The organism is Paraburkholderia sp. J12 (genome assembly GCF_905220215.1).
Classification (GTDB): Bacteria; Pseudomonadota; Gammaproteobacteria; order Burkholderiales; family Burkholderiaceae; genus Paraburkholderia.
The window spans coordinates 57,672-172,343 of sequence record NZ_CAJMZC010000008.1 but is presented as its reverse complement, the minus strand read 5'-3'; the positions used below and the strand labels follow the sequence as shown (position 1 = coordinate 172,343).

100 protein-coding genes, 1 tRNA gene and 1 riboswitch (2 of these 102 running past the window's edge) are annotated in these 114,672 nt (G+C 66.4%); of the genes, 60 read left to right on the top strand and 41 right to left on the bottom strand.

Annotated elements, in window-relative coordinates:
* The 3 genes from acnD to prpB form a co-directional block, all read right to left on the bottom strand.
* Positions 1-1,052, bottom strand: the beginning of a protein-coding gene (gene acnD, locus U5760_RS18630) for a Fe/S-dependent 2-methylisocitrate dehydratase AcnD (protein ID WP_322013758.1). The gene continues 1,546 nt to the left of window position 1, outside the view; 1,052 of the gene's 2,598 nt are visible here — the first part of the coding sequence; the start codon lies at positions 1,050-1,052; the stop codon falls past the left edge of the window.
* A gap of 174 nt (positions 1,053-1,226) precedes the next feature.
* On the bottom strand, positions 1,227-2,393 hold the full coding sequence (prpC, locus tag U5760_RS18625) for a 2-methylcitrate synthase (RefSeq protein WP_028224053.1): 1,167 nt from the start codon (positions 2,391-2,393) through the stop codon (positions 1,227-1,229).
* Positions 2,394-2,452: 59 nt separating this feature from the next.
* Positions 2,453-3,343: a methylisocitrate lyase gene (gene prpB / locus U5760_RS18620; protein ID WP_322013757.1), complete on the bottom strand. Its 891-nt coding sequence runs from the start codon at positions 3,341-3,343 to the stop codon at positions 2,453-2,455.
* Between the two features lie 14 nt (positions 3,344-3,357).
* Between prpB and U5760_RS18615 the strand changes: the two genes are divergently transcribed.
* Together U5760_RS18615 and prpR are read left to right on the top strand one after the other, a co-directional pair.
* A complete protein-coding gene (locus U5760_RS18615) occupies positions 3,358-3,492 on the top strand; it encodes a hypothetical protein (protein ID WP_322013756.1) in 135 nt (44 codons plus the stop codon).
* Positions 3,493-3,544: 52 nt separating this feature from the next.
* Positions 3,545-5,599, top strand: a complete 2,055-nt coding sequence (gene prpR / locus U5760_RS18610; RefSeq protein ID WP_322013755.1) for a propionate catabolism operon regulatory protein PrpR — start codon at positions 3,545-3,547, stop codon at positions 5,597-5,599.
* A 13-nt stretch (positions 5,600-5,612) separates the two neighbouring features.
* On the opposite strand, the gene U5760_RS18605 is transcribed toward prpR, so the two are convergent.
* The gene (locus tag U5760_RS18605) at positions 5,613-6,008 is read right to left on the bottom strand and encodes a hypothetical protein (RefSeq protein WP_322013754.1); all 396 of its coding nucleotides are present in this window, start codon (positions 6,006-6,008) and stop codon (positions 5,613-5,615) included.
* Positions 6,009-6,288: 280 nt separating this feature from the next.
* On the opposite strand from U5760_RS18605, the gene U5760_RS18600 reads away from it, so the two are divergent.
* The 5 genes from U5760_RS18600 to U5760_RS18580 all read left to right on the top strand — a co-directional run bounded on the left by U5760_RS18600 (position 6,289) and on the right by U5760_RS18580 (position 11,656).
* Positions 6,289-6,744, top strand: coding sequence for a (2Fe-2S)-binding protein (locus tag U5760_RS18600; RefSeq protein WP_322013753.1), 456 nt, complete (start codon positions 6,289-6,291; stop codon positions 6,742-6,744).
* 1 nt (position 6,745) lies between these two features.
* On the top strand, positions 6,746-9,016 hold the full coding sequence (locus U5760_RS18595; protein WP_322013752.1) for a xanthine dehydrogenase family protein molybdopterin-binding subunit: 2,271 nt from the start codon (positions 6,746-6,748) through the stop codon (positions 9,014-9,016).
* 14 nt (positions 9,017-9,030) lie between these two features.
* Positions 9,031-10,389 carry a cytochrome c gene (locus tag U5760_RS18590; protein WP_322013751.1) on the top strand — a complete coding sequence of 453 codons (1,359 nt, stop codon included), beginning with the start codon at positions 9,031-9,033 and terminating at the stop codon, positions 10,387-10,389.
* Between the two features lie 125 nt (positions 10,390-10,514).
* Positions 10,515-11,120, top strand: coding sequence for a DNA-3-methyladenine glycosylase (locus tag U5760_RS18585; protein WP_322013887.1), 606 nt, complete (start codon positions 10,515-10,517; stop codon positions 11,118-11,120).
* Positions 11,121-11,305: 185 nt separating this feature from the next.
* A complete protein-coding gene (locus U5760_RS18580; RefSeq protein WP_322013750.1) occupies positions 11,306-11,656 on the top strand; it encodes a DUF4148 domain-containing protein in 351 nt (116 codons plus the stop codon).
* A gap of 230 nt (positions 11,657-11,886) precedes the next feature.
* On the opposite strand, the gene U5760_RS18575 is transcribed toward U5760_RS18580, so the two are convergent.
* The gene (locus U5760_RS18575; RefSeq protein ID WP_322013749.1) at positions 11,887-12,330 is read right to left on the bottom strand and encodes a CBS domain-containing protein; all 444 of its coding nucleotides are present in this window, start codon (positions 12,328-12,330) and stop codon (positions 11,887-11,889) included.
* A gap of 277 nt (positions 12,331-12,607) precedes the next feature.
* Here U5760_RS18575 and ribA point away from each other — a divergent pair, with 277 nt between their 5' ends.
* Positions 12,608-13,255: a GTP cyclohydrolase II gene (ribA, locus tag U5760_RS18570; RefSeq protein WP_322013748.1), complete on the top strand. Its 648-nt coding sequence runs from the start codon at positions 12,608-12,610 to the stop codon at positions 13,253-13,255.
* A gap of 174 nt (positions 13,256-13,429) precedes the next feature.
* On the opposite strand, the gene U5760_RS18565 is transcribed toward ribA, so the two are convergent.
* From U5760_RS18565 to U5760_RS18550, 4 genes are all read right to left on the bottom strand, one after another.
* Positions 13,430-14,551: a porin gene (locus U5760_RS18565; protein WP_322013747.1), complete on the bottom strand. Its 1,122-nt coding sequence runs from the start codon at positions 14,549-14,551 to the stop codon at positions 13,430-13,432.
* Between the two features lie 79 nt (positions 14,552-14,630).
* The gene (locus tag U5760_RS18560) at positions 14,631-15,956 is read right to left on the bottom strand and encodes an MFS transporter (RefSeq protein WP_322013746.1); all 1,326 of its coding nucleotides are present in this window, start codon (positions 15,954-15,956) and stop codon (positions 14,631-14,633) included.
* Positions 15,957-16,030: 74 nt separating this feature from the next.
* Positions 16,031-16,507: a cupin domain-containing protein gene (locus tag U5760_RS18555; RefSeq protein ID WP_322013745.1), complete on the bottom strand. Its 477-nt coding sequence runs from the start codon at positions 16,505-16,507 to the stop codon at positions 16,031-16,033.
* A 68-nt stretch (positions 16,508-16,575) separates the two neighbouring features.
* On the bottom strand, positions 16,576-17,481 hold the full coding sequence (locus tag U5760_RS18550) for a fumarylacetoacetate hydrolase family protein (protein WP_322013744.1): 906 nt from the start codon (positions 17,479-17,481) through the stop codon (positions 16,576-16,578).
* Between the two features lie 148 nt (positions 17,482-17,629).
* Here U5760_RS18550 and U5760_RS18545 point away from each other — a divergent pair, with 148 nt between their 5' ends.
* Positions 17,630-18,325 carry a GntR family transcriptional regulator gene (locus U5760_RS18545; RefSeq protein ID WP_322013743.1) on the top strand — a complete coding sequence of 232 codons (696 nt, stop codon included), beginning with the start codon at positions 17,630-17,632 and terminating at the stop codon, positions 18,323-18,325.
* A gap of 201 nt (positions 18,326-18,526) precedes the next feature.
* On the opposite strand, the gene U5760_RS18540 is transcribed toward U5760_RS18545, so the two are convergent.
* Complete coding sequence (locus tag U5760_RS18540) at positions 18,527-20,755, bottom strand: helix-turn-helix domain-containing protein (protein WP_322013742.1); 2,229 nt, start codon at positions 20,753-20,755, stop codon at positions 18,527-18,529.
* Between the two features lie 312 nt (positions 20,756-21,067).
* On the opposite strand from U5760_RS18540, the gene U5760_RS18535 reads away from it, so the two are divergent.
* The 10 genes from U5760_RS18535 to U5760_RS18490 all read left to right on the top strand — a co-directional run bounded on the left by U5760_RS18535 (position 21,068) and on the right by U5760_RS18490 (position 33,684).
* A complete protein-coding gene (locus tag U5760_RS18535; RefSeq protein ID WP_322013741.1) occupies positions 21,068-22,069 on the top strand; it encodes a hypothetical protein in 1,002 nt (333 codons plus the stop codon).
* A 14-nt stretch (positions 22,070-22,083) separates the two neighbouring features.
* Positions 22,084-22,770 (top strand): HAD family hydrolase, encoded by a 687-nt coding sequence (locus U5760_RS18530; protein WP_322013740.1) that lies wholly within the window; start codon positions 22,084-22,086, stop codon positions 22,768-22,770.
* A gap of 180 nt (positions 22,771-22,950) precedes the next feature.
* A complete protein-coding gene (locus tag U5760_RS18525) occupies positions 22,951-23,361 on the top strand; it encodes a PEP-utilizing enzyme (RefSeq protein WP_322013739.1) in 411 nt (136 codons plus the stop codon).
* Positions 23,362-23,390: 29 nt separating this feature from the next.
* Complete coding sequence (locus U5760_RS18520) at positions 23,391-24,809, top strand: hypothetical protein (protein ID WP_322013738.1); 1,419 nt, start codon at positions 23,391-23,393, stop codon at positions 24,807-24,809.
* 86 nt (positions 24,810-24,895) lie between these two features.
* Entirely contained in the window at positions 24,896-25,450 is a 555-nt protein-coding gene (locus U5760_RS18515) for a hypothetical protein (protein ID WP_322013737.1), read from the top strand.
* 2 nt (positions 25,451-25,452) lie between these two features.
* On the top strand, positions 25,453-27,963 hold the full coding sequence (locus tag U5760_RS18510) for a pyruvate, phosphate dikinase (RefSeq protein WP_322013736.1): 2,511 nt from the start codon (positions 25,453-25,455) through the stop codon (positions 27,961-27,963).
* 191 nt (positions 27,964-28,154) lie between these two features.
* Complete coding sequence (locus tag U5760_RS18505; RefSeq protein ID WP_322013735.1) at positions 28,155-29,267, top strand: NAD(P)-dependent alcohol dehydrogenase; 1,113 nt, start codon at positions 28,155-28,157, stop codon at positions 29,265-29,267.
* Positions 29,268-29,307: 40 nt separating this feature from the next.
* Complete coding sequence (locus U5760_RS18500; RefSeq protein WP_322013734.1) at positions 29,308-30,762, top strand: aldehyde dehydrogenase family protein; 1,455 nt, start codon at positions 29,308-29,310, stop codon at positions 30,760-30,762.
* Positions 30,763-30,779: 17 nt separating this feature from the next.
* Positions 30,780-32,345 (top strand): class I adenylate-forming enzyme family protein, encoded by a 1,566-nt coding sequence (locus U5760_RS18495; protein ID WP_322013886.1) that lies wholly within the window; start codon positions 30,780-30,782, stop codon positions 32,343-32,345.
* 292 nt (positions 32,346-32,637) lie between these two features.
* Positions 32,638-33,684: a porin gene (locus U5760_RS18490; RefSeq protein WP_322013733.1), complete on the top strand. Its 1,047-nt coding sequence runs from the start codon at positions 32,638-32,640 to the stop codon at positions 33,682-33,684.
* A gap of 28 nt (positions 33,685-33,712) precedes the next feature.
* Here the strand turns inward: U5760_RS18490 and U5760_RS18485 are convergent, their stop codons facing one another.
* Positions 33,713-35,104: a PLP-dependent aminotransferase family protein gene (locus tag U5760_RS18485; RefSeq protein ID WP_322013732.1), complete on the bottom strand. Its 1,392-nt coding sequence runs from the start codon at positions 35,102-35,104 to the stop codon at positions 33,713-33,715.
* A gap of 373 nt (positions 35,105-35,477) precedes the next feature.
* Between U5760_RS18485 and U5760_RS18480 the strand changes: the two genes are divergently transcribed.
* From U5760_RS18480 to U5760_RS18410, 15 genes are all read left to right on the top strand, one after another.
* A complete protein-coding gene (locus tag U5760_RS18480) occupies positions 35,478-35,960 on the top strand; it encodes an MSMEG_0572/Sll0783 family nitrogen starvation response protein (protein WP_322013731.1) in 483 nt (160 codons plus the stop codon).
* An 18-nt stretch (positions 35,961-35,978) separates the two neighbouring features.
* The gene (locus tag U5760_RS18475; RefSeq protein WP_322013730.1) at positions 35,979-37,004 is read left to right on the top strand and encodes a Nit6803 family nitrilase; all 1,026 of its coding nucleotides are present in this window, start codon (positions 35,979-35,981) and stop codon (positions 37,002-37,004) included.
* Positions 36,955-38,076, top strand: coding sequence for an MSMEG_0568 family radical SAM protein (locus tag U5760_RS18470; RefSeq protein ID WP_322013729.1), 1,122 nt, complete (start codon positions 36,955-36,957; stop codon positions 38,074-38,076). The genes U5760_RS18475 and U5760_RS18470 overlap by 50 nt, the downstream gene beginning before the upstream one ends.
* Positions 38,073-38,624: an MSMEG_0567/Sll0786 family nitrogen starvation N-acetyltransferase gene (locus tag U5760_RS18465; protein WP_322013728.1), complete on the top strand. Its 552-nt coding sequence runs from the start codon at positions 38,073-38,075 to the stop codon at positions 38,622-38,624. Before U5760_RS18470 ends, U5760_RS18465 begins: the two co-directional genes overlap by 4 nt.
* Positions 38,621-39,628, top strand: a complete 1,008-nt coding sequence (locus tag U5760_RS18460; RefSeq protein ID WP_322013727.1) for a sll0787 family AIR synthase-like protein — start codon at positions 38,621-38,623, stop codon at positions 39,626-39,628. Before U5760_RS18465 ends, U5760_RS18460 begins: the two co-directional genes overlap by 4 nt.
* Before the next feature lie 29 nt (positions 39,629-39,657).
* Positions 39,658-39,939 carry an MSMEG_0570 family nitrogen starvation response protein gene (locus U5760_RS18455; protein WP_322013726.1) on the top strand — a complete coding sequence of 94 codons (282 nt, stop codon included), beginning with the start codon at positions 39,658-39,660 and terminating at the stop codon, positions 39,937-39,939.
* Positions 39,940-39,958: 19 nt separating this feature from the next.
* Positions 39,959-41,266, top strand: coding sequence for an MSMEG_0569 family flavin-dependent oxidoreductase (locus U5760_RS18450; protein WP_322013725.1), 1,308 nt, complete (start codon positions 39,959-39,961; stop codon positions 41,264-41,266).
* A complete protein-coding gene (locus U5760_RS18445) occupies positions 41,250-42,119 on the top strand; it encodes a Pnap_2097 family protein (protein WP_322013724.1) in 870 nt (289 codons plus the stop codon). Before U5760_RS18450 ends, U5760_RS18445 begins: the two co-directional genes overlap by 17 nt.
* Positions 42,112-42,402 (top strand): hypothetical protein, encoded by a 291-nt coding sequence (locus tag U5760_RS18440; protein WP_322013723.1) that lies wholly within the window; start codon positions 42,112-42,114, stop codon positions 42,400-42,402. The genes U5760_RS18445 and U5760_RS18440 overlap by 8 nt, the downstream gene beginning before the upstream one ends.
* A 5-nt stretch (positions 42,403-42,407) precedes the next feature.
* A complete protein-coding gene (locus tag U5760_RS18435; protein WP_322013885.1) occupies positions 42,408-43,244 on the top strand; it encodes an SH3 domain-containing protein in 837 nt (278 codons plus the stop codon).
* Between the two features lie 834 nt (positions 43,245-44,078).
* Positions 44,079-44,501 carry a hypothetical protein gene (locus U5760_RS18430; RefSeq protein WP_322013722.1) on the top strand — a complete coding sequence of 141 codons (423 nt, stop codon included), beginning with the start codon at positions 44,079-44,081 and terminating at the stop codon, positions 44,499-44,501.
* 349 nt (positions 44,502-44,850) lie between these two features.
* Positions 44,851-45,549: a response regulator transcription factor gene (locus tag U5760_RS18425; RefSeq protein WP_322013884.1), complete on the top strand. Its 699-nt coding sequence runs from the start codon at positions 44,851-44,853 to the stop codon at positions 45,547-45,549.
* Positions 45,550-45,563: 14 nt separating this feature from the next.
* On the top strand, positions 45,564-47,009 hold the full coding sequence (locus tag U5760_RS18420) for a FecR domain-containing protein (protein WP_415914134.1): 1,446 nt from the start codon (positions 45,564-45,566) through the stop codon (positions 47,007-47,009).
* An 11-nt stretch (positions 47,010-47,020) separates the two neighbouring features.
* Positions 47,021-49,432 carry a CHASE2 domain-containing protein gene (locus U5760_RS18415; RefSeq protein WP_322013720.1) on the top strand — a complete coding sequence of 804 codons (2,412 nt, stop codon included), beginning with the start codon at positions 47,021-47,023 and terminating at the stop codon, positions 49,430-49,432.
* Between the two features lie 135 nt (positions 49,433-49,567).
* Positions 49,568-50,203, top strand: a complete 636-nt coding sequence (locus U5760_RS18410; protein WP_322013719.1) for a DUF4136 domain-containing protein — start codon at positions 49,568-49,570, stop codon at positions 50,201-50,203.
* Between the two features lie 7 nt (positions 50,204-50,210).
* Here the strand turns inward: U5760_RS18410 and bluB are convergent, their stop codons facing one another.
* The 4 genes from bluB to U5760_RS18390 all read right to left on the bottom strand — a co-directional run bounded on the left by bluB (position 50,211) and on the right by U5760_RS18390 (position 53,406).
* Positions 50,211-50,891 (bottom strand): 5,6-dimethylbenzimidazole synthase, encoded by a 681-nt coding sequence (gene bluB / locus U5760_RS18405; RefSeq protein WP_322013718.1) that lies wholly within the window; start codon positions 50,889-50,891, stop codon positions 50,211-50,213.
* On the bottom strand, positions 50,875-52,173 hold the full coding sequence (locus tag U5760_RS18400) for a cobyrinate a,c-diamide synthase (protein WP_322013717.1): 1,299 nt from the start codon (positions 52,171-52,173) through the stop codon (positions 50,875-50,877). Before U5760_RS18400 ends, bluB begins: the two co-directional genes overlap by 17 nt.
* 5 nt (positions 52,174-52,178) lie before the next feature.
* Positions 52,179-52,781 carry a cob(I)yrinic acid a,c-diamide adenosyltransferase gene (gene cobO / locus U5760_RS18395; protein ID WP_322013716.1) on the bottom strand — a complete coding sequence of 201 codons (603 nt, stop codon included), beginning with the start codon at positions 52,779-52,781 and terminating at the stop codon, positions 52,179-52,181.
* A gap of 64 nt (positions 52,782-52,845) precedes the next feature.
* Positions 52,846-53,406: a cobalamin biosynthesis protein gene (locus U5760_RS18390; RefSeq protein ID WP_322013715.1), complete on the bottom strand. Its 561-nt coding sequence runs from the start codon at positions 53,404-53,406 to the stop codon at positions 52,846-52,848.
* Between the two features lie 104 nt (positions 53,407-53,510).
* Positions 53,511-53,776, top strand: a riboswitch (cobalamin riboswitch).
* 123 nt (positions 53,777-53,899) lie between these two features.
* Between U5760_RS18390 and cobW the strand changes: the two genes are divergently transcribed.
* The 4 genes from cobW to U5760_RS18370 all read left to right on the top strand — a co-directional run bounded on the left by cobW (position 53,900) and on the right by U5760_RS18370 (position 60,525).
* On the top strand, positions 53,900-54,982 hold the full coding sequence (gene cobW / locus U5760_RS18385; protein WP_322013714.1) for a cobalamin biosynthesis protein CobW: 1,083 nt from the start codon (positions 53,900-53,902) through the stop codon (positions 54,980-54,982).
* A 40-nt stretch (positions 54,983-55,022) separates the two neighbouring features.
* Positions 55,023-58,814, top strand: coding sequence for a cobaltochelatase subunit CobN (cobN, locus tag U5760_RS18380; RefSeq protein ID WP_322013713.1), 3,792 nt, complete (start codon positions 55,023-55,025; stop codon positions 58,812-58,814).
* Positions 58,811-59,845, top strand: coding sequence for an ATP-binding protein (locus tag U5760_RS18375; protein WP_322013712.1), 1,035 nt, complete (start codon positions 58,811-58,813; stop codon positions 59,843-59,845). Before cobN ends, U5760_RS18375 begins: the two co-directional genes overlap by 4 nt.
* A 116-nt stretch (positions 59,846-59,961) precedes the next feature.
* Positions 59,962-60,525 (top strand): vWA domain-containing protein, encoded by a 564-nt coding sequence (locus U5760_RS18370; protein WP_322013711.1) that lies wholly within the window; start codon positions 59,962-59,964, stop codon positions 60,523-60,525.
* On the opposite strand, the gene U5760_RS18365 is transcribed toward U5760_RS18370, so the two are convergent.
* Together U5760_RS18365 and U5760_RS18360 are read right to left on the bottom strand one after the other, a co-directional pair.
* Positions 60,514-61,434 (bottom strand): flagellar brake protein, encoded by a 921-nt coding sequence (locus U5760_RS18365; RefSeq protein WP_322013710.1) that lies wholly within the window; start codon positions 61,432-61,434, stop codon positions 60,514-60,516. The genes U5760_RS18370 and U5760_RS18365 overlap by 12 nt on opposite strands.
* A gap of 64 nt (positions 61,435-61,498) precedes the next feature.
* Positions 61,499-62,275, bottom strand: a complete 777-nt coding sequence (locus U5760_RS18360; protein WP_322013709.1) for a hypothetical protein — start codon at positions 62,273-62,275, stop codon at positions 61,499-61,501.
* A 396-nt stretch (positions 62,276-62,671) separates the two neighbouring features.
* On the opposite strand from U5760_RS18360, the gene U5760_RS18355 reads away from it, so the two are divergent.
* On the top strand, positions 62,672-64,231 hold the full coding sequence (locus tag U5760_RS18355; protein ID WP_322013708.1) for a methyl-accepting chemotaxis protein: 1,560 nt from the start codon (positions 62,672-62,674) through the stop codon (positions 64,229-64,231).
* Positions 64,232-64,257: 26 nt separating this feature from the next.
* On the opposite strand, the gene U5760_RS18350 is transcribed toward U5760_RS18355, so the two are convergent.
* The 5 genes from U5760_RS18350 to U5760_RS18330 form a co-directional block, all read right to left on the bottom strand.
* Positions 64,258-64,986, bottom strand: coding sequence for a GNAT family N-acetyltransferase (locus U5760_RS18350; protein ID WP_322013707.1), 729 nt, complete (start codon positions 64,984-64,986; stop codon positions 64,258-64,260).
* Positions 64,987-65,097: 111 nt separating this feature from the next.
* The gene (locus U5760_RS18345) at positions 65,098-66,483 is read right to left on the bottom strand and encodes an MFS transporter (RefSeq protein ID WP_322013706.1); all 1,386 of its coding nucleotides are present in this window, start codon (positions 66,481-66,483) and stop codon (positions 65,098-65,100) included.
* A complete protein-coding gene (locus U5760_RS18340; protein ID WP_322013883.1) occupies positions 66,476-67,240 on the bottom strand; it encodes an alpha/beta hydrolase in 765 nt (254 codons plus the stop codon). The genes U5760_RS18345 and U5760_RS18340 overlap by 8 nt, the downstream gene beginning before the upstream one ends.
* 190 nt (positions 67,241-67,430) lie before the next feature.
* Positions 67,431-68,558 (bottom strand): C45 family peptidase, encoded by a 1,128-nt coding sequence (locus U5760_RS18335; protein ID WP_322013705.1) that lies wholly within the window; start codon positions 68,556-68,558, stop codon positions 67,431-67,433.
* Positions 68,559-68,569: 11 nt separating this feature from the next.
* Complete coding sequence (locus U5760_RS18330) at positions 68,570-68,806, bottom strand: hypothetical protein (RefSeq protein WP_322013704.1); 237 nt, start codon at positions 68,804-68,806, stop codon at positions 68,570-68,572.
* Here U5760_RS18330 and U5760_RS18325 point away from each other — a divergent pair.
* On the top strand, positions 68,790-69,668 hold the full coding sequence (locus U5760_RS18325; protein ID WP_322013703.1) for a LysR family transcriptional regulator: 879 nt from the start codon (positions 68,790-68,792) through the stop codon (positions 69,666-69,668). The two genes, U5760_RS18330 and U5760_RS18325, sit on opposite strands and share 17 nt — an antisense overlap.
* Positions 69,669-69,787: 119 nt before the next feature.
* Here U5760_RS18325 and U5760_RS18320 read toward each other — a convergent pair whose 3' ends face one another.
* Positions 69,788-70,948, bottom strand: coding sequence for a GGDEF domain-containing protein (locus U5760_RS18320; protein WP_322013702.1), 1,161 nt, complete (start codon positions 70,946-70,948; stop codon positions 69,788-69,790).
* A 350-nt stretch (positions 70,949-71,298) separates the two neighbouring features.
* Here U5760_RS18320 and U5760_RS18315 point away from each other — a divergent pair, with 350 nt between their 5' ends.
* Both U5760_RS18315 and U5760_RS18310 read left to right on the top strand, forming a co-directional pair.
* Entirely contained in the window at positions 71,299-71,454 is a 156-nt protein-coding gene (locus tag U5760_RS18315) for a hypothetical protein (protein WP_322013701.1), read from the top strand.
* A 106-nt stretch (positions 71,455-71,560) separates the two neighbouring features.
* Positions 71,561-72,526 (top strand): alpha/beta hydrolase family protein, encoded by a 966-nt coding sequence (locus U5760_RS18310; protein WP_322013700.1) that lies wholly within the window; start codon positions 71,561-71,563, stop codon positions 72,524-72,526.
* Between the two features lie 32 nt (positions 72,527-72,558).
* On the opposite strand, the gene U5760_RS18305 is transcribed toward U5760_RS18310, so the two are convergent.
* Positions 72,559-72,900, bottom strand: coding sequence for a hypothetical protein (locus tag U5760_RS18305; protein ID WP_322013699.1), 342 nt, complete (start codon positions 72,898-72,900; stop codon positions 72,559-72,561).
* Between the two features lie 61 nt (positions 72,901-72,961).
* Here U5760_RS18305 and U5760_RS18300 point away from each other — a divergent pair, with 61 nt between their 5' ends.
* A complete protein-coding gene (locus tag U5760_RS18300) occupies positions 72,962-73,177 on the top strand; it encodes a hypothetical protein (RefSeq protein ID WP_322013698.1) in 216 nt (71 codons plus the stop codon).
* Positions 73,178-73,315: 138 nt separating this feature from the next.
* Positions 73,316-75,679 carry a DNA polymerase II gene (locus tag U5760_RS18295; protein ID WP_322013882.1) on the top strand — a complete coding sequence of 788 codons (2,364 nt, stop codon included), beginning with the start codon at positions 73,316-73,318 and terminating at the stop codon, positions 75,677-75,679.
* Between the two features lie 64 nt (positions 75,680-75,743).
* Here the strand turns inward: U5760_RS18295 and cobJ are convergent, their stop codons facing one another.
* From cobJ to cobG, 4 genes are read right to left on the bottom strand one after another with little or no spacing between them, the layout of a single operon-like run.
* On the bottom strand, positions 75,744-77,465 hold the full coding sequence (cobJ, locus tag U5760_RS18290; RefSeq protein ID WP_322013697.1) for a precorrin-3B C(17)-methyltransferase: 1,722 nt from the start codon (positions 77,463-77,465) through the stop codon (positions 75,744-75,746).
* A complete protein-coding gene (locus U5760_RS18285; RefSeq protein ID WP_322013696.1) occupies positions 77,453-78,184 on the bottom strand; it encodes a precorrin-2 C(20)-methyltransferase in 732 nt (243 codons plus the stop codon). Before U5760_RS18285 ends, cobJ begins: the two co-directional genes overlap by 13 nt.
* Positions 78,185-78,811, bottom strand: coding sequence for a precorrin-8X methylmutase (locus U5760_RS18280; protein ID WP_322013695.1), 627 nt, complete (start codon positions 78,809-78,811; stop codon positions 78,185-78,187).
* Positions 78,804-80,195, bottom strand: a complete 1,392-nt coding sequence (gene cobG / locus U5760_RS18275) for a precorrin-3B synthase (protein WP_322013694.1) — start codon at positions 80,193-80,195, stop codon at positions 78,804-78,806. The genes U5760_RS18280 and cobG overlap by 8 nt, the downstream gene beginning before the upstream one ends.
* Before the next feature lie 185 nt (positions 80,196-80,380).
* Between cobG and cbiE the strand changes: the two genes are divergently transcribed.
* From cbiE to cobM, 3 genes are read left to right on the top strand one after another with little or no spacing between them, the layout of a single operon-like run.
* On the top strand, positions 80,381-81,604 hold the full coding sequence (cbiE, locus tag U5760_RS18270; RefSeq protein ID WP_322013693.1) for a precorrin-6y C5,15-methyltransferase (decarboxylating) subunit CbiE: 1,224 nt from the start codon (positions 80,381-80,383) through the stop codon (positions 81,602-81,604).
* Complete coding sequence (locus tag U5760_RS18265; protein ID WP_322013692.1) at positions 81,601-82,347, top strand: cobalt-precorrin-6A reductase; 747 nt, start codon at positions 81,601-81,603, stop codon at positions 82,345-82,347. Before cbiE ends, U5760_RS18265 begins: the two co-directional genes overlap by 4 nt.
* Positions 82,344-83,075, top strand: a complete 732-nt coding sequence (gene cobM / locus U5760_RS18260; protein WP_322013691.1) for a precorrin-4 C(11)-methyltransferase — start codon at positions 82,344-82,346, stop codon at positions 83,073-83,075. The genes U5760_RS18265 and cobM overlap by 4 nt, the downstream gene beginning before the upstream one ends.
* A 64-nt stretch (positions 83,076-83,139) precedes the next feature.
* On the opposite strand, the gene U5760_RS18255 is transcribed toward cobM, so the two are convergent.
* The gene (locus U5760_RS18255; RefSeq protein ID WP_322013690.1) at positions 83,140-84,615 is read right to left on the bottom strand and encodes a sodium:solute symporter; all 1,476 of its coding nucleotides are present in this window, start codon (positions 84,613-84,615) and stop codon (positions 83,140-83,142) included.
* Positions 84,612-84,827 (bottom strand): DUF3311 domain-containing protein, encoded by a 216-nt coding sequence (locus tag U5760_RS18250; protein ID WP_322013689.1) that lies wholly within the window; start codon positions 84,825-84,827, stop codon positions 84,612-84,614. Before U5760_RS18250 ends, U5760_RS18255 begins: the two co-directional genes overlap by 4 nt.
* A 258-nt stretch (positions 84,828-85,085) precedes the next feature.
* Here U5760_RS18250 and U5760_RS18245 point away from each other — a divergent pair, with 258 nt between their 5' ends.
* On the top strand, positions 85,086-85,766 hold the full coding sequence (locus U5760_RS18245; RefSeq protein WP_322013688.1) for a MarC family protein: 681 nt from the start codon (positions 85,086-85,088) through the stop codon (positions 85,764-85,766).
* A gap of 24 nt (positions 85,767-85,790) precedes the next feature.
* On the top strand, positions 85,791-86,624 hold the full coding sequence (locus U5760_RS18240) for a class II glutamine amidotransferase (RefSeq protein ID WP_322013687.1): 834 nt from the start codon (positions 85,791-85,793) through the stop codon (positions 86,622-86,624).
* A gap of 28 nt (positions 86,625-86,652) precedes the next feature.
* Here U5760_RS18240 and U5760_RS18235 read toward each other — a convergent pair whose 3' ends face one another.
* The 4 genes from U5760_RS18235 to treF all read right to left on the bottom strand — a co-directional run bounded on the left by U5760_RS18235 (position 86,653) and on the right by treF (position 92,442).
* The gene (locus tag U5760_RS18235) at positions 86,653-88,650 is read right to left on the bottom strand and encodes a PAS domain S-box protein (protein WP_322013686.1); all 1,998 of its coding nucleotides are present in this window, start codon (positions 88,648-88,650) and stop codon (positions 86,653-86,655) included.
* Between the two features lie 46 nt (positions 88,651-88,696).
* Complete coding sequence (locus U5760_RS18230; protein WP_322013685.1) at positions 88,697-89,656, bottom strand: glycosyltransferase family 2 protein; 960 nt, start codon at positions 89,654-89,656, stop codon at positions 88,697-88,699.
* A 233-nt stretch (positions 89,657-89,889) separates the two neighbouring features.
* The gene (locus tag U5760_RS18225) at positions 89,890-90,564 is read right to left on the bottom strand and encodes an HAD family hydrolase (RefSeq protein ID WP_322013684.1); all 675 of its coding nucleotides are present in this window, start codon (positions 90,562-90,564) and stop codon (positions 89,890-89,892) included.
* A 108-nt stretch (positions 90,565-90,672) separates the two neighbouring features.
* Positions 90,673-92,442, bottom strand: coding sequence for an alpha,alpha-trehalase TreF (treF, locus tag U5760_RS18220; protein WP_322013683.1), 1,770 nt, complete (start codon positions 92,440-92,442; stop codon positions 90,673-90,675).
* Positions 92,443-92,681: 239 nt separating this feature from the next.
* Here treF and pobA point away from each other — a divergent pair, with 239 nt between their 5' ends.
* The gene (gene pobA / locus U5760_RS18215) at positions 92,682-93,854 is read left to right on the top strand and encodes a 4-hydroxybenzoate 3-monooxygenase (RefSeq protein ID WP_322013682.1); all 1,173 of its coding nucleotides are present in this window, start codon (positions 92,682-92,684) and stop codon (positions 93,852-93,854) included.
* A 48-nt stretch (positions 93,855-93,902) separates the two neighbouring features.
* Here pobA and U5760_RS18210 read toward each other — a convergent pair whose 3' ends face one another.
* The 4 genes from U5760_RS18210 to U5760_RS18195 form a co-directional block, all read right to left on the bottom strand.
* Entirely contained in the window at positions 93,903-94,955 is a 1,053-nt protein-coding gene (locus U5760_RS18210; RefSeq protein ID WP_322013681.1) for an Ldh family oxidoreductase, read from the bottom strand.
* A 58-nt stretch (positions 94,956-95,013) separates the two neighbouring features.
* Positions 95,014-96,507, bottom strand: a complete 1,494-nt coding sequence (locus tag U5760_RS18205) for a DASS family sodium-coupled anion symporter (protein ID WP_322013680.1) — start codon at positions 96,505-96,507, stop codon at positions 95,014-95,016.
* 291 nt (positions 96,508-96,798) lie between these two features.
* Positions 96,799-97,131 (bottom strand): DUF4148 domain-containing protein, encoded by a 333-nt coding sequence (locus U5760_RS18200; protein WP_322013679.1) that lies wholly within the window; start codon positions 97,129-97,131, stop codon positions 96,799-96,801.
* 209 nt (positions 97,132-97,340) lie between these two features.
* Positions 97,341-98,018 (bottom strand): DJ-1/PfpI family protein, encoded by a 678-nt coding sequence (locus tag U5760_RS18195; RefSeq protein ID WP_322013678.1) that lies wholly within the window; start codon positions 98,016-98,018, stop codon positions 97,341-97,343.
* A 239-nt stretch (positions 98,019-98,257) separates the two neighbouring features.
* On the opposite strand from U5760_RS18195, the gene U5760_RS18190 reads away from it, so the two are divergent.
* From U5760_RS18190 to U5760_RS18180, 3 genes are all read left to right on the top strand, one after another.
* Entirely contained in the window at positions 98,258-99,769 is a 1,512-nt protein-coding gene (locus U5760_RS18190) for an oligopeptide:H+ symporter (RefSeq protein WP_322013677.1), read from the top strand.
* Positions 99,770-100,197: 428 nt separating this feature from the next.
* Positions 100,198-100,641: an HU family DNA-binding protein gene (locus U5760_RS18185; RefSeq protein WP_322013676.1), complete on the top strand. Its 444-nt coding sequence runs from the start codon at positions 100,198-100,200 to the stop codon at positions 100,639-100,641.
* A gap of 302 nt (positions 100,642-100,943) precedes the next feature.
* Positions 100,944-101,852 carry a LysR substrate-binding domain-containing protein gene (locus U5760_RS18180; RefSeq protein WP_322013675.1) on the top strand — a complete coding sequence of 303 codons (909 nt, stop codon included), beginning with the start codon at positions 100,944-100,946 and terminating at the stop codon, positions 101,850-101,852.
* Positions 101,853-102,073: 221 nt separating this feature from the next.
* Here the strand turns inward: U5760_RS18180 and U5760_RS18175 are convergent, their stop codons facing one another.
* Positions 102,074-103,258, bottom strand: coding sequence for a porin (locus U5760_RS18175; RefSeq protein ID WP_322013674.1), 1,185 nt, complete (start codon positions 103,256-103,258; stop codon positions 102,074-102,076).
* Between the two features lie 203 nt (positions 103,259-103,461).
* Positions 103,462-104,940, bottom strand: a complete 1,479-nt coding sequence (locus U5760_RS18170; protein WP_322013673.1) for a YihY/virulence factor BrkB family protein — start codon at positions 104,938-104,940, stop codon at positions 103,462-103,464.
* 253 nt (positions 104,941-105,193) lie between these two features.
* On the opposite strand from U5760_RS18170, the gene fdnG reads away from it, so the two are divergent.
* The 7 genes from fdnG to U5760_RS18135 all read left to right on the top strand — a co-directional run bounded on the left by fdnG (position 105,194) and on the right by U5760_RS18135 (position 114,405).
* Positions 105,194-108,265, top strand: coding sequence for a formate dehydrogenase-N subunit alpha (fdnG, locus tag U5760_RS18165; protein WP_322013672.1), 3,072 nt, complete (start codon positions 105,194-105,196; stop codon positions 108,263-108,265).
* Between the two features lie 12 nt (positions 108,266-108,277).
* Positions 108,278-109,213, top strand: a complete 936-nt coding sequence (gene fdxH / locus U5760_RS18160) for a formate dehydrogenase subunit beta (protein WP_322013671.1) — start codon at positions 108,278-108,280, stop codon at positions 109,211-109,213.
* Positions 109,200-109,826 (top strand): formate dehydrogenase subunit gamma, encoded by a 627-nt coding sequence (locus U5760_RS18155; RefSeq protein ID WP_322013670.1) that lies wholly within the window; start codon positions 109,200-109,202, stop codon positions 109,824-109,826. The genes fdxH and U5760_RS18155 overlap by 14 nt, the downstream gene beginning before the upstream one ends.
* A 102-nt stretch (positions 109,827-109,928) precedes the next feature.
* Positions 109,929-110,861 carry a formate dehydrogenase accessory protein FdhE gene (fdhE, locus tag U5760_RS18150; RefSeq protein ID WP_322013669.1) on the top strand — a complete coding sequence of 311 codons (933 nt, stop codon included), beginning with the start codon at positions 109,929-109,931 and terminating at the stop codon, positions 110,859-110,861.
* 15 nt (positions 110,862-110,876) lie between these two features.
* Positions 110,877-112,355 carry an L-seryl-tRNA(Sec) selenium transferase gene (selA, locus tag U5760_RS18145; RefSeq protein WP_322013668.1) on the top strand — a complete coding sequence of 493 codons (1,479 nt, stop codon included), beginning with the start codon at positions 110,877-110,879 and terminating at the stop codon, positions 112,353-112,355.
* Positions 112,352-114,271, top strand: a complete 1,920-nt coding sequence (gene selB / locus U5760_RS18140; RefSeq protein ID WP_322013667.1) for a selenocysteine-specific translation elongation factor — start codon at positions 112,352-112,354, stop codon at positions 114,269-114,271. Before selA ends, selB begins: the two co-directional genes overlap by 4 nt.
* A gap of 38 nt (positions 114,272-114,309) precedes the next feature.
* Positions 114,310-114,405: transfer RNA gene (locus U5760_RS18135), tRNA-Sec, on the top strand.
* Positions 114,406-114,483: 78 nt separating this feature from the next.
* Here the strand turns inward: U5760_RS18135 and msrA are convergent.
* Positions 114,484-114,672, bottom strand: partial view of a peptide-methionine (S)-S-oxide reductase MsrA gene (msrA, locus tag U5760_RS18130; RefSeq protein ID WP_322013666.1) — the final stretch only. Its footprint extends 576 nt past the window's final position; only the last 189 of its 765 coding nucleotides appear in the window; its start codon lies off the right edge, out of view; the stop codon is at positions 114,484-114,486.

The following is a 114,672-nucleotide window of genomic DNA, read 5'->3' as shown; positions in this document are numbered from 1 at the left end:
AGCGTGCGCTCGTATTGCGCGTGCGCGAGCGTATCGGCCCAGAGGCCCGCCGTTTTCGCGTAGGTCTGAACCAGTTTCACCTGCTCTTCGTCGCGGCCCGTGAGGCGCAGATAGTCGAGCGTGTGGTTGTCGATGAAGAACATGGCCGCCGTGGCGCCGTACTCGGGCGCCATGTTCGAGATCGTGGCGCGGTCGCCGAGCGTGAGGCTCGATGCGCCGGCGCCGCGGAACTCCAGGTAAGCGCCCACCACCTTCTCCTTGCGCAGGAATTCGGTGAGGGCCAGCACGATGTCGGTGGCGGTGATGCCGGGCTGGCGCTTGCCCGTGAGCTCCACGCCGACGATATCGGGCAGGCGCATCCACGAGGCGCGGCCGAGCATGACGTTTTCCGCTTCGAGGCCGCCCACGCCGATGGCGATCACGCCCAGCGCGTCCACGTGCGGCGTGTGGCTGTCGGTGCCGACGCAGGTGTCGGGGTAGGCCACGCCGTCGGTCACGCCGATCACGGGCGACATTTTCTCCAGATTGATCTGGTGCATGATGCCGTTGCCGGGCGGAATCACGTCGACGTTCTTGAAGGCCTTCTTCGTCCAGTTGATGAAGTCGAAGCGGTCAACGTTCCGACGGTCTTCGATCGCGCGGTTCTTCGCGAACGCGTCCGGGTCGAAGCCGCCGCACTCCACGGCCAGCGAGTGGTCGACGATCAGTTGCACCGGCACGACCGGGTTCACTTTCGCCGGGTCGCCGCCCTGGTCCGCGATGGCGTCGCGCAGGCCCGCCAGATCGACGAGCGCGGTCTGGCCCAGGATGTCGTGGCAGACCACGCGCGCCGGATACCACGGAAAGTCGAGATCGCGCTTGCGCTCGACGAGCTGCGCGAGCGAGGCGGCGAGCGTGGCCGGGTCGCAGCGGCGCACGAGGTTTTCGGCGAGCACGCGCGAGGTGTACGGCAGCGTGTCGTAGGCGCCGGGCTGGATGGCTTCGACGGCTTCGCGCGCGTCGAAGTAGTCGAGCCGGGTGCCCGGGAGAGGTTTGCGGTAGGCGGTATTCACGGCTTGGGGACCAATGGAATAGAAATGGGACGCAACGATGGGGGAGGCCACGGCGCCACTGTACGCCGCTGTACGCCGCTTTATCGCCCCCTCCCACCTGGCCGAACGGCCAGCTTGCCGCCCGGCACGGACAGGTGCAACCTGTCGTCAACCGGGATTCAACGCGCCTGGCAATCAGCGCTTGCCGATCGGCACGAACTTCAGATTCTCCGGGCCCGTGTAGTTGGCGCTCGGGCGAATGATCTTGTTGTCGATGCGCTGCTCGATGATGTGCGCGCTCCAGCCCGCCGTGCGCGCGATCACGAACACCGGCGTGAACATCGCGGTCGGCACGCCCATCATGTGATAGGACACCGCGCTGAACCAGTCGAGGTTCGGGAACATCTTCTTGATGTCCCACATCACCGTTTCGAGGCGCTCGGCGATGTCGAAGAGCTTCAGGTTCGACTGCTCTTTCGAGAGCTTGCGCGCGACTTCCTTGATGACCTTGTTGCGCGGGTCCGAGATCGTGTAGACCGGGTGGCCGAAGCCGATCACGACTTCCTTCGCTTCTACGCGGCGGCGGATGTCGGCTTCCGCGTCGTCCGGGTTCTCGTAGCGCGACTGCACTTCGAACGCCACTTCGTTCGCGCCGCCGTGCTTCGGTCCGCGCAGCGCGCCGATCGCGCCGGTGATGGCCGAGTACATGTCGGAGCCCGTGCCGGCGATCACGCGGCCCGTGAAGGTCGAGGCGTTGAACTCGTGCTCGGCGTACAGGTTGAGCGAGACGTGCATCGCATCGACCCACGACTTCGACGGCTCGCGGCCATGCAGCAGATGCAGGAAGTGGCCGCCGATCGAGTCGTCGTCGGTTTCCACTTCGATGCGGCGGCCGTTGTGCGAATAGTGGTACCAGTACAGCAGCATCGAGCCGAGCGAGGCCATCAGGCGGTCGGCGATGTCGCGCGCGCCGGGCAGGTTGTGGTCGTCCTTTTCCGGCAGCACCGTGCCGAGCACCGAAACGCCGGTGCGCATCACGTCCATCGGGTGCGCCGAGGCGGGCACCCACTCCAGCGCGGCCTTCACGTTCGCGGGCAGGCCGCGCATGGCCTTGAGCTTCGCCTTGTAGGCCGCCAGTTCGGCCGTGTTCGGCAGCTTGCCGTGCACGAGCAGGTGGGCGACTTCTTCGAATTCGCACGCGGTGGCGAGGTCGAGAATGTCGTAGCCGCGGTAGTGCAGGTCGTTGCCCGTGCGGCCCACGGTGCACAGCGCTGTGTTGCCCGCCGCCACGCCCGACAGCGCGACCGACTTCTTCGGCTTGAAACCGCCTGCGCCCTGGGCCTTCGTATCTGCTTCGCTCATGGTGTCTTCCTCTGAATGATGTCTCGAATGGGGGAGGGGCAAAGAAACCCGTTATGCCGTTACTTCTTCGCTGCGAACAGCTCGTCGAGCTTCTGCTCGTAGGCGTGATAGCCGAGGTACCGGTAGAGGTCCTCGCGCGTTTGCATGGTCGCTACGGCGGCTTTTTGCGTGCCGTCGCGCTTCACGGTTTCGTAGAAGTTCAGCGCCGCCGCGTTCATCGCGCGATACGCACCGCAGCAGTAGAGCGCGATGTCCACGTTCGCGCTCCTCAGTTCTTCGGTGGTGAAGAACGGCGTGGAGCCGAACTCGGTCAGGTTCGCGAGAATCGGCACCTTCACCGCGGCCTTGAAGCGGCGGTAGTCGTCGAGCGTATTCATCGCTTCCGGGAAGATCATGTCCGCGCCGGCTTCCACGTAGGCCACCGCGCGCTCGATGGCTGCGTCGATGCCTTCCACCGCGGCCGCGTCGGTGCGCGCCATGATGACGAACTGGTCGTCGGTGCGCGCGTCCACGGCGGCCTTCACGCGGTCCACCATTTCCCCGGTCGGCGCCACTTCCTTGTTCGGGCGATGGCCGCAGCGTTTCTGGCCCACCTGGTCTTCCATGTGCACGGCCGCCACGCCCGCCTTGATGAACGAGCGGATCGTGCGCGCGATGTTGAAGGCGCCGCCCCAGCCGGTATCGATATCGACCATCAGGGGAATGTCGACGGCGTCGGTGATGCGGCGCGCGTCGATGAGCACGTCGTCCATCGTGCTGATGCCGAGGTCGGGCACGCCGAGCGAATTGGCGGCCACGCCGCCGCCGGAGAGATAGACGGCCTTGAAGCCGGTGGCCTCGGCCAGTCTGGCCGCATAGGCGGTGATGGCGCCGACAACCTGAAGCGGCTGTTCTGCGGCAACGGCCGCGCGGAATGTCGCGCCGGCGCTCGTGGGGGTTCTGGGGGGCATGCTGGATGTCTCCGGTGAAAGCGCGCCTCGATAGTGCAGATACCGTGCCAGGACGGGGCGGCGCGACTAACGCCTTGATTTTCCGCCAGATTGGCGAAGCGCGCCGCGCCGCTGACATTGCGATTGTGAAACTGGAATTTCAAATTTGAAATCCGCGGGCGATAATGCGGTTTCAGCTTCGCCGCAGGCATGACCGACGCCATGAACCGCTTTCCCGCTCCCTCCGGATTCCGCCCGCGCGTGTGGGCGATGGGCATCAGCCGCCTGCGCGACCTGTTCCGCGACATTGCCCGCGAATACGACGATCTCGCCGACCTGCGTGTGGTCGCGCGCGGCTTCGAGGAAGCCATCGCCGAGATCGCCGCGGCGGGGCCGAACCAGCGGCCCGACGTGGTAGTGGCGGCGGGCTCGAACGGCGGCTATCTGAAGGCGCGCGTGGACGTGCCCGTCGTGCTGCTGCAGCCCACCGGTTTCGACGTGATGCAGGCGCTCGCCCGCGCGCGGCGCGAGGCCGAACACGTCGCGCTCGTCACCTATGGCGAGACGCCCGCCGAAGTGCGCCGCTTCGCGAGCGCCTGGGGGATCGACGTGGTGTTCGCGTCGTACCGCAGCGTGCAGGACGCGGAAGCCTGCGTGCTCGATCTGCGCGATCGCGGCGTGGGGGCCGTCGTGGGGCCGGGGCTCGTCAACGATCTGGCCGCGCGCCTCGGGCTCGTGCCGTTTTTCGTCTATTCGCATTCCTCGGTGCGTTCGGCGTTCGATAACGCGCTCGAAGTCGCGCAGGCCACCTGGCGCGAAACGCAGCGGCGCCAGCGGCTGGACAGCGTGTTGCAGCACCTGCGCGACGGCGTGGTGGCGCTCGACGGCGAAGGGCGCGTGGAGGCGATCAACCAGCGGCTGGCGGCCGTGCTCGATATCGATCCGGTGCTCGCCGCGGGGCAGCCGCTCGCCGAACTCGCGCCCGATATCGCCTTTACGCTGCCCGAGACCGACGGCGAATCGCTCGAAACCGTGCGCGGCGTGAGCTATGTCGTGCATCGCGGGCCGCTCGTCGATAACGGCGTGACGACGGGGGCCGTCCTCACGTTTCAGGAGTCGCGCGCCGTGGAGCGGCTCGATCGCACCCTGCGCACGCGCCAGCGCACCCGGCAGTTCGTCGCGCGCTACCGGCTGGACGACCTGAGCGGCGCGACGCCCGGCATCGCGCGCGTGCGCCAGCTTGCGAAGCGCTATGCGAAGTCGGATGCCACGGTGCTGATTCGCGGCGAGAGCGGCACCGGCAAGGAGATGGTCGCGCAGGGCATCCATCGCGAGAGCGCGCGGCGCGATTTTCCGTTCGTCGCCATCAATTGCGGCGCGTTTCCCGAGGCGCTGCTGGAGAGCGAACTGTTCGGCTACGAGGAGGGTGCGTTCACGGGGGCGCGGCGCGGCGGCAAGGTCGGCCTGATCGAAGCGGCGCATCGCGGCACGCTTTTTCTCGACGAGATCGGCGAGATGCCGCTGCCGCTGCAAAGCCGCCTGCTGCGCGTGCTGCAGGAGCGCGAGGTGGTGCGTCTCGGCGCCACGGAGCCCACGCGCGTGGACGTGCGCGTGGTGGCGGCCACGCACCGCTCGCTTGCCGGACAGATCGAAGCGGGCGAGTTTCGCGCCGATCTTTACTATCGGCTGAACATTCTCAATCTCGCGATCCCGCCGCTGCGCGAGCGCGCGGCGGACGTCGTGCCGCTCGCCGCCGAACTGCTGCTGCAGGCGGCGCGGCGCGAGCCGCGCGTGGCGTTGCGCGTGCGCACGGCGGAAGCGGCGGCGCAGACGCTCGCGCCCATCGAAGCGGCACTCGCGCGGCACGACTGGCCGGGCAACGTGCGCGAACTGCAGAACGTGGTGGAGCGGATCGTGGTGGAGCTTGCCGATACCGACGTCGAAGCGATTCCCGTGGACGTGCTGCGGGCCATCGCGCCGGAGGTGTTCGATTCGCCCGAGGGCGCCGGGGCCGGGCCGATGGAGGCGGCGGTGGCGTTAGCAAAGGCCCCGATGACGCTGCGCGAGCGCAGCCTGAGCGCCGAGGCGGAGGAGATTCGCGCCGCGCTCGAAGCATGCGGCGGCGATCGCGATCGCGTGTGCGAACTGCTCGGCATCAGCAAGACGACGCTGTGGCGCCGCCTGGCCGCCGTGCGCGAGGCGGAACGGCCGGCCGCCTCGACGACGACCGGCGTGGCCTCCACGCCAGCCCGCAAACGCCGCACTCGCGGCGCCTGAACGCCGCGCCCCCTCAGCCGTCCCGCACGCCGCGCAGGAGCGGCGTGACCTGCCCGTGCAACTGGGCTACATGCGGGCTCGCCTGAAGCAGCGCCTGATAACGCTCGAAGAACTCCGGAGACTCCTCGCCCGAGAACAGCGCACACACCGCCTGCGCGGCGCCGATGCGGTCTTCGTCCGTGGCGTCCTTCGCGTCGAGCGATTCGTCGATGTTCGTGATGACGGTGGAAAGCGGCATGAGCCAGCGAAAGCCCGTGCCGTTGATCAGCACCTGCAGGAAGGCGGCGGGCGTGACCGGCCCGAACTCGCGCTCGTACTCCGCGCGCTCGTGGTCGAGGATCGCCTTGTGCAGCGTGAGGAGCGGCTTGCGGACTTCGTTGAGGAACTGCTTCGCGCGGGGCTCGTTCATGTTGCGGCTCCTTCGGTGCCGCGCGGTGCACGCGCGCGGCGGGTCGTGAGGGTGTGCGGACGATGGTAGCGCAATGCGGCCGCCGCCGCGCGCGACATGCGGCACGGGGGCCGGCTTTCAGCACGCGTTTTACCGCGGCGCTACACTCATCCGGTTCTCGGCAGGTCGAGCAGGCAGTGCCCGATAGCGGGGCTGCGATTGGTGTCTCGCGCAGAACAGCCGCTGCGCCAGGGCTTCGATTGCTCGATCCATAACGACAAATCCCCACCCCGGAGAGCCCATGACTACCCTGACCATCAATGGCGAGACCCACGAAGTCGATGCCCCACCCGATATGCCGCTGCTCTGGGTGCTGCGCGACATCGTCGGGTTGACCGGTACGAAGTTCGGTTGCGGCATCGCGCAATGCGGCGCCTGCACCGTGCATCTGGACGGCGAGGCCACGCGCTCGTGCGTGCTGCCCGTCGCGGCCGTGACCGGCCGCAAGATCACGACCATCGAAGCAGTGGCCGCGACGCCCTCGGGCCAGAAGGTGCAGAAGGCCTGGCGCGAACTGGACGTGGTGCAGTGCGGGTACTGCCAGTCGGGGCAGGTGATGTCCGCGGCGGCGCTGATCGCATCGAACCCGAATCCGAGCGATGCCGACATCGACGCCGCCATGGCCGGCAATATCTGCCGCTGCGGGACCTATAACCGGATTCGCGCGGCCATCAAGCAAGCCGCGAAGGAGGCCTGACATGTCCCAGGGTCTCCTCGATGCACAAAACGGTGCGCCCTCCGGTTCGCCTCGTGCCGCCAATGGTGCCGGCAGTGCGGGCTGGTCCCGCCGCGCGTTCCTGAAGCTCGGCGCGGCGGCGGGCGGCGGCCTGCTGCTCGGCTTCAGCGTTTCGGCCGGGGCGCAGGGCGATGCGCAAGGCGGGCAGGCGCGCAAGTCCATCGTCGGCGGCGACGGCAACGAGGCGCCGCAGAACGGCGTGTTCGAGCCGAACGCGTTCGTCCAGATCGACCGCAGCGGCAAGGTCACGCTGATCATTCCGAAGGTGGAGATGGGGCAGGGGGTCTATACGTCGATTCCCATGCTGATCGCCGAAGAACTCGAAGTGCCGCTCGACAGCGTGACGGTCGATCATGCGCCGCCCGACGCGAAGCGCTTCACCGACCCGCTGCTGGGCGGCCAGCTGACGGGCGGCTCCACCTCGATCCGCTACGCCTGGCAGCCGATGCGCGAAGCGGGCGCGACGGCGCGCACGGTACTGATCCAGGCCGCGGCGCAACAGTGGCAGGTCGATCCCGCCACCTGCCACGCGAAGGCCGGCGAAGTGCTGCACGACGCAAGCGGCCGGCGCATCGCCTACGGCCAGCTCGTGGACGCCGCCGCAACGCTGCCGGTGCCGCAGAAGGTGGCGCTCAAGGATCCGAAAGACTTCACGCTGATCGGCAAGCCGACGAAGCGGCTCGATTCGCCGGAGAAGGTGGACGGCTCGGCGCAGTTCGGCCTCGACGTGCGCCTGCCCAACATGGTCTATGCCGCCATCGTGAACTGCCCCGTGTTCGGCGGCACGCTCGCGAGCGTGGACGACACGCATGCGAAGCAGATTCCGGGCGTCTTGCAGGTGGTCAAGATCGACAACGCCGTGGCCGTGATCGGCGCGCATACGTGGGCCGCGAAGCGCGGCGCGGCGGCGCTCGCGATCCAGTGGAACGAGGGGCCGGGCGGGAGCGTGTCGATGCAGCAGATCGTCGGCGATCTCGCCGGCGCCTCGCAGCGCGACGGCGCCGTCGCGCGCAAGGACGGCGACGTGCAGCAGGCTTTCGGCAACGCGAAGACGCGCGTCGACGCGGTCTATCAGCAGCCGTTCCTCGCGCACGCCACGATGGAGCCCATCAACTGCACGGTGTCCGTGCGTCCCGACGGCTGCGATATCTGGGTGGGCACCCAGGTGCCCACGCGCGCCATCGACGCGGGCGTGGCCGTCACGGGCCTCAAGCCCGAGCAGATCACGCTGCACAACCATCTGCTCGGCGGCGGCTTCGGGCGGCGGCTCGAAGTGGATGCGATCACCCTGGCGCTCAAGGTCGGCAAGCAGGTGAACACGCCGGTCAAGGTTTTCTACACGCGCGAGGAAGACATCCAGCACGACATGTACCGGCCGTATTACTACGACCGCATTTCGGCGGGGCTCGACGCGAACGGCAAGCCCGTGGCCTGGCAGCACCGCATTACCGGGTCGTCGGTCATCGCGCGCTTCGCGCCCCCGGCGTTCCAGCACGGCGTCGATCCCGACGCCGTGGAAGTGGCCGCCGATCTGCCTTACGACCTGCCGAACCAGTTGATCGAGTACGTGCGCCAGGAACCGCACGCCGTGCCCACGGCGTTCTGGCGCGGCGTGGGGCCCACGCGCAGCACCTTCGTCGTGGAGAGTTTCATCGACGAACTGGCCGTTGCTGCGAAGACCGATCCGGTCGCCTACCGGCGCAACCTGCTCGGCAAGTCGCCGCGCGCGCTGGGCGTGCTCGACGTGGCCACGCGCGCCGCGAACTGGGGACCGCCCATGCCGAAGGGGCAGGGGCGCGGCGTTTCGGTGATGAATGCGTTCGGCAGCTTCTTCAGCATGGTCGCCGACGTCACCGTCGACGACGGCGAGGTGCGCGTGACCCGCGTGGTGTGCGCCGTCGATTGCGGCATGGTCGTCAATCCGGAGACCATCGAGGCGCAGATCGAAGGCGGCATCATCTTCGGCATCACGGCGGCGCTCTACAGCGAAGTCACGATCGACCGCGGACGCGTCACGCAGACCAACTTCACCGACTACCGCATCCTGCGCATCAACGAGTCGCCGCAGATCGAAGTGCATATCGTGAAGAGCACGGAGGCGCCGGGCGGCATCGGCGAGCCGGGGACGGCGGCGCTCGCGCCGGCCGTGACGAACGCGATCTATGCGGCCACGGGCAAGCGCCTGCGGCAATTGCCCGTCGGGCGTCAGCTTCAGAACGGGCAGTCGGTCTGAGGGAGCGAGAGACGATGAAAACGAACCACGCACTCCAGTCGTCGCGCCCGCGTCGCAGCGCCCGCGCGGCGCTTGCGCTCGCAACTTTCGCAACCTTCGCGACCGTCACAACCTTCGCGGCGCTCGCCTTCGTGCCCGGCCGCGCGGCCTTCGCCGCGACGCCGGCCGCGAGCGATGCCGACGCCGTCCAGCGCGGCGCTTACCTGGCGGCGGTCGGCGACTGCGCGGCCTGCCACACGGCGCCGCACGGCAAGCCGTTTGCGGGCGGCTTGCCGATGAGCACGCCGCTCGGCCATATCTACACCACCAACATCACGCCCGACCCCGGCACCGGCATCGGCAACTACACGCAAGAGGATTTCGCGCGGGCGCTGCGCGAAGGCGTGGCGAAGGACGGCCACAACCTGTATCCGGCCATGCCTTACCCCTCGTATGCGAAGGTGCGCGACGAGGACGTCGCCGCGCTCTACGCGTACTTCATGCGCGGCGTGCAGCCCGTGAACCAGCCCAACCGCGACTCCGACATCAAGTGGCCGATGAACATGCGCTGGCCGCTCAAGATCTGGAACGCGCTGTTCCTCGACAAGGGCGTCTATCAGGACAAGGCGGGCAAGGACGTGGCGTGGAATCGCGGCGCCTACATCGTGCAGGGCCTCGGCCACTGCGGCTCGTGTCATACGCCGCGCGGCATCGCGTTCAACGAGAAGGCGCTCGACGAGAGCGGCGGCGACTACCTGACGGGTGCGCTGCTCGACGGCTGGTTCGCGTCGAACCTCACGGGCGAGCACAACACGGGCCTCGGGCGCTGGAGCGAAGCGGACCTCGCGCAATTCCTGAAGACGGGGGCGAACCAGCACGCTTCGGCGTTCGGCGCGATGACGAGCGTGATCAACAACAGCACGCAGGCGATGAACGACGCCGACATCGGCGCGATGACGGCGTATCTGAAGTCGCTGCCGGCTGCGGGCGGCAATGGCGGCCCGGCATACGCGTACGATCCGCGGGCGACGAAGGTCTCGCTCCAGCGCCCGGCCAACGATGCGGGCGCCCGCGTCTATACCGCGTACTGCATGCATTGCCACGGCACCGACGGACGCGGCTTCGCCCCCCTGCTCGCCCCGCTCGCCGGCAATCCGAACGTGCTGGAGAAAGACGCGTCGTCGCTTATCAACGTCACGCTGAACGGCACGGGCGACCTCGTCATCCAGGGCATTCCGGCGCCGTATCCGATGCCGGCCTACGCCAATGTGCTGAGCGATCGTCAGATCGCCGATGTCCTCACCTTCATCCGCGCCGGCTGGAACAACAACGCCGGGCCGGTGGGCGTGCGGGACGTGGTGAAGCTGCGCGCGCAGACGCAGGCGTCGCGCTGAGGGCGCGGGCGATGGCGGCGCGTTTGAGCAAGGCAGCAAGCGATCGGTCGTCGTCGGGCGAGGGCGCGGCTCCGGCCTCGCCTTCGCCCGCATCGGCACGCGCGCGCCCGGCGGCCGCGGCGCGGCTGCGCATCATCCCGTTGCGGCGCGCGGACTTGCCCGTGGATACCGTCGAGCTTGCGCGCTTCATGGTGGGCAAGTACCTGGTCCACGATCTGGCCGCCGGCCGTATGAGCGGGCGCATCGTGGAAATGGAAGCCTACCCGGTGGGCGACTCGACCAGTCACGCGTTCATCGGCCGGCGCGCCTGGAACGAGTCGTTGTTTCTCGAACGCGGCCACGCCTATGTGCGGCTCACCTACGGCAGTTCGTACATGCTCAACATGTCGAGCGAGGAGGTTCAAACCGGAGCGGGTGTGCTGGTGCGCGCAGTCGAGCCGCTGGAAGGGCTGGCGCAGATGGCGGCGCTCCGGCCCGGCGTGCCGCCGCGCGATCTCGCGCGCGGGCCGGGGCGCCTCACGCAGGCGTTCGGCATCGGCGCGGCGTTCGACGGCGTGGACCTGTGCAGCGGCCACGGCCTCTGGATCGGCCGCGTGGACGAACCGGCGCGGCCTCTCGGCGTGACGACGCGCATCGGCCTGTCGCGCGAGACCGAGCGTCCGCTGCGCTTTTTCGAAGCCGGCAGCCCGTACGTCAGCGGACCGCGCCGGCTGCTTCTCGGCGGAGTCTGAGCTGGCCGGAATGCGGCTCGCGCGCCGCGTGCATTGTTGCCGCTGTCGAAACTGTATTTTGGGCAAATAGGTATTTGCCCTGGTCACTTGCCTCAATACACTGAAATTACCGGCTTCGCTCCTTGCGCGCTTGCTGCACCGAAAGCGTGAGGCGGGCCGACAACAAGTGAAGGAGGTAAGTCATCATGAAGTCCCGTACGCTGATTCAGGCCGCATTCGTGGCCGCCCTTGCCGCCGCGCCGGCCCTGGCTTTCGCCCAGACCGCCGACACCAGCGGCAACGTTCCCCTGACCCGCGCCCAGGTGAAGGGCGAGCTCGTCCAGCTCGAACAGGCCGGCTACAACCCGGCCACCGCTGACGACGCCACCTATCCGAGAGACATCCAGGCCGCCGAAGCGCGTGTCTCGCAACAGGAAGGCGTGGCGCAGGCGCCCGCCGCCGACACGAGCGGCTACGGCACGGCGACGCAAGGCACGATGCAGTCCGGCCAGCCCGCGACGATGCGCCCGGCTGATTCCGTCTATTTCGGCAACTGACTGTCGTCCGATCTGGCTTCCGGCTGACCCGTTAGCCGCTGATTCGCGTCGAATCCCTTACGGCCGGGGCGGCACGGCGCCCGCCCCAAGGCCTGCGCCTTGTACGCGTGTGCGCGTCGTCTAACGCGAGTTTCATGCGTGGAACCTCCGCCGCCGAAAGGCGGCTTCGCCCAACCCGGCTGGATTGGGCTTTTTTCATGCGCCGCCGCGTGGAGATCCAGCACGGAGATTCAGGTTCCCGGTCCGCCCGTGATGTAGTGCTCGAGCTGGGAGATCGTGAACTGCTGCTCGGCAATGATCTCTTTCACGAGGTCGCCGATCGACACCATCCCGATCAGCTTGCCGTCCTGCATGACCGGCAGGTGGCGCATGCGCCGCTCGGTCATGAGCGCCATGCAGTCGTAGGTGGTCTGCTCGAGCTGCACGAAGCGCACGTGCGGGGTCATGATGTCGCGCACCGGCGTGGTTTTCGAGGAGCGGTCCATCAGCACGATCTTGCGCGCGTAGTCGCGCTCGGTGACGATGCCGACGATCGCGCCGTCATCGGTCACGACCAGCGCGCCGATCTGCTTGTCTGCCATCAGGCGGATTGCGTCATAGACGGAGTCGGAGGCGGCTATCGTGTGCACCACCTGTTCCGGCTTCGATTTGAGTACTTGTGCAACGCTCGTCATAGGGCGACTCCCTTTCCTTCTTCAGTTCGTCCTTCAGTCATGGCGCGGCGCAGCACGGAGCGCTGGGCGCCCTGCGTGCCACCGGAAAGCCCCTCCAGTATAGGCTGAGGGCCTGCGTTGCGGCGTCGGGGTATGCGCGAGGGTGCTGGCCGGTGGCGCGGGCGGCGAGGGTGGCGAAATGACGGTAAACTCCGGTTCCATACCTCAATGCGGCCGTGTGCCTTTTTTGGCCGTGTGCTCCCCGTGTGCTCCTTTTGCCAGTCATTTGTTTCACAACATGCCTACGCTCCCTGAGTCGTCCTGCGCGGACGGCGATCACCCCAACGAATGCGTCGTGCTCGACGCCACCGCCTCGCTGCCGACCCGTTACGGCACGTTCACGTCCTACGTCTACCGGGTGAAAGACGGCGGCGCGGAACATCTCGCGCTCGTAATGGGCGACGTGGGGAACGGCGAGCCCGTGCTGGCGCGCCTGCACTCCGAATGCCTGACCGGCGACGTGCTCGGCTCCTACCGCTGCGACTGCGGCGAACAGCTCGACCTCGCGCTGCGCTACATCGCGGCCGAAGGCCGCGGCGTGCTGCTGTACCTGCGCGGCCATGAAGGCCGCGGCATCGGTCTGTCGAACAAGATCCGCGCGTATGCGCTGCAGGAGCAGGGCCGCGACACCGTGGAAGCGAACCTCGACCTCGGCCTGCCCGACGACGCACGCGAATACGATTCGGCGGCGGCGATCCTGCGGCTGCTGAAGGTGTCGTCGGTGCGCCTCATGAGCAACAATCCGAAGAAGTTCGACACGCTATCGGAGCACGGCATTCCGGTGCTCGAACGCGTGGCGCTCGCGATTCCGATGCGGGAAGAAAACGAACGCTATATCCGCACGAAACAGGTGAAGTTCGGGCATTACTTCGAAGAAAACGAGTAGGCCAATCCCGGCTCGGCCCGAGCGCGTCGCGATTCGTCAGGCTGTAGCTTAAGTATTTGAATGCGCGTGGATTTTAGGGTGATCGGCGAGCCTCGGCGCTTGCCGTCGCTCGCCCGCCCGCGCATCGCCATTGTCCTGGCACGCCGCGCCGGAACAGGGTTGCCGGCAGCGCACTCAGAACAGATGACGGATGCCGACCTGCACGCCGGTCTCGTCGTGGCCGGGATCTGGCGTGAGCAGCGAACCCAGCGTGATGCTGGCGCCCGTCATGCGGAACTGCGCGGTCCCGAAGTTTTTCAGCCATGACACGACGCCGTAGACCTGAGTGCGCTTCGAGAGCGAGTAGCTCGCGATGGCGCCAATCTGTTCGGCGTTGTTGTCGAGCGGCGAGTCGTCCTTGATATAGGCATAGGCGAGCCCGATCGTCGCCTGCGGCACGAGCCGGTAGTCGGCGGAAATGCTGTAGGTGCTGTGATAGTTGCCGGGTACGTTGCCGACCGGACCGAGAGCAGGGTCATATTTACCGGCCGGATTTGCGAGCGCGTTGCCCGTGGTGGCGGAGATCACGTCGTTCGCGCGGAACCACGCTAAATAGAGCTTGCCGTACCCGTAGTCGTAGGTCGCGCCCGCCATCATTTCTTGCACGCGCACGCTGGCGGTCGCATTCGCGGCATTGAGATAGGCGCCTGCCAGATAGAGCGCTCCTTGCTGGCTGTGCACACCCGCCTGATAGACCGCATTGCCTGCCAGCGAGCCGGGAACGCCGCCCGCCGAATAGTGAAGCTCCAGTTGCGTATTCGCTAGCTTGGGCGAGAACCAGGCGATGTCGTTGTCGACTCGTGCGAGCCAGTTCGCGAAATCGTTGTAGCCGGAACCGTACGTTGCCGAGCCGAGCGCATCGAGCTCGATCGCGTAGTAGAACATTGGCGTGTTCTGGCGGCCGAATCGAACTTCGCCAAACGGCCCCGCCATGCCGACCCACGCCTGGCGGTCGAAGAGCCGGAACGAGTTTTGCCGCGCCCCCGTCGACGGATCGAAGCCGTTTTCGAGGTCGAAGCGCACGCTGTAGCCGCCGCCGATGTCCTCGATGCCGCGCAGGCCCCAGCGGCTCGTCATTTCGCCGTTGTTCGCCAGGGTGACGAGCTGGGTCGATTTGCCGCCTGCCTGCGCAGACTGGTAGCCGACGAACGTGTCCAGCACGCCGTACAGGGTGATGGAAGACTGGGCGTTCGCGTTTGCGGCCGAAATGCAGAGCGCGGTGCCGCACAGCAGCGAATAGTGCAGGTTTTTCTTCATGGTCAGTAATCCTTATTGTTATCGAGGAATGGATCCGCTATGCGAATCCTTTGTCTCCAAACCCGGGAGTGAAGGCAGTTCAGCCGGGCGCGCACCCGCGCACCCGCCCGGCGACGGGCAGGCTGAGCATGACGAGGGCGCCCGCGCACGACACGGCGGCGAGCGCGAACAGGCACCAGGCGGGTTGATGCGTCAGTTCGCGAACCCAGCCGATGGCGAACGGAAAGACATATCCGCCGATATTGCCGATCGTCGAAATGAAGCCGATGCCGGCCGCCGCAGCCGTACCGGAGAGCAGCGTGCCCGGCAGCGAGAACAGCACTGCGTTCGCGCTGATGAGACCGAAGGCGGCGAGCGTGAGGCCGGCGAGCGAGACCACCGGGTACGTGGAGCAGACGCCGCTTAGCACGAGCCCGAGCGCGCCGATCAGAGCGGGGCCGGCGACGTGCCAGCGGCGCTCGCCCGAGGCGTCGGAGTGGCGGCCGACGACCACCGTTCCGATTGCCGCAAAGCCAAACGGCACTGCGCTCACGAGCCCGGTTTGCACGAACCCTTTGACGCCCAGATCGTGAACGATCTGTGGCAACCAGAACGCGAGACCGTATATACCCCCGATCTGCGTGAAATTGACGATCGACAGGCGCCATACATCGCCGTTGCGCAGGGCGTCGCCGAGCCGGTGCGCGTGGCCTTGTGCGTCGCGGGCCGCGCGTTCGCGGGCGAGCGTGGCGAGCACACGCGCCTGGTCCCCGGCGGGAAGCCAGCGGGCCCGGGCCGGTCCGTCGTCGAGCACGAACAGCGTTGCGATCCCGGCCAGCACGGCGGGCGCGCCTTCGAGCAGGAACAGCCACTGCCAGCCGTGCAGGGCCCAGCGGCCGTCGAAGTGCTGCATGATCCAGCCCGAGAGCGGGCCGCCCAGCACCCCGGCGAGGGCGATGCCAAGCAGGAACAGGCTGACCGCCTGCGCGCGCTGGCGGTTGGGGAACCAGTAGGTCAGGTAAAGGATCACGCCGGGAAAGAAGCCGGCTTCCGCGGCGCCGAGCAGCGTGCGCATCACATAGAACGAGAGCGGCGAATCGACGAACACCATTGCGGCCGAGACGATACCCCACACGACCATGATTCGTGCGATCCAGACCCGCGCCCCCACGCGTGCGAGCATCAGGTTGCTCGGCACCTCGCACAGGCAGTATGCGAGAAAAAAGATGCCGGCGCCGAAACCATAGGCGGCATCGGACAGACCGATGTCCGACGCCATGCGCAGTTTTGCGAAGCCGATGTTGATGCGGTCGATGAACGAGATGACGTACAGCAGGATCAGGAACGGCAGCAGGCGTTGGGCGATGCGGTTGTACAGCGTCCAGTCCGCATCGCTGGAAAAGCCCGAGCGGGCGAGTAGTTTCAAGAGCGTCTCCTGGCGGGGCTTCGTCCCGGTTTTGTACTTGTGCGTGCGATCGAGATCGCGGGCGGCGCGGGGAATCAGCCCGTCGCGTGCAATGCGTGGCCGGCCACGTGTATCGGCTGGGAGGCGATCAGGACGAATGCGATCACGCAAGGCTCGCTGCCGCGGTTGATCCAGTCATGAATCGTGCCGCGCTGCACGAGCACGTCGCCTGCCTTCAAGTGGACTTCGTGGCCGTCGAGATCCATGTCGATCTCGCCCGACAGCACCACCGCGTAGTCGATCGAGTCGGTGCGATGGTTGCGCGGTGCGACGCCCGGTGCGTACTCGATCACGCGGAACACGGTGCCGTTCGGATGCGCGGTCGCGACCTTGCGCTGCGCGCCGTCGCCAGGCGCGTCGTTGTCCACCGGAAAACCTTCAGTTGTCCATATTACGGTGGCTGTCGCGCCTTCGCGCAGCGGCGCGATGTTCGAGACTGACTCGTCGATGCTCACGCAGGCCTTGCCGTTGGCGTCGTGGCCGGTGACGACGCGACGGATGGAAAAACTCATGGGAACTCCTGTTGGCCGCCAGGGCCGGTCGATGAAAGTGGTGCAAAGTGCACTGGGCGTGCGTGGCCTCAGGCGCCGATCGTGTTGCGCAGCACGCCAATGCCGGCCACCCTGGTTTCCAGCACGTCGCCGGGATACATGAATTCGGGCGGCGTGCGGGCGTGCCCCACGCCTGGCGGCGTGCCTGTCGCGATGATGTCACCGGCCTCCAGCGTGAGGCCGCGAGAAAGCTCGGCGACGATGGTCGGGATGTCGAAGTACATGAAGCGCGTGTTCGATGCCTGCTTGACGACGCCATTGACGAGCGAAGCCAGATCGAGACCGTCCGGTTCGAGCGCGTCGCGCGTGACGATCCACGGTCCCATCGGGCAGGTGCCGTCAATGCTCTTTCCCTTGAACCACTGCTGTCCGTGGCGGCGCTGGATGTCGCGCCAGCTCAGGTCGTTCAGCGCGGTGAAGCCGAATACGTGCGCCATCGCATCGTCTTTCGCGATGTCGCGGCCCGTCTTGCCGATCACGACCGCAAGTTCGACTTCCCAGTCGAGTTGCGCGGAAAGCTCGTGAAAATAGGGGATGGGATCGTAGGGGCCGCAAACGGTCGTCGGCGCCTTCGTGAAGAAGGTTGGGAATTCCGGCATGTCCTTGACGTGCGGACGGATTTTCTCGCCCTCGGCGAAGTGCTCGAGATAATTCCAGCCCACGCAGAAGACGTTCTTGCGTGGCCGGGGGATGGGAGCGAGCAATTCCAGGCCGGCGAGCGGGCGGTCTTCGGCGGCGCGGCGCGCGAGCTCGTCGAGCGCCGCGCGCGCCGGCGCGCCTGCTGCGATCAGGGACACCATGTCGGCGGCGTCGAACGGCAGCGTCATTCCCAGTGCGGCGGCGCTCGCCGCGATGTCGACGACACGGTCGACGCCGCGCACCAGGCCGAGACGGATGGTGAGGTCGGCATGGTCGCGAAAACTCAGTAATTGCATGAATCGATTCCCGGTTCGGTTGAAGTTGTCATATACGATGTTAGTTGAGTGGAAGAATAATATACAAAAATGAAGATGTGGTCAGTGTTGTGGCTTTTTCCGGGTTAACACTGGTATAGTCTACGAATCGACCTTTTCAGAGCCTGCTGTGCCTTCTTTTCTGTCCAGCGAAGCCGCTCAGGACGCGTCTTCCCCGCAAACCACCGCGAGCGCAATCCATGGCCGCCTGAGGCACGACATCCTGCGCGGCGTGTTGAAGCCCGGCGAGCGCCTGCGCGTGCACGACGTAGCCCAGCGCTATGGCGGCGGAACGATTCCTACGCGCGAGGCGTTGAGCCGCCTCTCGGCGGAGTCGCTCGTGATCTATCTCGATCAGCGCGGGTTCGCGGTTGCGCCGATCAGCGAGGAGAGCCTCGAGGACCTCACGCGCGCACGCGTGTGGACGGCGCAGGCGGCGGTGCGCGAAGCGGTGCGGCATGGCGATGCGGCGTGGGAGGAGCGGGTGCTGCTCGCGTATCACCGGCTTTCGAAGGTGCCGCGTTACGAGTCGGAGGAGCCGCCGGTCCAGAACGAGGCGTTCGATCCGCTGCATCGCGAGTTCCATCTGCAGATTTTTTCGGGCTGCGGATCGCAATGGATGGTGGACACCTGCATGCGCTTGTTCGACCACGCGGAGCGTTACCGGCACCTGTCGCGGCAGGCCGTGGTGATACCGCGCGAACACGAGCACAAGGAACTCGTCGAAGCGGTATTGGAGCGCAACGAGGCGGATGCTATTGCGCTGATCAGCGATCATTTCCTGCTGACGGCGAAGATCGTGGTCGGCTTCGGAAGTCACGCATAGCGCAAGGCGGCGCGGGGCACCGGCGCGCGCGCCTTCAGTTCCGGCTACCCGCGCTCGGCGCTGGCGAAAGAAGGCACCCTCGGCCGTTCGGTCGAGGCGTTTCTCGATGGGACGAGCATCGTCGCGCTCGTCCGGTAGCGCGGCATTCGGGCGCTTTGCACCTCAGGCGGCCGCGCGCGGGGCGCAACCGCGCCTCCGTCGTCACTCCCTGGCGTCGCCGCGTATCGTCTGCATGCGCAGCGCGAGATCGACCATCATCCGGCTCTCGTGCCGGCGCAGGTCCATGCCGCTTAGTTGCTCGAACTGGGTGAGCCGATATCGGACCGTCTTTTGATGAATATGAAGCGCGGTTGCGGTGGCCTGCAGCGAGCAGTCGGCATCGAAGAACGCGCGCAGCGTTTTGGCCAGCGCTTCGTTGTGCCGGCGGTCATATTCGACTGCGTCGCCGAGGATGGCGCCCACGAGTCCCTCGAGATCGCCGTCGTGCCGGATCGAGAGCAGCAGGCCCAGAACGCCGAGCTCATCGGAAATGGCGATGCGCTCGGAGCTGAATTTCGTGGCCGCCAGCACGGCAATGGCCGCTTCGCGGTGCGAGGCGCGGAAATCGCCGCTGCCGCCGCTGACGGCGCTTACGCCCCACGACGGAGCAAATCCCGGAATCGCCGTGGAAACGTTGCGCCGGATCGTTTCGAGGGTGCGGCGAATTTCATCCGTATTCTTGCCGCTCACCAGCGCAATCAGCAGATTGCCTCGCACGGTCAGCAGCCTCAACCCGGCGAGCTCCAGCCCGCGCGTGCAATAGTCGAGCGCGATGCGCCGGTTCCGTTCGGCGGTGCTCGCGTCCCAGCTTTCGTAGCGAGCCAGCTCGTCCAGTTGATCCAGCGAGCCGTGCAGCACCCGATGCGGCCCGGTCAGATCGATGCGCAGCCCTTTGGCGCGCGAAATCGCGGCGAGCCGCACCTTCGGTTCGCCCTCGAGGAGATCCCACAATATCTCGCTGCTGACTTCGGCCCTCGCCAGCATGGCCGCCCGGCTTTCCAGGTAGCTCAGCGCGCAGGCGATAACGCCCGAACTGAGCGCCATGTCGGCGATCTCGCCCGGCTCGGTGTCGCACAGGATGCAAACCCAGCCGACTCTTTCGCCCGAGACCACAATGGCCTGGGCGCGAAACCACGCATTGTCGACAAGGACGCGCCGGTCGGTCTGCATATCGGGCGTATTGCGCAACAGCGCGGCGAACCTCGGGAGCGCCGCCAACATTGTCTGGCTCGTCATGCAGGTGGTCATCGGCTGCATTTCGTCGGACACAATGGCGACTTCCGCTTCCGAATAGCGGCCGATGACTTTCGAGATCCCATCCAGTCCTTCGCCGGCGAGTATCACTTCGATCATCGATTGCTGGATTTCGGCGGACCGTCCGAACGCGCTGTTCTGATTCTCGAGCCTGCGGTTCGCCGCGGCGAGTTGCTCGACGGCATTCTGCTGCGTTTCATAGAGTCGCGCGTTCTGGATCGCAATCGCCACAAGATCGGCCAGCGCCTTGATCCGTCTGACGTCGCGATCCGAGAACGTGGACTTCCTGCGCCGCCAGACCTCGAGCACGCCGACGACTTCGTCGTGAACCTTGAGCGGAGCGGCCAGAGCCGAGTACGCATGTTCCAGCCGCGCGAGATCCATATAGTCCGGGCTGATGGTGTTGTCGCGAATGTATTCGTCGACGCGTACCGCCTCGCCGGTCTCGAAGACGCGTCCCGCTACGCCGCGGCCCTTCGTCATTCTCAACTGCGCGGTCTCCAGACGCAGGTTGCCCACGCAGCTGCGCATTACGACCTCGTCGCCTTCCTTGAGAAACACGCCGCAGATGTTCGACGACAGCAGCCGCAAGGTTTCGTGCGTGGCGCACGAAAGCACCTGGTTCAGCTCGCGCGCCGATAGCGTTTCGCGAACCACGCTCTGCAATCCGCTGATTTCGTCGAGCGCGGCGACCACCGCGCGTCCTCGGCTCGCGGCGGCGGATGCCAACGTGAAGGCGGAGGAGAGGAGCCGCAGATTTTCCTCGTGCGCGGCGCTCGGCGCGAAGTCGGGCAGAAAGATGACCTCCGAGCCCGGCGCCAGAGGAACGAAGCATCCATAGTCGCCGGGCACGAACTGGCTGTCGTCTTTGAGAAGATCTTCCATGCCCGCCGCCAGAAGCTTGCCGTTTCTGTTGTCGAGAGCGGTCTGGGCGCTCCATTCTCCCTGTGTGCGCCTGAGCACGATAACGGTCGCGGCGCCCGTGCCGGCGCGCACGAGGTCGAGCGCCAGCGAAGTGACCGATTCGGTGCCTTCGAGCACGGCCGCAGACAGCGTGTCGAGCGCCGATTGAAGCGAGAAGCGACGCGAGACGCCCGCTTCCGGCGCGGTGACGAGTGCATCTTCCTGAATTTTCATCCGTTGCTCCCACTGAATGCGCGCGGATTGCCGCAATACAGCACGCCGTGTACGCGTTCCGCCGAGTACGCTCTGTATCGCCGACCACAGGCCCGCGTCCTATTAGCGTTTTCCCGGAGACCACTGCCGAGGCGACCCGGAAGCTATAAATATGGGGCTTCGGCACGCAGGTTTTATCTGTGATAGACAAATTGCAGGTGACGATCTGGCTGCGCGGGATATATGGGCGTGAAGCGGGGATGGCTAAGATGGCCTCAGTCGATGCATGCAGGCGTCAGATCTTTCAAAAAGTTTTCCATAAACGGAGGAGCAATGATCAAGGCTGAGGACGCACAGTTTCACGTTGCCGACGCAGACAAACCGAATTGGGCGGAAACGAACTATTTCGGGTTTTACTCGGCCGAGTCCAATATCAACGTCGGCGTTTATGCGTTGTTTCGGCCGAATCTGGGTATCGTGAATTCGACCATCAGCATCAATTCGCGCCGGGCGCTCACGCCGTGGCACGCGGACTACAACGATCTGCAGTCTCACCTGCCGATTCCCGAGCCGCGCAATCTGCTCGATTACCGTCTCGCCAACGGGCTCGCCGTGAAGTGCATCGAGCCCAACATGGTCTGGGCCATCGACTACGACGACGGCCAGCAAACGGAAATTCACGTCAAATATACGGCGTTGATGCTGCCGTTCGATATTCACGATCCCGCGATGGACCCGATCGTCGCTGCGCAACAGGAGGCGGGCAAATTCGCGTGGGGCACGGCCTACAACGGCCACTTCGACCAGACCGGCCGGGTTCAGGGCTACATCCTGCTGCGCGGCGAGCGCCACGAGATCGATTGCGTGTCGACCATGGACCATAGCTGGGGTCCGCGCCCGGAACGGGGCGCGCCGAACATGAGCTGGCTGCACGCTCACTTCTCCGAGCGCTTCGCCGTGCACGGCATCTTCTCGTTCGACGAGAACGCGGGCGGCAAGACACTCGCCCTGAGCCACGGTTACGTGCTTCAGGACGGGAAGGTCTACGGCCTGAAGTCCGGGGTGGGAAATACGATCCGCGTTCATGACCGCTATCCCGAGCACATTCAACTGGCGTTGACGGATTGCGACGGCCGGACGTGGGAGCTGCAAGGCAGCGCCACGACCACTTTCCCGTGGCAATGCTGGCCGAACATGGTGGCGTTCAACACGCTGACGAAGTGGCAATGCCAGGGCGAGACCGGGTATGGCGAAGTCATGGACTTCTTCGAGGTGCCCTCACTGACCCGTTTGAACAGTGATCCGGAATCGGCCGCCTTAACCGTTCGGGGGTAGTCGTGTCGCTGCGCATGATCATGTTCGACCTCGATGGAACGCTCGTGCAGACGAGAGAGGCATCGTGGCGGGTATTCGAGAAGGTGAACCGACGATTCGACCTGGGCGTGAGCACGGCCGAAGCCTTCTATGCGTTATCCGAAGGCAATCTTTTCGTCGGCCTGCGCGAGCAATGCGGCAATGACGAGAGAGCAGAAGAGGTCAAGGCGTACTTTTTCGATCTGCTGCTCAGCGAATATCGTCCGCCGGTCATTCCTGGCATGCGCAACGTCGTCCGGAGTCTGGCGGCCGAGTTTCCGCTTGCCGTGGTCTCGTCGAACGTCATGGGCGCCATTCGCCGCGTTCTGGCCGATGCGGGCCTGGCACAGTGCTTCGGTCACGTGTTTTCGGGCGATGTCGAACCGGACAAGGAAACCGCGATCCAGAAAGTCATGTCCGATCCGAGTTACGGATTGAGCCGTCGAGATACGCCGAGCTATGACGAGACGGCTGGCCGTCACGTCGGCGACGTCGTTCTGATCACCGACACGATCGGCGACGTGAAGGCCGCGCTCACGGCCGGCGCGCGCGCCGTCGGCGTGTCATGGGGCATGCATTCTCCCGCGCAGCTTGTCGCCGCGGGCGCGGAATTTGTCGCCGTATGGCCCGAGGAATTGCTGGTGCACTTCCGCGAGAACGGCGCAAACCGGCATGACCGTTGAAGCTGTCGGCTCATGGTCCGGGAGCGCGCAATTTTGCACAAAAAGCCGGTGTTTTTTAGCCGCGGGAGATAAGGAACCGCGTGACGGAAGTGCCTAAGATCTGGAGTGTGGTTAGCGGTTGGGTGGTAACGGAAAACATTTGATTAAAGCGCACCTCGCGTGCCGTCAAAGGAGACAGCGATGACCGTAGTGGCAGAAGGCTTCAACGCGTTCGAAACGGATAAGGAACCGAGCGGAACGGTGATTTATCTGCACGACCCGCAGTCGGTGGTGAAGTTGATCCAGAGCGGCAAGCTCAAGGATCACATCCTCCTCGTTCGCGGCGGCACGACCACCTTCCTCGCACCCGCGCTTTCGATGGGCGCGATCGGCGTGATCACCATGTCGGGCGCGCCGGAGTCGCATCTCGGCATTCTGTCCCGCGAGTTTCAGATCCCCTGCATCATGACCGCGCATCTGAGCAACAGCGCGTCCCGCTACGAAGTCGGCAATACGGGGCAGGCGCACTTCGACGAGATCGTCAAGGAGCTCAGCGGCAAGAAGGTGACGATGAAATGCACGAGCTCCGAACTCGGCCAGGTTGTCGTGTGACGCGACTCACCACTACTCAGGAGACGACGATGGATCAGCCGCGCAAAAGCACGTACAAGAAGCGCTACGAGAAGGATGACGACGGACTTCGCTTCCAGTCGTTGCTTTACACCGGTAATTACAAGGATCTCGATCCCGTTCCGGACGGCATCGCCGGCGACCGCGCAATGCGTGCGCGCATGAAAACGGGCGTACTCGAGAAAGTCACGCGCGAAGACGTGCTCAAGCCCGAGTTTACGATCGACGAGCTCAACGACCTGAACAACTACTTCGCGTGGAATATCTGGGACGTGCTCGTGATGCGCGCCACGGAAGGGGTGTCGGGCATGATTCCGCGCCAGGAATACGAGATTCTGGCATTTATGCAGGAGTTCTATCGTTACCCCGAATTCATGCGGCTCATCACGGATCAGGTCGGGCCGCAGGGCGTGATGGACATCGGCGCGAGCGCGCGCAAGGAGATCGGCACGAAGATCAACTGCGTGCACGACTGGTGTCTGGGCGCCGTGGCGTTCGGCATGGGCCGTTGCGGTCTGCTCGCGCTCGAAGCGATCGGGCCCGACGACTATGTCGAGGAGAGCAACACGATCCTGAAGTTCGCCCAGCGGGTGTTGTGGGGCAAGCGCCAGGACGGCTACATCCTGAATTCCCAGGACCGGTATCGTTGCCAGATTCACGATCAGGAACTCATCGACCGGCTCGTCAACGAGGTCGAGTATTTCGAGAGCGAGTCGGACACTTTCAGGCAACTCACGGCGTTCAACGCTGCGGCGGAGTTGCTTGCGTTCTTCGATCACTACGATTGCCGGCTGGGTCTCGGCGACACGGGGCCCTACGAATTGAAGGACGGCAAGATCCTCATCATTCGCGACCTGTTCGTGAACGAGGACGTCTATCACTGGAGCGACGTGTGCGAGGGGCTGCCGCACTGCTACACGCTCGCGCTCGTCATCGACCCGGACGAACTCGGCCTCGAGGAAATTCGCGTCAACGACATTTCCACGACTTTCACGGTGCCCAAGAACTATGTGCCGGCGATTCGCGGCGCCGCGGTGTTCGTGCGCGAAGCGTGGGACACCCCGATGGGCGAAGTCTATCCCGTCGCCATCAAGGACCTCGCACCGCATCTCGAGAAAATCAAGGAAGCCACCTTCAAGCTGTACAAGAAGACGCTCAAGATGCCGCGCCGCGAGTTGTGCACCAACGGCATCTACAGCTACTACGTCGGGATGATCCTGCCGCATCTGCGCAAGGCGGGGCTGTATGACCACGTCAACGAGAAGATGAACTTCTGGGAGCTGGACCAGCGCGTATCGAACTACTACTACGAAATCACGAAGCGAAACTTCGTGCAATCGGTGGTGCCGCAGAAAATTTTCTCGGGGCAAGGCTATCTGCCGTTTTCCGATAGCGCCGACATCCGGCATTCGAAATACGCCTGGCTCTGACACGAGGGGCTGAGAGGACGCGGCGGAGGACTGCAGCCTCCGCCCGCACAACCCGGAGATAAATGATGTTGACGGAAAGCGCATTTTTGGTGCTTAACGCCCTGTATCTGAAGAAGATGGCAAATCCCGCGGCTCTGGTCGAGTGCGTGCATCTACCGTCGGCCGACGTTCAGAACGCCTTGAACGAAGCCGTCGGCAAGGGGCAAGCGGTGGAGTTGGGCGGCGAATACCTGCTCGATGTCCCGGGGCGTCGTGCCGTGCTGGAGTATTACAACGAGACGTATCTCGCGAAGCGCGCTGCCGTGACGCAGTGGTACGAGCGCTTCGAGACGCTGAACAGCCAGTTTCTCAAGCTCGTGAGCGAGTTCCAGACCTCGGAGGGCGATGCGCGCGTGCTGGCCCAGCTAACGAAGGTCGTCGAGCGCCAGATTGCGGCGCTGCGCCGGATCGAGGTCGAGATTCCGCGCTACGGCGTCTATGCGGACCGGTTCGCCGCGGCGCTCGAGCGTGTGGACCTCGGAGACCGGTCGTTCGTCACGAATCCGCGCGCAGACTCGATTCACAACATCTGGTTCGAATTCCACGAGGACATTCTTGCCGTTGTCGGCCGGCCGCGCGAGACCGTAGAGGATGTGCATTGAACATGGCAGCTATCAAGTATCTGTGGGATGTCGACACGATCGACCCGGCCGACACGACCCGCTTCGGCGGCAAGGCGAGCGGGCTCGCGAGGATGCGCCAGATGGGACTGCCGGTCCCGCCCGCCGTCGTCATCAGCACCGACGCGTTCAAGGCGTTTCGCGAGAATGGCGGCCTGTTGCCGGCGTCGCTGGGCGATGAGATCGACACCGCGATTCACCTGCTGGAGCAGCGTACCGGCAAGGCCTTTTGCGGCCGCGGCGTGCCGCTTCTGCTGTCCGTGAGGTCCGGTGCGAAGATCAGCATGCCCGGCATGATGGACACGATTCTCAACCTCGGTCTCGACGCCCGCTCGGCTGCCGCGTTCGCCGCGTCTTCCGGCGACCGCGCCTTCGTCGGCGACACCTGGCTGCGCTTCTGGTCGATGTATGCGGACACGGTGCTCGGCGTCGATGCCGAGTCCATCGTTCCCGGCTTCGCGGAAACCCTCCTGGCGTCGGGCGACGCCGATGCCGGCACGTTCGCGAGCGTCGAGGCGCAGTTGCTGGCCGAGATCGAGGCCGAAGCGGGCGAGCGGCCCTCGCCTTCGCCGCGCGAGCAGTTGAGCCGGGCGGTGATCGCCGTTTTCGAATCGTGGGAATCGGCGCGAGCGAAGGCCTATCGCAAACACCATGGCATCTCCGACGAACTGGGAACCGCCGTGGTGATTCAGGCGATGGTGTTCGGGAATCTCGATGCCGAATCGGGAACGGGCGTTGCATTCACGCGCGACCCCATGACGGGCGAGCGCCGGCTCTTCGGCGAATACCTCGCGGGCCATCAGGGCGAAGACCTGGTCGCCGGGACCAAGACGCCGGAATCGCTCAGCGCCCCCACGCCGGCAGTCGCCCGCATCGCGGAGGAGGTCCGCAGCGTCGGCGACCAGCTGGAGCAGCTGTACCACGATGCGCTCGATATCGAATTCACGGTGGAGCGCGGCAAACTGCATTTGCTGCAGGTGCGCGCGGCGAAGCGCACGGCTGCCGCTGCTGTCCGGATTGCAGTCGAGATGGCGGACGAAGGGCTGATCGATCGCGAAAGCGCGTTGCGCCGGGTGTCGGACGATCAGTTGCGCCAGCTCGTGAGACCGGGTTTCGTTCCCGCGAGCCTCGCTGCGGCCGAAGGACGTTTACTCCTCGAAGGCGTGGGTGCTTCCCCGGGCCACTGCACGGGCGTCGCCGTGCTCGACAGCGACCGGGCGGTGGAGCGCGCGGCAAGCGGAGAGGCCGTCATCCTCGTGCGCCCGACGACAAGCCCGCTCGATGTGCGCGGCATGTTGCACTCGCAAGGCATCGTGACCGCGCGCGGCGGTTCGGCGAGCCACGCGGCGGTCGTCGCGCGCGCGCTCGACAAACCCTGCGTCGTCGGGTGCGGCGCGCTCGCGGTCGACGAAGACGCTCGCACTTTCACGGTGGGCGAGCGCACGTTCCGCGAAGGCGACACGCTGTCCGTAGATGGCAAGACGGGCCGCATCTACGTGGGCGCGATCGAGCTGGACGATACCGGCGCATCGAATCCGTACCTCAACAAGCTGCTGGGCTGGGCGGAAGCGCTGTCGGGTGTTTCGGTGTGGGCTTCGGCGCGACTGACCGGCGAGCTTGGCGCCATCGTGAAGCGCCATCCGGCTGGCGTGGGGGTCGTTCCGGTCGTGGACCTGCTGATCGGAAGCGGGCAGGCGGAAGGTTTGATCGGGGCGGTGCAGGCGCTCAGCGCGAACGCCGCCGCACCCGCCGCGAAGGTGGAAGACCGCTTCCGCGACGCCGTGATCGCGGTATGCACGGAGTTCCTCGGTGCGGCGCGCGGTCACGACGTCGCGCTGCGGCTGCCGAGACTGAGCGGCTCACGCGCGCGTCACATGGTCGACGGCTGGGCATCGCTCGAACCCGGCCTGCTGTTGCCGCTCGGCGCACCTCGCCTGACCAACACGGTGATCGAGGGCGTCGCGAAGGCGATGGCCGACGTGGAGCACGCGCGCGTCACTGTCGTGCTGCCGGCCGTTCTGGATGTTCTGGAAATCGCGGCATTCGCCAAAGCGGTCGACGCAATCGGCGGCCCGAAAGCCGGCATTCTTGTTCAGAATGCCGCGCTACTGGCCGAATTGCCGAATGCGGCGGTCGAAGGCGTCGATATCTGGATCGATATTCCTGAACTCGTTCGCACGTTCCACGGCTGGCCCGACGAGATGTCGTTCTCGGCCGAGGTGATCGATCGCTACGAAGCCGCGGGCCATCTTTCGTTCTCGCCGCTGAACACCCTGAAGGGATTCCTGCTCACGTCGCTGGCGCAACTGGCGGTGACCGCGCGGGACCGAGGGTGGCGCGTCGTGCTCGAGCTGGGGGCCTCGCCGTCGACCGGAGTGGTCAACGAACTCTACGGCCTGGGCTACAGGCAGTTCTCGGTTCTGACCGAGCGCATCGAGCCGCTTAGGCTGGGTCTAGGCCATGCCGCGGGCGGATCGAATACGAAAGCCGGATAGGGCTGTACTCCGCCGCGGGTGGACGTGTCCGTCAAAAGGCGTCCACTCGCGAGACTCTCGTAGCGAGAGAGAGGAAGTCGGCACCGGGGCCCAGAACAATAACTAAGCATTACTTATCATGACACCGGGCGGAAGCGATTTTCGATGCTTGCCGTCACGGGTGGGTGCACCACCCGCATCAGGAGGAAATCATGGAAATCAAGGCGGCAGTCGTCAACGAAAAGTCCGGCGCTTTCAGTATCGAGACGGTTAGTCTGGACGACCCTCGTCCCGACGAGGTGCTCGTGAGGATCGTCGGTTCCGGCGTCTGCCATACGGACCTGGTCGTTCGCGACCAGTACGTGCCGATTCCGCTACCCATCGTGCTCGGGCACGAGGGCGCGGGCATCGTCGAATCGGTAGGGCGCGATATCACGCGCTTCAGGAAAGGCGACCGCGTGGTGATGTCGTACCACTCCTGCGGTCATTGCCCGAGCTGCGAGGAAGGCGCACCGGCGTATTGCGATCATCTTATGCCGAACAATTTCAGCGGTCGCCGGCTCGATGGTTCCGCCTCCGTCAAGAAAGACGGCAAGGACATCAGCGCGAACTTCTTCCAGCAGTCGTCGTTCGCGACGCATGCGCTCGCGACTGGGCGCAACGTCGTGAAAGTGCCGGACTCCGTCACGCCGGCCCAGTTGCCGCTCTACGGGCCGTTCGGCTGCGGCATCCAGACCGGCGCCGGCGCAGTGCTCAACACGCTGAATCCGCGTGCCGGCACTTCGATCGTCGTGTTCGGCGCGGGCTCGGTCGGCCTGTCCGCCGTGATGGCGGCGCGCCTGATCGGCTGCACGACCATCGTCGCCGTCGACCTCAATCCCGCCCGCCTCGAACTGGCGCGCAAGCTCGGCGCCACGCACGCGATCGACGCGCGGCACGAAGACCCCGTCGACTACGTGAAGTCCGTCACCCGGGGCCGCGGCGCCGACTATTCGCTGGAGACGACCGCGTTGCCGCGCGTGCTTCGCCAGGCGGTGGAGTGTCTGCACGCGCGCGGGGTGTGCGGCTCCATCGGATTGCCGCCGGCGGGAACGGAGGTCACGCTGGACATGCTTTCCATCCTCTTCGGCCGGACCTTGCGGGGGGTTATCGAGGGCGACAGCGTGCCTGGCATCTTCATTGGCCGCCTCATCGAGCTGCATCAGCAGGGACGATTCCCCGTCGAGCAGATCATGACGCACTACCGCTTCGACGAAATCAACAAGGCGGTTGCCGAGACCGAGGAAGGGCACGCCATCAAGGCCGTGCTTCACATGGACGAGTAGGCGGCGAGTGTCGGAATCACGAAGCATACTGGAGACAGCGATGAAGAACGAGAAGGCAATGTGGGGAACCGAGGTTCCGGTGCGCGAGTTCGCGATGTCCATCGGCGGGCAGCGCGTGACATCGGAAAACACCGATTTCGCAATCAATCCCGCGACGGAGGAGCGTATTGCGCGGTTCCCGCTCGCGAGCCGCGAACAGCTCGATGCCGCGGTCGCGGCCGCCGGTGAGGCTTTCCTCACGTGGCGCGCCAGCAGCATCGCCGAGCGGCGCGCGGCGCTGGAGCGGCTCGCCGGGAAAATCGAGGAGCACTACGAAGCGTTCCTCACGCTTCTGACCACCGAGCAGGGAAAACCGCGTGCCGGGGCGGAATGGGAGATCGGCGGCTCCATTCACTGGCTACGCGAAATCGCAAAGCAGTCGCTGCCCGAAGAGATCGTTCGCGACGACGGGGTGAATCGCGTCGTCACGCGCCATACGCCTATCGGCGTCATCGGCGGCATCACGCCGTGGAATTTTCCGCTTCTGCTGGCGGTCTGGAAAATCGCGCCGGCGCTCATGGCCGGCAACACCATGGTCCTCAAGCCCTCGCCGTTCACGCCGCTATGCACCTTGTGGTTCGGCGAGCTTGCACAGGAGGTGCTGCCCCCTGGCGTGCTCAACGTGATTTCGGGCGGCAACGACCTGGGGCAGTGGATGACTGCGCACCCCGGCATCGGCAAGATCGCGTTCACCGGATCGACGGCAACCGGAAGGCGCGTGATGCAGAGCGCCGCCTCGAATCTCAAGCGCCTCACGCTCGAACTCGGCGGCAACGATCCCGCCATCGTGCTGCCCGACGTGGATCCCGAGGCGATCGCGAAAGACCTGTTCTGGGCGAGCTTTCAGAACAGCTCGCAGTTCTGCGTCGCCACGAAGCGTTTGTATGTTCACGAAGACGTGTACGACCGGGTCGTGGCGGCGCTTGTCGATTACGCACGGACCGTGCAGGTCGACAATGGATTGCTGGTGCAGGCGCAACTCGGGCCGTTGCAGAACAAGATGCAATATGAAAAGGTCCGCGATCTGCTGCAGGATTCGCAGACCCAGGGGCACCGCGTTCTGCTCGGCGGCGCGCCTGCTCGCTCGCCCGGCTATTTCATTCCGATCACGCTGATCGACAACCCGCCGGACGATGCGCGATGCGTCGTCGAGGAGGCGTTCGGCCCGGTCCTGCCGATCCTGAAGTATCGCGATCTCGACGAGGCGATTCGCCGCGCAAACGACACGGAATACGGACTGGCCGCATCGGTGTGGTCGGCCGACCTCGAAAAGGCAAGAGACGTCGCGCAGCGACTCGAGGCGGGCACCGTATGGATCAACCAGATTCATGTGTTCGGTCCGGATATCGCGTTCGGCGGCCACAAGCAGTCCGGCATGGGCATCGAGAATTCGCTGCATGGCCTTGCCGAATACTGCAACGTGCAGACGGTCATGGAACGACCGCTGGGTGCCTGATCGGGGTCGTGTTTCGCATGAGAAAAAGCGTGCAAGGGGAGGAGGTCATGGAGCAGTCAGTCGGGGCACTTGTCACACAGGCGGCGCGGAAGTTCGGCGACAAGACTGCACTCATCGTGGACGGAAAAACATGGTCGTTTCGGCAACTGGACCAGCTTTCCTCCGCACTGGCCGGTAGCCTGCGCGCGCGCGGCGTCGGAAAGGATTCGGTCGTCGCGCTCTATTCGCCGAACTGCGCGCAGTGGGTCATTGCCTACTACGCCGTCATGAAGCTGGGCGCGGTCGTCAGTCCTTTGAATCTCATGTTGACCGCCTCGGAAGCGGCATATGCGATACGGGATTGCAAGGCCGTTGCCGTGCTTGGCACCCTGGGGAAGCTGGTTCCGTTGCGCAACGAGATGGGCGCCGCTCGCGTGAAGCTCGTTTCGTTCACGGGCGGCGGCGCGGAGATCGAGAATTTCAGCGATTTGCTCGAGAGCGAACCCGGTGCTGTTTTCCCCGTGGAGGGGATCGGCATCGACGATCTGAGCACCATCGGCTACACGTCCGGTACGACCGGGCACCCCAAAGGCGCGATGCTCTCGCATCGCTCGATTCTGTTGAACACGGCGATGACCTCGACGTTCCATGTGCGCACGGAGCACGACGTCGTCGTCAGCGCCCTGCCGTGTTCGCACGTGTACGGCAACATCGTGATGAACAGCGCCATCGCGTGCGGCATGACGCTTGTGCTGCACGCGGTGTTCGACGCGAAGGCAATCCTGTCGAGCATCGAGAAGTATCGCGCCACCCTGTTCGAGGGCGTGCCGACGATGTACCTGTATCTCCTGAGTTCGCCCGAACTCGGCGAGTACGACGTGTCTTCGCTGACTCGCTGCACCGTGGGCGGCCAGACCATGTCGGCGTACAAGATGAAGGAGGTCGAAAGCCGCCTGGGTGTGCCGTTGCTCGAGCTCTGGGGCATGACCGAACTGGGCGGTCTGGGGGCCACGCATCCACTCTACGGCCCGCGCCGGCATGGTTCCATCGGCGTGCCGCTGCCGTTCATGCAGGCGCGCATCGCCTCGCTGGAGTCGCGCGAGGGGGCGCTTCCGGCGGGCGAGGTCGGCGAGTTGCAGATGAAAGGCCCGCTGGCGATGCAGGGCTACTTCGGGCAGCCGGAGGCGACGTCCGAGGCGATCGACCGGGACGGCTGGCTGCGCACAGGAGATCTCGCGTACGTGGATGACGACGGCTTCATCTTTGTCGTGGACCGCCTGAAGGACATGGTCATCACCGGCGGTTTCAATATCTATCCCGCGGAGCTCGAGCGCGTCTTGTGCGAGCACCCGGCCGTGGCGATGGCCGCGGTCGTCGGCATACCCGACGAAACGAAGGGCGAACTGGCGAAGGCATTCGTGGTGTTGAAAAGCCATGCCGAAGCCGATGTCGAAGGTTTGCTCGAGTTCTGCAGGCAGCGGCTTGCTGCATACAAGGTGCCTCGTCTGATCGAGGTGGTCGACGATCTTCCCAAGACCAGTTCCGGAAAAATCCTGCGGCGCGCGTTGCGGGAGAAGGTCGCGGCGGACAGCCAGCCGTCGTGAGCGGGAGGCAGCGTGGCCCCAAGGGGCGCTTGCTCAATGCCCGGTCGTTTCCCTGAACCGCTGCCGCAGTTTCGGCCGCGGTTTTTTCGTTCGGAGCGCTTTCGAGTCCGACTCGCTCCGGGAGATAGAAAGTACAACGAATATTTATCGGAGCATGACCTATCGCCTGCATGATCTCGAACCTATCGTGACGCTACGGATCTTCGAGGATCGATGACGGAGTCCGTACACCAGACGCCAGCATGGCGCGAGGCCGGAAGGCCCGTTACGAAAAAACAATCAGGAGACGATCATGAGACGATTTCTATGTGCAGCACTGCTCATCGGTTTCACGGCGACGGCGGCCGCGCAGAGCAGTGTGACCATCTACGGCATTCTCGATTCCGGACTGCTTTATCAGAACAAGACCGCGCCCGACGGCAAAAGCGGCGTTGCGTTCGTCGACGGTGCGTGGCTGCCCTCGGTATACGGGTTGCGCGGCCGGGAGGACATCGGCGGCGGGTATGCCGTCAACTTCAATCTGCAAGGCGGTTTTTCGACGGGAACCGGCGCGCTGGGCGACTCGAACGGCGGCATCTTCGGACGCGCCGCGACGATAGGTTTGTCGGGGCCGTTCGGCGACGTCAAGTTCGGTCTGCAATTCTCACCGTTCTTCCTGGCCGTCACGGACGGCGATCCGCGGGGCATGCCGCAGTTCGGCAGCCAGCTCGTGCAGTACTTTCAGCAGTTCGGCATCACGGGGATTTTCGACAGCAATGCCATCGTCTACACCACGCCGAAACTGTACGGCCTGACGGGCGCGGTCGAATATGCCGTAGGGGGCGTGCCGGGATCGACCAGGAACGGTCGCAGCATGTCCGTTTCCCTGTCGTTCAGCCAAGGTCCGGTTGTGGCCAATGCCGCTTACTATACGCACGCCGATCCCGAGACCGGCCAGACCACCGCCATCGGGAAAACGGCGGGCGTCGGCTATGCGTTCGGCCCGGTGCTCGCCAAGATCGATTGGGTGAATTATCTGAACCCGTCGTCGGATGCGGCGCTATCGAACGTCAACGTGTTCGGCGCGGGCGCCGTGTATGCCGTGACGCCGGCCATCCAGCTGAACGGCGGATTCTATTACGCGGTGAACAAGGACATGAGCGAGAACAAGTCGAGGATGTTCGCGTTCGGCGCCGAATATGCGCTGTCCCCGCGGACGACCGTTTACTCGCAGGTGGGCATTGTCCACAACCAGGGCGCGTTCCAGACCAACCTCGCCGTACTGGCGCCGAGTTCGTTCGCGGTGCCGACGGGGGCGACGACGACCGCTGTCGATATCGGCATCCGCCATACGTTCTGAACGGCTGCGCCGACGCGGCGCGCGCCGGTCAGAGCATCGGCGAATGCAGATGGTCGGGATGGTCGAGCATGTCGGCGACGAGCTGTAGCGAGGCCTCCATCTCGAGCGGGCTGCCGGGGCCGCCGAGGCAGATGCGCACGGCGTTGGGCGGATTGCCGTCGGTGCTGAACGCGGCGCCCGAGACCACGCCGATCTGCTTTGTCCGCAGATGCGAAGCGAGTTCCGACGCGCTCCAGCCCGTGTTGGCGGGCACCTCGAGCCAGAGATGGAAGCAGTCCTTCGACGCCTCGAACGCGCGGCCCTCGAACACCTGTGCCGCGATGTGCTGGCGCACCGCGCATTCCGCGCGAATGGCGTCGAGCATTTCCTGCGCGACGCCGTTTTCGATCCAGCAGGCGGCGAGATGCGACATATACGGGCTCGCCATCACCGTGGTGGCGCGCATCGCGCCTGAAAGCCGCTGCGCGTGACGGATCGTGGGCGCGACGACGCACGCCATGCGCAAACCCGCGCCGAAGCACTTCGACATTCCCGTCACGTGGTAAGTGAGCTCCGGCGCGAGCGTGGCAAGGGCGACAGGCGGCTTCTCGCACAGCATGCCGTAGGCGTCGTCTTCGATAATCGGCACGTCGTAGCGCAGCGCGATATCGGCAATATGTTCCCGGCGGCTTTGCGAGAGCGTGCGCGTCGTGGGATTTTGCAGTGTCGGGTTGCAATAGAGGACGCCCGGCTTGCGGGTCTTGCACAGCGCTTCGAATGCCGTGGCGTTGAGTCCTTCGTCGTCGTGCGGCAGCGGCGCGAGGGACATGCCGAGCTGATTCGCGATCACTTTCAGGCCCGGATACGCGAGCGCGTCGACGCAGATCGATTCCCCCGGCTTGACGAGCCGCAGCAGCAAGGCGACCAGCGCGTTATGGATGCCCGGGCAGACGAGGAGGGCATCGGACCGATGGTCCGGCACGGTGTGGCGCAGCCACTGGCTCGCCATCGAACGTTCGAACTGCGAGCCGCCGAAGTCCTGGTAGCGCAGCAGCGACCAGGTGTCGGCCGTACCGATGATCCGCGCGGCCGATTCTGCAACGCGCGCGCCCATGCCGGGGGGTTCGGGCGGCATGTTCATGGTCATTTCGAGCGAGGTGCCCGCGCGCAGCGGCACGGCGGGCGCCCGGCCGCGCACGTAGGAGCCGCTGCCCGCGCGCGAGTCGATCAGCCCGCGCTTGCGCGCTTCGGCGTAACCGCGCGCGAGCGTGGTGTAGTTCACCTTGAGCGCTTCGGAAAGATCGCGCAGGGCGGGAAGCCGGTCGTGCGGCCGCAGGCGGCCGCTTGCCACGTCTTCTTCGATCAGATCGGGAATGGTCTGGTAGACGGGCTTGCCGCTTTCGGCGAGCCGTCTGAGCCAGTGGGCGGCGACGTTCGACATGACAGGGGCGCAGGGCGCGAAGAAGCGATGCCTTGATTCTAGTGAAGATGCACGCCGGAAAATAAACAATTGATCGCATGCGATCGGGGCAAGCGATCCCGAATGATCCGCATTGATGCGGGCGCGCACCGAAACGATTCCCGCTTTGCCCTAAGGCGGGGCGTGTCCCGGTTCGCGCGGCCGGCGCGCAGGGTGCCGGGGCGCCCGCGCGTCTTCCGTGCGCAAGAAATTTTCGGGCCGATCATTCCCGCCGCGGACGTTTGATTGGAACTTGATTGCATGGAGCGGGCTGCTTGATGGCACATCCGTTGCGAAATGAGAGGCGCCGGCCACCGGTCGGTCACGGTCCTCAATCATTGAACGGAGTCACGCAATGCCCGCCATCACTACGCCCGCCCACAAGACCGGCGACTTCCTGGTCGATTACGAAGAGAAGGTGTTCGAGGACGTCAAGGCAGAACCCGGCGAGAAAGCGCTCGTCACCTTCCATACGGTTGCGTTCGAAGGCTCGATCGGCTTCGTCAATATGCTTCAGGCTACGCGTTTGCAGCGCAAGGGCTTCGAAACTTCGATCCTGCTGTATGGCCCCGGCGTGATGCTGGGCGTTCAGCGCGGCTTCCCCACGCTCGGCGCCGAAGCGTTTCCTGGGCACCTGAATTTCAACAATCAGCTGATGAAGTTCATGGCTGAGGGCGGCAAGGTTTACGCGTGCCGCTTCGCGCTGCAGGCGCTCTACGGCCACGGCGAAGCGTCGCTGATCGAAGGCGTGCGGCCGATCAATCCTCTCGACGTGCTCGATCTGAAACTGCTGCATCGCAAGTCGAATGCGCTCGTGATCGACACCTGGACGGTTTGAGTTCGCCCGGGTATCGCCATGTCGACTACATCCACGAAGCGCATCGTTCGCGCCGCCGCCGTGCAGATCGCGCCGGATCTCGATTCGTGCGCGGGCACGCTGGCGCGCGTTTGCGAAGCCATCGCCGGCGCCGCGCGCGAGGGCGTTCAACTGGCCGTGTTTCCCGAAACGTTTGTGCCGTACTACCCGTATTTCTCGTTCGTGCTGCCGCCGGTGCAGTCGGGCGCGGAACATCTGCGGCTGTACGAGCAGGCGGTGACGATACCCGGCCCCGTCACGGATGCCGTCGGCGCGCTCGCGCGCGAGCACGGCATGGTGATCGTGCTCGGCGTGAACGAGCGCGATCACGGCAGTCTCTACAACACGCAGCTGATTTTCGACGCGGATGGCCAGATCAAGGTCAAGCGTCGCAAGCTCACGCCCACCTTCCACGAACGCATGATCTGGGGGCAGGGCGACGCGGCCGGCCTGAAGGTCGCGCAGACGGCCGTAGGCCGCGTGGGCGCGCTCGCCTGCTGGGAGCACTACAACCCGCTCGCGCGCTATGCGCTGATGACACAGCACGAGGAAATTCACTGCAGCCAGTTTCCGGGCTCGCTCGTCGGACCGATCTTCGCCGAGCAGATCGAAGTGACGATCCGCCATCACGCGCTCGAGTCGGGCTGCTTCGTCGTCAACGCGACGGGATGGCTCAGCGACGCGCAGATCGAATCGATCACGAGCGATCCGCGCCTGCAAAAAGCGCTGCGCGGCGGCTGCAATACGGCCATCGTCTCGCCCGAAGGCCAGCATCTGGCCGCTCCGTTGCGCGAAGGCGAGGGCATGGTGATCGCCGATCTCGACATGGCGCTCATCACCAAGCGCAAACGGATGATGGATTCGGTGGGTCACTACGCGCGGCCGGAACTGCTGGGCCTCGCGATCAACGAGCGGCCCGCGAAGCCGGTTTTCTCCTTCGACGATACGCCCATCACCGCTTCATGGAGCTTTCACGATGAATGCCAGCGTCAATCTGCCGGAATCGAAGCTGCAACTCCTGACTGAGTTGCAGTCGAGCGGCCTGCGCTTTGCCGCGCCCGATGCAGAGGGCTTGTCGCGGCGCGGCGGCGCCGGGCCGTCCGATCACAAGGCCGTGGTGATCGACGGCGTCACGCTGATGGTGCCGGTGCATACGCACGGCGCGCATCAGTCCGCGTTCGTCGCGCACGCGCCCGATACGAACGGCGCGAGCGTGCTCATGCGCGACAGCATTCCCATTGCGCAGATCGCGTTCGCGAAGCCGCCGCGCTTTTACAAGCTGCAAACGCTGGACGGCGTGCCGTACTCGCACATCGCCACGCTGCACGGCACCGACGTGCTCGCGACCACGGTGCTGCAAACCTGCATTCGCTACGAAAGCCGCAAGAAGACCTGCAAATTCTGCGCGATCGGCCAGTCGCTCGCGGCGGGGCGCACGGTTGCGCACAAGACGCCGGAGCAACTGGCCGAGGTGGCGCGAGCGGCTGTGTTGCTCGACAACGTGAAGCACATGGTGCTCACGACCGGCACGCCGCCGACGCCGGATCGCGGCGCCGCCATCCTGTGCGAAAGCGCGCGCGCGATTCGCCGCGCGGTGGATCTGCCGATTCAGGCGCAATGCGAGCCGCCCGACGACGATGCGTGGTTCGAACGCATGCGCGAAGCGGGCATCGACACGCTCGGCATGCATCTGGAGGTGATCGGCGAGGCCGAGCGCGCGCGCATCATGCCCGGCAAGGCGACGGTGCCGGTGAGCCGCTACATGGCCGCGTTCGCGGCGGCGGTGGCGGTGTTCGGCCGCGGCCAGGTCAGCACCTACATTCTCGCGGGGCTCGGCGATTCGCCGCAGCGCGTGCTCGACACCGCGGGGCAGTTGCTGGAGCTCGGCGTCTATCCCTTCGTGGTGCCGTTCGTGCCCATCTCCGGCACGCCGCTCGAAGATCACCCGCCGCCGACACCGGAATTCATGCGCGCGATTCTCGGGCCGCTCGGCGCGATGGTGCGCGCGGCCGGCTTGCGCGCGACCGATATCAAGGCGGGCTGCGGAAAATGCGGCGCGTGCTCCTCGTTGTCTTCGTTCGAAAGGGTGGCGGCATGACGGCAATCTATCCGGGCGCCGGCGCGGGCGCCGACGTCATCGTGGTGCGCTGGGCGCGCCATGCATGGGAACACGATGCGGCATTCGCGATTCGCCGCGCGGTGTTTTGCGAGGAGCAACGCCTCTTCGCGCAAGACGATCGCGACGCGATCGACGCGCATGCGCAATTGCTCGTGGCCGTGCTCAATCCGCACAGCAACGCGCCAGAAGTGGTCGGCACCGTGCGTATTCATCGCGACCCCTCGACTGCGGCGACGTGGCACGGCTCCCGTCTCGCGGTGAGTGTGCCGTATCGGCACCGTGGCCGCATAGGCGAGACCCTGATCCGCCTCGCGGTGAGCAGCGCGCACGCCTTCGGTTGCGACACGTTTCTCGCGCAGGTCCAGGCGCAGAATGCGCCTCTCTTTCACCGGCTGCATTGGCGCACGGTCGAAGAGGCGATCTTCTACGGCCGCGCGCATCACGTCATGGAAGCCGACCTGGCGCACTATCCGCCGTGCGCGACGCCCTTCGACGGTTTCGTCGTCGATCAGCGGAGGGCCGCATGACGCTCGACGACATCGTCGACAAGTTGCGGGCGAGCCGCGGCGTTGCCCACAAGGCCGACATCGCACCCATGCTGGCCGCGCTGGACGTGGGCGGCGCGGACTCCGTGGTGCGGGCCGCAGGCGACGATTGCGCGGCGATACCGGATGGGGACGGCTACCTGCTGTTCGCCGCAGAAGGCATGGTGAGCGATCTGATCGAGGCGATGCCATGGTTCGCCGGTTACTGTTCGGTGCTCGTGAACGTCAGTGACGTATGCGCGATGGGGGGCCGTCCGATTGCCGTCGTCGATGTGATCTGGAGCGACGGCCTCGAGCCCGCTGCGCCGGTGCTGGAAGGCATGGCGGCCGCCGCGCGCCAGCTGGGCGTGCCGATCGTGGGCGGCCATAGCAACGCGCGCAGCGAGCGCACGCAGCTGGCCGTGGCGATCCTCGGTCGTGCGAAGCGTCTGCTTTCGAGCTTCGCGGCCCGGCCCGGCGAGAAGCTGCTCATGGCGGTGGATCTGCGCGGCGCATTCGTGGAGCCTTATCCGTACTGGAACGCCGCGACCGAGGCGCCTGCGCAACGTCTGCGCGGCGATCTGGCGGTGCTCGCGGAGCTGGCGGAAAGCGGCCTGTGCGCGGCGGCGAAGGACATCAGCATGGCGGGGATCGCAGGAACCGCGCTGATGATGGCCGAGTGCTCGCGCGTGGGCGTGCGCATCGATCTCGACCGCTTGCCGAAGCCCGCGGACGTGCCGCTCGCGCGCTGGCTCGAAATTTTCCCGAGCTTCGGTTATCTGCTGAGCGTGCGCGAAGACGACGTCGCGGCGGTGATCGGGCGTTTCGAAGCGCGCGACATTGCGTGTGCCGTCATCGGCGAGGTTCACGCCGAGCCTGCCGTCGACCTGCGTCTCGATGGCCAGACGCGAAGCGTCTGGCGTCTCGATGCGCAGCCGTTCATTTTGCCGGCGGACCGGCGCGCCGCGTGCGCGTTCGCACCGCTGCCGGCCCGGTCGGCGGTTTAAGCGCCGCGCCTGGCACCTGGAGCAAGACCATGCCTGTTACCCATTTCGTGGTGCGCTGGCCCGATGGCCGCGAAGAGCGCTGCTATTCCCCCTCGACGGTCGTGCGCGAGCATCTGCGCCCCGGCGCTTACCCGCTGGACCTTTTTCTCGCCAACGCGCACGCGGGGCTGTACGCCGCGTCCGAACGCGTGCGCGAGAAGTTCGGCTATGCCTGTTCGTCGGCGCTCGACCAGTGGGCGTCGATCGAGCGCGCCGCGCAGCCATTCCGTTCGCAACCGGCGGCCGAAGTGACCGTCGTGAGCGTCGATTGAAACCCGCAAGGAGATTTGCATGTCCACCCAGACGCTCGCGGCCAGCCGGCCGGTTTCCGAAGAGCATTTCAGCGTAGCGGTCATCGGCGGCGGCCAGGCCGGGCTGTCGATGAGCTACTACCTCAAGCAGCGCGGCATCGATCATGTCGTGCTCGAAAAGCGCAGCGTCGTGCACGCCTGGCGCGAGCAGCGCTGGGATGCGTTCTCGCTCGTCACGCCGAACTGGCAATGCGCATTGCCGGACTACCCGTACCGTGGCGACGATCCGCACGGCTTCATGAAGAAGGACGAGATCGTCGCGTGGCTGGACGGCTTCGTGCGTCACGTCGATGCACCGGTGCGCGAGGGCGTTGTCGTCACGCGCGTGACGCGACGCCCCAACGGCGGCTTTCTCGTGCAAACCAGTCAGGGTTCGTTGAGCGCCGATCAGGTGGTGATTGCCTCGGGCGGTTATCACACGCCGATCGTGCCGCGCATGGCCGAGCGCCTGCCCGCCTCGATCGTGCAGGTGCAATCGTCGGAGTATCGCAATGCGGCGGCGTTGCCGGCGGGCGCGGTGCTGGTGGTCGGCTCCGGACAGTCGGGCGCGCAGATCGCCGAGGATCTGCATCTCGCCGGGCGCAAGGTCGTGCTCGCGGTGGGCGAGGCGCCGCGTTGCGCCCGCTTTTATCGGGGGCGCGACGTGGTCGATTGGCTCGCCGACATGAAGTATTACGACATGCCGGTTGAAGAACATCCGCTGCGCGAAGGCGTGCGCGACAACACGAATCACTACGTCACCGGCCGCGACGGCGGACGCGATATCGATCTGCGCAAATTCGCGAGCGAAGGCATGGAGCTGTACGGTCTGCTCGAGGATCTCGCCGATGGCGCGTTGCGTTTCAAGGCCAACCTGCGCGCCAATCTGGACAGCGCCGACGAAACCTACAATCGCATCAACGCCTCGATCGATCGCTTCATCGCGCAGAACGGCGTCGAAGCGCCGCCCGGCGAACCGTACCGCCCGACGTGGGCGCCCGAGCGGGAGCGCACGTCGCTCGACCTCGCCACAAGCGGCATCGGCAGTATTGTCTGGTGCATAGGCTTTCGGCCCGACTTCAGCTGGATCGATCTGCCCGTCTTCAACGGGCGCGGCTACCCGGGGCACACGCGCGGCGTGACGGCGCAGGAGGGGCTCTATTTTCTCGGCCTGCCGTGGCTGCATACATGGGGCTCGGGGCGTTTCTCGGGCATCGCGCGCGACGCCGCGTATCTCGCAGAACGCGTGGCAGAACACGCGGCAGACCGCGCGGCCGCGCCGACGAGGCTCGATGCGCGCGCGGCGTGAGCGCGGGCGGGCACCCGCGGCTGTGCCATCGCGCACGCACTATGTGGCAGGCATGCCGGAGCTCGCGTTCGCCGGGCTGTCCGAGCAATGGCTTTTGCGCACCTGCGGACAGTTGCACTGGAACGCGTTGGCGGCATCCGCGCAACTCGGCGCACCGGACTTCTACGACGACGAAGGTCGCAAGGCTTATGCGGCGTTTACGGCGATTCGCGTGTGCGAGGCACGTCTGGAAGACGTGAGCGAGAACCAGCGCTTTGCAATCGAGGCGGACGTGAAGCGGATTGCCGGCGCGCGCCACTTCGGCCGGTTCCGCGTCTTCACCACCGAAAGCGCGGTGGCGAGCGTCGAGATGATGTCCACGTTCGTGCGGCGCGAGCAGGCTGGCGACAACCGTTCGGTTTGCCAGGCGATGTTCGCGGGCGCGCCGCCGTGCGCCGCGCCCGCCGCGGCGCTGGACCTGATCGCGCAGGCGAAGCGGCTGCGCGCGAACGACTGGATGCGGCACGGCCGTCTCGATCGCGTCGCGCACGCAGCGGAGCATGTGGTCGACTATCTGCCGTGCCCGTCGCTCGATTTCAACGGCGCGCATCTGCTGTATTTTGCGAGCTTCCAGTCGATGGTCGAGCGCGCCGAATGGCATTGGCGCTCCGCGCCGCAATCGGCGCCGCCCTTGCTCGTCGAGCGCGACATGGCGTTTTACGCCAACGCGAACGTCGGCGACCGGCTCACGCTGTCGTTCGGCGCGCGTCACGCGGGTCACGACGGCCTTTCGCACTGGTGCACGGTGTCGCGCGCCGCAGACGGCGTGCGCATCGCCGATATCGTCACGCACAAACGGTGGTCGCATGAATGACGCAGAGGCCGCTCGGCTCACGCGCTTGGCGGTCGGAGTGAATGGTTATCGGACGGAGCACACCGTGAAGAGCGAGCGACTCGACATCGCCGCCCGATCAGATGACGCTCGCCATCATGGAAATCCTGAACGAACCCGCCTGACGATTGTTGCAAAATCACAACGTTTTCGATTCGTCAGCGTAACTCAAACCTGTATGGTGATTCGTCGGGCCGTCACGGCCTGGAAGAAAGCGAATCATCCGGGTACGCAATCTGCTCTCCCGGATTGCACGAAGCCTTGACAAAAATGGGGGAGAAAATGCGTGAGCCGCAATCGATGCGTGCGCGGGCGTTGGCCGTCGCGGCGGTGCTGGCCTCCTTCGGGCTGGCGGCGCCGTCAGCCTTCGCGCAGGCACAGGCCTATACGAGCGAGCCGGTCGAACTCTACGCCGGCCCTTCCGCCGATTACCCCGTGGTGAGCGAAGTCGGACCCGGCGCGCCCGTCGAGGTGATGGGCTGCGTGAGCGACTACTCCTGGTGCGACGTGGCGCTGCCCGGCCTGCGCGGCTGGATCTACGCCGGTTATCTGACTTATCCCTACCAGGGCAGCAACGTGCCGATCGAAGGGTACGGCGCGGCCATCGGGCTGCCGGTCGTGACGTTCGCCATCGGCGCCTACTGGGGCAGTTTCTATCGCGACCGCCCCTGGTACGGCCAGCAGGAGCACTGGGCCCACGTGCCGCCGCCGGGCTACCGCGGACGGCCGCCGGGGCCCCCGCCGCCCGTGCATGGCGGGCCGCCGGGAGGCGGGCATCCGCCGCCACCGCCGCCGGGTGGTGGGGGCCGCCCGCCGCCTCCGGGTGGGCCAGGCGGCCCGCGTCCGCCGCAGCCCGAGGGGAATGTGGCGCGTCCGCCGGCGCCTGAACGTGCGCCCGCACCGCCTGCGGCCGGCGGTCGGCCGCAGGGACCGGCGCCGCAATACGGCGGGCGTCCGCCGGCACCGGAGCAGGGTTTCAACCGCCCGCCCGGCCCGCCGAACGGCGGCGGTGCGCGTTCGCCCGGACTGGCACCCGGCAATGCACGTCCCGAGCCGAGCCACGGTGGAGGCGAGGGCAACAACGGCCGCGGCGATTCGCGACAGTAGAACTAGCCGCATCTTTCGCCGCTTCTGCACGGGACCCGCAATCCGGGTCCCGTTTTCATGGGACGAGCCTGGGGTCATTTCATAGGGAATGCTTATCAATTGATCCGAAAAACCGTACTTGACCAGGATGCACATCGCCGATGCCTGGGCGCCGAAAAATCGCCTCGCCACGCTTCTTCACGCACACCTGACAGATTTAACAATCCCTGACAGTAAATTCTGTCGCTTGCGGCGACAATAAGTCATCGCGGCACAACGACGCCCAGACATTCGGTACGGGAAGTCCGGCTGCGCAATCCGACCACTTGCACGCGGCTTCGCGCGCAACGAAGGTCAGAGGTTTCTGCTACGGGGGTTGGCGTGGCCGGGATACGGCGGCATGCCAGCGTGAGAGAAGTCAGAGCGAACCGGAGTTCGCCGGATAACGCTGGAATAGCAGCGCTTTGTGGTGGGAGTGGCGATGGCGACGCCTCGTAATCGTCGTGCCCTGAGGGCGGCGGCGACTGGCAGGCAGACGTCGGGCGGTGATGTCGCTTGCGGGTCGTGCGTCGGTGCGGCGAACAACTGCGCTGGCGGACCTGTGCCGGGGGAGGGTACTGGGCCGCGCAGTTCAAGGCAAAGGCCTCGCCACTCATTTTTCGTGCGCCCGCATCGGGGCGCCACACCATCGATATTCATCGACATCGGTCGACACCCATCGAAACGATAAGGCGGGGCGGGACGACTCGGATCGTCCTCGCTCCATTGGCATTGAACGGACACGCAAGGCCGGCGCATCGGGATGATCCGGGCGGCTGGACGCCGGGATCAGCGCGGGTTCGCAAGCGAGGGCGCATGTTTTTTCGATTCGGCACTCTTCGGCTGCCGCCTGATTCACGGGTGGAAGGCGGCAGGCGCGGCTTGGGCCGGGTCGAACTGGACCCCGCGCGCGACCGGCATGCGCGCGCTGCCATGGAAGCCTACGCGGATTCCTGCGAGCCCGATATGCCTTGGCTCGCCGAAGCGCTGCGCGAGGCCCCGACGGCGCGCCCAGACCGGTTGACACATTGCTCGTCGACGGTGCTGCGCGTGTTCGTGATCGCGCAGGCCCGCGCCGCGGCGCAGCCCGATTACGCGCATGCGGCCTGGGAGCACGTGCGCGTGCAGTTGACGGCGCTGCTGGCGGGCATTGCCCCGCCGCAGACCGACATGGAAGCGGGCCCGGAGAGCGCGTACGCGCTCGAACCCCTCGCGGAGCCGGCGCGGCCGCTCCGGTGAGCGGCCCGTGACCCAGCGGCAGCCCTGCACGCCGCGTTGATCGGACTTGGGATTTTTCGACTACTATGAGCGAAATCCGATTCCAGAAAGCGAGCGCCGCATCGCTCTCCCATTCAATTCAAGACGAAGCGAGAGTCGCGGCCGGAGCGCGCCTGGCAAAGCCGGCGCGCAGGGAGTATTGGGAGGGACGCCCGGGGGCGCAAGGCCCGCGGACGCGTTCGCGCGACCGGCCAGGCAGCCGGAGGACCGACGGGCAGGGAGGCCGGCATGGACGCCGGTCCGAGGGCCGTGCGTGCGGCGAGCCAGTCTTTCCCGAAAAGATGAATAACGATCCTGGGTGCGGGGCATGATGAGAATTGCGGTACTGGACGACGATCCAGCTCAAACCGATTTTGTGTGTCAGACCTTGACGGCGGCGGGTCATGCCTGCCATGCGTTCGCCAAGGGTGGCGAGCTCGTGCGCCAGTTGCGGCGAGAGACGTTCGACCTGCTCGTGCTGGACTGGAACGTGCCGGACATGGCGGGCGACGAAGTCCTGCACTGGGTGCGACAGAGTCTTTCCATGCGGCTGCCGGTCCTGTTCATGACGAGCCGCAGCCGTGAAGCCGACATCGCGCTCATGCTCAACAGCGGCGCCGACGATTACGTGGTCAAGCCCGTTTCCGCGCCCGTGCTGCTCGCGCGCGTGGGCTCGCTGCTGCGCCGCGCCTACCAGCTTCATGCGCCCGCGCTGAAGGAAGTCTTCGGCGAATACGAATTCGATCTGAAGTCGCGCCAGGTATCCGTGAGCGGCCGGCAGGTCGCGCTCACGCAAAAGGAATTCGATCTCGCGCTGCTGCTGTTCCAGCATCTGAGCCGGCCGCTTTCGCGCGCGCACATTCTCGACGTGATCTGGAAGCAGTCCGACGATATTCCGTCGCGGACCATGGACACCCACGTCTCGATGCTGCGTTCGAAGCTCGGGCTGCGCCCCGAGAACGGTTACCGTCTGACGCCGATCTACGGCTACGGCTACCGCCTCGAACGCATCGAAGGGGACGCCGCGTGAGCATCGACCGTTCGATGCGACCCGCCCAGCCCCGGCGGGCCGCGCGTGCACCACGAGTCGCCGCGTCCGGCGCCCGTTCCACGCACTGGATCGGCGCGCTGATCTGCGGGGCCTTCGTGGCGATGCCGGCCGCGCAGGCCCACGAGGCACCGCACGCGCATGGGCACGGTGCCGCGCCCGGCGCCACGATCACCTACGTGACCCGCGCGGGCGACTCGCTCTACAACATCGCCGGCCGCTACCTGAGCGATCCGTCCGACTGGGCCCAGCTGGCCCGCCTCAACCAGGTGAGCGCGCCCCGCCATCTGCAGCCCGGCATGGCGTTGCGCGTGCCCGTCGCGCTGCTGCGCCAGGACGGTCTGGCCGCAAAGGTGATCGCCACCACCGGGCCCGCTACGCACGCGTTTCGCGACCAACCGTCGCTGCCGCTCGTCGTGGGATCGAACCTCGTCGAGGGCGACCGCGTGCAGACCGGCAAGGACGGCTTCGCCACGCTCGAACTGGCCGACGGCACCCATCTGATCATCCCGCCCGAGACCTCGCTCGAACTGGGCACGCTGCGCCAGACCGTGCTCACCGGCACGACCGATCGCATCGTCAATCTGAAGCAGGGCGAGGTGGACAGCGAAGTCACGCATGCCACGCGCAAGGACGACCGCTTCCAGATCCGCTCGCCTTCCGTGGTCGCCGGGGTGCGCGGCACGAGCTTTCGCGTGAACTATGACGGCGGCAACGGCGCGACGGCCGTCGAAGTGCTGGAGGGCGCCGTGGGCGTCGATGCGGCGCACGGCGGCGCAGGCGCGCCCGCGCCGGGCACGCCGCTCGCGGCGTCGAGCGAGCTCGTCGCCGCGCGTCACGGCAGCCTGACAGCGGCGGGCGGCGCGGTCGGCACGCCGGTGGCGCTGCTCGACGCGCCCGACCTCACGAATCCCGGCAAGGTGCAGGACGACGCCAGCGTCGCTTTCGACATTGCGCCGGTTCAGGCCGCGCGCGGCTACCGCGTGCAGATCGGGCGCGACGCGGGCCTGCTCGACATGATCCGCGACCTGCGCAGCGACTCCGCCCACGCGGATGCCGGCGCGCTGCCCGACGGCACCTACTTCGCGCGCATCACCGCGATCGATCAGAACGGCCTCGAAGGCATGCCCAGCACCTACGCCTTCGAGCGCCGCCGTCTCGCGCTCGGCACCTCGGCGGGGCGGCTCGACGGTACGCGCAACTACGCGTTCCGCTGGTTCGTCGACCGCAACGCGGCCAACATGCATTTCCGCTTCGTGCTGGCCGCCGGGCCGGATCTGCGCGTGCCGCTCGTCGACCGCACGGACATCGCGGACGGCGAAGTCGTGGTCAGCGACCTGCCCAAGGGCGTGTACTACTGGACGGTGATCGCCGAGCAGTTCGAGAACGGCCGCTACTACCAGAAGGCCAGTCCGGTCCAGTCGTTCCGGCTCGACTGGTGACGGCACCCGTCATGAGCGTCAAGCCGCGTCTGCGCCTTGGCCGCTCGGTCGGGCGCCGCTTCCTGTTCGAGTGGGCGGGCGTGGGCTGCGCGGGCCTCGCGGTCGCGCTGCTGGCCGTGGTGTGGCACTGGACCGCGGGCGCCGATCATCTGGTCTACGACCGCTTTCTCGCTGCGCGCGCGCATCCGGTCTCGTCCGATATCGTGATCGTCGAGATCGACAACGCGAGCGTCGCCGCGCTCGGGCGCTGGCCCTGGCCGCGCAGCGTCCACGCGCGGCTCGTCGATCAGCTCGCGAAGGCGGGCGCGGCCGCGGTGGTGTACGACGTGCTCTTCACCGAACCCTCCGACGACGACGCGCGTTTCGCGCAGGCGCTCGCGGCGCGGCCCACCTATCTGCCGATCCTGCTCACGCCCGAGGACGAAGCCGGCCATCGCCAGGCCGTGCTGCCCGTGGCGCCGCTGGCGCAAGCGGTGGCGGGCCTCGGCCACATCAATCTCGAAGTGGACAGCGACGGTATCGTGCGCAGCGTCGCGCTCTTCGAAGGCGACGCGCACCAGCGCTGGCCGCAGCTCATGGTGCCGGTCTGGCGCGCGGTGCGCCAGGGGCAGGTCGTGCTCGCGGACGGCGCGCCGAAAGGCATGCGCGGCCCCGACCTGACGCGCGCGGGCGGCCCGGGCGGCGAGGCGCGCTTTCTGATTCCGTTCAGCCCGGCCGCGCAGACCTATCGCAAGGTGTCGTTCGACGACGTGCTGGAAGGCCGCGTGCCGCCCGAAGTGCTGCGCGGGCACGTGGTGCTGGTGGGCGTGACGGCCTCCGGCCTCTACGACCGTTTCGCCACGCCGCTTTCAGGCACGCTCGGCCCGCTGCCGGGCGTCTACATCCACGCCAACATTCTCGACACGCTGCTTTCGGGCACCGCCATCGAACCCGCTTCGACGCTCTGGTGCGTGCTGGCCACGCTCGTGCCGCTCGCGCTGGTGCTGGCGGGTCTTCTGGTGCTCTCGCCGTGGCGGGCGCTGCTGCTTTCGGCGGCGCTCGGCGCGGCGTCGTTCGTCGCGAGCGCCGCGCTCCTGTACGGCGCGCGCGTGTGGCTGAGCCCCGTGCCCGCCGTGGTCGTGCTGCTGGTGGTCTATCCCGTGTGGAGCTGGCGCCGGCTGGAAATGACGATGGCGTATCTGCGCAAGGAGTTGCGCCAGCTGGCCGACGAACCCTACCTGCTGCCCGAGGCGTCCAGTGCGGGCCGCGAGTACGGCGGCGACGCGCTCGCGCAGCAGATGGCGCTGATGGCGCAGGCCGCGCAGCGCTTGCAGGACATGCGCCGCTTCGTGTGGGACAGCCTCGATTCGGTGCCGGAGCCGATCCTCGTCGCCGATCTGCGCGGCCTCGTGCTGATCGCCAACCATGCGGCGCGCGAGTCGTTCGCGCGGCTCGGCATCGGCACGGCCGAAGGGCGGCCGATGGCGGACGTGTTCGGCGGCTTCACGCTCGTCAAGCCGATCGACCCAAGTCCCGAGGCGGCGACCTTCGCCCACGCGCACTGGCCCGCGCCGCTCGATCCGGCGCGCGACGAGTACGCCGCGCTCATGGAGCGGGGCCTCGAAGTGCGCTCGGGCGACGGCAGCGACTACCTGCTGCGCTACGCGCGCTGCACGAACGCCCAGGGGCAGGCGGTGGGCTGGATCGCGGGTCTCGTCGACGTGACCGCGCTGCACGACGCCGAACGCCAGCGCGAGAACGCGCTGCGGCTGCTCTCGCACGACATGCGCTCGCCGCAGGCGTCGATCGTCGCGCTGGTGGAGACCGAGCGCGAGCGCGGCACGCTGGACACCGCGCCCGTGCGCGACGTGATGGACCGGATCGAGCGCTACGCGCGGCGCGCGCTCACGCTCGCGGACGACTTCGTGCAACTGGCGCGCGCCGAATCGCAGGTGTATGCGCTCGAACCGACGAGCCTCGCGGAGCTCGTGATCGATGCCAGCGACGAAGTCTGGCCGCAAGCGCACGCGAAACGCATCCAGATCGAGACCGTCTTCGAAGACGACCAGATGGGCTGGATCAGCGCCGACCGCTCGCTGATGACGCGCGCGTTGGTAAATATTCTTAACAATGCTGTCAAATACAGCCCACCCGATACCCGAATTGTCTGTACTATCGGGGGCGCGGCGCCGACAGCGCAACACGTGGTCTGCTCGATACGCGACGAAGGCTACGGCATCGACCCGGCCGACCAGGCGAAGCTCTTCGAGCCGTTCCGGCGTTTTCACGCCGGGCAGCGGCCGGAAGTGACCGGGGTGGGGTTGGGCATGGCTTTCGTGAAGACCGTCGTGACGCGTCATGGCGGCGACGTCGAGGTCGAGAGCGAGCCCGGACGGGGCACGACGCTGACCCTGTCGCTCCCGGCGCTGGACGTGCCGGCCTGAGCGTCCGCCGGCTGCCTACGCCGGTTGCTAACACCGGTTGTTAATGCCGGTTATCGGCCTCCGGGCGCCGCGCCCCTGATCCCGCGAGCCGCGAGCCGTCGAAGACGGCTGCCCGCAAGTCCGATGGAGTTTCCCGTGAAGATCCCGTTGACGATCTGCACTTTTCTGATGCTAGGCGCGCTGACCGGCTGCGCAGGCGTGACGGCCGACGTGGACGCACGCGGCGCCTTGCCCGACGCTAACCAGCACACCGTGGCCTATCGTTTCGCGCCCACGCCGGTGCAGGCCGAGGCCGGCGCCAGCGCCAATCCGCCCTATGAAACCTTGCTGCGCGATGGTCTTGCGAAGCGCGGCTTCGTGGAGGGCCAGCCGCAGGCGGCGGCCTACCTCGTTTCGGCGGCGTGGTCCACGCGCCCGGCCAACGTAACCGTCGCGACGAGCGACTGCAAGGATGCGTGTGCGGCGTCGGCCGGAGCCTCGTTTCCGTGGTTCGGGCGGCCCTATGTCCACACGCTCACGCTGCGCTTTTTCGCGTTGCCCGACGGCACCGAGGCATACCGCGTGAACGTCGTGAAGCGCGATCGCGACGCCGACGCACAGGCGGCGCTGCCGTATCTCGTGGCAGGCGCGCTAGCCCGGCTGCCCTATGCGGGGGCGCCGCAATGGCGCGTGAAGTTGCGCGAGGCCGGTGAAACGGGCGGAAGCGGCGCGGCAGCAATGGGCGCGATGCCCGAAGTCGTTTCGGTGAAGGCCGTCACGCCGGCGCAGTGATTCGCCGTCAGGCGCGCGGCGCGCCCGGCTGCTCTTCTTCGGCCGGCGGCTGCGGCCAGCGGTTTTCGTAGAGGCACTCGGCCAGCGCGCGGCGCTTTGCCCACGCCTCCATCTCCAGCATCGGCTGCGGATAGAACTCGTCGACCTGACCGAGGCAAAGTATCGCCACGGGCTTCGCGCCCGCCGGCATGGCGAGCAGCGCGTGCACCTCGTCCACGTCGAAGATCGATACCCAGCCCATGCCCAGCCCCTCCGCGCGGGCCGCGAGCCACATGTTCTGGATCGCGCAGGCCACCGAAGCGAGGTCCATCTCCGGCAGCGTACGCCGGCCGAAGACGTGCGGCTCACGGCGGTCCATCAGCGCGACCACCAGCAGCTCGCCGCATTCGCGCATGCCTTCCACCTTCAGCTTCATGAACTCGTCGCGGCGTTTGCCCAGCGCGTCGGCGGTGGCGAGCCGCTCGCGCTCCACCGCCGCGTGCAGTTGCTCGCGCAACGTTGCATCGGTGATGCGCAGGATGCGCCACGGCTGCATGAAGCCCACGCTCGGCGCGTGATGCGCGGCGTCGAGCAGGCGCGCGAGCGCGGCCGGATCGACGGGGCCAGGCACGAAGTGCCGCATGTCGCGCCGTTCGTAGATCGCGCGGTAGACCGCCGCGCGCTCGGCTTCGTCAAAGGGCTGTGCCATGAAAAAGTGCGGCCGTGAAAGCGGGGTTGGAAGGCCAGTAGGCGTGCATATAGGTGGCGACGACCGGGCCGTGGCGGTAGAGCGGTTCGCCCGGCGCGCCGGTGTTTGCGTGGCGCGCGACGAGCGCGGGGGCGAGCGGCGTGCTCACGCGCGAATAGTGGAACGTGTGGCCCGTGAGCGTGCCGTGCGTGCCGCTGATCTGCTGCATGCCGAGCGCCGCAAAGCGCTTTTGCATGACGGCCTCGCCGGGCAGCAGCCCGAGCATGGGGGTGCGTGTGCCTGCGGTGTCGGTCAGGGCGTCGAGCAGCCAGAGCATGCCGCCGCATTCGGCGACGAGCGGCTTGCCGGCTTCCACGTGTGCGCGCAGGGCGGCCGCGCTCTGTGCGCTGCGCGCGAGCGCGGCCGCATGCAGTTCGGGGTAGCCGCCGGGCAGCCAGATCGCGTCGGCGTGGGCCGGGGCCTCGTTGCCGAGCGGCGAAAAGTACGCGATCCGCGCACCCAGCGCTTCGAGCAGCGCCACATTCGCCGGGTAGATGAACGAGAAGGCCGCGTCGCGCGCAATGGCGATCTGCTTGCCGTCGAGCAGACGGGGCAGCGGCGGCGCCTCGGGCACCGTTGCGAATTCCACGGGCGGCGGCAGTTCCGCGAGCGCGGTGTCGAGCAGCGCGTCGGCGGCGTGTTCGATGCGCGCGTCGAGATCGGCGATCTCGCTTGCCTGGTGCAGCCCGAGATGGCGGCCGGGCAATTCGAGCAGCGCATCGCTCGCCACGTGACCGAGCCAGCGGAGGTCGGCCGGCAACGCCTCCTGCAGCATCTGCGCATGCCGCGCCGAGCCCACGCGGTTGGCCAGCACGCCATGAAACGGCACCTCGGGCCGAAAGCGCGCGAGCCCGAATGCGAGCGCGCCGAAGGTCTGCGCCATCGACTTCGCCGAGATCGCCGCGGCCACCGGCACGCCGAACGCGACGGCAAGATCGGCGCTGCTGGGCGTGCCGTCATAGAGGCCCATCACCCCTTCGATCAGGATCAGGTCGGCTTCTTGCGCGGCCTGCGCGAGCAGCTTGCGGCAGCCGTCTTCGCCGACCATCCACAGATCGAGCGAGAGGACCGGCGCGCCGCTCGCCTGCGCGAGGATCATCGGGTCGAGAAAGTCGGGGCCGGTCTTGAAGACGCGCACGCGCCGCCCCGCCCGGCGATGCAGGCGCGCAAGGCCCGCGGTGAGCGTGGTCTTGCCCTGGCCCGAAGCGGGCGCGCTGATGAAGAGCGCGGGACACGCAACCATGAGCCTTAGAACTCCACGCCCTTTTGCGCCTTCACGCCTTGCTCGCGATACGGATGCTTCACGAGGCGCATTTCGGTCACGAGGTCGGCGGCTTCGATCAGCGCATCGGGCGCGTGGCGCCCCGTCACGACCACGTGTTGCTGCGGGCCGCGCGCAGTGAGCACGGCGAGCACTTCGTCGAGGCCCAGGTATTCGTACTTGAGCACGGTGTTCAGTTCGTCGAGGATCACCATGCCGTACTCGCCGCTTTCGATCATGCGCTTCGCCTCGTCCCAGCCCTTGCGCGCGGTGGCGATGTCGGCGTCACGGTTCTGGGTGTTCCAGGTGTAGCCGTCGCCCATCGTCACGAAGTCGCAGTGCGCGACGGTGCTCAGGAAATCGCGTTCGGCCGTGTGCAGCGCGCCCTTGATGAACTGCACGACGCCAAGCTTCATGCCGTGGCCGAGCACGCGCACGGCCATGCCGAATGCCGCCGTGCTCTTGCCTTTGCCGTTGCCGGTGTTGACGATCAGCAGGCCCTTTTCGACGGTGGCGGCAGCCTGTTTTTTCTCGTGGCCTTCACGGCGGCGTTGCGTCATGCGCTGATGCGAATCGGGATCGGTTTTCATGGCGTGGTGAGTGATGAGGTTCTGTTCCGCGATGCGGGTCTGATGCGCCGGATGGGCTGATATCTCAGCGCGCGGCGTAGATAGCCGCATTATCGTTCGGGCGCCCCAGCGCGATTGCGACCGTCACGCCGTCGAGCGCGAGCTTGCCGCGCAAGAGCGGACCGCCGCCGGAGGCGAGGCGCGCGCACGGTTCGCAGACACCTTCCACGCCGAAGTGCGCGAGCGCCGCGGCGGAAGGCGCGGTTTGCGTGGGCACGGCGGCAAGCGCATCGCGCGCATACGCATGGAGCGGCAGACCGTGCGCGTCGCAAAACTGGCGCAGGGCCGGCTCGTTCGCCTTGGCGTCGAGGGTTCCCACGGCCGTCACGCGCGCGAGCGGCGTGCCGTCGAGCGCGGCCTGCACGGCACGTTCGATCTGCGCGAGCGTCACGCCGCGGCGGCAGCCTATGCCGAGCACGAGCGGCTCGTCCTCCGTCGCGCCGGACGAACCGGACGCAGACGATGGCGCATGGGACTGGCTTGCGGATGGGGCGGAATTCACGGTGAGCGCGTCGGAAAGCAGCAGCGGGCGAGGCGGCGCGGGCTCGAGCCTGAGCGCGCGGCGGATGCGCGCATACGATAGCACACGGTTTTTCGCGTTCGGGCAGCGGCGCGGCGCGCCCAGGGGTAAACAACGGCGCGGCACGGCGGCACTCAGGCCCCTTCCTTGACGCGCCTGCGGCCCGCGCCTACACTCGCACGCACTCTGGTGCTCGCGCGCGCGTTCCTTGCGCGCGCAGTTAAACGGGAATCAGGGAGCCATCCCCGCCTGCGGCATGGCCAACCTGAACTGCACCCGCAACGGTACAACGAACGCATCGCGCCGATCTTCCGGTCGGGCGATGCAATCCGCTTCGAGGCATGCCACTGTGCGGCCGGTCCTGCCGGACCGCCGCGCGGGAAGGCGAAGCGGAGTTTCGTCAGTCCGGATACCGGCCAGATACGAAGGATGCGCGCTGCGGGGATGCGGCGCCCATTCCACGATTGTCCATGCGTGCAGCCGGGCCCGCGTCCGTGCTGGTCACTGCCGTCCGGCTCCGCATACACGTCCGCGGCCTCTGGCGCCGAAGGAGCACCTCATGCAAATGCGCAAGATCCCCGTCACCATCGTTACCGGCTTTCTCGGCAGCGGCAAGACCACGCTGCTGCGTCACATTCTTCAGCACGCGGGCGGCTTGCGCGTCGCGGTGATCGTCAACGAATTCGGCGAGCTCGGCATCGACGGCGAGATCCTGCGCGGCTGCGGTATCGGCTGCGACGAAGAGGGCAACGAACAGGAAGGCCAGCTCTACGAACTCGCCAACGGGTGCCTGTGCTGCACCGTGCAGGAAGAGTTCTTCCCGGTGATGGAGCAACTGCTCGAACGCCGCGGCGAAATCGATCACATCCTGATCGAAACCTCGGGTCTCGCGCTGCCCAAGCCGCTCGTGCAGGCGTTCAACTGGCCGTCGATCCGCAACGCCTTCACGGTCGATGCGGTAGTGACGGTGGTGGACGGCCCCGCCGCGGCGAGCGGCCAGTTCGCGCAAGACCCGCAGGCCGTGGACGAACAGCGCAAGGCCGATCCGAATCTCGATCACGAATCGCCGCTGCACGAACTGTTCGAAGACCAGCTTGCGTCCGCCGATCTCGTGATCCTCAACAAGACCGACCTGATCGAGACGGCCGCGCAGGACGCGCTTATCGAAGAACTGCGCGAAGAACTGCCGCCGCAGGTGAAGATCGTGCGCGCGCAGCACGGCAAGCTCGATCTGCACACGCTGCTCGGGCTCGAATCGGCTTCGGAAGAGGGCATCCATCTGCGCCACGATCATCACGGCTCGGCCGACGACCCCGACCATCACCACGACGAATTCGATTCGGTGGTCGTGACGGCGAACGTCGCTTCGCGCGAAGGGGCGATCGAAGCGCTGCAACGGCTCGTGGATACCCACACGATCTATCGCGTGAAGGGTTTCGCGGCGCTGCCGGGCGCGCCGATGCGCCTCGTCATCCAGGGCGTGGGCCGCCGCTTCGACAGCTACTTCGACCGCCGCTGGAACGCGCAGGAAGCCGCTGCGCAACCGCTCGCGAGCCGCTTCGTGCTGATCGGCGAAGATCTCGACGCCGAGCTGCTGCAACGCGCATTCGAAGCGGCGCTCGCGCCTTCCGCGCTGGCCTGATGGCCGCGCCCGCGCGCTAGCGCTCCACGAGCCGCCTGCCATGCATCTTTTGCGCACCACGCCCGGTGGTTTCGTCGACGACACCGCCGGCGTGATCCGCATCGACCAGCAGCCCGCCGAGATCGTCATTCTCAGCTCCGCCGATACGACGCTCGCCCTGCTCGCGAGCGTCGTACCGCGCCTGCCCGCCGGATTCCCGAGCGTGCGGCTCGCGAACGTGACGTATCTGCGCCAGCCGGCCTCGGTGGACTTCTATGTCGACGACGTGCTCCAGCATGCGCGCGTGGTCGTGGTCGATCATCTGGGCGGCGAGGCGTACTGGCCATACGGCATCGAGCAGGCGGTGGCGCTGGCCGAGCGCCGCAACCAGATGCTCGCGATGTTTTCGGGCGATCTGCAGGAAGACCCGAACCTCACGGCGAAGAGCCGCGTCGAGCCCGAATTTTGCCGCCTGCTGTGGCGCTATCTGCGTGAAGGCGGCGCGGCGAATGCCGAAGGTTTTCTGCGCGCGCTCGCGTGGCGCGCGTTCGAATGGGGCAGCGAACCGGCGCCGCCCGTGGCGCTGCCTGCTGCCGCGCTTTATCACCCGTCGCGCGACATCGCCACGATCGACGACTGGCGCGCGCGCTGGCAGCCGGCGGCGCCCGTCGTTGCGCTGCTGTTCTACAAGGCGCATCTGCAGGCCGCGAACACGGCGGCCTTCGACGCCCTGATCGAAGCGTTGAGCGCGCGCGGCATGAATCCGCTGCCGCTTGCCGTCACCTCGCTCAAGGACGCGCTGAGCCGCGATGTCATCGACCAGCTGTGCGCCGCGCACGACGTCGCGCTCGTGCTGAACACCACGGCTTTCGCGGCGTCCTCGCTCGACGATCCCGCGCCGCTCGCGCTGGCGGGCGATGCACCGGTGCTCCAGGTGATCCTGAGCGGCGGCAACCGCGAAGACTGGGTGAAGGACAATCACGGCCTCAATTCGCGCGATATCGCCATGCACGTCGCGCTGCCCGAAGTGGACGGCCGCGTGATTACGCGCGCGATCAGCTTCAAGGGGCTCGCGTATCACTGCAAGGCAACCCAGGTCGATGTCGTGCGCTATCAGCCCGACGCGGAGCGCGTGGCCTTCGTGGCCGAACTGAGCCGCCGCTGGTGCCGTTTGCGCCGGCTGCCGAACGCGGAGAAGAAGCTCGCACTCGTGCTCGCGAACTATCCGATGAGCGAAGGGCGCATCGGCAACGGCGTCGGGCTCGATACGCCGGCTTCGGTGGTCGGCATTCTGCGGATGTTGCGGGATATTGGCTACCGCGTGGCCGATGTGCCCGACGACGGCGAAGCGCTGATGGCGCGATTGACCGAGGGCGTGACCAACGACCCGGATACGCGCGCGTTGCGGCCCGCCTGGCAGAGCCTCGCGCTCGAGGACTACCGGCGCGCGTTCTCGCAACTGCCCGCTGCTGCGCAGAACGCGCTCATCGCGCGCTGGGGCGCGCCCGAGCAGGACCCTACGGTGCGCCGCGGCCGCTTCATGATCGCGGGCTGGCGCTGCGGCCAGGTGTTCGTGGGGATCCAGCCGTCGCGCTCGCGCGGCGACAACACCTACGCGAACTATCACGACGCCGAACTCGTGCCGCCCCACGCGTACCTCGCGTTCTACTTCTGGCTGCGCGAGACCTTCGGCATCGACGCGATCGCGCACGTGGGCAAGCACGGCAACCTCGAATGGCTGCCCGGCAAGAGCGTCGCGCTCGCCGACACCTGCTGGCCCGACATGGCGCTCGGCCCTCTGCCGCACCTTTATCCGTTCATCGTGAACGATCCCGGCGAAGGCAGCCAGGCCAAGCGTCGCGCGCAGGCCGTGATCATCGACCATTTGATGCCGCCGCTCACGCGCGCCGAAAACTATGGCCCTCTCCAGGATCTCGAACGCCAGGTCGATGAGTATTACGAAGCATTGATGGTCGACCCGCGCCGCGCGAAGCTGCTGCGCCGGACCATTCTGGAGACGATCGTCGAGCACCGGCTGCATGAAGAGCTGAGCATGCCGGCGCCACAGGACCAAGAGACGGAAGACGCGTTGCTCACGCGTGCCGATGCCTACCTGTGCGAGCTGAAAGAGGCGCAGATTCGCGACGGACTGCATACCTTCGGCATCTCGCCGCAAGGAACGCAGCGGCGCGACACGCTGCTCGCGTTGGGCCGCTATCCCTATGGCGACGGACAGGGCGCCAACGCGGGGCTGATCGATGCGCTCGCGCGCGATTTGGGCATCGATCATCTGCTCGATGCCGCGACCGTCGATTGGGCCGCGCCGTGGACCGGGCCGCGTCCGGCCATGCTCGACGCCGTGAGCGATGCGCCCTGGCGCCATGCGGGCGACGCGCGCGAGCGGCTGGAGGGGCTGGCGGGTTCGCTGGTTGCCAGGGTGTGCGAAGGATCTGACGTCGATTGCGATCTGTCGTTACCCCATGCGTTCAAAGTGCTCGGACGACTGCGCGACGACGTGCTGCCTCGCCTCGACGCCTGTGGCGAAGAAGAGCTGCGCCAGTTCCGCCGCGCCCTGGAAGGCCGCTTCGTGCCGCCGGGCCCGAGCGGTTCGCCCTCGCGCGGTCGCCCCGACGTGCTGCCCACGGGCCGCAACTTCTATTCGATCGATACGCGTGCGGTGCCCACCCAGGCGGCCTGGTCGCTCGGCATGAAGTCGGCGCAGCAGTTGATCGAGCGGCATTTGCAGGACCACGGCGATTATCCGCGCGCCGTGGGGCTTTCGGTGTGGGGCACGGCCACCATGCGCACGGGCGGCGAGGACATCGCCCAGGCGCTCGCGCTGCTCGGCGTGCGGCCGAAGTGGGCGGCGGGCAGTCAGCGCGTGATCGACTTCGAAATCATGCCGGTGGAGGCGCTCGACCGGCCGCGCATCGACGTGACGCTGCGCGTTTCCGGCTTCTTTCGCGACGCGTTTCCGAACGTCATGCATCTGTTCGACGCGGCGGTCCAGGCCGTGGCGGACCTCGACGAACCGCTGCATCAGAACCTGTTGCGCGCGCGCGTGCTGCGCGAGCGCGACGCGCTCGTCGAACGCGGCGAGGACGCCGCCGAGGCACGCCGCCGCGCGGGCTGGCGCGTTTTCAGCGCGCGCCCCGGCCATTACGGCGCGGGCTTGCAGGACCTGATCGATCAGCGCCAGTGGCAGACCGACGCCGATCTGGCCGAGGCCTATCAAGCGTGGGGCGGCTACGCCTATGCGCAGAATAGCGCCGGCGACGAGGCGCGCGCGGCATTCGGCGAACGCCTCGCGGCCATCGACGTGGTGCTGCAGAACCAGGACAATCGCGAGCACGATCTGCTCGACTCGAACGACTACTACCAGTTCCAGGGCGGCATGGCCGCGGCCGCGCGACACTTCTCGCGCGCGCAGCCGAGCCTGTATCACGCGGACCACAGCAACCCCGCTGCGCCGGCCATCCGTCCGCTGGGCGAAGAGATCGCGCGCGTGATCCGCTCGCGCGTGGTGAACCCGAAATGGATCGACGGCGTGAAGCGCCACGGCTACAAGGGCGCGGCGGAGATGGCGGCGACCGTCGATTACCTGTTCGGCTACGACGCCACGGCGCGCGTGGTGGGCGACCATCAGTACGCGCTCGTCGCTTCGGCCTACGTTCACGACGACGCCACGCGCGCTTTCCTCGAACGGCACAATCCGCACGCGCTGCATGCCATCTGCGAACGCCTGCTGGAAGCGATCCAGCGCGGACTGTGGCAACAGCCGGGCGAGCATCGCGCACAACTCGAACAACGCCTGCTCGAAGCCGGGCAGACACTCGAAGGATCCGGACCATGAGCGAAGCGGCTTCACGCCCTGCGTTTCCCTTTACTGCGCTGGTGGGGCAGACGCCGTTGCAGCAGGCACTGCTGCTCGCGGCCGTCGATCCGGCAATTGGCGGCGTGCTCGTGAGCGGCCCGCGCGGCACGGCGAAATCGACGGCGGCCCGCGCGCTGGCCGTGTTGTTGCCCGATGGCGCGTTCGTGACGCTGCCGCTTTCGGCGAGCGAAGAGAAGCTGGTGGGATCGCTCGATCTGGAGGCCGCGCTGCGCGAGAGTGCCGTGCGCTTTTCGCCCGGGCTGCTCGCGAAGGCACACCGCGGCGTGCTTTACGTCGATGAAGTGAACCTGCTGCCGGACGCGCTGGTGGACATGCTGCTCGATGCCGCGGCCAGCGGCAGCAACACGGTCGAGCGCGACGGCATTTCGCATACGCACGACGCACGCTTCGTGCTGGTGGGCACGATGAATCCCGAGGAAGGGGAGTTGCGCCCGCAACTGCTCGACCGCTTTGGCTTGATGGTCGAGCTTCAGAACGCCTACGATGCGCGCGAGCGGCAGCAGATCGTCAAGGCGCGGCTGGCCTTCGACGCGGATCCGCACGCGTTTTGTACCACACACGAGGCGGCGCAGCGCGGGCTTGCCGCCCGACTGCGCACTGCGCGCGAGCGCGTGAGCACTCTCGTGGCCGGTGACGCCGTACACGAACGCGTGGCGGCGCTATGCATCGAAGCTGCGGTCGATGGCCTGCGTGCGGATATCGTGATGCTGCGCACCGCGCGCGCGCTGGCCGCATTCGAAGGAGCGGGCGAGGTGAGCGCGGCACACGTCGACCGGGTGGCCGAAGCTGTGCTCGCGCACCGGCGCCGTGCGGTTCAGGAGCCCGCGCTCCGCAATCCAACAGATGCGGGACACGCTCCAACGCGCGAAAACAGTTCGCATTCCAAAGCAGAGGAAAGCGCAGAAACCGGGTGGGGCGAGCTTGCGCCTGAGCCGGTTGCGGCAACCAGCGTGAAGGGTGTGATCCCGCTGCCTTCAAAAAAACGCTGACCCGTCGGGCAAGGGCCGCCGCCTCGACACAGGGCGGCGCCCGGCGGCGTGATGGCCCGGGCCGCGCGGCACGCGACGGCGGCGAGGGCGCACGCATTGCGTGGCCGCCCACGTTCATGGCCAAACGAAGCGAACGCCTGCATGCCGATCATCTGCGTTACGCGCGCCGCAAGACGGGCACAGGGGTGCTGCACTGCTTCGTGCTGGACTGTTCGGCCTCGATGCTGGCGCGCGGCCAACTGGCGCTGGCCAAGGGCCTGCTTGCCGCGCTCTTCGATCGCGCGCGCAACGACCGTGTCGAGGTGGCGCTGATCGCCTTCGGCGGCGCCCGTGCCGAGTTGCGTTTCGGCCCGGCCGTGCCGCGCTGGTGGAACGAACGCTGGCTCGCGCCCATCGGTGCGGGCGGAGGAACGCCGCTTGCAGCGGGTGTGGAAGCCGCGGCGCGCGTGCTTCAGTCCTCCGCGCGCCGTGATCTGGCCCGGCACCGTCATCTGTGGCTGCTCACCGACGGGCGCAGTACGCAGTGGCCCGCACGCCCGCGTCATGCGGATCACGTCACGGTGGTCGATTTCGAAACGGCGGCCGTGCGACTCGGCCGCTGCGCAGCACTAGCGCAGGCGTGGGAGGCGCAATGCATCGACGCCCACGCGCTCCTCGATCGCGAGGCGTCAGCGCATTGAACCCGTCCAGTAGAGCACGTCGTCCTGGCGGTCGAACACATAGACCTTCATCGCCATTTGCTCGGTGGCGCTGAGCTGATCGAGTTCGAGCCCGAGCGTGGTGGGCGAATCGGGACCTGCTTCGTGCTGCACGTTGCGGATCACGGCGCTGGTTTCGATGGGGGTCACCACGTCGCCCGAGCGCAGGCTGAACGCGATGCGCAGCCGCTCGCCCACCTGGCCCACGGCCCACGCCGCCGTAATGGAGAGCCCGAGCGCGCTGATGCCGCGGGCCAGCGCGATGCCCTCGTAGCCCGTACCGCTCTCGCCGAGCCCGTAACGCACCGGAATGCGCGCGCGCACGCGGATCGACTTGCGCTCGCGCAGCCGTCGGATCGCGCCAGGCTTCGAAAGCACGAGGTATTCGACGGGCGACTGGCAGATCGTCTCGACCGAGCAGACGAAGCGGAAGACGGCCTGGCTCGCAATCGCAACGATATCGACGTTCTCGCCCGGCATGAGAGGGACCATGCGGCCATCGACATGCGGCGGCGTGACGAACAGCATTTCGTTGGGTGCGAAACCAATCAGGCGGCAGGGATGCATCGGGCCGCTGCTGCCGCCCATCTGCGCACGCAGGCCCATGAGCGCGCCCAGTGTGAGATGCATGTCGCGGGCAGACGCGAGCGCTCCCGCGTTGCCCGCGCCGGCTGCTTCCTGCGGCGCATCGGGCGCTTGCTGGTCGCCGCGATGGGGGGCGAAGTGTTCGAAGAGGAAATCGCGTTCCGCTTCGTTCACGAGGATAACGCCGCGATCGAGCAGCAGGGTGCCGTCGCGATCGATCACGGGCCAGGCGAGCGGCTGGCCTGGCGGCAGCGCCTCGGGCGTGAGCGGGGTAGCGTGCGTGGTAGTGTCTTCGGCAGGTGTCATCGGCGCGCTCCGGATAAACATCAGGATCTCTACGTTTACGGCAAAGAGTAGGAAAAATCCAGATCTATTCTACGGGGTCCGTTGCCGGAATATGCATCCGATAGAACGATAGTGCCTGCAGTGCCAATGCACAGAGCATCGCGATGCCATATGCGATGAGCATATTCAGTCGTATCAACGTGAGGCTCAGCACATAGAAGAATGCGGCGAAGCTGAGGAGTCCCGCTACCATGCCGCGCATCACCTGTTGTGCTGCCGCGGGGCCGGCCATGCGATGCGCGAAGATCACGAGAATGATCGCCATGAACGGAAAGGAAGCGAGCACGCCGCTCACGCGTGGCCCGACATAGGGGGCGATCAGCGTCACGCCTACCACGAGGCAGGCGATGAGCGCCATGCGGGCGGGCAGATCCCAGCGCGGCGCTGCGAGGATGCCGGTCCTCGCTGTATTCCGGGGCATGAGGCCGAGCGCGAGCGCAATGGCCAGAATCGCAACGAGAAAGAGGCCGGTTTGCTGTAGCGCGCTCCATTGCAGCAATGCGGCTACGCCCGTAAACGTTGCGCATGCACCGATCAGGGCGTGTGGCCACCCGAAGGGTGCAAGCCGGCAATAGACGAAGCAGAAGGCCGCCTGGGCCACGGTAGCGACCAGCGATCCCGCAGTGGCTTGCGCGGCGAATGCGGGGCCGTGTTCGAGCGCGAGAAACACGGAGATCGGTCCGGAGGTGAGGGGCAGGCCGACCAGCAGGCCACCGATCGTTTCGCCCCAGCGGCGGCTGGCGAGCGTTGCGGCCAATAGCAGGAGCGGGGTGACGACGAGTTTGAAAACGAGCAGGTCCATGACGGGCGATGCTACGCGGAAATTGTCAACTGCGTTGGCAGCGATGCTGTTGCGGAAGCTTGCTTCAAGCAAAGTATATTTCGGATTGCCAGGGATTGATGAGCTATGTGAGGAAGCGTTCGCATACCCCAGTCGCATTCCGGCTCAATCCTCTGATGATTGAGGCCCTTTCGGCCTTCGTCACGCCTTTATGAAAATCGTGTGACGTCCGGCTCGATTCTTCGTGCCCCGGCCCAACCCTGGTCGGCCTTTCCCCAATATTTTCGTACTCAGGGAACGCGCTGCCGCGCCGTTAACCAGTGGGGGCCGCCACCGTCGCGCATTCATCGCAGCGGGCGCGGTCGAACACGTGGCCCGGCAATCGGGCCGGTACTGGCTGGCGATGGAGAAGATGGCGTGGACCGGATGAGTTTGAACACCAAACTGTGGCTCGCACTTTTGATTACCTGGCTCGGCCTGCTGGGTCTGGGCGGCTGGGCTGCGTGGCAGTCGCGCACGACCATGCTCTCGGAGCGCAAGGCGGCCGTGCAGAACGTGGTGGAAACCGCGTACGGCATCGTGGCCGACTACGCGAAACAGGTCGATCAGCACGAACTCACGATCGACCAGGCGAAGCAGCAGGCCATGGCGCGCCTCGCGGCCATGCGCTACCCCGGCAACGGCTACATGATCATCACGACGGCCACGCCCGTTGTCATCATGCATCCCACGCTGGCCGACCTGCGCAACAAGGACGTTTCGCACTACGCCGACACCGACGGCAAGCTGCTCTTCGTCGAGATGGTCAAGCTCGCGCAGGCGCAAGGCCAGGGCTTCGTCGATTACATGGCGAGGTTGCCCGGCAACGACGACCACGTGCCCAAGATCAGCTTCGTCAAACGCTTCGACGCGTGGGACTGGTATCTGATTTCGGGCGTGTACGTAAACGACATCAATGCCGCCTTTCGCGCCAATCTGCTGCGCTATCTGCTCACGATCCTCGTGATCGGCAGCTTCAGCACGATTGCGCTCGTGCTGATCATCCGCAACGTGAAGCGCAGCCTGGGCGGCGAGCCGGCCTACGCGGCGCAGGTGGCGGAGACGATTGCGGACGGCAATCTCTCGCATCCCGTCGAACTCGCCCGCGACGACCAGCAGAGCATGCTGTTCGCGATGCAGCGCATGCAGGGGCGTCTGGCCGATGCGATCCGGCGCATACGCGGCGGTACCGAGACCATCACGGTCGCAGCCGAACAGATGGCGGCCGGCAATCTCGATCTATCGGCGCGGACCGAACAGCAGGCCGCGTCGCTCGGCGAAACGGCGGCGAGCATGGAGCAGCTCACGGCGACCGTCAAGCAGAACGCCGATAACGCGCTGAAAGCGAACCAGATGGCCCAGGGCGCTTCGCAACTGGCAGGCGAGGGCGGCGCCGTGGTCGGGCGCGTGGTCACGACCATGCAGGACATTGCGGCGAGTTCCACGCGCGTGGTCGACATCATCGCCGTGATCGAGAGCATCGCGTTTCAGACCAATATCCTCGCGTTGAATGCTGCGGTCGAAGCGGCGCGCGCCGGAGAAGAGGGGCGCGGCTTCGCGGTGGTCGCGGGCGAAGTGCGCAATCTCGCGCGCCGCAGCGCGGATGCCGCGAAGGAGATCAAGAGCCTGATCGAAGAGTCGGTGGCGCGCGTGGACGAGGGCAAGGATCTCGTGGAAAACGCGGGCGGCACGATGCAGTCGCTCGTGGACGCCGTGAAGCGCGTGACCGACATCATCAGCGAGATCTCGGCCGCGTCCGAAGAGCAGAGCCGCGGCATCGAGCAGGTCAACATCGCGATTGCGCAGATGGATCAGACTACCCAGCAAAACGCGGCGATGGTGGAAGAGGCGGCCGCCGCGGCGCAGTCGATGCAGGAGCAGGCGCAACTGCTGCGCGACGTCGTCAACACGTTCCGCCTGCGCGATACGGCCGCCTGACGATGCCCGGTCCGGCGGCCGGCGGGTCAGGCCTCGCCGCCGCCGAGCACCAGCAGATTCATCTCGCTGCGCTCGACGAAGCCCAGGGTCCGGTATAGCGAAATGGCCCCGTGGTTCGAGGTGACCACGTGCAGGAAGGGCGTTTCTCCTCGCGCGCCAATGGCCGCGATCAGCAGTTTCATCAGGCCGGCTGCGTGACCTTGTCCGCGGAAGGCCGGGTCCACGCAGACCGCGCTGATCTCCGTATAGCCTTCGAGGCGCATGCGCTCGCCCGCCATGGCGGCGAGCCTGCCTGCCTTGCGCAGGCCAAGATAGTCGCCCAGCTCGATCGTGCGCGGACCAAAGGGGCCGGGCTCGGTCGCGGCGGTGAGCGCGAGCATCTCCGGCACGTCGGCTGCGCCGAGCCGCGTGTGCTCCCATGCATGCGCCGGATCGGGCGTGCCTTGCCAGATCATTTGCAGCAGCTTTGCCTGCCTGAGGACGGCGAATCCGTCCGGCGGTGCGATGGCCTCGGCCGTGACCAGGGCGGCCGGTCCGTGCATGTCGATCAGTTCGCGCAAGGCGTCGAACGAGGACGGACCGGCATCGGCGACGGCGGCAAAGGGGCCGATGGACGACGGCAGCCGGCGCGAGCGCTCGTCGCCGATGGCAAAGCGGTGCAACTTGCCGGCGAGCGCGTTCCACACGACCTCGTCGAGCGGATGCGCGCCGCGCGGGGTGTTCTCCGGGGTGTTTCCTTGTGCTGCTTGCGACATCGTTGGTTCCTGCCCGTCAGTTTATCTGCACAGAGCAAGACTTTAACCGCTCTCGACCGTAGTTGCGCCGCAGGCTGGGCCGAGGGGGCGCGAGTCGCGTGCGAACTGAGCTTACGAACGCAATTGCGATTGCTCGTGGGCCGCTACGGCGGCAGCCGGGTTGCCGTAATCGTCTGCGGCTGTCGTGTAGCTGCGCTCCGCATGATCGTCGCGCAACACGCGGCGTCCGGTGCGCGAAAGCAGCACGAGCGTGATGGCAAGGAGGCTCGTGCCGAACAGATAGCCCGGCGGAATGTAGCGGGCGTCCGCCACGCGCGCGACGAGCGAGATATAGAACGGCGCGAAGCCGCCGAACAGCATCACGGCCGTGTTGTACGAGATCGCCACGCCGGTCGAGCGGCCCTGCACCGTGAAGATCTTCACCAGCATGCCCGGATGCGCGGCGCCCTGCAGCGTCACGAACAGCATGCCGATCAGTTGCACGACCAGAAGGCGCGTTTCGCTGGGATCTTTCAGCAGGTACCAGAAGAGCGGGAACACGCAGGTCAGCCAGCTCGCAATGAAGAAGCAGAACAGCCGGTAAGGCCCCACGCGATCCGCGAGCTTGCCGAAGACCGGCGAAAGCACGCACGCCATGATGCTGGTGACGAACACCGCCCACAGCGAGGAACTGAGCGGCAGGTGCAGCTGGGTCTGCGCATAGTTCGGCAAATACGCATTCCAGACGTAATTGAGCGACGTGCCGGCCATCATCACGCCGATGGCGCAGATGAGCGCGTCGCCGTTTTCGCGCAGGAAGTCGCGCATGCGCACGAGGGCGGGCGCCCGCGCAGCGGGGTGCGCCTGCATGCGATGAAAGTCTTCCGATTCGCCGATGTGATGCCGGATGTAGAAGCCGAACGGCCCGACAAGCGCGCCGATCAGAAACGGCACGCGCCAGCCCCACTCCGCCATCTCGGCGTGCGAGAGATGCCGCGACAGCAAAAAGCTGCCGCCCGAGGAGAGCATGGCCGCGATGGCCAGCGACACCATGTTGAAGCTGCCGTAGAACATTTTCTTGCCGGGCGGCGCGACCTCGTAGACCGTCACCGACGAAAGCGCGAACTGCGCGCCCACGGCAAAACCTTGCACGAGGCGCCCGGCGACCACGATGATCGGCGCGGCGACGCCCAGCGTTGCATATCCGGGCGTGAGGCCGAGCAGCAGCGAGCCAGCCGACATCGCCACCATGATCCACGACAGCGCCTTCACACGCCCGGCGCGGTCCGCGTACATGCCCATCACCACGCCGCCGATGGGCCGCACCACGAACCCGACGGCAAACGTCGCGAACGTGAGCAGCATGGACTCGCCGTGACCCACGCCGGTGAAGAACGTTCGCGCGATCAGGCTCGAAAAGAAGCCGTACACCATGAAGTCGAACCACTCGAACGTGCCGCCAACGACCGTCGAGACGATGACCTTGCGGATCCGCTTCGCTTCGCTGCCGCTATCCATGTGCCTCGTCTCCGGTGCGCATCGTGCGCAGTACCCGTGCGAAAAAGTCCTGAACGACCTCGACCACCTGCATGCCATTGTGCGCGATGTTTTCGAGTTCGTCGAAGCGCACCGGAATACCCGCGGCTTCGAACGAGGCCTGCAACGTACGCAGCCGCTCGGGCCGGGTGGCCCCGGCGTCGTTGATGCCGGGCAGGTACAGGGGGCTGTCTTCGCGCACCGTGATTTCCCACGTTTCCAGGTCGGCCCGGCCCACGATCATCTGCACCGGAACGCGCTTCAGGGCGGCGGCGTCGAAGCGCTTGCCGAAGTGCCGCTCGAAGCCGCCGAGCCCCAGCCACCAGTCTTTCGTCTGATCGAGCACGGTGACGTTGCCCGGTGCGCCGATCGAGGCCGCCCACAACCGTTCGGGATGCACATAGGCAAAACGGTTGGTGAACTGGCCGCCGCCCGAATAGCCGAACAGCGCAAATCGTTCGAAGTGCTTACCATAGCGCTCGCCCACTTCGCTTACCATGTCGAGCAGCACCTTGTCGTAGCGGATGTCGCCTTCCACGAGACGCTTGAAGCCGCTGCGATTGCCGTCGCCGAGCACGCCCACGGGAAATAGCGGGCACAGCACGACGCAACGGTTCCAGCGGCCGAACGGCGCGAACGCATCGCGGTACTGCGTGAAGTGCCGCCCGGTGCCGTGCATCACGACCACGAGTTCGACGTCGTTGCCGGGCGCGAGGATTTCGTCGGGCACATACAGCACATACGGAAAGCGCGGATCGTGCCGGCTGGCATACACGGTGGTCGAGCCGAGGTCGTACAGCGCCTCGGCTTTCGCAGAACTGAGGCCCGGCAGGGTCTGGGCGGTATCGAACATCGGTCTGTCCTTCGCGAAGAATGCGTTCATGTCTGCCGCCGCTTCGCTCGACGCGGCGCGCGGGTGCAACAACCGGTCACACCGCTTCGTGCAGCGGCTCGTTTTGCAGGCTGTAGCGCGTGAAGATGCGGTTGAGCGCGGGCAGCGGCGCCACGTCCATTTCGCCCGCGGCCGGAATCATGACGATCATCGCCACCGTCGCCGACATCGTGTGCCGCGTGCCCGGACGCGGCGGGCGGCACACCGAATAGGGCGTGCCGAAGGCATCGAACAGCGCGGTCTTGACCGCCTTGCGGTCCACCATCGGCGTAGCGTTCAGCACCTGCCGCACGCGCCAGTCGCGGTAGTAGCTGTCGGGCGAGCTCTCGCAGCCGGTATCGCGCAGCTTCGTGCGGGCGATGGGGCTCACCCAGTGGTTCGCGTGCACGATCATCTGGTCGTCGCCCGGATAGAGGGGGAAGGCTTCGTCGGGGGCGCATTCGAAGTCGATGCCGAAGCCTTCGGCCATGCCGAGCATGATGTTGTTCGAGCACGACTTGGGCGTGGTGGCGATCACGCGCAGTGCGTTGGCGAACACCGGTTCTTCGAGCACGCGGCGGCGCAGCAGCGAGAGCGGCACGCCCAGTTGCGTGAAGTCGCGGTCCGACTCGAGGTAGTTCGCGGTGATCGAGACGCCGGCGGCGTTCAGGCCGCTGCGCGCGAGGCCGCCGGCTTCGACGAAGGTCAGGAAGTCGGGGCCGTCGTCGTTGCGCACGCGCAGGACGATGCCGGTATCCACGCAATCGGCCTTCCAGTCCCAGTTCTGCGCGTGGATCAGTTGCCCCGTGGCCGAACGCGAGGGCAGCACGAGCACGCCCGTGCAGCCGTCTTCGTCCTCGGCGGCCTGCGCCTGTTCGGCGCGGGCTTTCGCCAGCACCTCGGTGCGCGCGTTGATCATCACGATGTCTTCGTACGGCACCTCGGCGCCGGCCGCAATGCCGCGCATTTCGTCGAGATACGCGGGCGCGAATTCGCCGATGAGCTGTTCGAGCGAGCGGATCAGATCCCGTTGCGCCGCTTCGCTGTAGCCGAGCTTGCGCAGCGTCTGCCCGTAGCGCGACGCGCTCAGCTCCACGCGCGACGCCACCACGCGGCCGTACTGCAGCCCGCGATCGTAAGGCTTGCCGGAAACGCTGACAAAGGGAAATGGCTGGATTTGCGACATCGTGGGACTCCTTACCCGAAAAGGCTCCGCTTCGCGCGGAAGCGGCGGCGCAGCGTGCGCCGGATCGACTGGACGAATCGATTTTCGGGCGCTGGAAATAAAATAAAAAGCGTTATTTTCTTTCCATAAAGGAAAGATTTTTTTTCGTTTCGTGCGATCATGCGGCGCACGGACCATGCCGTCACAAGGCGCTTTCGATACGCGCCTGCATGGCCGCTCAGGAGATCTGGCATGAGCGAAATTCGCATGCTCCGCACGTTTCTGGCGATCGAGAAACACGGCACCATGGCGGCGGCGGCCGACCGCATGGCGTTGACGCACGCGGCCGTGGGCGCGCAGATGCGCACGCTGGAGCGCCTGTGCCAGCGTCAGTTGTTCGACCGCAGCGGGCGCAGCATTCAGTTGAACGATGCCGGCCGCTCGATTCTCGAACAGGCGCGCACGGTGGTCGCCGCGTACGATTCGCTGCTGCGCGGCGTGGCCGGCAGGCATGGCATCGAGGGCTCGATTACAATTGGCGCGACGGTTTCGGCGATGGGCTTTCTGGCTGCCAGCGTGATCCGGCTGAAGGCGCTCTACCCGGGCCTCAGCGTGCGGCTCACGCATGGCAGCAGTCCGGAACTGGAGCGCCAGGTGCGCAGCGGCGCGCTGGATGCGGCGGTGATCGTCACCGAGCCGCGCACGACCAGCCTGCCCGAACTGTGGGAGCGCCTGTACGACGAGCCGCTCGTGCTGCTGGCCAATCCGGCGCTCGCGCCCGCCGATGCTTCGGTGACCTCACTGCTCAAGCGCTGCCCGTTCATCGGTTTCGAAACCACCTCGCTGACCGGCACGCATGTGGCGAGCTTGCTGAAACGGCTGCGCGTGGAGGTCAGCCCGGTGCTGGAACTGAACTCGATCGCGGCGATTGCCGATCTGGTGCGGCAGAACGTGGGCATTTCGATCGTGCCGCGTCTGCGGCACGCGGCGTGGGAAGACGACCCGCTGCTGGTCGTGAAGCCGATTTCCGGCGCTATGTGGCGCCGGAATATCGCGTGGTACGAATTCGGCCGGCAGCCGCTTGCCACGGCGATCGTGAAGAATCAGTTGCTTGCGGCACTGGCGCAATAGGGCGCGCGAAACGAAGGTCGAGGCGGTCGAACCTGCAGTTCGGCCGCGAAGCCACTTGCTGAGTGGGCAATCAATGTGAGGTGCGCATGACCGGCTGAGGCAGCGAATGGTCAGCCCGGTTACGCGACGTCCCGCAGTTCGCTCTCTGTCGCCGTTACCACGCGGTTGCGGCCCATTGCCTTTGCCGCATAGAGCGCCGCGTCGGCGCGTGCCATGGCGCGCTCCAGCGTGTCGTCCGGCACGACCCGGTCCACGCCGGCGCTCAGCGTGCAGCGCGGGCCGTCGCCCGGCGAGTGCTCCACGGCAAGCCTCAGCGCGTCCGTCAACGCCGCGGCTTCGTTCTTGCGCGCGTTGACGAACACGATCGCGAATTCTTCGCCGCCCAACCGCCCGAACAGATCGCATGGGCGCAACTGGCTCAACACGGCCGAAGCCACACGTGTGAGCACACGATCGCCGATCGCGTGGCCAAAGCCGTCGTTGACGGCCTTGAAGTTGTCGATGTCGAGAATGGCAATGGACAGCGGCTTGCCGGTTAGCAGTGCGCGCGAAAGCAGGGTGTTCGCCCTCGCCATGAACGCGCGGCGCATGTGGGCGCCGGTCAGTTCGTCGATCGTCGCCAGATGTTCCATCTTCTTGACGATCCGGTCGTGAGCGAGCATCACGAGGCCGATCGACATGCAGGGGAACGAAACGATTGCCACGCCGAGCAACAGGACGTTCCAGGGCGAAGGCTGCAGAAAGGTGACCGACGGCGCGGCACCGAGGACCACCGCGAGAACGCGCACGATATGGACGCCTGCGCCCAGGTAGGCCGCCGCGGTGACGAACCGGCAGGCGTAGCGTGCGCCCTCACGCGGCGTGTGGCGCAGCACCAGGGTGCCCACGGCGATCCGTCCATAGGCCATGGCGATGGAGATGAGGACGACGCGGCTCTCGCTGCTGGGCGATACGTACGTGAAATACACCAGCGCAGCGCAGACGAGGACGAACGCCGCCAACTCGGCATACCGCACGGGACGCAGGCCGAAAAACTGGCGCGTGCCTTGCACGAGCACCAGCACGGCCACGAATGCGACGAATGAAATGGCGATAATCGCCGGCGGATGCGGCCGGTCGCCAGCCATGATAATCGCGGACGAAGCCACGGCGAAGAGCGCATAGCCCACGCACCAGCGGCCGATGCCCGGCATGGCGGCCCGATGCAGAGACCCCAGGATGGCCACGCTCATCAGGCAGGAGACGATCAAGATCCCGAATAGCGCGATGGGGCTGAACATGAGTGAGGGCGGGCCGTGAGAGAGGGCGAATCCGGATAAATCGACGATATCGAATGCGTGAAAGCAAAACGAAAATATTCGGGCTGCGAACTGCACTTAAACCCGGGCTGCAATTGTGCTGTCGAGGCGAAAGTGTATCGCATTGCACGTTCGTGGCGGGACTCGACGATTGCGATTCAATTGTCTTTAAAGCGGCGTTTTAATCCGGAGGATTGCCGTTTACTCGAACTCAATCCCTGAAGTTTCGCAGCCCACGTGCGGGCATCGCAACGCGGACACGCTGCGGAGCCGCTTCGAATCGACCGCGGTACACTGCTGCGACGGTCACGCACAACGAACCGCCCCAGTCCGTGCAGACCGGACTCGGCCTGCACTCCGGGCACGTTAAGTTGGTCGATTCGGTGGACGTGACGTGTCCCGTCGTGAACGTGATCACGATCACGACCACGACGAACGCGCTCGGCGAGGAATGCACGTTCAATCGCCATACGGGGCCGCTTTCCTGACCGGATACCCGACGGTGCGGCGATCCGGCTCCTGGCCGGTATCGAAACCTTGCGATAGACGCTGATCTGGCGGGCGAAAGCCGGCAGCGTCAATTCTGGAGTTCTTATGAAAGCCTGGATATCGGCGGTGCTGCTCGGCTTGTTCGCGACCGTCGCGCACGCGGCGGGCATCAAGGTCATTCAGGTTCCCGCCGACGCCAATGGCCCGGCGCTGAAAGCGATGGTGTGGACGCCGTGCGCCGAGCCCGCGCAGGACGTGCCGGTCGCATCGACGATCCTGAAAGGGCGGCGCGATTGCCCGACCGTTGGCGAAAAGCTGCCGCTGATCGTCATTTCGCACGGCAACGGCGGATCGTATCTTGGCCACCACGACCTGGCCGAAGTACTGGCCGACGCGGGTTTCGTCGTTGTCGCCCTCAACCATCCCGGCGACACGTACTCCGACATGCGTCACGCAGGCGAGTATTCCGGGTTCGTGGAGCGGCCCGAGGACGTCAAGCGTCTGATCGATTACATGCTGAGTGCCTCGCCGGACGCAGGCAGGATCGATGCGCAGCGAATTGGATTTTTCGGCTTTTCGCGGGGCGGCTACACGGGCCTGGTGCTGGCCGGCGGCGAACCGGATTTCCCGCATGCCGATGTGACTTGCCCGGATCCCGCGGCTCCGATCTGCATCCAGCTTGCGCGGGGGGACCTGCCCTCGACGCCTATGACGCACGACCCCCGCATCAAAGCTTTTGTGATTGCGGATCCGCTCAATGTCTTCCCGAGCGCGGACGACCTCAAGAACGTGAAAGCGCCTATTCAGTTGTGGGCTTCGGAATTCGGAGGCGATGGCGTGCAGCCTCGCAACGCCCCGGCGCTGGCCAACGCGCTTGCGCAGAAACCGGAATTCCATCTTGTGCGGAATGCGGCGCACTTCGCCTTTCTCGCGCCTTGCTCCGACGCCATGAAGAAAGACGAGCCGGAAATTTGCGTCGATGCCAACGGCTTCGATCGCGTGGCCTTTCACCAGCAGCTCGATGCTGCGGTGCGCGCGTTCTTTGAAGCGAATCTGCGGTCGCCCGGATGAGTCCGGGCGACCGCCAGGCCGATGCGCGGCGCTCAGGCCGCTGTCGAGACGAGGCCGGTCGTCTGGCCGCTGGCGAGCATGAGTTGAACGAGTTCGGACTGGGCCGTTTCGAGTTCCGATTCGATCTGGCTGATCTCGTTGGCGCTGCTGTTCTGGGACGCCGGGGCGCCGGCGGCGGTGCCTGAAGCGCTTTGGGTGCCGGCGCTGGTCGTGCCGTCTGCGCTGTAGACACCGGTGTTGCCCTGATTCGACGCTCCGGACGACGAGCCCGACGAGTTCGTCTTGCCGCTCAACGTCGCCAGTTGCGCTTCGAGCGACTGGATGAGCGCCTTCAACTGATTGATCTCGTTGGCGGACATGGAACTGGCGGACAATGCGGCGCCTCCACCACCCCCGCCGCCACCGCCCGCTCCGCCACTCGAAGTCGTGGAGGATGTGGAGGACGTCGTCGAACCCGAGGACGAGGACGACGAAGTGCTCGAAGACGCGCTGCCCGAGGTGGCGCCTGAAGTGGCGCCCGAAGCGGTCGTCGTTGCACTCGTGCTGGCAGGCGTCGACGTTGCCGTGCCGCTGGTCGTGCTCGTACCGGGCGCGGCCGCCGTCACCGATGAAGTGGACTGTATCTGCACGGCCTCTGGAAATTCCCGATAAATGCCCTAACCGGAATAACGGCGCGTGCCGTTGACTTCTTTAGCCCATGAGCGCCGTACGGGCGAAAAAAGCGTAGGCAGCCGTGCAGCACTGACGTATTAAAATCCCCAAAGATCACGTAGACGGCTGGGTATGGCTTTGACCGATTTTCAGGAGGGTTACATTCTGACGCGCCATTGGCGCGATGCGGGCACGTATACCGAGGTCGAATTCTGGCTGTCCACGCCGGCCGGACCCCGCATGCTGCGCCTGCGCCCGCAGCCTTCCGTCGCGTTCATCCCGGCCGCCCAGCAGGCCGAAGCGGAGCGGATGCTCAAAGGCGAAGGGCGCGTCGAGCTGCGTTCGCTCTCGCTCACGGATTTTCGCCAACGCCCCGTGTTGGGGCTCTACACGCCGCAGTATCGCCAACTGGCGGGCCTCGCCAAGCGGCTCGGCAAAGCGGGCGTGGACGTGTACGAGGCCGATATCCAGCCGCCTGAGCGCTACATGATGGAGCGCTTCATCACGGCGCCGGTGCTTTTTCGCGGCGAACCCGACGAAGCGGGCCATCTGGGCGACGGCGAACTGCGGCCATCGATGCAATATCGTCCGCAGTTGAAGCTGGTATCGCTCGATATCGAAACGAGCGCGCAGGGCGAGCTATATTCGATTGCGCTCGAGGGCTGCGGGCAGCGCCAGGTCTTCATGCTCGCGCCCGCCAACGGCGACGCGAGCGGGCTCGATTTCCAGCTCGACTACTGCGCAGACCGGCCGCAAATGCTCGAACGCCTGAACGCCTGGATGGCGCGGCACGACCCCGATGCGATCATCGGCTGGAATCTCGTGCAGTTCGACTTGCGCGTGCTGCGCGCCCATGCGGAGCAATACGGCGTGCCGCTGCGTCTCGGCCGCGGCGGCGAGGTCATGGAGTGGCGCGAACACTCCACGCAGCAGCACTATTTCGCTGCGGCGGCCGGCCGCCTCATCATCGACGGCATCGAAGCGCTGCGCTCGGCCACCTGGAGCTTCCCCTCGTTCAGCCTCGAATATGTCGCCCGGACGCTCCTTGGCGAAGGCAAGTCGATCGACAACCCGTATCAGCGCATGGACGAAATCCAGCGCCGTTTCGACGAAGACAAGCCCGCGCTCGCGCGCTACAACCTCAAGGACTGCGAACTGGTAACGCGGATCTTCGAGAAGACCGAGCTCATGGCTTTTCTGCTCGAACGCGCGGCGGTGACGGGGCTGCCCGTCGATCGCAGCGGAGGATCGGTCGCGGCCTTCACGCATCTGTATTTGCCGAGAATGCACCGGCTCGGCTATGTCGCGCCGAATCTTGGCGATGTCACGGGCGAGAACAGCCCCGGCGGCTTCGTGATGGATTCGCGCCCGGGCATCTACGATTCGGTGCTGGTGCTCGACTACAAGAGCCTGTATCCGTCGATCATCCGTACCTTTCTCATCGATCCCGTGGGGCTGATCGAAGGCCTGCGCGATCCGGCGGGCGAGAAGTCCGTGGCGGGTTTTCTCGGCGCGCGATTTTCACGCGAGAAGCACTGTCTTCCGGAGATCGTCCGCCAGGTCTGGGAGAGCCGCGACACCGCCAAACGCCAGCAGAATGCGCCGCTTTCGCAGGCATTGAAGATCATCATGAACGCGTTTTACGGCGTGCTCGGCTCGACCGGCTGCCGCTTCTTCGACCCGCGGCTTGCCTCTTCGATCACGATGCGCGGGCACGAGATCATGCGCAAGACACGCGAACTCATCGAGGCGCAGGGTTACGACGTGATTTACGGCGATACGGATTCGACTTTCGTGTGGTTGCGGCGTCCTTATGGCGAGGAGGAGGCCGTGCGTACGGGCAACGCGCTCGTCGAACACGTGAACGCGTGGTGGAAGACGGAGTTGCGGGAGCGTTACGGGCTCGAAAGCGCACTCGAATTGCAGTTCGAGCGGCATTACTCGCGTTTTCTCATGCCTACCGTGCGCGGTGCGGAAGAGGGCAGCAAGAAGCGCTATGCAGGGCTCTCGCGTGCGAAAGACGGCAGCGACGAATTGGTGTTCAAGGGGCTAGAAACGGTTCGCACGGACTGGACGCCGCTCGCGCAGCAGTTCCAGCGCGAGTTGTACCGTCGCGTGTTCAAACGCGAGCCCTACGCCGATTACATACGCGAGTATGTGCGCCGAACCTTGAGCGGCGAACTCGACGACCAGCTCGTTTACCGGAAGCGTTTGCGCCGGCCGCTGACCGACTATCAGCGCAACGTGCCGCCCCACGTGCGCGCGGCACGCGTCGCGGACGAATTCAATCGCGAGCAGGGGCGGCCGTTGCAGTACCAGAACGGCGGCTGGATCAGCTACGTGATGACCGTGGCCGGGCCGCAGCCGCTGGAGACGCTGGCGGCGCCCGTCGACTACGCGTTTTATGTGACGCGTCAGCTGCAACCCGTTGCGGATGCGGTTCTTGTCTTTCTGAGCGACGACTTTGAAACGGTGACGTCGGGGCAAGCCCGGCTCTTCTAGCTTGCTCCGATGCTCCTCCGCCTGGTGCCCGCAGGAATCGGTCTGATCGCGGCCGCACCGAACCTCAGTCCGCAGACGGCGCGTTGTCGCGATACCAGCGCGGCGTATAGGTCCACTCCCCGCCGTCGCCGCGCGCAAAGCCGCGCGTGGCGGACGATCCGACGATCACCATCGTGCGCATGTCCACGTCTTCGGCACGTAGCGCGCCGAGCGTCGTGTGTCGTAGAGATTCGGCCGGGCGTCCCACATCGCGGCCGAGCACCACACGCGTCTGTGGCGTGCGATACCGGCGCACGATTTCCAGCGCGCGGTCGAGTTGCCACGGCCGCGCGCGAGAGATCGGGTTGTAGAACGCCATGACGAGATCGGCTTCGGCCGCGTGCGCGAGGCGCCGCTCGATGACGGCCCAGGGCTTGAGGTTGTCCGAGAGCGACAGCATGCAGAAGTCGTGGCCGAGCGGCGCGCCCGCGAGCGCGGCCGTGGCGAGCGCCGCCGAGATGCCGGGGACGATTTCGAGTTCGACGGTGTGCCAGCGCGCGTCGTCCGAGGTTTCGAGGGCTTCGAGCACGGCGGCCGCCATCGCGAACACACCGGGGTCGCCCGACGACACCACGGCCACGCGCCGCCCTTCGCTGGCCAGTTCGAAGGCGTGGCGGGCGCGCTGCAATTCTTCGCGGTTGTCGGTGGCGTGGCGTTGCTGGCCGTCGCGCAGCGGGCCGGCCATCTCGACATAGGTGGCGTAGCCGACGATGTCGGTGGCCGCGTCGAGCGCGGCGCGGGCCGCCGGAGCCAGCAGGTCGGCGCGGCCCGGGCCGAGGCCGAGTACCGTCAGTTTGCCGCGGGCGCGGCCAACCGTGTGCGGATCGACCGGCGCATCGGCGACCGTGAGCGCGATGCCTTTTGCTTCGGCATGCGTAGCAAATCCGCAGGCTTCGAGCAGGGCGCGAGGCGTCGCGGGAGACGTTGCGCCGGCCCCCTCTGCGAAGCGCAGCGGCACGCCCAGACTGGCGGCCGTCGCTGCCCACGCGGGATCGCTCATGCTTGCAGCGGGAGCGAGCAATGCAGCGAGCGCGAGCGAGGCGTAGCCTTGCGACGCCAGCGCCTCGCGTATCGCATCGGCTAGTCCCGCATGCGCCTGACACGCCGCCACGACAATGCTGCGCGGATGGATCACGAGCGCTTCGCGCGAGCCGTCCCACACGCGCGGGCTCACACGAATCGCGCGAGATGCGTGCGCGTCGCGCGGCAGATCCACGTCGTCGAGCCAGGGCGCGTCGCCTTCGATGCGCGTGGGTTCGCCCGCGAGCAGATCGGAAACGAAGCGCTTGCCCTGATCGATACTCGACAGGGCGTAGCCCCTGGGCGGATCGAGCAGGCAGGTGCCAAAGCGCAATTCGCCGCTCGTGGTGATCGCGGGCGCGATGCCGAGGGCCTCGCCTATCGTGCGCGCCATGACGTTCACGCCCGCGAGGCCGCCGAGCAGCGGCACGACGGCGCTGCCGTCTTCGGCGAGTGCGAGCACGGGCGGCTCCGCGCCCTTGTTCGCGAGCAGCGGAGCGACGCAGCGGATCACGATGCCGGCGGCGCACAGCGCCACGACAGGCGTGCCGCTCGCATAGAGCGCGCGCAGGTGGGGGCCGAGTTCGCTGAAGGCGATGTCGCCTTCCACGCGGCCTTGCAGCGCGTGCACGCGCGCGCCCTCGTAACAACGCTGCACCCGCCGCGCCGTTTCGAGCGCACCGGGCCCGAGGATCACGATGGCGGGCGGTTGAATCAGCGCTGCCATTTTTCCCCCGGCACGACGAGCAACGAGAAATAGGGGGACGCCATGGGATCGACCTCGTCGAGCGGCACGATGCGCTGATTGGCCATCGTTGCGCGCTCGACATAGAGTGCGCGGCCGGCGAGTCCCAGCTCCCCCAGCACGCGGCGCACCTTGTCGAAGTTGCGGCCGAGTTTCATGATGACGGCGGCGTCAGCATCGGCGAGGCGCCGGCGCAGTTCGTCTTCGGGCAGCACGCCGGAAAGCACGCACAGGCTCTGGTTGCGATAGACGAGCGGCACGCCCAGCACCGCTGCGCCGCCGAGCATCGAGCACACGCCGGGCACGACCTCGGCTTCATAGTGCGCCGCGAGCCGGTCGTGCAGGTACATGTACGAGCCGTAGAAGAACGGGTCGCCTTCGCAGATCACGGCGACGTCGCGGCCCGCGTCGAGGTGTGCGCCGACGATCACGGACGCCGTATCGTAGAAGTCGGCGATGATGGCCTCGTACGAGAGCGGCGGCTCCAGGGCTTCGGTCGTGACGGGATAGACGAGCGGCAGGTGCGTCTGGCTCGCTTCGAGATGCGCCTCGACAATCCCGAAGGCATTGCCTTTCTTGCCCTTGGCGACGAAGTACGCCACCACGGGCGCCGATTTCAGCAGGCGTACCGCCTTGAGCGTGAGGAGCTCAGGGTCGCCGGGACCGACGCCGATACCGTAGAGGCGGCCTTTCCGGTTCATTTATTCGGTCTCCGAAGCAAGTGCGTTGACGGCTGCGGCGGCCATGGCGCTGCCGCCGCGGCGGCCGTGCACGACGACGAACGGCACACCGTGCGCGCCCCTTGCCAGCAGTGCCTTCGATTCCGCCGCGCCGACGAACCCCACCGGCATGCCGACGATCAGCGCCGGACGCGGCGCGCCCGCGGCCAGCATGTCGAGCAGATGAAAGAGCGCGGTCGGCGCGTTGCCGATGGCGACGACGCTGCCGGCCAGATGCGGCCGCCACAGTTCCAGCGCGGCGGCCGAACGCGTATTGCCGATCTTGCCGGCGAGGCCGGGCACCCGGGGATCGTCGAGCGTGCAGACGACCTCGTTGCCGGCGGCCAGGCGTGCGCGCGTGATGCCGTAGGCCACCATCTTCGCATCGCAAAGAATGGGGGCGCCGGCGGCGAGCGCCGCGCGGCCCGCGAGACCTGCTCCTGCGGAAAACGCGAGGTCGGCGGCGATATCGGTCATGCCACACGCGTGAATCACGCGCACGGCGAGTTTTTCGAGGTCGGGCGGAATGCCCGTGAGGTCGGCTTCGGCGCGGATCGTCGCGAACGATTCGCGGTAGATCGCCGCGCCGTCGCGCTGGTAATCAGGCATCGGGAGTGCTCCGGGGCCGCTGCGCGAGGGTCTGCGCTGCGGCTTCGATCGTCAGATGGGAGGCGACGAGGCGGCCGAATCCGGCTGGCGCCTCGTCGCGTGCGTAGAGGTCGTAACAGTCCGGCGCGACGGCAAGCAGGGTCCACGGCGCGCGATGGGCCGCCGCGCATGAACGCTCGCAACCGCTCAGATGCACTTCGGCGTGCGCGGGCAGCCGGGCCGCGAGGCGCAGGGCATCGGCTTTCGTATCGGCGCGGCTTTTTGCGCAGCCCGCCGAGCCGGTGCATGCAATCAGTCGCGCGAGCGGGGCGGCGGGGTCCGTAACGAGATCCAGTGTGTGCAGTTGCTCGATGGTATGCGCCATCGCGCCGGCCGCTACGTTGGGTAGCAGCACGCCCTGCCACGGCGTGATGCGCAGCGTGCCGTCGCCCTGCGATTGCGCGAGCGAGGCGAGTGCGTCGAGCGTGCCGGCGTCGATCCTGCCGAGCGGCGGTTGCGCGCCGGCGTAGCCGCTGCCGTCGGCGTGCAACGCGTGTGCGCCGAGGCGTGCTGCGGTATCGGTCGATGCGCGACGCCATCGGCACACGGCCGCGTCGCGCAACGGCGCGAAATCCAGGTAGCGCCAGGCGTGTTGCAGGACTGCGTTCGCGCCATGAACTGCGCAGACTTCGCGCATGCGGCGTTCACCGTCTTGCGCGAGGTCGAGGAAGGCATGCAGCAGCGCGCGGAGCAAGGCGGGGACCTGCGCAGGCGCAACGGCGGCAAGCGCGCCGTCGCGAGGCGTGCCTGCCAGGCCGAATGCAAACGCTACGCCGTCCCGGTGGGCAAACGCCGCGAGCCAGATATCGTGCGGATGATCGAGCGCGACAAGGCGCTCGCCGCCGTCCACGAGAACAGCGAATTTCGGCGAGAGCGCCGCGAAGCGCGGCTCGCCTTGCAGCACGTCGAGGATCGGCGCGACGAGTTGCGTCGTATCGAAGCAGGCCTGGGGATCGCAGCCCGCGAGCGGGCTCAGCATCAGGTTGCGCAGATCGTCGGCGACGCAGGCATTTTCGTAGGCTGTTGCGTCGCCTTCGCCGCCGGGCACGCCGGCATCGGGTCCGAGGCCCGCACGCATCAGTGCTTCGCTCAACGCGTGTTCGCTGCCTGCGCGCACGCCGCGCACCTGCAGGTTCGCGCGGTTCGTCAGTTCGATGATTCCGTTTGCCTGCGTGCGCGCCGCGTTAGCGACGGCTCGCGCCTGTGCCGTCGTGAGCGTGCCGCCGGGCAGGCGGATGCGGCACAGGCCGCCGTCACGCGCCGCGACCACGCGCAAGAGCCCGGGGCACGCCGAATGGCGCGCGCCGGCGGAGGCAGGGCAAGCAAGGGGGGATTCGTGTTTCAAGGGCACACCAGGTTCGGGCCGCGCGGGGCGCAAAGGGCTTTGCGGTTTCCTTCCGGGGCAGGCAGCGAATCTGACCCGGGCTCATCGGGCGCCGGCGGACACGGTATTATGCCCGTTTTCAGGCGCAGCCCCGGGCAAAGGGCTGCTTTTGCAGGGCGCAAATGCAGGATTGGAACGGAGAGTGCATGCAGGGCACGCATGTGTGGCTGACGGTGGTCGGCATCGGCGAGGACGGTTATGCGGGACTCGGGCGCGCGGCGCGGCGCGCGCTTTTCGAGGCCCAGGTGGTGATGGGCGGTGCGCGCCATCTCGCGCTGCTGCCCGCGCGCGTGCGCGCACGCCGCAAGCCCTGGCCGCAGCCATTCAGCGTCTATAGCGTGCTTGCGCAGCGCGAGGCGGGTTTGCGGGTGTGCGTGCTGGCCAGCGGCGACCCCATGCTGTTCGGTGTCGGCGCAACGCTGGCACGGTGCATCGCACCCGAGGAGATGGCGGTGCTGCCCGCGCCGTCGTCGCTGTCGCTGGCCGCTGCGCAGCTGGGCTGGGCGCTCCAGGACGTGGCAGCGGTCTCGCTGGTCGGCCGGCCGCTCGACGGGCTGCGGCGTCATCTGCATGCGGGTTCGCGTGTGCTGGCTCTGAGCGCCGATGGCCGCACGCCAGCCGCACTCGCGGCGTGGCTCGCAACGCTCGGCTTCGGCGCCACGCGCCTGACCGTGTTCGAGCACCTGGGCGGCGAGCGCGAGCGTCGCCTCGACGGCCGCGCCGATGCCTGGCAGGCCAGCAAAGTCGCTGCCCTCAATCTCGTCGCCTTCGAATGCGCGGCCGATGCGAATGCCAACGCGCACGCATGGACCCTAACCCCTGGTTTGCCCGACGAGGCCTACCTGCACGACGGCCAGCTCACGAAGCGCGACGTGCGCGCGCTCACGCTCGCGCGGCTTGCGCCCACGGCGGGCGCGCTGTTGTGGGACGTGGGCGCGGGCAGCGGCTCGATCGGCATCGAATGGATGCGTGCGCATCCAGCATGCCGTGCGATCGCCATCGAATCGAATGTCGAGCGCCAGCGTTTCATCGAACACAATCGCGAGGCGCTGGGCGTGCCCGCGCTGCAACTCGTCGCGGGCCGCGCACCCGACGCCCTGGCGGGTCTCGCGGCGCCGGACGCCGTGTTCATCGGCGGCGGCGTGACGGTGCCCGGCGTGCTGGAGACCTGCTGGGACCGGCTTGCAAGCGGAGGTCGCCTCGTGGCGAATGCCGTGACGGTGCAAAGCGAAGCCGCGCTCGTTGCCTGGCGCGCGCAGCACGGCGGCACGCTCACGCGCATCGGCATCGGCGAAGCGGAACCGCTCGGCCGCTTCGATACGTGGCGCCAGGCGCTGCCGGTCACGCTCTACGAGGCCACGAAACCGTGACGCCGCGCCTGCTCCTGCTGGGCGGCACCGGCGACGCGCTGCGCATCGCCCGGCAACTGGCTGCGCAACATGTCTATAGCCTCGCGGGCCTCGGCCGCGTGCCCGACGATCTTGCCTGCGAGGTGCGGGTGGGCGGCTTTGGCGGCGCCGAAGGTCTCGCGCGTTATCTGGAGACAGCGCGTATCGCCGTGGTGGCCGATGCGACGCATCCCTACGCGGCGCAGATCAGCGCGAACGCGGCGCGCGCGTGCGCCGCAACCGGCGTGGCGTATTGGGCGTTGCGGCGCGCACCGTGGCACCCGCAGCCCGGCGACGACTGGCGCCTGGTCGACGGCTGGCAGGGTGCGATGGCCGCGCTCGCGCGCTTCGAACGCCCGCTCTTCACACTGGGGCGCGAGCCGCTCGCCCACCTCGACGAGGTGCCCGCGCATCAGCACTGGACCGTCCGTTGCCTCGAAGCGCATCCGGGCCACGCGCGCGCGCGCGTGATCGACGCGCGCGGCCCGTTCACGCCCGAGGGCGAACGCGCGTTGTTCGACGAAGCGCGCATCGACGTGGTGGTCAGCAAGAACAGTGGCGGCGCGGCCACCGAGGCGAAGCTCGGCGTGGCACGCGAACGGCGCCTGCCGGTCGTGATGCTGCGCCGCCCGGTGCTACCGGCGGCTGAACGCGAGTTCGAGTCGGCGGAGTCGCTGCTCGACGCGCTGGCCGCCGCCCATTTCCTTCGGAGCACCAGGCAATGACCGTCTTTTTCATCGGCGCCGGACCGGGCGACCCGGAACTCATCACCGTCAAAGGGCAGCGGCTCGTACGTAGTTGTCCTGTGATCCTCTATGCGGGATCGCTCGTGCCGCCCGCAGTGCTGGAAGGGCATCGCGCCGGGCAGGTCGTGGACACCGCGCCGCTCACCCTCGACGAAATCGTCGCGCTGCTGCACGAGGCACATCGCAACGGCCACGATGTCGCGCGCGTGCATTCGGGCGACCCCTCGCTTTACGGCGCGATCGGCGAGCAGATTCGCCGCCTGCGCGAGCTTGGCATTCCTTATGAAATCGTGCCAGGCGTCACGGCGACGGCGGCTTGCGCGGCGGCGCTCGGCTGCGAGCTCACGCTGCCGGGCGTCTCGCAAACGCTCATTCTCACGCGCTACGCGACGAAAACCGCGATGCCCGAGGGCGAGCAACTGGGCGATCTCGCTCGCCACCGCGCGACGCTGGCGATCCACCTGGGCGTGCGCCATCTCGCGCGCATTGTCGAAGAGCTGCGCCCGCATTACGGCAATGCCTGCCCGGTCGCCGTGATCTATCGGGCCAGCTGGCCCGACGAAGAGCGCGTGACGGGCACGCTGGCCGACATCGTGGAGAAGGTGCGCGCCACCGATATCGAGCGCACGGCGCTCATTCTGGTGGGCGATGTGCTGGCGGCGGAAGGTTTCGCCGATTCGACGCTTTACGGCGCGGCGAAGCGCTAAGCGCAGGGCAGGGAAGCGCCGGACGCGCATGGCGCCCGGCACAATCGAGGCAGAGACCGCCGTATCAGTGCGCGCTTGCGTGCGTATGACCCGCATGCGCGCGCGGCTGCGTCACCACGCTGACCGCCGCGAGCACGATCACGTTCACGCCGAGCGCGAGGAAGCCGATGTTGATGTCCTTGAGCGCATCGGGCGCGAACGGAATGAGCTGCGCGACGCTTACGTGCATGAGCGTGGTCACGACCACCACGGCCACGCCCGCGAGGATCCCGCAGAACGCCCCTTGCTTCGTGACGCGGTTGCGCGCCGAGAGGCTGCACACGAGCGCCGGGAACAGTTGCGTCACGAAGTTGTAGCCCATCAGCAGCAGCGCGACGATGGTGTCGCCGCCCTTCAATGCGAAGCCCACAGCCACGAGCGCGACCACCGGCACGAGCATGCGTGCGAGGTTGCGCACGCGGGCGTCGTCGGCATTCTTCATCAGCGCGCCGCGATAGACGTCGTTGGCGAGCAGCGTGGAGGCGGTGGTGAGGATCATCGAGCCCGGCACGAGTGCCGTGAGCACGCCGGCCGCGCCGATCACGCCGACGAACCACGGATCGAAGGTCTGCAGCGCGAGCTTGAAGAGCGAGAGGTCGATGTCGCCGCCCTTGAGGCCGGGCACCTTCAGCACGGCGGCGAAGCCGCAGAAGAACACGAACAGCAGGATCAGCTGGTAGAGCGGCAGGATTGCCGCATTGCGGCGGAAGATGCGTTCGTTCTTCGCGGTATAGACCGAGCCGAACGTATGCGGCCACATGAAGAAGCCGAGTGCCGTGAGCAGCACCGTGGACTGGAACCACGTCACGCTCTGGCCTTTGGCCGGGAACGTGAGGAAGCCTGGCTTGGCGGCGTCGATGGCGCGGAACATGTCGCCGAGGCTGCCGTAGTGATGGATCGGCAGATAGATGCCGAGGAAGATGGCGACCGCCAGAATCATCGTATCCTTCACGACCGAATTCCAGGCGCAGCCGCGCACGCCCGAAACGATCACGTAGGCGGTCACGACGACTGCGCCGATCCAGACCGCCGCCGTGGAAGGAATCGCCCCGTAGGAGGCCGTGGAGACGATGATGCCGAGCCCCTTGAGTTGCAGCACGAGATACGGCACGAGGGCCGCCACGCCGACGAGCGCGACCAGCACGCCCAGCGCGGGGCTCTGATACTTGCGCGCGAAGAAGTGGGGCTGCGAGACGAGCCGGTGCGCTTTCGCGAAACGCCAGATGGGCGGCAGCATCCAGTACGAGAGGATGTACGCGAGCGTGGCGTAGGCGAGGATGTAGTAGACCGGCGCGCCCTTGCCGTAGGCAAAGCCGCTGCCGCCGAGGAAGGTGAACGTCGTATAGATTTCGCCCGCCATGAGCAGGAACACGAAGGCGGTGCCGAAGCTGCGCCCGCCCACCGACCACTGCTCGAGATCCATGTCGTGGCCGCGCCGCGCGCGCATGCCCAGATAGAGCGCGACCAGCGTGATCGCCGCGATGAGAACGAGCGCGCTCATGATTGCACCTCGCCGGCGTCGTTCAGGGGCGCGCGGTTGACGGGATCGAGCCGGTATACGATCGCCATGATGACCGCGGTGAGCACGACCCACATCACGATCCAGGCCAGCACGAGCGGCATGCCGAGCACGAGCGGCTCGGTGCGGTTGACGAACGGCACTCCGAGCAGGATGCCGATGAAGGGCAAGGCAGCGAGCAACCGCAATGACATGAACCACTCCTCTTATATAAAAGGACTACGTCGTGACCAGCGCCGTTGCGCTCACTCTATGCTCGCCGAGGGCACGCCGTAAAGGCGCCAATAATGCCGTATGCTTTTTGAAAGCATGCTGCGCCGCGGGATCGCGGCCGGGCGCGGGCGGCGCGTGCCGCAGAACAGGCACGCGTGCCGCCGATCCAGTTACACTGCACGCGAGCCGGGTCCCGGGGGTGCACGCCCGGGCCGGACTATCCCTACCGGATCGACTTCATGATCGAAAGCCTCATTTCAGACGTTTTGTTCGGCTTCACCGGACTCATCAGCATCATCAATCCCATCGGCATTGCGTTCGTCTTTCTCGACCGCACGGCCTGGCTCAGCGACGAAGAGCGGCGCCAGCTCGCCTGGCGCGTGGCCATGAACGCGTTCTTCGTGCTGCTCGTGGCGTTTTTCGTCGGCACGCCGATCCTGCATTTCTTCGGCATCTCCATGGAGGCGCTGCGCATCGGCGGCGGTCTGGCGGTGGCCGTGAGCGGCTGGCAAATGCTCAACGCGCCCGAAACGCCGGTGGAAAAAGAGCAGGATCCCGCGATCAAGCGCGTCGGTCCCGAGTCGGCCACGGGCAAGGCGTTTTTCCCGCTCACGGTGCCGCTCACCACGGGGCCCGGTTCCATCGCCACGGCCATTGCGCTGAATGCGAACCGCACGCACAAGCTTTCGGCCTGGCTGCTTTCGGGCATTGCCTCGATTGCGATTTCCGCGCTCGTGATGGTCGTGATCTATTACGTGTACAGCCGCGCCGCGCGCCTTTCGAAATACCTCGGCGTGGAAGGCACGCGCGTCGCCATGCGCATTTCGTCGTTCCTGCTGCTGTGCATCGGCGTGCAGATCATTCTGACCGGGCTCACGGGTTTTCTCACCCCTATCGCCGACCTGCGCGGCACAAACTGACCGACCGTCACGAAGGAGTGCAACATGTGCCGCTGGCTCGCTTATTCGGGCAATCCCGTCCATCTGGAAACCGTGCTGTTCCGCGCGCGTCATTCGCTGATCGACCAGAGCCTGCATTCGACGCTCGGCGCGACGACGACCAACGGCGACGGCTTCGGCCTCGGCTGGTACCAGCATCCGCACGACATTCCCTATCGCTACCGCAGCATCCAGCCCGCCTGGAACGATCGCAACCTGCGCGAGCTCGCGCGCGCCGTTACGGCGCCGATGTTCCTCGCGCATATCCGCGCGGCCACGCATACGCCGGTGCAGGAAACCAACTGCCATCCGTTTCGCCACCGGCGCTGGATGTTCGCGCATAACGGATTGATCGAGAGTTTTCCGCTAGTGCGGCGCGATCTGCTGGTGGCCATCGATCCGGGGCGCTTCAACGCGCTCGAAGGATCGACCGATTCGGAAGTGATGTTCTATCTGGCGATGACGTTCGGGCTCGAGCACGAACCCGTGCCCGCGCTCGAACGCATGGCGGGGTTCGTCGAGGCGACGGCGAAGCGCCGCGGCATCGAGCGTCCGCTCAACATGACCATCTGCGCCAGCGACGGCGAGCAGCTCGTGGCCGTGCGTTATTCGAGCGAGGGCAAGTCGCGCTCGCTCTATCACAGCAACTCGTTCAAGCATCTGCACGAACTCTATCCCGACGATCCGCGCATCACCGCCGCCGGCGACGACGCCTATCTGATCGTCTCGGAGCCGCTCGTCGATCTGCCCGACGCGTGGGCTGAGGTGCCGGAATCCACGGCCATCGTCGTGCGCGGCCCGCAGGTGGACTACCGGCAGTTCGTGCCGGTCAGCCCCTGACTTCGCGACGGCGCGTTCGCGCGGGCGCTTACGCCGGCCTTGGCACGGCCGGCCGCCGTGCGGCGGCACGCGCGAGCACTTCGTCGAACCGGGCGGCATCGACGGGCTTCACGAGGTGCATTTCGAAGCCCGCCGCGCGCGTGAGTTCCACGTCGGCGGCCTGGCCGAAACCGGTCATCGCGGCGAACAACGTATTCGCAAGCCGCGCCTCCTCGCGCAATTCGCGCAGCGCGGCATAGCCGTCGATCTCGGGCATGGCGATGTCGATCAGCGCGGCGTCCGGCGTGAAATCCACGATCCGCTCGCGCGCCTGTCTTGCGCTATAGGCGACGCGCACGTCGTGACCCTTGAGTTCGAACAGCATCGCGAGACTATCGGCGGAGTCGCGGTTGTCGTCGACGATCAGCACGCGCAGCGCGGGCACGGACGGTGCCGCCTGCGCGTCCGCGAGCGTCGGCGAGAACGGCGACAGCAGCGTATGCCCATGCGCGCCGATGCGCTCGAGCGGCAAGCGGACGGTGAACGTGCTGCCGGTGCCCGGTCCCGCGCTCGTTGCGGAAATCGTGCCGCCGTGCAGTTCCACCAGCGAGCGGCACAGCATCAGGCCGATGCCGAGACCCGTTTCGCTCGGGCTCGGCATGGTGCGGTCCTGGCTGAAGAGCCCGAAAATCGATTCGAAGGTGCCGTGCCGCAGCCCCCGGCCCTGGTCGCGAACCTGGATTTGCGCGACCCGCGAAACGGTATGCACGTCGACGACGATGCGGCTGCCGTCCGGCGAGAACTTCGAGGCATTGTGCAGCAGGTTCTGCAGGACCTGGACGAGGCGCGTATGGTCGCCGATCATGCGCAGCGGCGTATCGGGCATCTGCACGTCCACCTGCTGGTTGCGCGCGGCAGTGAACGGTTGCGCCGCTTCTATGGCATGCGCGATCACTTCATGCAGTTCCAGCGGCGCTTCGCGCAACTCGATCTTGCCGGAGGTGATGCGGCCCACGTCGAGCAGATCGTCCACGAGACGCGTGAGATGCGTGATCTGCCGCTCGATGAGGTCGCGCGCGCGGTCCATCTCGGCGCTTGCCTGCGGCACGAGCCGCATGGTCGCAATGGCGTTGCGCACCGGCGCGAGCGGATTGCGCAGTTCGTGGGCCAGCAGCGCGAGGAACTGCTTCATCTGCTCGCTCGAATGTTCGAGTTCGTCGTTGCGGCGGCTCTCGGTCATGTCGCGCGTGACCTTCGCGAAACCGGTGAGATGGCCGTGCGCGTCGTGGATCGCCGTCAAGGTGACGTTGGCCCAGAACATCGAGCCGTCCTTGCGCACGCGCCAGCCTTCGTTCACGCTGCGGCCCTGTTCGGCGGCGCGGCGCAGTTCGCCTTCGGGCTGGCCTTCGGCCATGTCCTCGGATGGATAGAACACCGAAACATGCTGGCCGATGATTTCGGCCGGTCGATAGCCGATCAGGTTGGTCGCGCCGCTGTTCCAGCTCACCACCTGGCCTTCGGGGTCGAGCATGAAGATCGCGTAGTCGCTCACGTTTTCCACGAGAAGCCGGAAGCGCTCTTCGGAGAGGCGCAGCGCCTCCACCTGGCGGCGTTCGACCGTGAGGTCGCGCGTGACTTTCGCGAAGCCCGCGAGCGAGCCGTCGTTCTCGCGCAGCGCGGTGATGACGACGTTGGCCCAGAACATCGTGCCGTCCTTGCGCACGCGCCAGCCTTCGTCGTTGAAGCGGCCGTGCAGCACGGCCTGCTCGAGTTCGTGCTCGGGCCAGCGCCGCGCCTTGGCTTCTTCGGTATAGAAGCGCGAAAAATGCTCGCCGATGATTTCGTGGGCTTCGTAGCCCTTGATGCGCGCGGCGCCGCGATTCCAGGTCGCCACGCAGCCGTCGGGATCGAGCAGGAAGATCGCGTAGTCTTCGATGGGCTGCACGAGCGCCTCGAAACGGCGGCTGCTGCGGCCGGCGGCGGCGAGGCTCTCGGCCTGCGGGGCGGCGCTGCCTTGCGGCACGAGGCCGGAATCGGACTTCGTCATGGTCCTCGAACAGGTAGGGGGCAATGCAGGCGGGGTGCGGCCGAGCTTACCACGCGCGTTGTCCCGAGCGATCGTACTTCTCGGCCATCGCCGGAATGCCCACGCGCACGTGCCGCTGGGCGCGCCGCACCTGGCGCGTGAGCAGCACGACGTGTGGCGGCACCACGCGGCGCTGCCGCAGCGTCCAGAACGCGCCGCGCAGCAGCGCGAAACCCGCAGGCCCGAGCGAGCGCTGGCGCGCAAAGACCGCCAGCGCCCGGCCGGTGGCGGCGAGCGCGTCGCGCGCCGGCAGGCGCATCCAGGCGACCCACGCCGAATTGCGTGCGAGCGTGCAGTGCTGCGCGCGCGTGAACCAGCGGTAGAGCGGCTCGCGATGGGCGAGCGCGTTTTCGCAGTAGACGATCGAATGGCCCGCGGAAAGCACGTCGAGGGCGGCGAGCTCTTCGGCGCCGCCGCGCGAGAGCCGCTCTTCGTAGCCGCCCAGTTCGCGGAATACGCTGACCCGCAAAATGCACGCACCCGCCATGAAACTGGTCAGCGCGAGGCCGGGCAGGCCGTCGCTGCCGGGCGAAGTGGCGGCGAACATCAGACAGGCGGGATGGATCTCGCGCTCGTCGGGGTCGGCCACGCAGGCATTGAGCACGGCCACGCCGGGATTCGCGTCGAGCAGTTGCGCCGCGCGTGTCAGCGCGCCGGGGGCGAACCAGGTGCTGTCGTCGCAGCAGGCCACGTACTCGGTGCGCGCGAGCGCCACGGCGCGATTGAAGCCGGCCATGCCGCGGTCGCGCAGGCCCTGGACGATGCGCACCTGCGGAAACAGCGAGGCGAGCAGGCCGATGGTGGAGTCGGTCGAGCCGTTGTCGGCCACGATCACCTGGGGGTGCTCCGGCAACGCGATGAGGCGCGCGACGGTATCGACGGTCTGGCGGACGTGATTGCGCGTCAGCACGACCACGGTTACGCGCGAGGCGGGCTGGGAACCGGGGGCAGGGGCTAAAGCGTTCATCGCGGTCGAGCGGCGCAAGCCGGACGTCCATGTTGTAGTGATTGCAATCAGCATACGCCGAAGGCGCGCGGCGTGCACCCCGTACAGCGGGCCCGGAAGCGGCGGCCGCAGCGGCGTTTGCCGGCCATTTCCAGGCATTTCCCGGCAGATTCGCGGACGAGGGCGCGCAAGGGGCGTGCCCGGTGGCGCGGCGGCTGGCTTTTCGCCGGAATGCCCCTTTTTGGCGCTATCAATCAGTTGCGCGCGGCGACTTCGTCGAGGTGGTAGAGCAGGTCGGCGGGGTCTTCGTACACGCGCAGCGCGCCCGCACGTTCGAGTTCCTGGGTGCCGTAGCCGCCCGAAAGCAGCCCGACGCCGAGTGCGCGGCAGCGTTGCGCCGCCAGCATGTCCCAGACGCTGTCGCCCACCACGATGCAACGTTCGATCGGCACGTTGAGCCGCAACGCCGCGCCGACGAAGAGGTCCGGGTCGGGCTTCGCGTGGCGCACCTCGTCGCGCGTGACGACGGTCGTGACGGCCGGATCCACGCCGAGCGCGGCGAGGTTCACGGACGCCGTTTCGAGCCTGCCGCTGGTGGCGATCGCCCAGGGAATCTGCGCGGCGGTGAGCGCGTCGAGCAGGGCGCGGGCGCCCGGCAGCGGACGGATCTGGTCGGCGTGGCGGCGGTAGGCGTCGGCATGCAATTGCTGCAGGCGCTGAAGGCGTTCGGGCGAGATCGCTTCGTGCGTTTCGCGCAGCAGCTGGTTCATGAAGAGGCCGCCGCTCATGCCGATGCGGCGATGAATGCGCCATACGGAGAGCTCGATGCCGTCGGCGTCGAGCGCGTTTTTCCACGCGAGCACGTGTTGATAGACGCTATCGACGAGCGTGCCGTCGAGGTCGAACAGAAAGGCGGTGTCGTTGCGCATCGGAAACTCCGGGGAAGCAGACGGCGACGCGCGATGTTGCAGCGCCGCGCGAAAAAAGTGTACGCCGGTCGCCCGGTGCGTGCGTCCGGCGCGCTGGCGTTTCGCGCGTCAAGGCGTGGCGGGCAGGCGTTTCACCGAAGTCGCAGTGGAGGTATGCGGATACATGAGGAGCAGCACGCGCAGCACGCCATTGGTCCAGCCGAAGCCATCCTGCAGCGGATATTCTCCGCCGCCCGCCGATGTCGCATCGGCTGCCGCCGCGCTCACGTCATACTTTTCCACGAGCTTGTGCGTGCGCCGGTAGTAGAGCAGATTCGTCGCGATCCAGCGCGTGGCGATGGTCTGCGCCAGAGCGTCTTCGCCGTAGCGGCGCAGTCCCATGACCGCGAGGTACTGCAGCGGCGCCCAGCCGTTGGGCTCGTCCCATTGCTGGCCGGTCGAGACCTGGGTGGTGGCGAGGCCGCCCGGCCGCAGCAGGCCGGCGCGCACGGCTGCGGCCACGTCGCGCGCCTGCTGGCGCGTGGCGATGCCCGTGTAAAGCGGCAGGACCGTGGCCGCGGTGAGGCGATGCGTGAGCCTGCCATGCACGAAGTCGTAATCGCTGAAGGCGTGCAGCTTCGGATCCCACAGCACGCGGTCGATCGCGGCGGTGCGTTGCTGGGCGCGCTGCGCAAACGCCCGCGCCTCGCTCGCGTCGCCCTTCAATCCATAGGCCTTTGCGAGCGTGCGTTCGAGATCGGCGAGCAGGCTGTTGAGATCGACGGGAACGAGCGAGGTGACGTCGATGGTGGCGAGCGTGCGATGGTCCGCCAGCCAGCGCGAACTGAAATCCCAGCCCGTTTCGCCGCCCGCGCGCAGATTGCGCCACAGATCCCCGGCGTCGCGCTGCGGCGTTGCCTTCGCGGTCAGCACGTCTTCGCGGTACGACTCGTCGCGCGGCGCGGAGCGCGCGTCCCAGTAGCGGTTGAGGAGCGTACCGTCGGCAAGCCGGACCACGTGGGCGGACGCCTTGCCCGGCTTCAGCCCTTGCGCGCCGGCCATCCAGTAGTCGTACTCCTTGCGCAACTGCGGGAGATAGCGCACGTAGACGGTGTCGCCGTCGCGTTGCGCCGCGAGGCTCACCATCTGCGCGAAGAATGGCGGCTGCGAGCGGCTCAGGTAGTAGCTGCGGTTGCCGTTGGGGATATGGCCGTAGCGATCGATCAGGGTAGCGAAGTTATTGAGCTCGTCGAGCAAGAGTTCATGGCGGCCGCTCGCTTCGAGCCCGAGCATGATGAAGTACGAATCCCAGTAGTAAATCTCGTTGAAGCGGCCGCCGGGCACGACATAGGGATACGGCAGCGACAGCAGCGACGAACCTGCCTGCTGGGTGGTGTCGGGGTTGCGGCGCAGCACGTTCCAGAGCGTATCGATGTGGGCCACCACGTCCTGGTTCGGATCGGAAACATAGTGTCCGTCGGCTTGCGGCGGCGCGGAAAAATAGCGTTGCACGAACTGCGTGAGCGCGGCTTTGCGTGCCGTGGGGTTGCGCAGCCCGGCGTTCTGTTGCTGCCAGCTTGCGTAGGCCGATGCGATCTCTTCCGGCGGGGCCTTGGGAGTCATGTCGGCGAAGGTCTTGCTGTCCGCATAGACCTGCGAGAGTTCCACGTCGCGATAGAGCAGGCCGTAGAGCTCCGAGGGCGGCAGCGGTTCGACCTGGAGATCCTGCACGGGGGCTGGGCTTTGAGCCGGTTGTGCTGCTTCGGCCGAAGAGGCAGCAATGCCGAACGTGGCGGCGAGGGCGATGCATAGCGCGACGGCCGGGGCGAGTCCTGCCGCACGAGCGCCATGCTGTTTCGGATCGGAAAGCGTAGGGAAAAAGCGGAACGGATTCGGCATGGCTTTCGTGTGCAATAAGCGGAAGACGGTTCGGCCGCGAGGCGTCACATTCGCGGCAAACCGGTAGGCCCAAGCAATTCGCGTTCCGCCGTGGGGAGTGCGGCGACGATCTTGCACAACAAAGACGGCGTGGTGCTGTATCTCAAATTAAGATAATTCGTATTCGCCATATCGCGTTGCGAGATATCCCGACGTGAAGCCAAACTTGCGCAAAACACACCTCCATAGGAGACAGCGTCATGCGCACTCAGGTTGGCATCATCGGCGCAGGCCCGGCGGGCTTGCTGCTTTCTCATCTTCTTCATCTGCGCGGCATCGATTCGGTGGTGCTGGAGCGGCGCGGCCGCGACGAGATCGAATCGACGATCCGTGCCGGCGTGCTTGAGCAGGGCACGATGGACCTCTTGACCGAAGCGGGCGTGGGCGAGCGCATGAAGGCGGAAGGGGCCGTGCATCACGGCTTCGAACTGGCCTTCGAAGGCCGGCGCCGGCGCATCGATCTCACCGGCCTCACCGGCAAATCGATCACTGTCTATGCACAGCACGAGGTGCTCAAGGACCTCGTCGCCGCGCGTATGGCCGCCGGCGGCAAGGTGTTCTTCGACGTCTCCGATACCTCGATTCACGGCATCGAAACCGATCACCCCTCGCTTCGCTTCGTACACGAAGGCGAACCGCACGAACTGCAGTGCGATTACGTGATCGGTTGCGACGGCTTTCATGGCGTTTCGCGCGCCGCGATTCCGGCCGGCCGCCGCGAGGACTACGAGCGTGTCTTCCCGTTCGGCTGGTTCGGCATCCTCGTGGAAGCGCCGCCGTCTTCCGATGAACTGATCTATGCGCGCCACGAGCGCGGTTTCGCGCTCGTCAGCACGCGCTCGCCGAATGTGCAGCGCATGTATTTCCAGTGCGATCCCGCGGATTCCGTCGATAACTGGTCGGACGACCGCATCTGGTCGGAACTCCACGCGCGCGTCGATTCGGCGGATGGTCAGCAGGTGGTGGAAGGCCGGATTTTCCAGAAAAACATCGTGGGCATGCGCAGTTTCGTATCGGCAACCATGCAGCATGGCCGGCTTTTTCTCGCGGGCGACGCGGCGCATATCGTGCCGCCTACGGGCGCGAAGGGCCTCAACCTGGCGGTGGCCGACGTGCGCGTGCTGACGGCGGCGCTGGTGGCGTTTTACCGGGAAGGCCGCATGGATCTGCTCGACGCCTATAGCGAAACCGCGCTGCGCCGCATCTGGCGCGCGGAGCACTTCTCGTACTGGATGACGCGCATGATGCACCGCCTCGACGACGCCTCGCCCTTCGAGCAGCGCTTGCAGGTAGCGGAACTGGAGCATGTCACGACCTCGCGCGCGGCGGCGACGGCGATGGCGGAAAACTACGTGGGCGCCGTCGCCGTGTGACGGTGGAGGGGGCGGCGCGGATACCGCGCCCGCCCCATTCAACCGGCGCTAGACGGCATCGAGCGGCGCGATGCCCAGTTCCGCGGCGAGTTCGCCGAACGGCTTTTTCACGGAGTCGGGCAGGTCGATCGTGACCGTGTGGCGCGCGCGGTTGGCCGCTTCGTACTGGCCGGGGTATTGCACCGGCTCGTCGGGATGTTGCGGCGGACACCCCAGCAGATAGTCGAGAAACGACTCCACTTCCTGCGAGCGCCACGTCTGGTTGAAGTCCACCTGCGGATCGAGCACGAGCGCGAAGAGATTGTTGGTCGCGATGCCGTTGCGCGGATTGTCGGGGTGGATCGTGCCGCCGCCCGAAAGCACGCCGGCCAGCAGCTCGGCGACGAGGCCGAGCGCATAGCCCTTGTGCGCGCCGAACGGCAGCAGGGCGCCCGGCGGGTCCGCGAACAGCACATTCGGGTCCGTGCTCGGATTGCCATCGGCGTCGATCAGCGAGCCAGGAGGCGCAGGGCGGCCATTTTCGGCGAGCACGCGCGCCTTGTTTACGGCGATGGCGCTCGTCGCGATATCGACCACGAACGGCGGTCGCCCGCCCGGCAGCGGCCCCGCGAAACAGAGCGGATTGGTCGTGAGCCGCGCCTCGCGCCCGCCATACGGCGCGACGACCGGCGGCCGGTTCACCACGTTGCTGAACGCGAGCAGCACGTAGCCCTGCTGCGCAACCATCTCGCCGTACTGCCCCATGCGCCCCAGGTGGTGGCTGTGGCGCAACGTCACGATGCACTGGCCGTGCTCGTGCACGCGTGCAATGGCGTCGTCGATCACCACCTTGCCCACGTGCTGGCCGAAGCCATGATGGCCGTTGTAGCCGATCAGGCTGCCGCGGTCCACGACGCGCTCCGGGCGGCCGTCGGGCGTGACGAAGCCCGCTTCGACGCCGCGTTTGTAGTTCGGCAGGATCGAGAGCCCGTGGCTCGAATAGCCCACGCGGTCCGATTCGACGAGGTGATCGGCCACGTCGGCGGCGATGTCGGCGGGCACCGAGAGTTTCATCAGCACGTCGGCGGCGAATCGGCGTGCGTCATCGATTGCGACTTCCATCTGCGGCTCCTTGCCGGTTGTGCGTCAAAAGAGAGTGTGCGGGCTCGTCAGATCCAGGTCAGATCCAGCCCAGCCAGCGCCACCACGTAGCGGCGAAAAGCAGCAGCAGCGCGTAGCCCACGATCGTCAGCGCGATGCCCACGCGCGCGAACTGCTTCGCGGTGAAGGTGTCGGTGGCGAGGCACACCATGTTCTGCGGCGCGTTGATCGGCAGGATGAAGCCGAAGCTCACCACGTAGCCCAGCAGCATCGTGAGCCCGAGGCGGCTGAAATCGCCCTGCATCGATTGCAGCACCGAAATGAGGATCGGCAGCATGGCCGAGGTGAGCGCCGTCGCGCTCGCGAAGCCAAGGTGAATCACGATCAGGAATGCCGAGAGGATGGCGAACGCGGCGAATGGCCCGGCCGTGTCGAGCCCGGTGTGATGCGCGACGAGGTCGCCCAGCCACTGGCCCGCCCGCGTCGTGAGCAATGCGGTGCCGAGGCTGATGCCGACGCCGAACACGATCACCGTGCCCCAGGGAATGCGGCTTTGCACGGTTTTCCAGTCCATCACGCCGAAGCGCGGCAACAACAGCAGCACGAGGCCGACGTAGGTGACCGAGGTGGTGTCGAAGGGATGCAGCTTGCCTTCGGTGGCCCAGAACAACAGCAGGCCCACGGAAACGCCCAGCAGACGCTTTTGCGGCCCCGTCATCGGGCCGAGCTCGCGCAGCGAGCGCTCGACCGCTTCCTTGCCGCCGGCGATCGCATCGGTCTCCGGCGGCAGCATCTTGAGCACGAGCACGAGCAGCACCGCCGACATCGCAATGGCCCACGGCGCTCCCGCGATCAGCCAGTCGAGCCAGGTCACGCGGCCGCCCAGCATCTTGTCCATGAAGCCCACCGTGAGCAGGTTCTGCGCGGCGGCCGTCTGGATTCCCACGTTCCAGATGCTGGTGGCTTCGGCCACCACGATCATGATGGCGGCGGCAATATTGGAGCGCTTGTCCACCCCGAACGCGGAGATCACGCCTACCATGATCGGCACCACGCAGGCGCTGCGCGCGGTGGCGCTCGGCACGACGAGCGAGAGCACGATGGTGACCGCGATTGCGCCGATCAGGATGCGCCGCGTGGTGGTGCCGATGAGCGAGAGGGTAACGAGTGCGATGCGCTTGTCGAGCCCCGTGACGGTCATCGCAGCGGAAATGAACAACGCGCCTGCCACGAGCGCGAGCGCCGAGTTCGAGAACCCTGCGAGCGCCATGCTGATCGCTTTGGACGTGCCGTAATAGACGCTGGGATCTTCGATGGTGGGCGCCGTGCCGATCAGAAACGCCATCAGCGAGGTGATGATGATGGCGCTCGCTTCGTACGAGACGGCTTCGGTGAGCCACACGACCACGGCAAAGGCGAGGATCGCGAGCATGCGCTGACCGGCGGGCGGCAGGCTCGCCGGCAGCGGCAGCAGCGCCACCACCACGAGCGCGACGATACCTGCGATCAGCCCCAGCGGAATGTTCTTTTTCGGCGCGGGTGCGGGGATGGCATCAGGTTTCGATACGTTCATGAGCTTGAGCTCCGTGATGAGCGGCGTGCAAGACAGGCTGCCTCATGGGCCGCGAGGGCCACGGTGCGGACAGGTTGACGGCAACGGCGGGCGGCAGGGCAAGCGTAATCGTTTTGAAGGAGGAATGCCCCCAAGCTGTTCAAAAGCCGCTTGCCGTTCGTTGTCCGCCAGAAACGACACACCCCGTGTTCCTTTCGGAAACACGGGGTGTGTCGCACGGTAGAAGGCGGGTCGCTGCTGCGGCTGGTTCCCGTCTTCGTCGTGTCGGCTTATGCCGGTGTCTTTGCAGGACTACTGGCTTGCGCCGGCGGGGGCGTTGGCTTTCTTTTCGGCGTTCTGGAGGTTCTGCGGATAGTTCGGGTCGTTCACCGCCGGGTTGTAGCCGTTTTGCTCGAGCTTCTTCAGTTCGGCGTTGTTCTTCGCGCGCGCGGCCTTGCGTTCGGCCTTGTGCTGGGCTTTGGCCTGCTTCTTCTTCTCGGCCTTCGTGAGCGGCTGGGAGGCGGCCCCCGTCGGCGCGGCGGCGGCCGGCGCGCTCGCATCCTGCGCGTAGGCAGGCACGGCGGCGCCGATCAGAAATGCGGCGGCTGCCGCGGCGAGAATCGGCATGCTGGTGGAAAGACGCATTGACTACCCCTTCTGATTGGTTGGTATGAGCTTGCCAGGGTGAGGATGCACAAGCGCGCAGCACGGTGCGGCGACCACGCACACCGCGCTGCTGCCGCAGCGATAGCCCCTCGTGCAATGTATACGATGCGCGTGACGGTGAATAGCGCGCGAAGACCCTGAGCAACCACGCTGGGCGCGAGGGGCGCGCGCCGTCTCTGCTCGAGCGGTCAGAGTCGGGCTGCGGCTTCATGGACGAGGCGCGTGCGTGTCGCCAGAGACTCGGCGTTTCGAGCCCGCACGCGCTCCACGATGGTGCGCGGCGCGGTCTCGGGGCTGCCTGCATCGAAGGGCGGAGCAGGCGCATATTCGAGCCCGAGCTGCAGCGCCTGGGCCGCTTCGTCGCCGATCAGTTCGGCCGCGAGCGTCAGCGCGAAGTCGATGCCGGCCGTTATGCCGCCGCCTGTGATCACGTTGCCGTCGCGCACCACGCGCTCTTTCACGGCAATTGCGCCGAGCGGCGTGAGCAGTTCGTGGAAGGCCCAATGCGTGGTCGCGCGGCGCCCCTTGAGCAGGCCGGCGGCCCCCAGCACGAGCGCACCCGTGCATACGGACGTGACATAGCGCGCGCCGGCGGCCTGGCGGCGCAGGAAAGCGAGCGTTTCCTCGTCAGGAATCAGGTCGCCCACGCCGCTACCGCCCGGTACGCAGAGCACGTCGAGTTGCGGGCACGTTTCGAAGGTCGTATCGGGCGTCATGACGAGGCCGGTGCTCGACGTGATACAGTCGCGCGTTTTCCAGATCAGCCGGACCTGCGTGTCCGGCATGGACGCGAGCACGTCGTAAGGCCCTGTAAGGTCGAGCTGCTGCACGCGAGGAAAGAGAAGAAAGCCGATTTGAAGCGCCATGGCGAGGTTCCGTGCGAGGTGAGGAAAAGAGGGCCGTTGTCTGGTTGCCGCCGGTCGATTGCCACTCTATCGCCGGGAACGCGCGCCAGGCCGCCAAAAAAGGCGTATTTGCTGCCAGCGGCAGAGCATCGGCCGACGGCCGGTTTGCGGGGTGTCCCGTGATAGCCGGCGTGCCTGGTGCATCGGCCCGGTAGAGTAAAGTCGGCGCCCGTCGCAGGCGCCCGCAGACAAGGAGTGACATGACTACCCCCGCTTCCCAGACCCGCTCGTTCACAACGGTCTTCCTGATCGAAATGTGGGAGCGTTTCGGCTACTACGGCATGGCCGCGCTGCTCGTGCTGTTCATGGTCGGGCAGCTCGGCTTCGACGACAGCCGCGCGAATCTCACCTGGGGCGCTTTCACGGCGCTCGTTTATGCGGCACCGTCGGTCGGCGGCTGGATCGGCGACCAGATTCTCGGCGCGCGCCGCTCGATGGTGACCGGCGCGACCATCCTCGCGGCCGGCTATCTGATGCTCGCGATGCCCGACGACAGCCTGCACCACATGTACGCCTCGCTCGGCGTGATCGTGGTGGGCAACGGGCTCTTCAAGTCGAATGCGGCGAACCTCGTGCGCCGCATCTACGAGGGCGACGACGCCCGGCTCGACAGCGCCTTCACCATCTATTACATGGCGGTGAACATCGGCTCGACGGTGTCGATGCTCGCCACGCCCTGGATCAAGGATCACTGGGGCTGGCATGCCGCGTTCGCGGTGTGCTGCGCCGGCATGCTGCTCGGCGTGCTCAACTTCCTGCTGATGCGCCGCACGCTCGCGCATATCGGCTCCATCCCGGACGACGCGCCGATCAACTACCGCTACGCGGCTTATGTTGCCGTGGGCGCCGTGGCGCTGGGCGCGGCGACGACCTTCGTGCTGCAGCACAAGGCCGTGGCGGTGAGCTGCGTGTACGCGGCGGGCGTGGCGGTGCTCGCGGTGTTCGCATGGATGCTGATGCGCGCCGAACGCGCCGAGAGGGCGGGCCTCGTCGCCGCGCTCGTGCTCATGCTGCAGGCCATTCTGTTCTTCGTGTTCTATCAGCAGATGTCCACGTCGCTCACGCTTTTCGCGCTGCGCAACGTCGATCCGGGGTTCACGCTGTTCGGCACGACGCTCTTTAGCTGGAGCGCCGCCCAGTTCCAGGCGCTCAACCCCATCTGGATCATGCTGCTTTCGCCGCTGCTCGCTTCGCTATATACCTCGCTCGCTCGCAACGGGCGCGACATGCCGGTCGCGGTGAAATACGCGCTCGGCTTCGCGGTGGTCGCAGCGGGTTTCTTCGTGTTCGCGGCGAGCGGGCGCTATGCCGTCGACGGACGCGTGTCCTCCTGGTTCATGGTGGGCGGCTACGGGCTCTACTCGCTCGGCGAACTGCTGGTGAGCGGCCTTGGCCTCGCGATGGTCGCGCGCTACGTGCCTGCGCGCATGAGCGGCTTCATGATGGGCGCGTATTTCGTGGCCACGGGCGTCTCGCAGTATCTCGGCAGTGTGGTCGCGAACTTCGCCCAGATGCCCTCGGGCGAGCTCGATCCGCTCGTTTCGCTGCCGCTCTATACGCGGCTTTTCTCGGGTCTCGGCTGGCTCGCGGCGCTCGGCATGGTGATCGCCATCGCGCTGCTGCCGCTCATGCGCCGCCTCTCGCGCGAGCATCACGAGAGCACCGCTGCGGCCTTGAACGAAGCCGCCGCCCAGCGCGAAGGCGCACGCTGAAATTACGCCGAGCGGAGTACCTGCGGGCAGCGCCGCCCGCATTCAGGCAACGCTTAAGATGAAGCGCCCGGGACGTCCTGTACGCCCGGGCGCTTTGCTTTTGCGGTGCCGTAGCGGCGTGGCGCATGCCGTTGCGGCACGCGAGCGCGACGCCCGATCGCGCGAAAAGTGCGTGACGGTAGCGCTTTTGACGCGGTGCCTGGCCGCCGCGCCCGAGTGGAGTCCAGGGCGTCGAACCAGGCGGGCCGCACGTTTACCCCTGTAAACAGGCGTCAAAATGCGTCCGGCAGTCAGCGCTGCGCAACAAATTTGCATCGACGATGCAAAAGAGTCACGCAAAACGCTTGCGCGCTTGTAGAATCCGCCGTTGAAGCACATGCATTCCGCAGTGCTTTGTTGATTCACTGACCAACACTGGTAGGAGAAACATGCCGACTTCCGCAAAGAAAGTGGCCAAAAAGGCAGCTGCCCCGGCCAAGAAGGTTGCAGCAAAGAAAGCGCCCGCCAAGACGGCCGCAGCTAAGAAGGTCGCCGTGAAGGCGTCCGGCGCACTGGCGCCGATCAAGGACACCTTCACGAAGGCCTCGCTGGCTACGCACGTCGCCGAGCGTGCCGGTGTCGAGCCGAAGGCCGCCAAGGCCGTGCTCGCCGCACTGGAAGACACGATCCTCGGTTCGGTCCACAAGAAGGGCGCCGGCGAATTCACGCTGTCGGGCCTGCTGAAGATCGTCGTGCAAGCTGTGCCGGCGAAGAAGAAGCGCTTCGGCAAGGATCCGTTCACGGGTCAGGAGCGCTGGTTCCCGGCGAAGCCTGCAACGGTTCGCATCAAGGCACGCGCACTGAAGAAGCTGAAGGACGCAGCGTCCGCGTAATTGCGGCTGTTGCTGGGTGTCGCGGCCTCCCGGCTGCGGCACACGTCAGTACCCAAAATCCCCGCCGGCATCTTGCCCGCGGGGATTTTTCATGCGCGCTCGCTGGAGGATGCGATTCATTCATAGGGTTTGTCGGCACCAGCAAGGTAATGTGTCCCGGCAAAAATTCAAGGAAGTCCATGCATAAATGTTATGACTGGCGCCTTGAAAGAATGACTGTTAAATTCAGGAATAAATGACGAATTCGCAATGTAGATTTTTCGAATTTCGACGTTCTTTGTAGTAAGCCATTCCTGGATATTATGTCTTCCGCCGACCTCCGTATCCGTCAGGTTGAAGCGTTTCGCGCCGTCATGCAGCGGCGCAACGTGACGCGCGCCGCCGAATCGCTAGGCATTTCGCAGCCCGCAGTGAGCCGCTTGCTGGCCGACTTCGAGGCAGGCGTCGGCTTCGTATTGTTCGAGCGGCGAGGCGGCCGTCTCGTGCCGACCGCGGAAGCGCATGCATTGAACGAGGAGGTCGAGCGCGCGTTCGTCGGGCTCGAACGCGTGGCGCAGGCTGCCGGGCAGATTCGCGAGCGGCGCAGGGGCGTCCTCTCGATTGCCGCTACGCCGGATCTTGCCGCCGACTTCCTGCCGCGTGTGCTCGCGTCGTTCGCTCGGGAGCATGAGGGCGTGGCGGTGGCGCTGGTCGCACACGAGTCCGCCGCTGTGCTCGAAAGCGTGGGCACGCAGCGTTGCGATCTGGGATTCGTCGCGCAGTCGATGGTGCATCCGCAGGTGCGACTCGCCACGCTCGGCGAATGGCCGATGCGCTGCATCGTGCCGCGCGGTCACCCGCTGGCGCGCAAGCGCGCGGTGAGCGCGGCCGATTGTGCGGGCCTTGCGTTCGTCTCGTTTGCCGGAACCAGCGAGCGGCGTGTGAGAGTCGACCAGGTCTTTGCGCAGGCCGGTATCGTGCGGCGCGAGGTGGCCGAGGCGGCGCTCGCGCAGTCGGTCGTGGGACTCGTGGAGGCGGGCCTGGGGATCGCGCTGGTCGATTCGCTGAGCGCCGCCGGTGCGGCTGCGCGCGTGGTGGTGAAGCGCTTTACGCCGGCCTTGCCGGAAGCGCTATATGTTGCGCGTGCTGTGCGTGCGGAGGGCGAGGCACGGCCCGCGCTTGCCGAGGCATTCGTCTCTCACGCGGAGGCTTTGCTCGCGCGATTGCGCTGATTCGAGAGGGGTTTGCCGGGATTGAGCTGGAGCGTTGCGGTGCCAGGATGGAGCCGCCAGGCGCCGGCTCGCGCCCATAAAAAAACCAGCCCGGGCTTGACGCCGTGAGCTGGTTTCCTTGCTGCAACGTGTGGTTTTTAGCGGCCACGCCGTTTGAACACAACCGGAACCGGTCTGGGAGCGGCTCCGGCACCGGGCCGAAGCCCGGCTGTGCCGTTCTATTAGAACTTGTGGCGAATGCCGAGGCTGACCAGTTCTTGCGAGCTGGAAGCCGAGTTGTAGCCGTACGAGCCGATCGAAGCGCCTGCCGACGTACCCGGCGCCGCGCCCGGCTCCTGGCCGTTGGCGTGCTGGTAAGCCGCGAGGGCGTACAGGTCGGTACGCTTGGACAGGTTGTAGTCCGCGCCGAGTGCGACCTGGTGGTACGTGTTCGACGAGTCGCCCGAACCGTGCGTGTACGTGTAGCCGAGGCCGAGCAGCAGGGCCGGGTTCAGCTGATAGCCGAGGAAGCCGCCAGCGACGTTGTACTTCTGGGTCGAAGTGAACGTCGAGAAGCCGTCCGGCTTGAACTGAACGTTGCTGTAACGTGCGCTGAACGTGAACGGACCGGCGACGTACTGTGCTGCGATCGAAGCCGTGCCGATCGACTTGGCCGAAGCGTAAGCATCGTTGATCTGGCTGTCGAACACCGCGCCCGACGTTGCACCCGACGCCCAGCCCACCACGCCGTCCGAATTCGTGCGGGCGGCCAGCGACGAAGCGTTGTCCATCATGAAGTAGCCAGCGGCAACGTTGAACGAGCCGATGCCGTACGTGCCGGCTGCACCCCAGCTTTGGCCCGAGCCGGTCGAACCGGCGACGCCGCCGAGTGCGTAGAGGCCTTCGAACTGGAAGCCGTCGATGAGCGGCGAGGTGTACTTGATCGCGTTGTTCGTGCGCGAGCTGTTGTCGTTGTTATCGACGTCGCCCGGCGTTGCGAACGTGCTGCCGAAGTAGTTGTCGGCCGTCAGCGGCTGGATCATGTCGACCAGCGGGTCGTACTGGCGACCCAGCGTGACCGTACCGTACTGGTCCGAGGTCAGGCCGACGAATGCCTGACGACCGAACATCAGGCCGCCCTGGCCGAGCTTGCCGGTGTTGATGTCAAAGCCGTTTTCCAACTGGAAAACTGCCTTCAGGCCGCCGCCCAGGTCTTCCGTGCCCTTCAGGCCCCAGCGGTCGCCGGAGATGTTGCCGCCGAAGAGGCCGACCAGGTTCTTGTTGTTGCCGTTGGCATCAACCGTGTTGTGGGCCCACTGGATCGATTCATCGATCACGCCATACAGGGTCACGCTGCTTTGTGCATGTGCCGTACCGGCAGCAGCCAGCAGTGCAAGCGAGAGGGTCGAGAGTGCGACTCGTTTCATCCAGATTTCTCCACGCAGATGATTGGTTTAGTTGTTGCGCGAAGCAGAATAACGCAGCACCTTCGTTATCAAGAACTGAAAAAAAATGAGTGTCGCAAAAAGCTGACACAGTGCCTGCAAGCCTTATAAAACGGGGCCTGCAGCGATTATTCCTGATTTAGCAATATTAGATCATTGACTCTGCATTATTGTTGTTTTTGATACTAGTGTTCGTCGGACGCGGGCTTGCGGCCGGTGGCGCCGGCCGCCGCTTCGTCTGTTTTGGCCTCTCCGGCGGCGTCGTGGCGGCGTCCCGCGGCGGCGGTCATGGCGATCGCGGCACCCGCGGCGAGCAGCACCGAACCCCAGGGATGGCGCTTGACGTAGCGGTCGGCGGCGGCCACCGTGCGGCCCGCATGGACGATCGTGAGCGCAGCGGCATAGGTCGCGCCGTCCTCCATGTGCGCGGCGGAGCGGCGGATCGGGGGGGCGGATGTACCACCGGGGCGGCGCGCGAAAGCACCGCCTTCGGCGCTGGCGTGCGTTATGGCCGTAAGGGGCGAGGCTGTGGCCGGGGCGGCACCGGCCGGTTGGTCGAATTCCGTTGCCGAGGCCATTCCTGTGGGCGTTGCGGCGGCATGGAGCGGCGCGTCGCCGGTCGCTTCGGAGGCCGCTTTACCCGCCACCGCACCAGGGTTTCCGATCGGAACGGAATGAGCCGCGCGGGCCGTAGCGGGACTGCCGTGCGGCGCGAGCACCGTGGAAGCGGCGAGCACGGAGGCGAGCTTGGCGCGGCTGCCCGGCGGCGTTTCCTCGAGGAAACCCCAGGCGCCGCGCGGGTCGTGCAGGCGTCCGCGCGCCGCCGAGAACTCCGCGCCGAGCAGGAGCACGGCCGCGGAGAAATACAGCCACATCAGCAGCACGGCGAGCGAACCGGCCGCGCCGAAGGTCGTCGCCATGCCCGCATGGGCGAGATAAAGCGCGAAGAGCTTCTTGCCGGCCGAGAACAGCACTGCCGCGACGGTGCCGCCCACCAGCGCGTCGCGCCAGAACACGTCGGCGTCGGGCAAAAAGCGCAGCAGTGCCGCGAAAGCGGCGGCCAGCACGATCAGGCCGACCGCGAATTGCAGCAGGTTTCCGATGATCACATAAGGGGAATTCCCCCACAGCCACTGCCCCACGAACGTGATGGCCGTATCCAGCACGAGCGAGACGATCAGCAGGAACGCCACGCCCAGCACGAGCGAAAACGAAATCAGCCGTACCCGCACCAGCGCGAACACGCTGGACGCCCGCTTGCCGTCCGGCGGCCACACCACGTTGAGCGCGGCATGCAGCGACGAAAAGGTTGCCGAAGCACCGATGGCGAGCAGGGACAGCGAGACGATGGTGGCAATGCCGCCCGCCTTGCCGGCCCGGTGGGCGTTCTGGACGATGGTCGTGATGCCGGCGGCGGCCTCGTCGCCCAGTACGTTGTGGACCTGGCGGAACAGTTGGCCGCGCGCGGTGTCGTCGCCGAAGAACCAGCCGGCCACCGCGATCACCATCACGAGCGTGGGAGCGAGCGAAAACGCCGAATAGAACGCGATGCTGGCGGCGAGCCCCGGGCACCGGTCGCTGAAGAACTGCCGGCAGGCGCCGACCACCCACGACGCTTCCTTGCGCGCGGCCGATTGCAGTCGTTCGGGGGAGAGCGTGGCCATGATGTTCGTTCCGTGTTGCAGGCGTGGGGCTGGCGTGGGCGGCGGGTTGGGAGCGGTCCGCCGCAGCAGTCTGGCTGCGGCGCAGCATCGTCTTGACTAAACCTTGACTAAACCTTGACTAAACCTTGACTCAATATAGCAAGCGCGATTCCTGGCCGCCTTTATCTTGCGTTCCGGCCTTCCTGAGTGATCCGTCTCTGAAATTGGGCATATACTGAAACCACCCACAACTCGAATAGCCGAGGACCGCACCATGCTGCAAATGTCCCGGCGTCAGTTCCTCAAGATCACGGCGACGTCGCTGGCAGGTTCCAGCCTCGCGTTGATGGGCTTCGCGCCCGACACCGCACTCGCCGAGGTCCGACAATACAAACTGGCGCGCACCACTGAAACCCGCAACACCTGCCCGTATTGCTCGGTGGGCTGCGGGATCCTCATGTACGGTCTCGGCGACGGCGCGAAGAACGCCACGGCCAGCATCATCCACATCGAGGGCGATCCCGACCATCCCGTCAACCGCGGCACGCTCTGCCCGAAGGGCGCAAGCCTGATCGACTTCATCCACAGCCCGGCGCGGCTCAAGTATCCCGAGTACCGCGCGGCCGGATCGAACGAGTGGAAGCGCATTTCGTGGGACGAGGCGCTCGACCGCATCGCGAAGCTCATGAAAGAGGACCGCGACGCGAACTTCGTCGAGAAGACGGAAGAAGGCAAGACCGTCAACCGCTGGCTGACCACCGGCATGCTGGCCGCCTCGGCGGGCAGCAACGAGGTCGGTTATCTCACGCATAAAGTGGCCCGCAGCATGGGCCTGCTGGCATTCGACAACCAGGCGCGTGTCTGACACGGCCCGACGGTGGCAGGTCTTGCCCCGACGTTTGGCCGTGGTGCGATGACGAACCATTGGGTCGACATTCGCAATGCGGACGTAATACTGGTGATGGGCGGCAATGCGGCCGAGGCGCACCCGTGCGGCTTCAAGTGGGTCACGGAGGCGAAAGCGCACCGCAAGGCACGGCTCGTCGTGGTCGATCCGCGCTTTAACCGCACGGCTTCCGTGGCGGACTTCTATGCGCCGATACGCACCGGCACGGACATCGCGTTCCTGGGCGGCGTGATCAACTGGCTGATCGCGAACGACCGGATCCAGCACGAGTACGTGAAGAACTACACGGACTTCACCTTCATCGTGCGCGACGATTTCGCGTTCAACGACGGCATTTATTCGGGCTACGACGCGCAAAAGCATGCGTATCCCGACAAGTCGTCGTGGGACTACGAGATCGGCGACGACGGCTTCGTGAAGACCGACCCGACGCTGCAGCATCCGCGCTGCGTCTACAACCTGCTCAGGCAGCACTACTCGCGCTACACGCCCGAGATGGTGGAGAAGGTCTGCGGCACGCCGAAGGAGAAGTTCCTCAAGGTGTGCGAAATGCTCGCGAGCACGGCCGTGCCGGGGCGCGCGGGCACGATCCTGTATGCGCTCGGCTGGACGCATCACTCGGTCGGCGCGCAGATGATCCGCACCGGCGCGATGGTGCAGTTGCTGCTCGGCAACATCGGCATTGCGGGCGGCGGCATGAACGCGCTGCGCGGCCACTCGAACATCCAGGGGCTCACCGACCTCGGCCTGATGTCGAACCTGCTGCCCGGCTACATGACGCTGCCGGGCGAAGCCGAGCAGGACTACGACGGCTATATCAAGCAGCGCGCCTCGCAGCCGCTGCGGCCCAACCAGTTGAGCTACTGGCAGCACTACGGCGCGTTTTTCGTGAGCTTCATGAAGTCCTGGTGGGGCGACAACGCGACGAAGGAGAACAACTGGGGCTACGACTGGCTGCCCAAGCTCGACAAGCCCTACGATCTGCTGCAGACCATCGAGCTCATGAACCAGGGCAAGCTCACAGGTTATATCTGCCAGGGTTTCAACGTGATCGCCTCGGCGCCGGACAAGGCCAAGACGCTATCCGCGCTCGGCAAGCTCAAGTGGCTCGTCATCATGGATCCGCTGGAGACGGAAACGTCGGTGTTCTGGAAGAAGTACGGCGACTATAACGACGTCGATACGGCTTCGATCCAGACCGAGGTGTTCCGCCTGCCCACGACGTGTTTCGCGGAGGAAAACGGCTCGCTCGTGAGTTCGAGCCGCGTGCTGCAGTGGCACTGGAAGGGTGCGGACGCGCCTTTCGAGGCGAAGAGCGATCTGGAAATCATGTCGGGCCTCTTCCTGCGCATTCGCGCCGCGTACGAGAAGGACGGCGGCAAGTGCCCGGATCCGATCGTCAAGCTGACCTGGCCGTATTCGGATCCCACGAGCCCGACGTCCGAGGAACTGGCAATGGAGTACAACGGCCGGGCGCTTGCCGATCAGACCGACGCGAAGGATCCCACTAAAGTGCTCGTGAAGAAGGGGGCGCAGCTTTCCGGCTTCGCCCAGCTCAAGGACGACGGCACCACGGCGAGCGGCTGCTGGATCTTCTGCGGCGCGTGGACCGAGGCGGGCAACCAGATGGGCCGGCGGGACAATTCGGACCCCACAGGCATCGGCCAGACGCTGAACTGGGCGTGGGCGTGGCCGGCCAATCGCCGGGTGCTCTACAACCGCGCTTCGTGCGATACGGCGGGCAAGCCCTTCGACCCCACGCGCAAGCTGATCGCCTGGAACGGCGCGGCATGGACCGGCGCGGACATCCCCGATTACAAGGTGGACGAAGCGCCCGATCTGGGCATGGGACCGTTCATCATGAACCCGGAGGGCGTGGCGCGGTTCTTTGCGCGCGACGGGATGAACGAAGGGCCGTTCCCTGAGCACTACGAACCTTTCGAGAATCCGCTCGGCTACAACCCGTTCCATCCCAACAACCCGCTCGCGACCAGCAACCCGGCCGCGCGCGTGTTCCCCGACGACCGCGCCACGTTCGGCACGGCACAGTCGTTCCCGCATGTCGCAACGACCTATCGGATCACCGAGCACTTCCACTTCTGGACCAAGCACGCGCGCCTGAATTCGATCATTCAGCCGCAGCAGTTCGTGGAGATCGGCGAAGAACTCGCGAGCGAGGTGGGCGTGGTGGACGGCGGACGCGTGAAGGTGTCGAGCAACCGCGGTTATCTGATCGCGGTGGCCGTAGTCACCAAACGCATCAAGCCGCTCACGATCGAGGGCAAGAAAGTGCATACGGTGGGGGTGCCGCTGCACTGGGGCTTCACAGGTCTGACGAAACCGGGCTATTTGACGAATACGCTGACGCCCCCGGTGGGCGACGGCAATTCGCAGACGCCCGAGTTCAAGTCGTTCCTCGTGAAGGTCGAAAAGGCATAGGGGGCGCGAGACATGGCACTGCAATCACTGGACATCAAGCGCCTTTCCGCGACCACCACGCCGCCGCCGGGCGTGCGCGAGCCGGTCACGGGCACGGTGGCCAAGCTCATCGACGTCACGAAGTGCATCGGCTGCAAGGCCTGCCAGACGGCGTGCATGGAGTGGAACGACCTGCGCGACGAGGTGGGGGTGAACCATGGGGTGTACGACAACCCCATGGATCTCTCCGAGCATTCGTGGACCGTGATGCGCTTTACGGAGTACGAAAATCCGAACGGCAACCTCGAATGGCTGATCCGCAAGGACGGCTGCATGCACTGCGAGGATCCGGGCTGCCTCAAGGCCTGTCCTTCGCCGGGCGCGATCGTGCAGTACACGAACGGCATCGTCGATTTCCACGAGGAAAACTGCATCGGCTGCGGCTATTGCATTGCCGGCTGCCCGTTCAATATCCCGCGGCTTTCGAAGAAGGATCATCGCGTCTACAAGTGCACGCTCTGTTCTGACCGCGTGGCGGTGGGCCAGGAGCCGGCCTGCGTGAAGACCTGTCCCACCGGCGCCATCGTGTTCGGCACCAAGGAGGACATGAAACAGCATGCGGCCGAGCGTATCGTGGACCTCAAGGAGCGCGGCTTCGAGAATGCGGGCCTCTACGATCCGCCGGGCGTGAGCGGCACGCACGTCATGTACGTGCTGCATCACGCAGACCAGCCCTCGCTCTATCACGGCCTGCCCGACAGCCCGCGCATCAGCCCGTTCGTGCGGCTGTGGAAGGGCGTGGCGAAGCCGCTGGCGCTGGCGGGCATCGCGCTCGCGGCATTGGCGGGCTTCTTCCACTACACGCGGATCGGTCCGAACGAGGTGACTGCCGAAGACGAAGCAGCCGCCGAAGAAGAGGCGCGCCGCATCAAGGGCGAACCCGAGGAGCGCGACGATGCAAGATCATGAACCGAAGCTGCTGGTGCGCTACACGGCCAATGAGCGCACCAATCACTGGATCACCGCGATCAGTTTCGTGCTGCTCGCGCTCTCCGGTCTCGCGATGTTTCATCCGGCCATGTTCTGGCTCGCCGCCCTGTTCGGCGGCGGCCAGTGGACGCGCATCCTGCATCCGTTCGTCGGCCTCGTGATGTTCGTGTCGTTCCTGATCCTTGCGCTGCGCTTCTGGCATCACAACTATCTCGACAAAAACGACGTGCAGTGGCTCAAGCAGATCGACGACGTGCTGCACAACCGCGAGGACAAGCTGCCCGAGATCGGCAAATACAATGCGGGACAGAAGCTGCTATTCTTTACCCTGGTGGCTTGTCTCGTGCTGTTGCTCGCGAGCGGCATCGTGATCTGGCGGCGCTACTTTTCGTTCTACTTTCCGATCGAGGTGGTCCGCATCGCCGCCCTCGTGCATGCGGCGGCGGCCTTCGTGCTGATCGTCAGCATCGTCGTGCATATCTATGCGGCGCTGTGGGTGAAAGGCTCGATCGGCGCGATGGTGCGCGGCACGGTCACGTGGGGGTGGGCGAGGAAGCATCATCCGCGCTGGTTCCGCGAGAGCATCAAGTAATAGGCGCACCGCATAGGGCCTCGGAGTGGGGCCCTGGCGCGTGCCAGCAGGCCGCCCGCCCGGCAGGGCGCGGCGGCTTTTTGTTTCTGGAGAATTCAAGTCGTGACGCAACGCATTCTCGAACCCCGCGAGATCGAGGCGCTCGATCCCAGCGCGATCCCGCGCATCCGCCTGCCCGAGCGCGCGACGCATTTTGTCGCGCGCGCCGCGCGCCTGCGCCGGCTGGCGGAGCGCAGTCCCATCGGCGGATATGTCCGGCTGATGGCGGCGCTGGTCGATGCACAGCAGGCCGTGCTCGAAGACACGGCCGCGCAGATGCCCGATACCGACGCGATGGCAAACGCACAGCGTCATTCCATGCCTGTCCTGCCCGCGCATTCGGGCGAGCGCGATCCGCAATGGCGCGAGGTGCTGCGCCGCCTCGTGGATCGCGTGGAGGCCGCGGGTGCAGTGGCGCCCGCGCTCGCCCAGGTGATCGATATACTGCGAGCCATGAGCGACGCCGACCTCGACACGCAGGTCGACGCCCTGCTCGCGCAACGCTACGCGGAAGTTGCGCCCGCAACGGCACCCTTCATCATGGCCGCGCTCCAGGTGATATGGACCGACCTCGCCAGCCGGCTCGACACGCGTGATGTCCCTTATGTCGACGCGGCCGGCGCATGCCCCGTGTGCGGCGTCCCGCCCGTGGCGAGCATCGTCCGCGTGGGCGGCGCGTATCAGGGCTATCGCTACACGCAGTGCAGCCTGTGTGGGACCGAAACGCACGTAGTGCGCGTGAAGTGCACGAACTGCGATTCGACCAAGGGCATTGCGTATCACGGCATCGATGGCGGCGATCCTGCGCTCAAGGCCGAATCGTGCGACGAGTGCCATACGTATCGCAAGATCGGCTACCAGGAGAAGGACTTCGATTTCGAGCCGCTGGCCGACGATCTCGCGAGCCTCACGCTCGACCTGCTGATGAGCGATGCGGGCTATCGGCGCGCGAGTCCGAATCCGCTGCTATGGCCCGATGTGCCGGCCGATCAATAAGTGAGCCCAAGCCCGATGAGCGAAGCCGTGGGACAGGAAACGGAGCGTGACGCGCGCGCGTTGAATGCGCTGCTCGCGAGGATGCCGGCCGTGGAGCGCGTGATCGCCTCCGCGCCGGCACAGCCGCTGATTGCCGAATATGGTCGCACGCAGGTGCTGGCCGCGATACGCGCCACGCTGGAGCGGTGGCGGCAAGACGTGCAGGCAAAAAGCCAGGGTGGTGCGCCGGCGACTGCGGACGGCGAAGCCGATCCGTTCTCGCTGGAACGGGCGATCGACGAGGCAGGACGTCAGCTGGCGGAGCGCGCGCAGGGCCGGCTGCGTCCCGTGTTCAACTTGACGGGCACCGTGCTCCATACGAACCTCGGCCGCGCGTTGCTGCCCGATGCCGCGGTTGCCGCCGTCGTGCAGGCGCTGACGCAGCCGGCCAATCTGGAGTTCGATCTGGCGACAGGCAAGCGCGGCGACCGCGACGACCTGATCGACGACCTGATCTGCGAATTGACGGGTGCCGAGGCCGCGACCGTCGTGAACAACAACGCGGCCGCCGTGCTGCTCGCGCTCTCGGCGCTTGCCACGCGCAAGGAGGTGATCGTCTCGCGCGGCGAGCTGGTGGAGATCGGCGGGGCGTTCCGCATTCCCGACATCATGAGCCGCGCGGGCGCGAAGCTGCGCGAGATCGGCACGACCAATCGCACGCATCTCAAGGACTACGAAGCAGCTATCAACGCGCGCACGGCGCTGCTCATGAAGGTCCATTGCAGCAATTACGCGATCAGCGGCTTTACGAAGAGCGTCGAACTCGACGAACTCGCGCCGCTCGCGCGGGCGCGCGGAGTGCCCGTGGCAGTCGATCTGGGCAGCGGCACGCTGACCGACCTCACCCAGTGGGGCCTGCCGGCCGAGCCCACCGTGCGCGCGACCGTGCAAGCCGGTGCGGACCTCGTGACGTTCAGCGGCGACAAGTTGCTGGGCGGCCCGCAAGCCGGGCTGATCGTGGGCCGCAAAGAACTGATCGCGAAGATCAAGAAGCATCCGCTCAAACGGGCGCTGCGCGTGGGCAAGCTGACCCTGGCCGCGCTGGAGCCGGTGCTCCGGCTGTATCAGGCGCCGGAGTTCCTGCGCGAAAGACTCACTACGTTGCGTCTGCTCACCCGTCCCGCGCCGGAGATGCAGGTGGCCGCCGAGCGTGCGTTGCCCACGTTGCAGCGCGCGTTGGGCGACGCCTATGCAGTGAGCGTCGAACCCATGTTCAGCCAGATCGGCAGCGGCGCTCTGCCGGTGGACGTGCTGCCGAGCAGTGGGCTCGTCGTGCGCCATACCGGCAAGAGCGGCAGTGGGCGCGCGCTCATGAAACTCGAGCGGGCCTTGCGCGAACTGCCGCGCCCGGTCATCGGCCGCATTGCCGACTATGCATTGCGGCTCGACCTGCGCTGCCTCGAAAGCGCCGACGAAGCCGCCTTTGTCGCACAGCTGGCGGAGTTGCGCCTGTGATCGTCGGCACGGCCGGGCATATCGATCACGGCAAGACCACGCTGGTTCGCGCGCTGACCGGCGTCGATACCGACCGCCTCAAGGAAGAGAAGGCACGCGGCATCTCGATCGAGCTGGGCTACGCCTATGTGCCGCTGACCAACGGCGACGTACTGGGCTACATCGACGTGCCGGGGCACGAGAAACTCGTCCATACGATGGCGGCGGGCGCCTGCGGCATCGATTTCGCGCTCCTCGTAGTGGCCGCCGATGACGGCGTGATGCCGCAAACCCGCGAGCACCTTGCGATCCTGCAACTGCTCGGCGTGACTGAGGGCGCCGTCGCGCTCACCAAGACCGATCGCGTGGACGCCGGCCGGCTCGCCCAGGTGCGCGCGGAGATTGCCGCGTGGCTCGCCCCGACTGCGCTTGCCGCTGCGCCGTGCTTCGAAACGTGCGCGACCCACGCGGGCGACGAGGGCGTGGCGAGGCTCGACGCCTGGTTGCGCGAGCAAGCGATGGCCTGGCAGGGGCGCCGTGCCGACGGACTCTTCCGGCTCGCCGTGGATCGCGTCTTCACGCTGGCCGGGCAGGGCACGGTCGTGACGGGCACGGTTTTCGCGGGCTGTGTGCAGGTAGGCGACACGCTCACGCTGGCGCCGGCAGGGCTGCCCGTGCGCGTGCGCAGCATCCATGCGCAGAACCGCCCGGCGCAAGACGGGCGGGCGGGTCAACGTTGCGCCCTCAACCTTGCGGGCATCGACAAGGCGCAGATCGCGCGCGGCGACTGGATCGTCGACGCGAGGCTCGCGCAGGGCGCGACGCGTATCGACTGCGAATTGAGCCTGCTGGGCGACGCGGATCTCACGTTGCAACACTGGACGCCGCTGCACGTGCATCTGGGTACCGCGCACCGCATGGCGAACGTCGCGTTGCTCGACGGCGAGACGCTGGGACCGGGCGAGCGCGCGCGCGTGCAACTCGTCTTCGATACGCCGCTGGTAGCGTTGCCCGGCGACCGGCTCATCGTGCGCAACGCGCAGGCCACGCGTACGGTGGGCGGCGGTCGCGTGCTCGATCCGTTCGGACCGGCCAGACGGCGGCGCACGCCTGAGCGTCGCGCGTGGCTCGATGCGTTGCAGGTGTGGCTCGACGAAGGGCGTATCGATGCATTGGTCCAGCAGGCGCCCAGAGGCATCGCCCGCACGACGCTGACGCAATTGACGGGTTACGCCGCCGACGCGCTCGCGCTGCCGGGCGATGCGATCGAAATTGCAGCGCATGGCCGTGCGGACGACGGTGTCGTCATGGCGCGGCAGCACTGGGAGCGCATGGCAGAACGCATCGTCGAGGCATTGCGCGAGTTTCATGCGCGCATGCCGGACGAGCAGGGTCCCGATGCCGCGCGCCTGCGGCGTATCGCGGCGCCGCTCGTTACCGATGCCGTGTGGCGTGCCGTGGTGGACGCGCTCGTGCAAGACGGCCGCGTGGCGCGCAGCGGGCCGTGGCTGCATCTGCCTTCGCATGCCGTGTCGCTCGACGCGCAGGAGGAGACGCTCGCGGCACGTTTGAGACCGTTGATTGCGCAAGGACGTTATGATCCGCCGTGGGTGCGCGACCTCGCGCGCGAGACGCGGCAACCCGAGGAGGCCGTCCGCGCATTGTTGCGCAAGCTCGCGCGGCTAGGCGAGTTGTATCAGGTCGTGCGCGATCTGTTCTACGACCGGGAGGTCGTGCACGAACTCGCGCGGCTTGCGGCGGGCGTGGCGGCGGCCGAAGGCGGCTCGATCTCCGCAGCGGCGTTTCGCGACGCTACCGGGCTGGGCCGCAAGCGCGCGATCCAGATTCTGGAGTTCTTCGATCGCGTTGGATATACTCGGTTTCACCGCGAACGGCATGTGCTGCGTGCCGATAGCCGGTTGCAGGAAGTGCTCTGAACGCCGCGTTGTGATCGGCGGTATGTCAGGTGTACGAAGGAAGGCATTCGTATCCGGTGGTACGGCCAGGCTTCAAACCTGGTTGGGGACGTCAGCCGTTCCCAGGTCGGTTCGACTCCGGCTGCTTTCCGCCACAGGGGCCTTTTGGGCTCCTCCGGGCTCCTCCGGGTTCTTCCACAAACATCCATCAGATCGCCGATTGCCAGGCGCCGTCAGCTCGCGCTGCCCGACGCCGCCGTATCCACGAGCACAGGTCGCTCGCGATACTGCGCCGGAAAGAGCCGCTTGAGCCCGGCGACCTTCGGCAGGTCGTTGATCGCGATATACGGTGCGTCGGGATGCAGCGTCAGGTAGTTCTGGTGATACGTTTCGGCCGGATAGAACGTCTTTCCGGGCTCGAC

Excerpts from the sequence above, each read along its gene's own strand:
- U5760_RS18325 (WP_322013703.1), top strand. The coding sequence starts at position 68,790 with ATGAGCGAAATTCGCATGCTCCGCACGTTTCTGGCGATCGAGAAACAC.
- U5760_RS18500 (WP_322013734.1), top strand. The coding sequence starts at position 29,308 with ATGAAGAACGAGAAGGCAATGTGGGGAACCGAGGTTCCGGTGCGCGAG.
- cobJ (WP_322013697.1), bottom strand. The coding sequence starts at position 77,465 with ATGGCAGCGCTGATTCAACCGCCCGCCATCGTGATCCTCGGGCCCGGT.
- U5760_RS18420 (WP_415914134.1), top strand. The coding sequence starts at position 45,564 with ATGCGACCCGCCCAGCCCCGGCGGGCCGCGCGTGCACCACGAGTCGCC.
- U5760_RS18555 (WP_322013745.1), bottom strand. The coding sequence starts at position 16,507 with ATGAGTTTTTCCATCCGTCGCGTCGTCACCGGCCACGACGCCAACGGC.
- U5760_RS18460 (WP_322013727.1), top strand. The coding sequence starts at position 38,621 with ATGACGCTCGACGACATCGTCGACAAGTTGCGGGCGAGCCGCGGCGTT.
- ribA (WP_322013748.1), top strand. The coding sequence starts at position 12,608 with ATGCCTACGCTCCCTGAGTCGTCCTGCGCGGACGGCGATCACCCCAAC.
- U5760_RS18200 (WP_322013679.1), bottom strand. The coding sequence starts at position 97,131 with ATGCGTCTTTCCACCAGCATGCCGATTCTCGCCGCGGCAGCCGCCGCA.
- U5760_RS18450 (WP_322013725.1), top strand. The coding sequence starts at position 39,959 with ATGTCCACCCAGACGCTCGCGGCCAGCCGGCCGGTTTCCGAAGAGCAT.
- U5760_RS18310 (WP_322013700.1), top strand. The coding sequence starts at position 71,561 with ATGAAAGCCTGGATATCGGCGGTGCTGCTCGGCTTGTTCGCGACCGTC.
- U5760_RS18205 (WP_322013680.1), bottom strand. The coding sequence starts at position 96,507 with ATGAACGTATCGAAACCTGATGCCATCCCCGCACCCGCGCCGAAAAAG.
- U5760_RS18550 (WP_322013744.1), bottom strand. The coding sequence starts at position 17,481 with ATGCAATTACTGAGTTTTCGCGACCATGCCGACCTCACCATCCGTCTC.
- U5760_RS18510 (WP_322013736.1), top strand. The coding sequence starts at position 25,453 with ATGGCAGCTATCAAGTATCTGTGGGATGTCGACACGATCGACCCGGCC.
- U5760_RS18365 (WP_322013710.1), bottom strand. The coding sequence starts at position 61,434 with ATGACACCTGCCGAAGACACTACCACGCACGCTACCCCGCTCACGCCC.
- U5760_RS18495 (WP_322013886.1), top strand. The coding sequence starts at position 30,780 with ATGAGAAAAAGCGTGCAAGGGGAGGAGGTCATGGAGCAGTCAGTCGGG.
- U5760_RS18440 (WP_322013723.1), top strand. The coding sequence starts at position 42,112 with ATGAATGACGCAGAGGCCGCTCGGCTCACGCGCTTGGCGGTCGGAGTG.
- U5760_RS18505 (WP_322013735.1), top strand. The coding sequence starts at position 28,155 with ATGGAAATCAAGGCGGCAGTCGTCAACGAAAAGTCCGGCGCTTTCAGT.
- U5760_RS18565 (WP_322013747.1), bottom strand. The coding sequence starts at position 14,551 with ATGAAGAAAAACCTGCACTATTCGCTGCTGTGCGGCACCGCGCTCTGC.
- U5760_RS18350 (WP_322013707.1), bottom strand. The coding sequence starts at position 64,986 with ATGTCGCAAGCAGCACAAGGAAACACCCCGGAGAACACCCCGCGCGGC.
- U5760_RS18475 (WP_322013730.1), top strand. The coding sequence starts at position 35,979 with ATGTCGACTACATCCACGAAGCGCATCGTTCGCGCCGCCGCCGTGCAG.
- pobA (WP_322013682.1), top strand. The coding sequence starts at position 92,682 with ATGCGCACTCAGGTTGGCATCATCGGCGCAGGCCCGGCGGGCTTGCTG.
- U5760_RS18605 (WP_322013754.1), bottom strand. The coding sequence starts at position 6,008 with ATGAACGAGCCCCGCGCGAAGCAGTTCCTCAACGAAGTCCGCAAGCCG.
- U5760_RS18400 (WP_322013717.1), bottom strand. The coding sequence starts at position 52,173 with ATGGTTGCGTGTCCCGCGCTCTTCATCAGCGCGCCCGCTTCGGGCCAG.
- U5760_RS18580 (WP_322013750.1), top strand. The coding sequence starts at position 11,306 with ATGAAGTCCCGTACGCTGATTCAGGCCGCATTCGTGGCCGCCCTTGCC.
- selA (WP_322013668.1), top strand. The coding sequence starts at position 110,877 with ATGAGCGAAGCCGTGGGACAGGAAACGGAGCGTGACGCGCGCGCGTTG.
- cbiE (WP_322013693.1), top strand. The coding sequence starts at position 80,381 with ATGCAGGGCACGCATGTGTGGCTGACGGTGGTCGGCATCGGCGAGGAC.
- U5760_RS18425 (WP_322013884.1), top strand. The coding sequence starts at position 44,851 with ATGAGAATTGCGGTACTGGACGACGATCCAGCTCAAACCGATTTTGTG.
- U5760_RS18190 (WP_322013677.1), top strand. The coding sequence starts at position 98,258 with ATGACTACCCCCGCTTCCCAGACCCGCTCGTTCACAACGGTCTTCCTG.
- U5760_RS18320 (WP_322013702.1), bottom strand. The coding sequence starts at position 70,948 with ATGTTCAGCCCCATCGCGCTATTCGGGATCTTGATCGTCTCCTGCCTG.
- U5760_RS18600 (WP_322013753.1), top strand. The coding sequence starts at position 6,289 with ATGACTACCCTGACCATCAATGGCGAGACCCACGAAGTCGATGCCCCA.
- U5760_RS18485 (WP_322013732.1), bottom strand. The coding sequence starts at position 35,104 with ATGTCGAACGTCGCCGCCCACTGGCTCAGACGGCTCGCCGAAAGCGGC.
- U5760_RS18285 (WP_322013696.1), bottom strand. The coding sequence starts at position 78,184 with ATGAACCGGAAAGGCCGCCTCTACGGTATCGGCGTCGGTCCCGGCGAC.
- fdxH (WP_322013671.1), top strand. The coding sequence starts at position 108,278 with ATGGCACTGCAATCACTGGACATCAAGCGCCTTTCCGCGACCACCACG.
- U5760_RS18520 (WP_322013738.1), top strand. The coding sequence starts at position 23,391 with ATGGATCAGCCGCGCAAAAGCACGTACAAGAAGCGCTACGAGAAGGAT.
- U5760_RS18255 (WP_322013690.1), bottom strand. The coding sequence starts at position 84,615 with ATGAGCGCGCTCGTTCTCATCGCGGCGATCACGCTGGTCGCGCTCTAT.
- cobM (WP_322013691.1), top strand. The coding sequence starts at position 82,344 with ATGACCGTCTTTTTCATCGGCGCCGGACCGGGCGACCCGGAACTCATC.
- U5760_RS18540 (WP_322013742.1), bottom strand. The coding sequence starts at position 20,755 with ATGAAAATTCAGGAAGATGCACTCGTCACCGCGCCGGAAGCGGGCGTC.
- U5760_RS18590 (WP_322013751.1), top strand. The coding sequence starts at position 9,031 with ATGAAAACGAACCACGCACTCCAGTCGTCGCGCCCGCGTCGCAGCGCC.
- U5760_RS18240 (WP_322013687.1), top strand. The coding sequence starts at position 85,791 with ATGTGCCGCTGGCTCGCTTATTCGGGCAATCCCGTCCATCTGGAAACC.
- U5760_RS18155 (WP_322013670.1), top strand. The coding sequence starts at position 109,200 with ATGCAAGATCATGAACCGAAGCTGCTGGTGCGCTACACGGCCAATGAG.
- U5760_RS18465 (WP_322013728.1), top strand. The coding sequence starts at position 38,073 with ATGACGGCAATCTATCCGGGCGCCGGCGCGGGCGCCGACGTCATCGTG.
- U5760_RS18280 (WP_322013695.1), bottom strand. The coding sequence starts at position 78,811 with ATGCCTGATTACCAGCGCGACGGCGCGGCGATCTACCGCGAATCGTTC.
- U5760_RS18490 (WP_322013733.1), top strand. The coding sequence starts at position 32,638 with ATGAGACGATTTCTATGTGCAGCACTGCTCATCGGTTTCACGGCGACG.
- U5760_RS18595 (WP_322013752.1), top strand. The coding sequence starts at position 6,746 with ATGTCCCAGGGTCTCCTCGATGCACAAAACGGTGCGCCCTCCGGTTCG.
- U5760_RS18535 (WP_322013741.1), top strand. The coding sequence starts at position 21,068 with ATGATCAAGGCTGAGGACGCACAGTTTCACGTTGCCGACGCAGACAAA.
- U5760_RS18445 (WP_322013724.1), top strand. The coding sequence starts at position 41,250 with ATGCGCGCGCGGCGTGAGCGCGGGCGGGCACCCGCGGCTGTGCCATCG.
- U5760_RS18525 (WP_322013739.1), top strand. The coding sequence starts at position 22,951 with ATGACCGTAGTGGCAGAAGGCTTCAACGCGTTCGAAACGGATAAGGAA.
- treF (WP_322013683.1), bottom strand. The coding sequence starts at position 92,442 with ATGCCGAATCCGTTCCGCTTTTTCCCTACGCTTTCCGATCCGAAACAG.
- U5760_RS18225 (WP_322013684.1), bottom strand. The coding sequence starts at position 90,564 with ATGCGCAACGACACCGCCTTTCTGTTCGACCTCGACGGCACGCTCGTC.
- U5760_RS18415 (WP_322013720.1), top strand. The coding sequence starts at position 47,021 with ATGAGCGTCAAGCCGCGTCTGCGCCTTGGCCGCTCGGTCGGGCGCCGC.
- U5760_RS18575 (WP_322013749.1), bottom strand. The coding sequence starts at position 12,330 with ATGACGAGCGTTGCACAAGTACTCAAATCGAAGCCGGAACAGGTGGTG.
- U5760_RS18470 (WP_322013729.1), top strand. The coding sequence starts at position 36,955 with ATGAATGCCAGCGTCAATCTGCCGGAATCGAAGCTGCAACTCCTGACT.
- cobW (WP_322013714.1), top strand. The coding sequence starts at position 53,900 with ATGCAAATGCGCAAGATCCCCGTCACCATCGTTACCGGCTTTCTCGGC.
- U5760_RS18330 (WP_322013704.1), bottom strand. The coding sequence starts at position 68,806 with ATGCGAATTTCGCTCATGCCAGATCTCCTGAGCGGCCATGCAGGCGCG.
- U5760_RS18235 (WP_322013686.1), bottom strand. The coding sequence starts at position 88,650 with ATGACGAAGTCCGATTCCGGCCTCGTGCCGCAAGGCAGCGCCGCCCCG.
- U5760_RS18175 (WP_322013674.1), bottom strand. The coding sequence starts at position 103,258 with ATGAAACGAGTCGCACTCTCGACCCTCTCGCTTGCACTGCTGGCTGCT.
- U5760_RS18195 (WP_322013678.1), bottom strand. The coding sequence starts at position 98,018 with ATGGCGCTTCAAATCGGCTTTCTTCTCTTTCCTCGCGTGCAGCAGCTC.
- U5760_RS18180 (WP_322013675.1), top strand. The coding sequence starts at position 100,944 with ATGTCTTCCGCCGACCTCCGTATCCGTCAGGTTGAAGCGTTTCGCGCC.
- prpC (WP_028224053.1), bottom strand. The coding sequence starts at position 2,393 with ATGAGCGAAGCAGATACGAAGGCCCAGGGCGCAGGCGGTTTCAAGCCG.
- U5760_RS18360 (WP_322013709.1), bottom strand. The coding sequence starts at position 62,275 with ATGGACCTGCTCGTTTTCAAACTCGTCGTCACCCCGCTCCTGCTATTG.
- prpR (WP_322013755.1), top strand. The coding sequence starts at position 3,545 with ATGAACCGCTTTCCCGCTCCCTCCGGATTCCGCCCGCGCGTGTGGGCG.
- U5760_RS18375 (WP_322013712.1), top strand. The coding sequence starts at position 58,811 with ATGAGCGAAGCGGCTTCACGCCCTGCGTTTCCCTTTACTGCGCTGGTG.
- U5760_RS18250 (WP_322013689.1), bottom strand. The coding sequence starts at position 84,827 with ATGTCATTGCGGTTGCTCGCTGCCTTGCCCTTCATCGGCATCCTGCTC.
- U5760_RS18370 (WP_322013711.1), top strand. The coding sequence starts at position 59,962 with ATGGCCAAACGAAGCGAACGCCTGCATGCCGATCATCTGCGTTACGCG.
- U5760_RS18455 (WP_322013726.1), top strand. The coding sequence starts at position 39,658 with ATGCCTGTTACCCATTTCGTGGTGCGCTGGCCCGATGGCCGCGAAGAG.
- U5760_RS18335 (WP_322013705.1), bottom strand. The coding sequence starts at position 68,558 with ATGTCGCAAATCCAGCCATTTCCCTTTGTCAGCGTTTCCGGCAAGCCT.
- U5760_RS18530 (WP_322013740.1), top strand. The coding sequence starts at position 22,084 with ATGATCATGTTCGACCTCGATGGAACGCTCGTGCAGACGAGAGAGGCA.
- U5760_RS18435 (WP_322013885.1), top strand. The coding sequence starts at position 42,408 with ATGGGGGAGAAAATGCGTGAGCCGCAATCGATGCGTGCGCGGGCGTTG.
- U5760_RS18345 (WP_322013706.1), bottom strand. The coding sequence starts at position 66,483 with ATGGATAGCGGCAGCGAAGCGAAGCGGATCCGCAAGGTCATCGTCTCG.
- bluB (WP_322013718.1), bottom strand. The coding sequence starts at position 50,891 with ATGGCACAGCCCTTTGACGAAGCCGAGCGCGCGGCGGTCTACCGCGCG.
- U5760_RS18210 (WP_322013681.1), bottom strand. The coding sequence starts at position 94,955 with ATGGAAGTCGCAATCGATGACGCACGCCGATTCGCCGCCGACGTGCTG.
- U5760_RS18480 (WP_322013731.1), top strand. The coding sequence starts at position 35,478 with ATGCCCGCCATCACTACGCCCGCCCACAAGACCGGCGACTTCCTGGTC.
- U5760_RS18245 (WP_322013688.1), top strand. The coding sequence starts at position 85,086 with ATGATCGAAAGCCTCATTTCAGACGTTTTGTTCGGCTTCACCGGACTC.
- cobN (WP_322013713.1), top strand. The coding sequence starts at position 55,023 with ATGCATCTTTTGCGCACCACGCCCGGTGGTTTCGTCGACGACACCGCC.
- prpB (WP_322013757.1), bottom strand. The coding sequence starts at position 3,343 with ATGCCCCCCAGAACCCCCACGAGCGCCGGCGCGACATTCCGCGCGGCC.
- U5760_RS18230 (WP_322013685.1), bottom strand. The coding sequence starts at position 89,656 with ATGAACGCTTTAGCCCCTGCCCCCGGTTCCCAGCCCGCCTCGCGCGTA.
- U5760_RS18170 (WP_322013673.1), bottom strand. The coding sequence starts at position 104,940 with ATGGCCACGCTCTCCCCCGAACGACTGCAATCGGCCGCGCGCAAGGAA.
- U5760_RS18185 (WP_322013676.1), top strand. The coding sequence starts at position 100,198 with ATGCCGACTTCCGCAAAGAAAGTGGCCAAAAAGGCAGCTGCCCCGGCC.
- U5760_RS18430 (WP_322013722.1), top strand. The coding sequence starts at position 44,079 with ATGTTTTTTCGATTCGGCACTCTTCGGCTGCCGCCTGATTCACGGGTG.
- cobO (WP_322013716.1), bottom strand. The coding sequence starts at position 52,781 with ATGAAAACCGATCCCGATTCGCATCAGCGCATGACGCAACGCCGCCGT.